This is a genomic window from Pseudomonas sp. MD330_10, assembly GCF_042610415.1.
GTDB classification, from domain to species: domain Bacteria; phylum Pseudomonadota; class Gammaproteobacteria; order Pseudomonadales; family Pseudomonadaceae; genus Aquipseudomonas; species Aquipseudomonas rhodesiae.
In genome coordinates, this window is the sequence record NZ_JBHGZU010000007.1 from 168,820 (window position 1) to 281,475 (window position 112,656).

General features: G+C 61.1%; 113 protein-coding genes and 1 riboswitch (1 of these 114 only partly in view). Of the genes, 86 read left to right on the forward strand and 27 right to left on the reverse strand.

Going from position 1 to position 112,656, the window contains the following annotated elements; genetic code table 11:
* Positions 1–29: 29 nt before the first annotated feature.
* Entirely contained in the window at positions 30–152 is a 123-nt protein-coding gene (locus tag ACFZPT_RS13720) for a PA1414 family protein (protein WP_003193089.1), read from the forward strand.
* 220 nt (positions 153–372) lie between these two features.
* On the forward strand, positions 373–1,944 hold the full coding sequence (locus tag ACFZPT_RS13725) for an amino acid dehydrogenase (protein WP_047881300.1): 1,572 nt from the start codon (positions 373–375) through the stop codon (positions 1,942–1,944).
* A gap of 52 nt (positions 1,945–1,996) precedes the next feature.
* Here ACFZPT_RS13725 and ACFZPT_RS13730 read toward each other — a convergent pair whose 3' ends face one another.
* Genes ACFZPT_RS13730 through speB form a run of 4 tightly spaced genes read right to left on the reverse strand, consistent with a single transcriptional unit; the run spans position 1,997 to position 6,294 of the window.
* On the reverse strand, positions 1,997–3,379 hold the full coding sequence (locus tag ACFZPT_RS13730) for a sodium:solute symporter (RefSeq protein WP_034114773.1): 1,383 nt from the start codon (positions 3,377–3,379) through the stop codon (positions 1,997–1,999).
* 24 nt (positions 3,380–3,403) lie between these two features.
* A complete protein-coding gene (locus ACFZPT_RS13735) occupies positions 3,404–4,900 on the reverse strand; it encodes a cytosine permease (protein WP_034114772.1) in 1,497 nt (498 codons plus the stop codon).
* Between the two features lie 21 nt (positions 4,901–4,921).
* A complete protein-coding gene (locus ACFZPT_RS13740) occupies positions 4,922–5,344 on the reverse strand; it encodes a nuclear transport factor 2 family protein (RefSeq protein WP_034099612.1) in 423 nt (140 codons plus the stop codon).
* Positions 5,344–6,294: an agmatinase gene (gene speB / locus ACFZPT_RS13745; protein ID WP_034099610.1), complete on the reverse strand. Its 951-nt coding sequence runs from the start codon at positions 6,292–6,294 to the stop codon at positions 5,344–5,346. The genes ACFZPT_RS13740 and speB overlap by 1 nt, the downstream gene beginning before the upstream one ends.
* A 149-nt stretch (positions 6,295–6,443) precedes the next feature.
* On the opposite strand from speB, the gene ACFZPT_RS13750 reads away from it, so the two are divergent.
* The 7 genes from ACFZPT_RS13750 (at position 6,444) to ACFZPT_RS13780 (ending at position 14,188) form a co-directional block, all read left to right on the forward strand.
* A complete protein-coding gene (locus tag ACFZPT_RS13750; RefSeq protein WP_034099609.1) occupies positions 6,444–7,337 on the forward strand; it encodes a LysR family transcriptional regulator in 894 nt (297 codons plus the stop codon).
* Between the two features lie 7 nt (positions 7,338–7,344).
* Positions 7,345–7,950: a tRNA-uridine aminocarboxypropyltransferase gene (locus ACFZPT_RS13755; protein WP_099311972.1), complete on the forward strand. Its 606-nt coding sequence runs from the start codon at positions 7,345–7,347 to the stop codon at positions 7,948–7,950.
* 184 nt (positions 7,951–8,134) lie between these two features.
* Positions 8,135–9,037 (forward strand): cysteine synthase CysM, encoded by a 903-nt coding sequence (cysM, locus tag ACFZPT_RS13760; RefSeq protein WP_099311974.1) that lies wholly within the window; start codon positions 8,135–8,137, stop codon positions 9,035–9,037.
* Positions 9,037–10,389, forward strand: coding sequence for a 23S rRNA (uracil(1939)-C(5))-methyltransferase RlmD (gene rlmD / locus ACFZPT_RS13765; protein ID WP_047881303.1), 1,353 nt, complete (start codon positions 9,037–9,039; stop codon positions 10,387–10,389). The genes cysM and rlmD overlap by 1 nt, the downstream gene beginning before the upstream one ends.
* 139 nt (positions 10,390–10,528) lie before the next feature.
* A complete protein-coding gene (gene relA / locus ACFZPT_RS13770; protein WP_034114769.1) occupies positions 10,529–12,775 on the forward strand; it encodes a GTP diphosphokinase in 2,247 nt (748 codons plus the stop codon).
* Positions 12,776–12,783: 8 nt separating this feature from the next.
* Positions 12,784–13,617 (forward strand): nucleoside triphosphate pyrophosphohydrolase, encoded by an 834-nt coding sequence (mazG, locus tag ACFZPT_RS13775; protein ID WP_099311976.1) that lies wholly within the window; start codon positions 12,784–12,786, stop codon positions 13,615–13,617.
* Positions 13,618–13,642: 25 nt separating this feature from the next.
* Positions 13,643–14,188 carry a DUF2058 domain-containing protein gene (locus ACFZPT_RS13780; RefSeq protein ID WP_034099601.1) on the forward strand — a complete coding sequence of 182 codons (546 nt, stop codon included), beginning with the start codon at positions 13,643–13,645 and terminating at the stop codon, positions 14,186–14,188.
* A 169-nt stretch (positions 14,189–14,357) separates the two neighbouring features.
* On the opposite strand, the gene ACFZPT_RS13785 is transcribed toward ACFZPT_RS13780, so the two are convergent.
* The 4 genes from ACFZPT_RS13785 to purM form a co-directional block, all read right to left on the reverse strand.
* Entirely contained in the window at positions 14,358–14,546 is a 189-nt protein-coding gene (locus tag ACFZPT_RS13785; RefSeq protein WP_034099600.1) for a hypothetical protein, read from the reverse strand.
* A 275-nt stretch (positions 14,547–14,821) separates the two neighbouring features.
* Positions 14,822–15,535, reverse strand: coding sequence for a DUF3108 domain-containing protein (locus ACFZPT_RS13790; protein ID WP_034099599.1), 714 nt, complete (start codon positions 15,533–15,535; stop codon positions 14,822–14,824).
* Between the two features lie 8 nt (positions 15,536–15,543).
* A complete protein-coding gene (gene purN / locus ACFZPT_RS13795) occupies positions 15,544–16,194 on the reverse strand; it encodes a phosphoribosylglycinamide formyltransferase (RefSeq protein ID WP_034099598.1) in 651 nt (216 codons plus the stop codon).
* The gene (gene purM / locus ACFZPT_RS13800) at positions 16,194–17,252 is read right to left on the reverse strand and encodes a phosphoribosylformylglycinamidine cyclo-ligase (protein ID WP_034099596.1); all 1,059 of its coding nucleotides are present in this window, start codon (positions 17,250–17,252) and stop codon (positions 16,194–16,196) included. Before purM ends, purN begins: the two co-directional genes overlap by 1 nt.
* 357 nt (positions 17,253–17,609) lie before the next feature.
* Between purM and ACFZPT_RS13805 the strand changes: the two genes are divergently transcribed.
* From ACFZPT_RS13805 to ACFZPT_RS13825, 5 genes are all read left to right on the forward strand, one after another.
* Positions 17,610–18,641, forward strand: coding sequence for a DUF2066 domain-containing protein (locus tag ACFZPT_RS13805; RefSeq protein WP_034099594.1), 1,032 nt, complete (start codon positions 17,610–17,612; stop codon positions 18,639–18,641).
* 44 nt (positions 18,642–18,685) lie between these two features.
* Positions 18,686–19,759, forward strand: coding sequence for an AI-2E family transporter (locus tag ACFZPT_RS13810; protein ID WP_379555427.1), 1,074 nt, complete (start codon positions 18,686–18,688; stop codon positions 19,757–19,759).
* A 204-nt stretch (positions 19,760–19,963) separates the two neighbouring features.
* Positions 19,964–20,668: a DnaA regulatory inactivator Hda gene (gene hda, locus ACFZPT_RS13815; protein WP_034099591.1), complete on the forward strand. Its 705-nt coding sequence runs from the start codon at positions 19,964–19,966 to the stop codon at positions 20,666–20,668.
* Positions 20,669–20,877: 209 nt separating this feature from the next.
* Positions 20,878–21,507 (forward strand): C40 family peptidase, encoded by a 630-nt coding sequence (locus ACFZPT_RS13820; RefSeq protein WP_034099590.1) that lies wholly within the window; start codon positions 20,878–20,880, stop codon positions 21,505–21,507.
* 144 nt (positions 21,508–21,651) lie between these two features.
* Entirely contained in the window at positions 21,652–22,191 is a 540-nt protein-coding gene (locus tag ACFZPT_RS13825; RefSeq protein WP_034099589.1) for a C40 family peptidase, read from the forward strand.
* A gap of 47 nt (positions 22,192–22,238) precedes the next feature.
* On the opposite strand, the gene ACFZPT_RS13830 is transcribed toward ACFZPT_RS13825, so the two are convergent.
* Positions 22,239–23,552 (reverse strand): sorbosone dehydrogenase family protein, encoded by a 1,314-nt coding sequence (locus ACFZPT_RS13830; RefSeq protein ID WP_034099588.1) that lies wholly within the window; start codon positions 23,550–23,552, stop codon positions 22,239–22,241.
* 99 nt (positions 23,553–23,651) lie between these two features.
* Positions 23,652–23,905, forward strand: a riboswitch (cobalamin riboswitch).
* A 78-nt stretch (positions 23,906–23,983) separates the two neighbouring features.
* Between ACFZPT_RS13830 and cobO the strand changes: the two genes are divergently transcribed.
* Genes cobO through ACFZPT_RS13900 form a run of 14 tightly spaced genes read left to right on the forward strand, consistent with a single transcriptional unit; the run spans position 23,984 to position 35,218 of the window.
* Positions 23,984–24,595 (forward strand): cob(I)yrinic acid a,c-diamide adenosyltransferase, encoded by a 612-nt coding sequence (gene cobO, locus ACFZPT_RS13835; RefSeq protein ID WP_034099587.1) that lies wholly within the window; start codon positions 23,984–23,986, stop codon positions 24,593–24,595.
* On the forward strand, positions 24,592–25,941 hold the full coding sequence (locus ACFZPT_RS13840; RefSeq protein ID WP_099311978.1) for a cobyrinate a,c-diamide synthase: 1,350 nt from the start codon (positions 24,592–24,594) through the stop codon (positions 25,939–25,941). Before cobO ends, ACFZPT_RS13840 begins: the two co-directional genes overlap by 4 nt.
* Complete coding sequence (bluB, locus tag ACFZPT_RS13845; RefSeq protein ID WP_034099583.1) at positions 25,938–26,588, forward strand: 5,6-dimethylbenzimidazole synthase; 651 nt, start codon at positions 25,938–25,940, stop codon at positions 26,586–26,588. Before ACFZPT_RS13840 ends, bluB begins: the two co-directional genes overlap by 4 nt.
* Positions 26,585–27,493, forward strand: coding sequence for an adenosylcobinamide-phosphate synthase CbiB (gene cbiB, locus ACFZPT_RS13850; protein WP_034099581.1), 909 nt, complete (start codon positions 26,585–26,587; stop codon positions 27,491–27,493). The genes bluB and cbiB overlap by 4 nt, the downstream gene beginning before the upstream one ends.
* Entirely contained in the window at positions 27,486–28,475 is a 990-nt protein-coding gene (cobD, locus tag ACFZPT_RS13855; RefSeq protein WP_099311980.1) for a threonine-phosphate decarboxylase CobD, read from the forward strand. Before cbiB ends, cobD begins: the two co-directional genes overlap by 8 nt.
* Positions 28,472–29,938, forward strand: coding sequence for a cobyric acid synthase (locus tag ACFZPT_RS13860; RefSeq protein ID WP_047881308.1), 1,467 nt, complete (start codon positions 28,472–28,474; stop codon positions 29,936–29,938). The genes cobD and ACFZPT_RS13860 overlap by 4 nt, the downstream gene beginning before the upstream one ends.
* Positions 29,926–30,447, forward strand: a complete 522-nt coding sequence (gene cobU, locus ACFZPT_RS13865; RefSeq protein ID WP_047881309.1) for a bifunctional adenosylcobinamide kinase/adenosylcobinamide-phosphate guanylyltransferase — start codon at positions 29,926–29,928, stop codon at positions 30,445–30,447. The genes ACFZPT_RS13860 and cobU overlap by 13 nt, the downstream gene beginning before the upstream one ends.
* Entirely contained in the window at positions 30,444–31,499 is a 1,056-nt protein-coding gene (gene cobT / locus ACFZPT_RS13870) for a nicotinate-nucleotide--dimethylbenzimidazole phosphoribosyltransferase (RefSeq protein ID WP_099311982.1), read from the forward strand. The genes cobU and cobT overlap by 4 nt, the downstream gene beginning before the upstream one ends.
* Positions 31,496–32,071 carry an alpha-ribazole phosphatase family protein gene (gene cobC, locus ACFZPT_RS13875; RefSeq protein WP_034099572.1) on the forward strand — a complete coding sequence of 192 codons (576 nt, stop codon included), beginning with the start codon at positions 31,496–31,498 and terminating at the stop codon, positions 32,069–32,071. The genes cobT and cobC overlap by 4 nt, the downstream gene beginning before the upstream one ends.
* A 2-nt stretch (positions 32,072–32,073) precedes the next feature.
* Positions 32,074–32,802: an adenosylcobinamide-GDP ribazoletransferase gene (locus ACFZPT_RS13880; RefSeq protein WP_034099571.1), complete on the forward strand. Its 729-nt coding sequence runs from the start codon at positions 32,074–32,076 to the stop codon at positions 32,800–32,802.
* A gap of 42 nt (positions 32,803–32,844) precedes the next feature.
* Positions 32,845–33,249, forward strand: coding sequence for a MarR family winged helix-turn-helix transcriptional regulator (locus ACFZPT_RS13885; RefSeq protein WP_034099569.1), 405 nt, complete (start codon positions 32,845–32,847; stop codon positions 33,247–33,249).
* Between the two features lie 54 nt (positions 33,250–33,303).
* Positions 33,304–34,512 (forward strand): MFS transporter, encoded by a 1,209-nt coding sequence (locus ACFZPT_RS13890; RefSeq protein WP_034099567.1) that lies wholly within the window; start codon positions 33,304–33,306, stop codon positions 34,510–34,512.
* A complete protein-coding gene (locus ACFZPT_RS13895; RefSeq protein ID WP_256593230.1) occupies positions 34,509–34,631 on the forward strand; it encodes a hypothetical protein in 123 nt (40 codons plus the stop codon). The genes ACFZPT_RS13890 and ACFZPT_RS13895 overlap by 4 nt, the downstream gene beginning before the upstream one ends.
* Before the next feature lie 35 nt (positions 34,632–34,666).
* Entirely contained in the window at positions 34,667–35,218 is a 552-nt protein-coding gene (locus ACFZPT_RS13900; RefSeq protein ID WP_034099565.1) for a glutathione peroxidase, read from the forward strand.
* A gap of 66 nt (positions 35,219–35,284) precedes the next feature.
* On the opposite strand, the gene ACFZPT_RS13905 is transcribed toward ACFZPT_RS13900, so the two are convergent.
* From ACFZPT_RS13905 to ACFZPT_RS13920, 4 genes are all read right to left on the reverse strand, one after another.
* On the reverse strand, positions 35,285–36,565 hold the full coding sequence (locus ACFZPT_RS13905) for an OmpP1/FadL family transporter (RefSeq protein WP_034099563.1): 1,281 nt from the start codon (positions 36,563–36,565) through the stop codon (positions 35,285–35,287).
* Between the two features lie 146 nt (positions 36,566–36,711).
* Complete coding sequence (locus ACFZPT_RS13910) at positions 36,712–37,194, reverse strand: hypothetical protein (RefSeq protein WP_040269040.1); 483 nt, start codon at positions 37,192–37,194, stop codon at positions 36,712–36,714.
* Positions 37,195–37,475: 281 nt separating this feature from the next.
* The gene (locus tag ACFZPT_RS13915) at positions 37,476–37,700 is read right to left on the reverse strand and encodes a hypothetical protein (RefSeq protein WP_007898912.1); all 225 of its coding nucleotides are present in this window, start codon (positions 37,698–37,700) and stop codon (positions 37,476–37,478) included.
* A gap of 441 nt (positions 37,701–38,141) precedes the next feature.
* The gene (locus ACFZPT_RS13920; protein WP_034114754.1) at positions 38,142–38,447 is read right to left on the reverse strand and encodes a hypothetical protein; all 306 of its coding nucleotides are present in this window, start codon (positions 38,445–38,447) and stop codon (positions 38,142–38,144) included.
* 455 nt (positions 38,448–38,902) lie between these two features.
* Between ACFZPT_RS13920 and ACFZPT_RS13925 the strand changes: the two genes are divergently transcribed.
* Both ACFZPT_RS13925 and rmuC read left to right on the forward strand, forming a co-directional pair.
* The gene (locus ACFZPT_RS13925) at positions 38,903–39,226 is read left to right on the forward strand and encodes a hypothetical protein (RefSeq protein WP_034138870.1); all 324 of its coding nucleotides are present in this window, start codon (positions 38,903–38,905) and stop codon (positions 39,224–39,226) included.
* 175 nt (positions 39,227–39,401) lie between these two features.
* Positions 39,402–40,766: a DNA recombination protein RmuC gene (gene rmuC / locus ACFZPT_RS13930; protein WP_177449819.1), complete on the forward strand. Its 1,365-nt coding sequence runs from the start codon at positions 39,402–39,404 to the stop codon at positions 40,764–40,766.
* A 20-nt stretch (positions 40,767–40,786) separates the two neighbouring features.
* Here rmuC and ACFZPT_RS13935 read toward each other — a convergent pair whose 3' ends face one another.
* The 3 genes from ACFZPT_RS13935 to ACFZPT_RS13945 form a co-directional block, all read right to left on the reverse strand.
* On the reverse strand, positions 40,787–44,257 hold the full coding sequence (locus tag ACFZPT_RS13935) for a PAS domain-containing hybrid sensor histidine kinase/response regulator (protein WP_099311986.1): 3,471 nt from the start codon (positions 44,255–44,257) through the stop codon (positions 40,787–40,789).
* A gap of 119 nt (positions 44,258–44,376) precedes the next feature.
* Positions 44,377–44,760, reverse strand: coding sequence for a YbaN family protein (locus tag ACFZPT_RS13940; RefSeq protein WP_034099551.1), 384 nt, complete (start codon positions 44,758–44,760; stop codon positions 44,377–44,379).
* 20 nt (positions 44,761–44,780) lie between these two features.
* Entirely contained in the window at positions 44,781–45,368 is a 588-nt protein-coding gene (locus ACFZPT_RS13945) for a YecA family protein (RefSeq protein WP_034099550.1), read from the reverse strand.
* Positions 45,369–45,642: 274 nt separating this feature from the next.
* On the opposite strand from ACFZPT_RS13945, the gene recQ reads away from it, so the two are divergent.
* Together recQ and ACFZPT_RS13955 are read left to right on the forward strand one after the other, a co-directional pair.
* The gene (gene recQ, locus ACFZPT_RS13950; protein ID WP_099311988.1) at positions 45,643–47,769 is read left to right on the forward strand and encodes a DNA helicase RecQ; all 2,127 of its coding nucleotides are present in this window, start codon (positions 45,643–45,645) and stop codon (positions 47,767–47,769) included.
* Positions 47,770–47,890: 121 nt separating this feature from the next.
* Entirely contained in the window at positions 47,891–48,325 is a 435-nt protein-coding gene (locus ACFZPT_RS13955; RefSeq protein ID WP_034099546.1) for a MarR family transcriptional regulator, read from the forward strand.
* Between the two features lie 86 nt (positions 48,326–48,411).
* On the opposite strand, the gene ACFZPT_RS13960 is transcribed toward ACFZPT_RS13955, so the two are convergent.
* The gene (locus ACFZPT_RS13960) at positions 48,412–50,601 is read right to left on the reverse strand and encodes a patatin-like phospholipase family protein (RefSeq protein ID WP_099311991.1); all 2,190 of its coding nucleotides are present in this window, start codon (positions 50,599–50,601) and stop codon (positions 48,412–48,414) included.
* Between the two features lie 84 nt (positions 50,602–50,685).
* On the opposite strand from ACFZPT_RS13960, the gene ACFZPT_RS13965 reads away from it, so the two are divergent.
* The gene (locus ACFZPT_RS13965) at positions 50,686–50,973 is read left to right on the forward strand and encodes a SelT/SelW/SelH family protein (RefSeq protein WP_034099542.1); all 288 of its coding nucleotides are present in this window, start codon (positions 50,686–50,688) and stop codon (positions 50,971–50,973) included.
* Positions 50,974–51,009: 36 nt separating this feature from the next.
* Here ACFZPT_RS13965 and ACFZPT_RS13970 read toward each other — a convergent pair whose 3' ends face one another.
* The 3 genes from ACFZPT_RS13970 to ACFZPT_RS13980 form a co-directional block, all read right to left on the reverse strand.
* A complete protein-coding gene (locus ACFZPT_RS13970) occupies positions 51,010–51,291 on the reverse strand; it encodes a hypothetical protein (protein ID WP_040269035.1) in 282 nt (93 codons plus the stop codon).
* Positions 51,292–51,421: 130 nt separating this feature from the next.
* Positions 51,422–52,306: a DMT family transporter gene (locus ACFZPT_RS13975; RefSeq protein WP_034099538.1), complete on the reverse strand. Its 885-nt coding sequence runs from the start codon at positions 52,304–52,306 to the stop codon at positions 51,422–51,424.
* A gap of 100 nt (positions 52,307–52,406) precedes the next feature.
* On the reverse strand, positions 52,407–53,156 hold the full coding sequence (locus ACFZPT_RS13980) for an AraC family transcriptional regulator (RefSeq protein ID WP_034114747.1): 750 nt from the start codon (positions 53,154–53,156) through the stop codon (positions 52,407–52,409).
* 137 nt (positions 53,157–53,293) lie between these two features.
* Between ACFZPT_RS13980 and ACFZPT_RS13985 the strand changes: the two genes are divergently transcribed.
* The gene (locus ACFZPT_RS13985) at positions 53,294–54,112 is read left to right on the forward strand and encodes a UDP-2,3-diacylglucosamine diphosphatase (RefSeq protein ID WP_034099534.1); all 819 of its coding nucleotides are present in this window, start codon (positions 53,294–53,296) and stop codon (positions 54,110–54,112) included.
* A 120-nt stretch (positions 54,113–54,232) separates the two neighbouring features.
* Here ACFZPT_RS13985 and ACFZPT_RS13990 read toward each other — a convergent pair whose 3' ends face one another.
* The 3 genes from ACFZPT_RS13990 to phhA all read right to left on the reverse strand — a co-directional run bounded on the left by ACFZPT_RS13990 (position 54,233) and on the right by phhA (position 56,673).
* Positions 54,233–55,426: an amino acid aminotransferase gene (locus ACFZPT_RS13990; protein WP_099311993.1), complete on the reverse strand. Its 1,194-nt coding sequence runs from the start codon at positions 55,424–55,426 to the stop codon at positions 54,233–54,235.
* Positions 55,426–55,782 carry a 4a-hydroxytetrahydrobiopterin dehydratase gene (locus ACFZPT_RS13995; protein ID WP_379555414.1) on the reverse strand — a complete coding sequence of 119 codons (357 nt, stop codon included), beginning with the start codon at positions 55,780–55,782 and terminating at the stop codon, positions 55,426–55,428. The genes ACFZPT_RS13990 and ACFZPT_RS13995 overlap by 1 nt, the downstream gene beginning before the upstream one ends.
* A 99-nt stretch (positions 55,783–55,881) precedes the next feature.
* Positions 55,882–56,673 carry a phenylalanine 4-monooxygenase gene (gene phhA / locus ACFZPT_RS14000; RefSeq protein ID WP_099311995.1) on the reverse strand — a complete coding sequence of 264 codons (792 nt, stop codon included), beginning with the start codon at positions 56,671–56,673 and terminating at the stop codon, positions 55,882–55,884.
* Positions 56,674–56,931: 258 nt separating this feature from the next.
* On the opposite strand from phhA, the gene ACFZPT_RS14005 reads away from it, so the two are divergent.
* From ACFZPT_RS14005 to ACFZPT_RS14185, 37 genes are all read left to right on the forward strand, one after another.
* Complete coding sequence (locus ACFZPT_RS14005) at positions 56,932–58,494, forward strand: sigma-54-dependent transcriptional regulator (RefSeq protein ID WP_099311997.1); 1,563 nt, start codon at positions 56,932–56,934, stop codon at positions 58,492–58,494.
* Between the two features lie 471 nt (positions 58,495–58,965).
* Positions 58,966–59,706 carry a flagellar basal body rod protein FlgF gene (locus ACFZPT_RS14010; RefSeq protein ID WP_034099525.1) on the forward strand — a complete coding sequence of 247 codons (741 nt, stop codon included), beginning with the start codon at positions 58,966–58,968 and terminating at the stop codon, positions 59,704–59,706.
* Positions 59,707–59,774: 68 nt separating this feature from the next.
* Positions 59,775–60,560: a flagellar basal-body rod protein FlgG gene (gene flgG / locus ACFZPT_RS14015; RefSeq protein ID WP_034099522.1), complete on the forward strand. Its 786-nt coding sequence runs from the start codon at positions 59,775–59,777 to the stop codon at positions 60,558–60,560.
* 52 nt (positions 60,561–60,612) lie between these two features.
* Positions 60,613–61,308, forward strand: coding sequence for a flagellar basal body L-ring protein FlgH (gene flgH / locus ACFZPT_RS14020; protein WP_034099521.1), 696 nt, complete (start codon positions 60,613–60,615; stop codon positions 61,306–61,308).
* A 27-nt stretch (positions 61,309–61,335) separates the two neighbouring features.
* Positions 61,336–62,424, forward strand: a complete 1,089-nt coding sequence (locus ACFZPT_RS14025; protein WP_034099860.1) for a flagellar basal body P-ring protein FlgI — start codon at positions 61,336–61,338, stop codon at positions 62,422–62,424.
* 4 nt (positions 62,425–62,428) lie between these two features.
* Entirely contained in the window at positions 62,429–63,700 is a 1,272-nt protein-coding gene (flgJ, locus tag ACFZPT_RS14030; RefSeq protein ID WP_099311999.1) for a flagellar assembly peptidoglycan hydrolase FlgJ, read from the forward strand.
* Positions 63,701–63,710: 10 nt separating this feature from the next.
* Positions 63,711–65,756 carry a flagellar hook-associated protein FlgK gene (gene flgK / locus ACFZPT_RS14035; protein ID WP_034114744.1) on the forward strand — a complete coding sequence of 682 codons (2,046 nt, stop codon included), beginning with the start codon at positions 63,711–63,713 and terminating at the stop codon, positions 65,754–65,756.
* A gap of 14 nt (positions 65,757–65,770) precedes the next feature.
* The gene (locus ACFZPT_RS14040) at positions 65,771–67,381 is read left to right on the forward strand and encodes a flagellar hook-associated protein 3 (RefSeq protein ID WP_040269028.1); all 1,611 of its coding nucleotides are present in this window, start codon (positions 65,771–65,773) and stop codon (positions 67,379–67,381) included.
* 280 nt (positions 67,382–67,661) lie between these two features.
* A complete protein-coding gene (locus tag ACFZPT_RS14045) occupies positions 67,662–68,591 on the forward strand; it encodes a ketoacyl-ACP synthase III (RefSeq protein ID WP_099312002.1) in 930 nt (309 codons plus the stop codon).
* Between the two features lie 277 nt (positions 68,592–68,868).
* Positions 68,869–70,578 (forward strand): flagellin, encoded by a 1,710-nt coding sequence (locus ACFZPT_RS14050; RefSeq protein WP_034099513.1) that lies wholly within the window; start codon positions 68,869–68,871, stop codon positions 70,576–70,578.
* A 76-nt stretch (positions 70,579–70,654) separates the two neighbouring features.
* Complete coding sequence (locus ACFZPT_RS14055) at positions 70,655–70,999, forward strand: flagellar protein FlaG (RefSeq protein WP_034099511.1); 345 nt, start codon at positions 70,655–70,657, stop codon at positions 70,997–70,999.
* A gap of 83 nt (positions 71,000–71,082) precedes the next feature.
* Entirely contained in the window at positions 71,083–72,450 is a 1,368-nt protein-coding gene (fliD, locus tag ACFZPT_RS14060) for a flagellar filament capping protein FliD (protein ID WP_099312004.1), read from the forward strand.
* Positions 72,451–72,578: 128 nt separating this feature from the next.
* Positions 72,579–72,968, forward strand: coding sequence for a flagellar export chaperone FliS (fliS, locus tag ACFZPT_RS14065; RefSeq protein WP_034099507.1), 390 nt, complete (start codon positions 72,579–72,581; stop codon positions 72,966–72,968).
* 25 nt (positions 72,969–72,993) lie between these two features.
* Entirely contained in the window at positions 72,994–73,290 is a 297-nt protein-coding gene (fliT, locus tag ACFZPT_RS14070; RefSeq protein ID WP_034099506.1) for a flagellar protein FliT, read from the forward strand.
* 169 nt (positions 73,291–73,459) lie between these two features.
* The gene (locus ACFZPT_RS14075) at positions 73,460–74,935 is read left to right on the forward strand and encodes a sigma-54 dependent transcriptional regulator (protein ID WP_034099504.1); all 1,476 of its coding nucleotides are present in this window, start codon (positions 73,460–73,462) and stop codon (positions 74,933–74,935) included.
* Between the two features lie 110 nt (positions 74,936–75,045).
* The gene (locus tag ACFZPT_RS14080) at positions 75,046–76,257 is read left to right on the forward strand and encodes a PAS domain-containing sensor histidine kinase (RefSeq protein ID WP_099312007.1); all 1,212 of its coding nucleotides are present in this window, start codon (positions 75,046–75,048) and stop codon (positions 76,255–76,257) included.
* A gap of 6 nt (positions 76,258–76,263) precedes the next feature.
* Positions 76,264–77,640, forward strand: a complete 1,377-nt coding sequence (locus tag ACFZPT_RS14085) for a sigma-54 dependent transcriptional regulator (protein WP_034138848.1) — start codon at positions 76,264–76,266, stop codon at positions 77,638–77,640.
* 128 nt (positions 77,641–77,768) lie between these two features.
* Positions 77,769–78,098 (forward strand): flagellar hook-basal body complex protein FliE, encoded by a 330-nt coding sequence (fliE, locus tag ACFZPT_RS14090; protein ID WP_034099500.1) that lies wholly within the window; start codon positions 77,769–77,771, stop codon positions 78,096–78,098.
* 16 nt (positions 78,099–78,114) lie between these two features.
* The gene (gene fliF, locus ACFZPT_RS14095; RefSeq protein WP_034099499.1) at positions 78,115–79,893 is read left to right on the forward strand and encodes a flagellar basal-body MS-ring/collar protein FliF; all 1,779 of its coding nucleotides are present in this window, start codon (positions 78,115–78,117) and stop codon (positions 79,891–79,893) included.
* A complete protein-coding gene (gene fliG, locus ACFZPT_RS14100) occupies positions 79,886–80,905 on the forward strand; it encodes a flagellar motor switch protein FliG (protein WP_034099497.1) in 1,020 nt (339 codons plus the stop codon). The genes fliF and fliG overlap by 8 nt, the downstream gene beginning before the upstream one ends.
* 10 nt (positions 80,906–80,915) lie before the next feature.
* Positions 80,916–81,680 (forward strand): flagellar assembly protein FliH, encoded by a 765-nt coding sequence (gene fliH / locus ACFZPT_RS14105; protein ID WP_099312009.1) that lies wholly within the window; start codon positions 80,916–80,918, stop codon positions 81,678–81,680.
* A complete protein-coding gene (gene fliI / locus ACFZPT_RS14110; protein ID WP_034099493.1) occupies positions 81,670–83,028 on the forward strand; it encodes a flagellar protein export ATPase FliI in 1,359 nt (452 codons plus the stop codon). The genes fliH and fliI overlap by 11 nt, the downstream gene beginning before the upstream one ends.
* Before the next feature lie 3 nt (positions 83,029–83,031).
* Positions 83,032–83,481: a flagellar export protein FliJ gene (gene fliJ / locus ACFZPT_RS14115; RefSeq protein WP_034099491.1), complete on the forward strand. Its 450-nt coding sequence runs from the start codon at positions 83,032–83,034 to the stop codon at positions 83,479–83,481.
* 78 nt (positions 83,482–83,559) lie between these two features.
* Entirely contained in the window at positions 83,560–83,865 is a 306-nt protein-coding gene (locus ACFZPT_RS14120; RefSeq protein ID WP_034099489.1) for an STAS domain-containing protein, read from the forward strand.
* Entirely contained in the window at positions 83,862–85,580 is a 1,719-nt protein-coding gene (locus tag ACFZPT_RS14125; protein ID WP_099312011.1) for a fused response regulator/phosphatase, read from the forward strand. The genes ACFZPT_RS14120 and ACFZPT_RS14125 overlap by 4 nt, the downstream gene beginning before the upstream one ends.
* A 30-nt stretch (positions 85,581–85,610) precedes the next feature.
* Positions 85,611–85,955: an Hpt domain-containing protein gene (locus ACFZPT_RS14130; protein WP_034114730.1), complete on the forward strand. Its 345-nt coding sequence runs from the start codon at positions 85,611–85,613 to the stop codon at positions 85,953–85,955.
* A gap of 100 nt (positions 85,956–86,055) precedes the next feature.
* Entirely contained in the window at positions 86,056–87,375 is a 1,320-nt protein-coding gene (locus ACFZPT_RS14135; RefSeq protein ID WP_099312013.1) for a flagellar hook-length control protein FliK, read from the forward strand.
* A gap of 331 nt (positions 87,376–87,706) precedes the next feature.
* Positions 87,707–88,210, forward strand: coding sequence for a flagellar basal body-associated protein FliL (gene fliL / locus ACFZPT_RS14140; protein ID WP_034099481.1), 504 nt, complete (start codon positions 87,707–87,709; stop codon positions 88,208–88,210).
* Positions 88,211–88,219: 9 nt separating this feature from the next.
* The gene (gene fliM, locus ACFZPT_RS14145; RefSeq protein ID WP_034099479.1) at positions 88,220–89,188 is read left to right on the forward strand and encodes a flagellar motor switch protein FliM; all 969 of its coding nucleotides are present in this window, start codon (positions 88,220–88,222) and stop codon (positions 89,186–89,188) included.
* 39 nt (positions 89,189–89,227) lie between these two features.
* A complete protein-coding gene (gene fliN, locus ACFZPT_RS14150) occupies positions 89,228–89,695 on the forward strand; it encodes a flagellar motor switch protein FliN (protein WP_027603860.1) in 468 nt (155 codons plus the stop codon).
* A 1-nt stretch (position 89,696) separates the two neighbouring features.
* Positions 89,697–90,131 carry a flagellar biosynthetic protein FliO gene (gene fliO / locus ACFZPT_RS14155; protein WP_034099475.1) on the forward strand — a complete coding sequence of 145 codons (435 nt, stop codon included), beginning with the start codon at positions 89,697–89,699 and terminating at the stop codon, positions 90,129–90,131.
* On the forward strand, positions 90,131–90,874 hold the full coding sequence (gene fliP / locus ACFZPT_RS14160; RefSeq protein WP_034099473.1) for a flagellar type III secretion system pore protein FliP: 744 nt from the start codon (positions 90,131–90,133) through the stop codon (positions 90,872–90,874). Before fliO ends, fliP begins: the two co-directional genes overlap by 1 nt.
* A gap of 4 nt (positions 90,875–90,878) precedes the next feature.
* Complete coding sequence (fliQ, locus tag ACFZPT_RS14165) at positions 90,879–91,148, forward strand: flagellar biosynthesis protein FliQ (RefSeq protein WP_034099472.1); 270 nt, start codon at positions 90,879–90,881, stop codon at positions 91,146–91,148.
* Positions 91,149–91,152: 4 nt separating this feature from the next.
* Positions 91,153–91,938, forward strand: a complete 786-nt coding sequence (gene fliR / locus ACFZPT_RS14170) for a flagellar biosynthetic protein FliR (protein WP_034099470.1) — start codon at positions 91,153–91,155, stop codon at positions 91,936–91,938.
* A 2-nt stretch (positions 91,939–91,940) separates the two neighbouring features.
* On the forward strand, positions 91,941–93,077 hold the full coding sequence (gene flhB / locus ACFZPT_RS14175) for a flagellar biosynthesis protein FlhB (protein WP_034099468.1): 1,137 nt from the start codon (positions 91,941–91,943) through the stop codon (positions 93,075–93,077).
* A 394-nt stretch (positions 93,078–93,471) separates the two neighbouring features.
* Positions 93,472–93,672 carry a cold-shock protein gene (locus ACFZPT_RS14180; RefSeq protein WP_099312015.1) on the forward strand — a complete coding sequence of 67 codons (201 nt, stop codon included), beginning with the start codon at positions 93,472–93,474 and terminating at the stop codon, positions 93,670–93,672.
* Positions 93,673–94,004: 332 nt separating this feature from the next.
* Entirely contained in the window at positions 94,005–94,352 is a 348-nt protein-coding gene (locus tag ACFZPT_RS14185; RefSeq protein ID WP_099312017.1) for an FKBP-type peptidyl-prolyl cis-trans isomerase, read from the forward strand.
* Between the two features lie 192 nt (positions 94,353–94,544).
* On the opposite strand, the gene ACFZPT_RS14190 is transcribed toward ACFZPT_RS14185, so the two are convergent.
* The gene (locus tag ACFZPT_RS14190; RefSeq protein WP_099312019.1) at positions 94,545–94,802 is read right to left on the reverse strand and encodes a DUF6124 family protein; all 258 of its coding nucleotides are present in this window, start codon (positions 94,800–94,802) and stop codon (positions 94,545–94,547) included.
* 581 nt (positions 94,803–95,383) lie between these two features.
* Between ACFZPT_RS14190 and flhA the strand changes: the two genes are divergently transcribed.
* From flhA to yegS, 15 genes are all read left to right on the forward strand, one after another.
* The gene (gene flhA / locus ACFZPT_RS14195) at positions 95,384–97,498 is read left to right on the forward strand and encodes a flagellar biosynthesis protein FlhA (RefSeq protein WP_221433504.1); all 2,115 of its coding nucleotides are present in this window, start codon (positions 95,384–95,386) and stop codon (positions 97,496–97,498) included.
* A 12-nt stretch (positions 97,499–97,510) separates the two neighbouring features.
* Positions 97,511–98,827, forward strand: coding sequence for a flagellar biosynthesis protein FlhF (gene flhF, locus ACFZPT_RS14200; RefSeq protein WP_034099465.1), 1,317 nt, complete (start codon positions 97,511–97,513; stop codon positions 98,825–98,827).
* Between the two features lie 104 nt (positions 98,828–98,931).
* Complete coding sequence (gene fleN / locus ACFZPT_RS14205; protein ID WP_003192912.1) at positions 98,932–99,765, forward strand: flagellar synthesis regulator FleN; 834 nt, start codon at positions 98,932–98,934, stop codon at positions 99,763–99,765.
* A complete protein-coding gene (fliA, locus tag ACFZPT_RS14210) occupies positions 99,762–100,502 on the forward strand; it encodes an RNA polymerase sigma factor FliA (RefSeq protein ID WP_034099464.1) in 741 nt (246 codons plus the stop codon). The genes fleN and fliA overlap by 4 nt, the downstream gene beginning before the upstream one ends.
* Before the next feature lie 169 nt (positions 100,503–100,671).
* Positions 100,672–101,046 (forward strand): chemotaxis response regulator CheY, encoded by a 375-nt coding sequence (locus ACFZPT_RS14215; protein WP_162276696.1) that lies wholly within the window; start codon positions 100,672–100,674, stop codon positions 101,044–101,046.
* Between the two features lie 18 nt (positions 101,047–101,064).
* Positions 101,065–101,853 (forward strand): protein phosphatase CheZ, encoded by a 789-nt coding sequence (locus tag ACFZPT_RS14220; RefSeq protein WP_034114724.1) that lies wholly within the window; start codon positions 101,065–101,067, stop codon positions 101,851–101,853.
* 11 nt (positions 101,854–101,864) lie between these two features.
* Positions 101,865–104,108 carry a chemotaxis protein CheA gene (locus tag ACFZPT_RS14225; protein WP_034099459.1) on the forward strand — a complete coding sequence of 748 codons (2,244 nt, stop codon included), beginning with the start codon at positions 101,865–101,867 and terminating at the stop codon, positions 104,106–104,108.
* Positions 104,109–104,156: 48 nt separating this feature from the next.
* Positions 104,157–105,293: a chemotaxis response regulator protein-glutamate methylesterase gene (locus tag ACFZPT_RS14230; RefSeq protein ID WP_034099457.1), complete on the forward strand. Its 1,137-nt coding sequence runs from the start codon at positions 104,157–104,159 to the stop codon at positions 105,291–105,293.
* The gene (locus tag ACFZPT_RS14235) at positions 105,293–106,033 is read left to right on the forward strand and encodes a flagellar motor protein (RefSeq protein WP_034099455.1); all 741 of its coding nucleotides are present in this window, start codon (positions 105,293–105,295) and stop codon (positions 106,031–106,033) included. The genes ACFZPT_RS14230 and ACFZPT_RS14235 overlap by 1 nt, the downstream gene beginning before the upstream one ends.
* Positions 106,034–106,048: 15 nt before the next feature.
* Positions 106,049–106,936, forward strand: coding sequence for a flagellar motor protein MotD (motD, locus tag ACFZPT_RS14240; protein WP_034099453.1), 888 nt, complete (start codon positions 106,049–106,051; stop codon positions 106,934–106,936).
* A 51-nt stretch (positions 106,937–106,987) separates the two neighbouring features.
* A complete protein-coding gene (locus ACFZPT_RS14245; RefSeq protein ID WP_034099451.1) occupies positions 106,988–107,776 on the forward strand; it encodes a ParA family protein in 789 nt (262 codons plus the stop codon).
* Positions 107,776–108,600 carry a CheW domain-containing protein gene (locus ACFZPT_RS14250; RefSeq protein WP_379555406.1) on the forward strand — a complete coding sequence of 275 codons (825 nt, stop codon included), beginning with the start codon at positions 107,776–107,778 and terminating at the stop codon, positions 108,598–108,600. The genes ACFZPT_RS14245 and ACFZPT_RS14250 overlap by 1 nt, the downstream gene beginning before the upstream one ends.
* A gap of 83 nt (positions 108,601–108,683) precedes the next feature.
* Positions 108,684–109,169, forward strand: coding sequence for a chemotaxis protein CheW (locus ACFZPT_RS14255; RefSeq protein ID WP_370694733.1), 486 nt, complete (start codon positions 108,684–108,686; stop codon positions 109,167–109,169).
* The gene (locus ACFZPT_RS14260) at positions 109,170–109,562 is read left to right on the forward strand and encodes a DUF2802 domain-containing protein (protein ID WP_034099447.1); all 393 of its coding nucleotides are present in this window, start codon (positions 109,170–109,172) and stop codon (positions 109,560–109,562) included.
* Between the two features lie 146 nt (positions 109,563–109,708).
* Positions 109,709–110,629 carry a lipid kinase YegS gene (gene yegS, locus ACFZPT_RS14265; protein ID WP_034114718.1) on the forward strand — a complete coding sequence of 307 codons (921 nt, stop codon included), beginning with the start codon at positions 109,709–109,711 and terminating at the stop codon, positions 110,627–110,629.
* Here yegS and ACFZPT_RS14270 read toward each other — a convergent pair.
* The 3 genes from ACFZPT_RS14270 to ACFZPT_RS14280 all read right to left on the reverse strand — a co-directional run.
* Complete coding sequence (locus tag ACFZPT_RS14270; protein ID WP_034099442.1) at positions 110,588–111,247, reverse strand: response regulator transcription factor; 660 nt, start codon at positions 111,245–111,247, stop codon at positions 110,588–110,590. The two genes, yegS and ACFZPT_RS14270, sit on opposite strands and share 42 nt — an antisense overlap.
* The gene (locus ACFZPT_RS14275) at positions 111,244–112,137 is read right to left on the reverse strand and encodes a sensor histidine kinase (RefSeq protein WP_034114716.1); all 894 of its coding nucleotides are present in this window, start codon (positions 112,135–112,137) and stop codon (positions 111,244–111,246) included. The genes ACFZPT_RS14270 and ACFZPT_RS14275 overlap by 4 nt, the downstream gene beginning before the upstream one ends.
* Positions 112,138–112,467: 330 nt before the next feature.
* Positions 112,468–112,656, reverse strand: partial view of a hypothetical protein gene (locus tag ACFZPT_RS14280; RefSeq protein ID WP_177449820.1) — the end only. The gene runs 261 nt beyond the window's last position; the window shows 189 of its 450 coding nt (coding positions 262–450); its start codon lies off the right edge, out of view; the stop codon is at positions 112,468–112,470.

Below are 112,656 nucleotides of genomic sequence, written 5' to 3' on the forward strand. Positions count from 1 at the left end.
TCCGCACTACCCTCAAAGGGGGCACCACCATGAAAGAGAAAATTCAAAACTGGCTCCATGACCTCGGCGTCGCCCTGGGCTTGATCGAGCCACCGCTGCAGCCGGTGCCGATTCGCACGGATGATGAGCAGCGTCGCCCACGTCGCCGGTGAGCCGCGATTAAGGGAACATTGAGCACTTCGCAACTGTAGCAGCAGGCTTGTTAGGGCAAGTCTGCCACCACAGGTGTCTTAGTCTGCTCTGTGTCACACGTTCGTCTTTGAGTATCGGAATCGGACTACTTGTTTGTCAGATTCGCCTGGCTTAGTTAATCCGAAAAATCAGCGTAGAAAAAATCTCCAGCACCTACATGAATCTGCTGGAGATAAGCCCATGACGCTCTCATGTGTCCCGCCCGTCGCCGCTTCACTGATCGCCACCCTCGACACGGTTTTACACATCGCCCCTGTCTCTAGACGCTGGAGGGCCGACGCCCCCGGCAACGTCGTGTTTCTTCCCCCCACCCTGGCCAAGCAGACACTGCTGTTGCAGATCGCACTGTTGCGGCCGTCCGCGTTGATTGTCGCGGACCAAGTCATCGACGCCGAAATCATTGAGCGCTGGCGCACAGCCCACCCATTTGGCGACCTGTGTCTGATTCGTAGAGGCACGAGCCTGGATAAAGTACGACTGGACTTGTGCGAAGCGAACGATATTCGAGTAATCAATACCCCGGGCATCAACGCGCCGCATGTGGCGGCGTATATGGCGCATTGGCTGACGCTTGGCGAGGGGGCCTTGCCTTCTGAAGTCGGCGTAGTTGGCTACGGGAATGTGGGCAAGGCGCTTGTCAGATTGTTGCTTGAGCGTGACCCCCATGTGCGAATCAAGGTGCTGGGTGAGCATCAGTCCCAAGAGACCGCCGACAGCAGAGTGACATTTGCGGTGGACCGGTTCGAAGCGCTGACGGGGGCCCATGCTGTCGCCCTATGCCCGACCCGGAATGACGAAACCACGCCCCGCATCGATGGGGCGTTGATTGAGTGTCTGCACCCACACGCCCGTCTGGTTTGCGTCGTCGAGCCAGACGTGTTCAGCGACGATGCGGTCCAGGCCCTGGCAGTGGCTGAACACCTTCAATTGGTGCTGGGCTGCGGGTCCGTCACATTGGGTGAGTTTCGCTCGCGCGCTCAACTGCTTGGATGCAGTCTCGATACCTGGCGCAGGCCGGTGACCTTCACCATTCAAGCCACCTCCAGCGATGCCTGCCATGGCGACCTTGACCACGCCGTCTGCGTTCAGCAGAGCCTGATGGCCGTGCGCGGCCTGCTCAAGCGGTCCCTTGCCAAATCTTTCACTATCCCGACCGTGCAAACTGATGCCGCCGCGCCATGTGTGTCGATCGTCGGCAGGGGGATCAATAGCCTGTTTCAAGCCGTGATGTTCCGCTTGGCCAACTATCAGGTCACGGTGTACGGAACCGAACGACACAGCGATGATGCCCGCCTTAAGCACGTCAATATGTGGCCCATGTCAACAACGCAGCCGACAGCAGAACCAGAGCCCGACCACCGCTTGCCCGTTGAGTGTCACCGCGCAGGGCTAGAGCTGTTCGAAAAGCTGCTGGCGGACAACCCTTCGTTGGCACGACTCGCACACGGGCAGGCGACCACTGCGTTGTGGGATGAGCTTGAGGCGCTCTTGGGTGCCTCTGGGGTCCGGTTTCTGCCCCAGCAGTTGAGTCCGGCTCAAACTGCCGCACTGAGTAGGCGGCACTGCGTTGTGTCGGTCTTGGAGGGTGATGATCTCGAAGAACTATCCATCGTGTACCGCTGCGCCCACAACCGCATGGTCGCCGGCGGAACCTATGCCGCGGGCACCACGCAGGGGTTGCTGTGGGCTTCTCTGGTGCAGGAAATCATCCAAGCCAAAGCGCCTATGGTTTTGGCCATGAACGCCCAATAAAAAAAGCGGGTGCGACCTCCGACGTTGCACCCGCTGAAGAAACCGCTTTGTCTCACACCGCCCGAGCTGTCACGCCTTGTGGCTTGCGCGACAGCAGGCTCACCGCGACAAAGCTCACCAGCCCCACCGCCAGGCTGTAGTAGATCGGTGTGTTCGCATCCAGGCCATCCTTGAACATGAAGACCAGCGCCGTCACAAAGCCCAGGGCCATGGAGGCGATCGCGCCAGGTGTGCTGGCGCGTTTCCAGAAGATCGCGCCGATCAGCGGGATCAACATACCGCCCACCAACAGGTTGTAGGCCAGGGTCAGAGCGCTGATTACGTCGTTGACCACCAACGCAATGCCCAGCACTGTCGCGCCGGTCAGCAGGGTGAACAAGCGGTTGAGGCTCAGGCTCGACTGCTTGCCGCCGCGCAGGCGCGGCAGCAGGTCTTCGGTCAGCACGGTAGAGGCGGCCAGCAAACCGGCGCTGGCGGTGGACATCATCGCTGCCAGCGCTGCGGCGATCACCAGGCCGCGAATGCCGTCTGGCAGCGACAGTTTCACGATAGCGGCGAAGGCGTTGTTGACGTTGTCCAAGTCCGGGATCAGCACATGGGCCGCCATGCCGATCAATGCACAGGCCAGCCCGTAGAGCACGCAGTAGAAACCGGCGAAGGTTCCGGCGTACTGCGCGACTTTTTCATCACGGGCGGTGAACACCCGCTGCCAGATGTCCTGGCCGATCAAAATGCCGAAGAAGTAGATCATGAAGTAGGTGATGATGGTGTCCCAGCCGATCGCGGTGAAGCTGAAACTCGACGCCGGAAGCTTGGCCACCAGTTCATCCCAGCCACCGACGCGGTACAGGCAGATCGGCAGCAGGATAAACATCAGGCCGACGGTCTTGATCACGAACTGCACGATGTCGGTAAGGGTCAGCGACCACATGCCGCCGATGGTCGAATACACCACCACCACGCCGCCGCCCAGTAGCACCGACACCCAGAACGGCAGGCCGAACAGCACTTGCAGCACGGTGCCGATGGCCAGGATCGAGGTGACGCCGATCATCAACGCATACGCCAGCATGATCACCGCGCTGGCCTGGCGCGCCATGGGGTTGTAGCGTTTTTCCAACACCTGAGTGACGGTGAAGATCTTGAGCTTGAGCAGCGGCTTGGCCAGAAACAGATTCAGCGCAATGATCCCCATGCCCAGCGCCGCGCACAGCCAAAAGCCCGAGATGCCGTGCACATAGCCCAGGCGCACCGTGCCGACGGTAGACGCGCCACCCAGTACCGTGGCGGCCATGGTGCCCATGTACAGCGACGGGCCCAGGTTGCGGCCGGCCACCAGGTAATCTTCGTGGGTCTTGGCGCGGCGCATGCCGTAATAGCCGAGCACGAGCATGCCGGCGGCGTAGATGAGTACGACGAATAAATCCAAAGCCATGACGGCGAGTCTCCGATTATTGTTTTAGGCGGTTTGCACGCGGGTAGTGGCCAAAGCCCTGGCCGACTCGGTCGGTCCATACACCGACGCCGGCTCCGGGAACACCCGCAACAGCGTCAGGTACACCACCGAAGCCAGCCCCAGGGTCACCGGCAGGCTGATGTCGATGCCGTCGGCCAGGTTGCCCAGCGGCCCGACGAACTGCCCCGGCAGGTTGACGAAGCACAACCCCACCAGCGCGCTGGGAATCCATGCCCCCAAACCGCGCCAGTTCCAGCCGTGGCTGAACCAGTAACGCCCGCCGGTCTCGCCGCGGGTGAACACTTGCAGGTCATCCGGGCAATAGAAGCCGCGGCGCACGATCAGGCCGATGATCATCATCACCATCCATGGCGTGGTGCAGGTGATGATCAGCACGGCGAAAGTCGACACGCTCTGCACCAGGTTGGCGGCGAAACGTCCGATAAAGATGAAGGCAATCGACATCACGCCGATCAGCAATGTCGCCCTGACCCGAGAGAGCACGCGCGGGAATACGCTGGACATGTCCAAGCCGGTGCCATACAGCGAGGTGGTGCCGGTGGACATGCCGCCGATCACCGCGATCAGGCACACCGGCAGGAAGAACCACGTCGGCGCCACCGCCAGCAGGCCGCCGACATAGTTGTTGGCCGCGATGTAATCCGGCGCCTTGACCGCCACGATGGTCGCGGTGGCCAGGCCGAACAGAAACGGAATCAGCGTGGCGATCTGCGCGGCGATCACCGCCAGCATGATGCGCAGTTTCGGCGTCTCGCGCGGGATGTAGCGCGACCAGTCCCCCAGGAACGCACCGAAGGAAATCGGGTTGCTCATGGCCACCAGTGCCGCGCCGATAAAGGCCGCCCAGAAGCCGCTCTGGCCGAGGGCCAAGCTGCCGGCGAAATGGCTGTCAAAGGTCGGTGCGAAGGCAAAGATGCCCAGTAGGAACAGTAGGCTGGCCGCCCACACGGCAATGCGATTGACCCACAGCATGAAACGAAAGCCATAGATGCACACCGTCAGCACCAGCAGGGCAAACATGCCGTAGGCCAGGCCAAGGGTCAGGTCGGTTTCCGGCAGGCCGATCAGACGTTTCGCTCCGCCGACCAGCGCATCCCCCGAGCTCCACACCGACAGGGAGAAGAAGGCAATCGCCGTCAGCAATGACAGAAACGAGCCGACAATGCGCCCATGCACGCCGAAGTGCGCGCCGGACGACACCGCGTTGTTGGTGCCGTTGAGCGGCCCGAACAGGCCCATGGGCGCCAGGATCAGCGCGCCCACCAGCACGCCCAGCACAATCGCCCACACACCGGCCTGGAATGACAGGCCGAACAGTACGGGGAAGGAGCCCAGCACGGCGGTGGCAAAGGTATTGGCACCGCCGAAGATCAGTCGGAACAGATCCTTGGGGCTGGCGGTGCGCTCGTGGTCCGGGATCTGTTCGACCCCGTTGGTTTCTATGGTGCGAATACTTTTTTGGTTGTTTTTATTATTCATGATCAGCTCCGATCACATTGGCTAAGGGGGCGGCAGCCCTTCCGGCATAGCGGACAAATGTTCGTGACAGGCCAGCCACAGGCCTTGTTTTTGTTGTGTGCCAGACCCTTGCCGAATAAACACAATGGTCTCGCGTTCCTGGCTGGAGCAGTGCTCCCCATGCATGCGCAACTCGGTGGCCACGTCATGCATAAAAATCGCCACATCCCCGTGCAGGCTGACGTGGGCATTACTCGACGTGCAGGACAGCACCTCGAATCCTTCGTCCCTGCGCCAGCTGTCCCACAACGTCTGGTACGCGTCGCGACTCAGCAACGGCTCGGGCAGGGTATAAAACACAAAGCTGGCATCGGCGGTGAATGCGTCGAAGTAGGCGGCGCGGTCATTGCGTGCGAACGCGGCCACCAGGTCGGCGGCCGCTTGCAGCACCTCGTGCGCGCTCATCAACGGTGCGCCACGCCAGGCAGCACGCAGAGCATTTCGTACAGCAGATTCGCGCCCAGCAGGGAGGTATTTCCGGTGGTGTCGTAGGGCGGCGACACTTCCACCAGGTCGCAACCCACCAAGTCCAGGCCCTGGCAACCGCGGATGATTTCGATCGCCTGAATGGTGGTCAACCCGCCGATTTCCGGGGTGCCGGTGCCAGGTGCCCAGGCCGGGTCGATACCGTCGATATCGAAGCTCAGGTACACCGGGCCGCCGCCGACTTTTTCCCGCACTTCGGCCATCAGAGGGGCGAGGGAGTGGTGCCAGCATTCTTCGGCCTGGACTACGCGAAAGCCCTGCTTGCGGCTCCAGTTGAAGTCTTCGGCGGTGTAGCCCTGGGCGCGCAGACCGATCTGCACCACGCGGTCGCAATCGAGCAGGCCTTCTTCCACCGCGCGGCGGAACGTGGTGCCGTGGGCGATTTTCTCGCCGAACATATGGTCGTTGACGTCGGCGTGTGCATCGATGTGCACCAGTCCGACCTTGCCGTGTTTTTTGTGGATCGCCCGCAGGATCGGCAGGGTGATGGTGTGGTCGCCGCCCAGGGTCAAGGGGATCACGTCGTGTTCGAGGATCTCGTGATACGCCTCTTCGATAATGCGCACGGCATCCAGCAGGTTGAAGGTGTTGATTGCCACGTCACCGATGTCCGCCACCGACAGCGAGTCGAATGGTGCGGCGCCGGTGGCCATGTTGTAAGGGCGGATCATTACCGATTCGGCGCGGATTTCGCGGGGCCCAAAGCGGGTGCCGGCGCGCAGTGAGGTGCCGATGTCCAAGGGCACGCCGATAAACGCGGCGTCCAGACCCTTGGCCGTTGGCAGGTGGGGCAGGCGCATCATGGTGGCGATGCCGGCAAAGCGCGGCATTTCGTTGCCGCCCAGTGGTTGGTGAAAAATCTTGTCCACGGGAGTGCCTCATCGTTGTTTTGGTTGTTGGGGGCCGATTCTGCGAAAAGCGCGGCGCCGGACAAATCGGCTGAGGCAAATACTTAGTTCAGATTTTTCTAAACTAAAGTAGGCAGGTAGACTGCCGCTCTCAACCCTCGGAGCCGCCCATGGCCAACGCCTTGCCAGACCTGAAACTCCTGCGCATCTTCGTCAGCGTCGTGCGGCACCAGGGGTTCGCCAATGCCCAGCACGAACTCAACCTGTCGACATCGGCTATCAGCACCTATATGAGCCAGCTGGAATCGGCGCTCGGCCTGGTGCTGTGTCATCGGGGGCGCGGCGGCTTCAGCCTGACCAGCAAGGGCGAGTTGTTCCATCAGGAAACCCTGCGCTTGCTGGCCGAGCTGGAAGGCTTCGAGCAGTACGCCGCCGCGCTCAAAGGGGAATTGCGCGGTACCCTCAAGCTCGGCGTGCTGGACTCCACGGTCAGCGACAAGGCGCTGCCGTTCGCTGAAGTGATCGGCGCCTACAGCCAGGAACACCCGGCGGTGCACCTGCATCTGTCGGTCATGAGTCCCTACGAATTGCAGCTTGGCGTGCAGGACAATCGCCTGGACCTGGCGATTGGCGCCTTTTCCAATCGCATGAGCGGGTTGATCTATATGCCGCTGTACCGCGAGCAGCACTGGCTGTATTGCAGCTCGCGCCATCCGCTGTTCGGCGAGCGGCGTATTCCGGAACAGGTGATTACCCAGCAGCGCATGGTTGGACGCGGCTATTGGAGCCAGGCGGAACTGGCGCGCCATGGTTTCAAACACAGCGCGGCGACCGTGGAAAGTATGGAGGCGCAGTTGATCCTGGTGCTGTCCGGCGCCTATATCGGTTACCTGCCGGAACACTACGCCCAGGCCTGGGCCGACAAAGGCGATCTGCGGGTGTTGTTGCCCGCCACCTTTGGTTATCAGGCACCGTTTTCGATGATCATGCGCCGGGGCCGCAGCCGCGAACCGTTGATCCAGACTTTCCGCGACTTACTTAAAGCTCAGCTCAATCAGGCCTGATACCAGCATGTCCAGACCCCAATGTTCCCGTTGCCTCAGGCCCGCCGCCCATTGCTTGTGCGCGCTGATTCCCCGTCTGGATAGCCGCACTCGGGTGTTGTTGTTGCAGCATCCGAGCGAGGTCAACCATGCGCTCAATACCGCGCGCCTGGCGGCATTAGGTTTGAACAATGCGCAACTGGTGGTGGGCGAGGTGTTCGATGATCTGCCGACCTTGTTGAACCCTCCCGGCTATCAGGCACGGCTGTTGTTTCCCGCTGACGACGCCCAGCCATTGCACGCTTATGGGCTCGACGCCCAGCCGCTGTTGCTGGTGGTCCCCGACGGCACCTGGCGAAAAGCACGTAAATTGCTGCACCTGAATCCGTTGTTGGCGGCGTTGCCACGGGTGTCGCTGGCCGAGGGCGGTGTGTCGCGCTATCGGCTGCGCAAGGCGCCCGGGCCGGGAGCCTTGTCGACGGTTGAAGCAATTGCGCAGGCATTGCAGGTGCTGGAGGCACCCACTTCTTTCGAGCCGCTGCTCAAACCTTTTGAAGCATTGATCGACGGGCAGATTGCGGCGATGGGGGACGAGGTTTTCCAGAAGAATCATGGCGGCGGGCATTGGGAGTAGGCGGGGGGCGTTGCAGCTTGAAATGCGCTCGCATGTGGGAGGGGGCTCGCCCCCGATAGCCCCTCACAGCTGCCCATTTCCCTCGCTTATTCCCATAAGCCATAAGTACCGCACTTTGCGTGATATGGCCCGCCGACCTTTCCCGGTATGATGTGCGCCCCGCAGTCTGGATTGCGAATACGCCATGACCTTGCAGTACCCCACTATCGCCGATTGCGTCGGCAACACGCCTCTGGTCCGCTTGCAACGCATGGCGGGTGAAACCAGCAATACCCTGTTGCTCAAGCTCGAAGGGAACAACCCGGCCGGCTCGGTAAAAGACCGCCCGGCGCTGTCGATGATCACTCGCGCCGAGTTGCGCGGGCAGATCAAACCGGGTGACACCCTGATCGAAGCCACCTCGGGCAACACCGGGATCGCCCTGGCCATGGCCGCCGCGATCAAGGGTTACAAAATGATCCTGATCATGCCCGACAACGGCAGCGCCGAGCGTAAGGCGGCAATGACCGCCTATGGCGCCGAGTTGGTGCTGGTGACCCAGGAAGACGGCATGGAAGGTGCCCGCGACCTCGCTGAGCGCATGGCCGCCGCAGGCCGTGGCCTGGTGCTCGACCAGTTCGCCAACGGGGATAACCCTGAGGCGCACTACACCAGCACCGGCCCGGAAATCTGGCGCCAGACCCAGGGCACCATCACCCATTTCGTCAGTTCCATGGGCACCACCGGCACCATCATGGGCAACTCGCGTTTCCTCAAGGAGCAGAACCCGGCGATCCAGATCGTCGGCCTGCAACCGATGGAAGGCGCGGCCATCCCTGGCATTCGCCGCTGGCCAGAAGCCTATCTGCCGAAGATCTACAACGCCTCGCGGGTCGATCGCATCATCGACATGGCCCAGCGCGAAGCCGAAGACACCACCCGCCGCCTGGCCCGTGAAGAAGGCATCTTCTGCGGCGTTTCCTCCGGCGGTGCGGTGGCCGGCATGCTGCGGCTGTCGAAAGAAGTGGAAAACGCGGTGATCGTCGCGATCATCTGTGACCGAGGCGACCGTTACCTGTCGACCGGCATTTTCGACGAACCCAACTGATGGCCAAGCACGACAGAGGCCTGCGCTTCCAACCGACGGGCGGCAGCCGGGCCCCACAGATTCCGGTGGGCAAGAAACAACGCCTGACCATTGAGCGCCTGGCCAATGACGGGCGCGGCATCGTGTTCTTCGAAGGACGCACCTGGTTCGTCAATGGCGCCCTGGCCGGCGAAGAGGTCGAAGCGCGGGTGTTGGGCACCCACGGCAAAGTGGTCGAAGCCCGCACCGAGCGGGTGTTCAGCGCCAGCGAACTGCGCCGCCCTGCACCTTGCGCGCATTTCGGCCGCTGCGGCGGCTGCAGCGTGCAGCATCTGGCGCATGACGAACAACTCGCCCTGAAACAGCGCATGCTCGCCGAGCAACTGTCCCGTGTGGCCGGTATCGAGCCGTCGGAATGGGCGGCGCCGTTGAGTGGCCCGGAATTCGGCTACCGTCGCCGCGCCCGCGTGGCCGTGCGCTGGGACGCCAAGGCCAAGACCCTTGAAGTGGGTTTTCGCGCGGTGGCCAGCCAGGACATTGTTGCCATCGATGAATGCCCGGTGCTGGTACAGGCCTTGCAGCCGATCATGCAGCGCCTGCCGAACATGCTGCGCCGCTTGAGCAAACCTCAAGCCCTGGGGCATGTGGAGTTGTTCAGCGGGTCGTCCATCGCTGTGTTGTTGCGACATATGGCGCCGTTGTCCGAAGCGGACCTGCTGGTGTTGAAAGAATTCTGCGCGTTCCATAACGCTCAATTGTGGCTCCAGGGTGAGGGGCAACCGGCACCGGTGGAGCCCGATCTGACCCTGGGATTTGGCCTGGAAGCCTGGGATCTGGAGCTGGCGTATCGGCCAGGGGATTTTGTTCAGGTCAACGCCGGGGTCAATGAGGCAATGGTGGCCCAGGCCCTGGAATGGCTGGCGCCGCAACCCGACGAGCGGGTGCTGGATCTGTTTTGCGGTCTGGGCAACTTCGCCTTGCCATTGGCGCGCCAGGTGCGTGAAGTGGTCGCGGTAGAAGGTGTGCAGACCATGGTGGACCGGGCGGCGCTCAACGCCGTCAGCAACAATTTGCATAATGCGCGGTTTTTTCAGGCCGATTTGTCTCAGCCTTTGACTGACGCAGAATGGGCCAAGCAGGGCTTTTCTGCGGTACTCTTGGACCCACCTCGCGATGGTGCTCAGGAGGTGGTGCGCAAGCTCGCCACCCTGGGAGCCAAGCGTCTGGTGTATGTGTCCTGCAACCCGGCGACGCTGGCGCGGGACACGGTTGAGTTGGTCAAGCAAGGCTACCGGCTAAAACGTGCCGGGATCCTCGATATGTTTCCGCAGACAGCGCATGTCGAGGCCATGGCGTTATTTGAAGCGGGCTAGGATGCCCGTTTAATCCGACTGGCCTGCATTCTCCAGGGCCGTGATCCGCCAGGGAATCTGCAGGGTGAGCTTTAGTGATAAAGCAGGTTGGCGATGATTTTTGACGCATCGAAGGTGCGTCGTAGGGAAGGTAAGCAAGATGGTACAGGTGAGAGCACACCAGCCGATCAACACTGACGGCAGTATCAATCTCGAGGCATGGCTGGATCATGCGGTCAGTGTCGATCCGGCACTGGACCGTGAAGCCTTGAAGGCCGCCTGCGAGTTCGCCCGTGAGTCTGAGCAACAGGACAACGCGGCGAAGAACCTGTGGGCCGAAGGCACTTCAAGTTTTCGCACCGGCCTTGAGATCGCCGAGATCCTTGCCGATCTCAAGCTGGACCAGGATTCGCTGATCGCCGCCGTGCTCTATCGCGGCGTGCGCGAAGGGCATATTCCGTTGCCGACGGTCAGCCAGCGCTTCGGTGCGGTGGTGGCCAAACTGATCGACGGCGTGCTGCGCATGGCCGCCATCAGCGCCAGCCTCAGCCCGCGCCAGTCGATGGTGCTGGGTACCCAGGGCCAGGTCGAGAACCTGCGCAAGATGCTGGTGGCGATGGTCGACGACGTGCGCGTGGCCCTGATCAAGCTGGCTGAACGCACCTGTGCGATCCGTGCGGTCAAGAACGCCGACGACGAGAAACGCAACCGCGTCGCCCGCGAGGTCTTCGATATCTACGCGCCCCTGGCGCACCGCCTGGGTATCGGCCATATCAAGTGGGAGTTGGAGGACCTGTCCTTCCGATACCTGGAGCCCGATCAATACAAACAGATCGCCACGCTCTTGCACGAGCGCAGGCTGGATCGCGAGCGCTTCATCACCGATGTGATGAACCAACTGCGTTCCGAGCTGCAGGCCACCGGGGTCGAGGCTGACATCAGTGGCCGCGCCAAACACATCTATTCCATCTGGCGCAAAATGCAGCGCAAGGGCCTGGCTTTCAGCCAGATCTACGACGTGCGTGCCGTGCGCGTGCTGGTGCCGGAAATGCGCGACTGCTACACCGCGCTGGGTATCGTCCACACCCTGTGGCGGCACATTCCCAAGGAATTCGACGACTACATCGCCAACCCCAAGGAAAACGGCTACCGCTCGCTGCACACAGCGGTGATCGGCCCCGAGGGCAAGGTCCTGGAAGTGCAGATCCGCACCCATGCCATGCACGAAGAGGCAGAGCTGGGGGTGTGTGCGCACTGGCGCTACAAGGGCACCGACGTCAAGGCCGGCTCCAATCAGTACGAGGAGAAAATCTCCTGGCTGCGCCAAGTGTTGGAATGGCACGAAGAACTCGGCGACATCGGCGGCCTGGCCGAACAACTGCGGGTCGATATCGAACCGGACCGGGTCTACATCTTTACGCCGGACGGCCACGCCATCGACTTGCCCAAGGGCGCCACGCCGTTGGACTTCGCCTACCGCGTGCACACCGAGATCGGCCATAACTGCCGGGGCGCCAAGATCAACGGGCGCATCGTGCCGCTCAACTACAGCCTGCAGACCGGCGAACAGGTCGAGATCATCACCAGCAAACACGGCACCCCCAGCCGCGACTGGCTGAACCCGAACCTGGGTTACATCACTACATCGCGGGCGCGGGCCAAGATCGTCCATTGGTTCAAACTGCAGGCCCGCGACCAGAACGTCGCCGCCGGCAAGACCCTGATCGAACGCGAACTGGCGCGCCTGGGGCTGCCCCAGGTGGACTTCGACAAGCTGGCCGAAAAGGCCAATATGAAGATTGCCGAAGACATGTTCGCCGCCCTCGGTGCCGGCGACCTGCGCCTTGCGCAGTTGGTCAACCTGGCCCAGCAACTGGTGGAGCCGGAGCGCGGCAACGAACAACTGGAGCTGATCCCACGCAAAGCCACCGGCTACAAACCTGGCAAGCGCGGCGATATTCAGATCCAGGGCGTGGGCAACCTGATGACGCAGATGGCCGGTTGCTGCCAGCCGCTGCCGGGCGATGCCATCGTCGGCTACATCACCCAGGGTCGTGGCGTGAGCATTCACCGTCAGGACTGCGCTTCGGTGTTGCAGCTGGCCGGGCGTGAGCCGGAGCGCATCATCCAGGTCAGTTGGGGGCCGGTACCGGTGCTCACCTATCCGGTGGACATCGTCATCCGCGCCTACGACCGTTCGGGGTTGCTGCGCGACGTCTCGCAAGTGTTGCTCAACGAGCGAATCAACGTGTTGGCGGTCAACACCCGCTCGAATAAAGAGGACAACACCGCGTTGATGTCACTGACCATCGAGATTCCCGGGCTGGATGCGCTGGGGCGGTTGCTGGGGCGGATTTCCCAGTTGCCGAACATCATCGAGACGCGGCGTAATCGCACGCCATCATGAGTAGCCCGATGTACAGCCTCGAAGACCTGCTGCACCTGATGAATCGCCTGCGGGACCCGCAATACGGGTGCCCGTGGGACATCAAGCAAACCTACGCGAGTATCGTCCCGCACACCCTCGAAGAAGCCTACGAGGTGGCCGATGCCATCGAGCGTGGCGACTTCGATCACTTGCAGGGCGAGCTAGGCGATTTGCTCTTTCAGGTGGTGTATTACAGCCAGCTGGCGCGGGAAGAAGGGCGCTTTGAGTTTGCCGGGGTGGTCGACAGCATTACTCGCAAGCTGATTCGGCGTCACCCCCATGTGTTCCCGACCGGCGATCTGTATGCGCCGCTGGATGTCCCGCGACTCAGCGAAGAACACGTCAAGGAACGCTGGGAGCAGATAAAGGCCGAGGAGCGCGCGGAAAAATCCGACGCTCCGCAGCAGCTTTCACTGCTCGACGATGTGCCCAGCGCCTTGCCGTCCCTGTCTCGTGCCGCCAAGTTGCAGAAACGCGCCAGCCAGGTCGGTTTCGACTGGCCATCGGCCTTGCCGGTGGTGGACAACGTGCGCGAAGAGTTGGATGAAGTCCTCGAAGCCATGGCCGATAACGACCCGGCGGCCATTGCCGATGAAGTCGGCGACCTGCTGTTCGCGGCGGTCAACCTGGCCCGTCACCTCAAGGTCGACCCCGAAACCGCGCTGCGTGGCGCCAATGCCAAGTTCGAACGACGCATCCGATTTATCGAACAGGCATTGCGCGAGACCCAGCGTCCCATGGAAGATTGCACCCTCGAAGAGTTGGACGCCCTATGGGGCGAAGCCAAACGTCAGGAAAAGAACGTGTCCAGCTGCGGTTGAGCAGTTGCCTAAGTGAGTAAGCACCATGAGCCTTTCCCTTCGCGACCAGTTGCTCAAAGCAGGTCTGGTCAATCAAAAGCAGGCCAAGCAGGTCGGCAAAGAGAAACAGAAGCAGCAACGCCTGGTCCACAAAGGCCAGGCCGAAGCCGATGACACCCAGGCGCGCCTGGCCCTTGAGGCCAAGGCCGAAAAGATCAAGCGCGACCAGGAACTGAACCGCCAGCAGCAGGAAAAAGCCGAGGCCAAGGCCCGTGCGGCCCAGGTCAAGCAACTGATCGAAACCTCGCGCCTGCCCAAGCTGACCACCGAGGACTACTACAACTTCGTGGATGACAAGAAGGTCAAGCGCCTGTCGGTCAACACGTTGATGCGCAACAAACTGAGCAACGGCTCCCTGGCGATCGTGCATCACGGCGGCGGTTATGAAGTGATCCCACGGGAGGCCGCGTTGAAGATCCAGGAGCGCGCACCCGAGCGCATCGTGCAGCTCAATATCCTCACCGAGAGCCAGGTGCCGGACGAGGATGATCCCTACGCGGCTTACCAGATCCCTGACGATCTGATGTGGTAAAGAGCCGGCTTGTTGTGGTGAGCGGGCTTGCCCCGCGTTGGGCTGCAAAGCAGCCCCAAAACCTGGTTGAGATTCTGTCTGACGGAATGCGTTAGCCGTGCTCAGGGCTGCTCCGCAGCCCAGCCCAGGACAAGCCTGCTCACCACAACCCTCTACACGATTTCGGGTTTCAGGCGCTTTCTGCCTGGCGTCTCATCTCGAGCATTTCAAGCTCGTTCTTATAGTTCTGAGCGTCGCTTTCGTTATGAAACATGCCGACCAGCAGGTCTTGTTGGTGTACATCCCAGATGTGAATCCCATGGCCCAACGCTTCATGGGACATATGTGCATCGTCGCGTTCAGTTACTTTTACAGTCATCTGCTTGCTCCAATCTCTGGTGGATCTGCGGCAAGTCGTCGCAGGCTTTTGTTATATGTTTTGTTAGCTTGCTAAGTAAACCGGTTTTGCCTGCAACAATTCATTGCATGAAACGCAACAGTGCTGCAGGCCCCGTAAACCGCGACATTGCGCCGCAGAGCCGTGGGCTTGATGACAAAAGTTTCATGTGAAAGGGCTTGCCCCACCCTGTGCGAGCGAGAAAAACAGGCGAAAAAAAGCCCCGCATTCGCGAGGCTTTCAGTCTTATCGATCGATCAACTGCCTTTGACCGCTTTACCGTCAACGGTGCCGTCTTGCAGCATGATGTTGTATTCCTTGCCGTCGGTCTCAACCTGGCGCAGGGCTACCAGAATGCCGCCCTGGTCCTTGGCAAACCACATCTGGGTGATGCGCTTGCTTTGCGTCGGATCACGTACCCGCTCGACCTTGATGGCGTCGATGGAGCCGACCTTGGTCTGGACCTTTTCCGGGCCGATCACGCGGAAGTCGTAGGTGTCGACATCAGTGCCTTCCACCACGTTGTAGCTCATGCTCTTTTTGCCGGCCGCGACATCGCGCTGCAAGGCCAACTGGTAGGTCGACTTATCGAGCATGCCGCTTTGCAGAGGCACATTCACGGCGTCTTTGTTTTCGAAGCCGGTGACTTTCTTGGCTGCCTGATCGAAGTCCAGGTTGATTTTCTTGGCTTTGCCCAGGCCGCCGCGTTCGAAGGTGTAGCTCTTCGGTTGCAGGCTGTCCTTGTCAAACAGGATCACGCTGGTTTCAGTCAGGCTGGCAATCATCATGGAAGCCTTGAAGTTCAAGGTCCACGTGCCGTCGCTATTCTTGGTCAGGCTGCGTTCGGCCGAACCACTCATGGGCAACTGTTTCCAGTCGGCGGTGTAGCTTACGGAGAAGGGATGAAGGTCTGCCGCTTGCACCGCAGGCAAGGCGAACAGCGCAAAAGCGAAGAGCAAGGCACGACGCATAAAATCTCCTAGGTTCGAATCAAGTGGCCGCTGGCCGCGAGTAACTGGCCGTCCAATAATGCACCCTGGTCACCGAGAATCAACCGCCCCTCGGCAAACCAGCGAACCGCCAGCGGGTAAATCCTGTGTTCCTGGGTGTGAACCCGTTGCGCAAGCGTCTGCGCCGAGTCATCCGACTCTACCGGAACCACTGCCTGTACGACCAGAGGCCCGCCATCGAGTTCCTCGGTGACGAAGTGCACGCTGCAGCCATGCTCGCGGTCACCGGCATCAATGGCACGTTGGTGCGTGTGCATGCCCTTGTATTTGGGCAGCAGGGAAGGGTGGATATTCAGCAGGCGCCCGGCGTAATGGCGCACGAAGTCAGCGCTGAGGATGCGCATGAAACCGGCCAGTACCACGAGCTTGGGATCGAAGGCGTCGATCAGTTCCACCAGGGCGCGATCAAAAGCCTCGCGGCCGTCGAACGCCTTGTGATCCAGGGAGCGGGTTTCGATTCCCGCGTCCCTGGCGCGTTGCAGCCCATAGGCGTCGCTACGGTTGGAGATCACCGCAGCGATGCGCACCGGGCTGTCGCCGGTGCGCGTGCTGTCGATCAGGGCCTGCAAGTTACTGCCGGTGCCGGAGAGCAGCACCACGACATCACAGGTTGCCGGCATCAGTGCGCCTTAAGGTTCTTCAGTTCAACCTGGGCCGCGCCTTCCGGAGCGGTGGCGATCTGGCCGATGACCCAAGGCTGCTCGCCGGCTTCGCGCAATACGTTCAGCGCGGTTTCCACATGTTCCTGCGCTACGCAGATGACCATGCCCACGCCGCAGTTCAGCACACGGTGCATTTCGGTTTCGTTGACGTTGCCTTTTTCCTGCAACCAATCGAACACCGCAGGACGCTGCCAGCTGGCGACGTCGACAATAGCCTGAGCGCCTTTTGGCAGGACGCGCGGGATGTTGTCCAGCAGGCCGCCACCGGTGATGTGGGCCATGGCCTTCACGGCGCCGGTGTCCTTGATCAGCTTGAGCAACGGCTTGACGTAGATGCGGGTCGGCGCCATCAGCAGGTCGGTCAGTGGCTTGCCGTCGAGCTGGGTGTTTTCGATGTCGGCACCCGACACTTCGATGATCTTGCGGATCAGCGAGTAGCCGTTGGAGTGCGGACCGGAGGATGGCAGGGCGAGCAGGGCGTCACCAGCGGCCACTTTGGAGCCGTCGATGATTTCGGCTTTTTCTACAACGCCGACGCAGAAACCGGCCAGGTCGTAGTCTTCGCCTTCGTACATGCCAGGCATTTCAGCGGTTTCGCCGCCTACCAGGGAGCAACCCGACAGTTCGCAGCCAGCGCCGATACCGGTGACCACTTGTGCGGCGGTGTCCACGTTCAGCTTGCCGGTGGCGTAGTAGTCGAGGAAGAACAGCGGCTCGGCGCCACATACCACCAGGTCGTTGACGCACATGGCCACCAGGTCGATGCCGATGCTGTCGTGCTTGTTCAGGTTCAGGGCCAGGCGCAGCTTGGTGCCCACGCCGTCGGTGCCGGACACCAGGACTGGCTGCTTGTAGCCGGCCGGGATCTCGCAGAGGGCGCCAAAACCGCCCAGGCCGCCCATGACTTCGGGGCGCGCAGTGCGCTTGGCGACGCTCTTGATGCGTTCGACCAATGCTTCACCGGCGTCGATGTCTACACCGGCGTCCTTGTAGCTCAGGGAGGGTTGCTTGCTCATGATCCAGGCCTTTAGGGGGGATTTCTGGGTAACGACCGAGCGGGCGGGGGCTTTTGTAAAGAGGCCCAGCCGTTGACGGTCTGCGAAGGCGCGCGATTTTATCAGGCTTGAGGGGCAGCGGCCATCCTCGGGCCGACGGGCAGGGCCATATCGGCTAAAAAAGGCGATTAAAAAAATGCTAATCGACTCGGCTTCAGCGCCTATTAAGGTATAGCCTTGAACCCGCTAGTACTGTGACAGTACGAAAACTTACCGAGACCCCGTGAATGTTTTACCGGTCGCCGTGGTCCCAGCCCAGGCGAAACCGAGTTCGCGCGGTCTGTTCCAGCCGCTAAATCTGTCGTTCGGGAATCTTTCATGCGTCTGTGTAATGTGTTTTTTGTGGGCTGTTTGTCGTTGGTCAGCCTGGCGAGTCATGCCGAAACCCTCAACGGCCTTTATCAAGTACTTGAACCGGTCAGCAGCCAGTCGCCCCAGGAGCGCGACCAAGCCACCCAGCGCGCGGTGCAGACCCTGGTGATCCGCCTGACTGGCGATGCCAAGGCCGCCGAAGGCCCGGGCCTGGCGGCGGTACGCAAAGACCCGCAGCAGATCATCAGCCAGTACGGCTACGACGCCGGCCCGCCGGAAAGCCTGCAAGTGGATTTCGACCCGGTGAGCACCGATCGCGCATTGCGTGACGCCGGGTTGTCTATCTGGGGCAGTAATCGGCCCTCGATCCTGGGCTGGTGGCTGAATGATTCCACCGAGGGCAGCAGCCTGGTGGGCGACGGCCAGTCCGCCGCCCAAGCGCTGCGTCGTGCGGCGCAACACCGTGGCTTGCCGCTGCGTCTGCCATTGGGCGATCTGGAAGAGCAAGTAGTGGCCACCGCGCCGAACCTGGAGAGCGCCGATGCCACGCCGCTGCGGGCTGCGTCCGAACGCTACGGTGCCGATGCGTTGCTGGCGGTGCATGCGCGTCAAGAAGGTAATCAGTGGCAGGCCAAATGGCGCCTGTGGTTGGGCGACAAGGCTGATCAAGGCACCGCCGAGGGCGCAGACACCGCAGCGCTGGCGGATGCGGTGATGTTGGCCGTCAGCCAGAAGCTGGCGCCGCGTTTTGCGGTCAAGCCGGGCGTCAGCACCGAGCAGTTGCTGGAAGTGCAGGGCATGAATCTGGAGCGCTACGCAACGCTTGGGCATCTGCTTGAGCCGTTTGGCGGTCAACCGCTGCTGGTCGATGGCGACCGCATTGTGTATCGCGTGAACGGCAGCGCCGAGCAATTGCGTACCCAGTTGAGCCTGGCCAAGTTGCAGGAGGTTCCAGCGGCTGAAGCCCAGCCAGTGACCGACGGAACGCCACCGGCCGCTGCCCCCGAACCCCAGGCGCAACTGCGTTTTCGCTGGTAAACGTTCTTCCTTATATAGATAGAAGCAAACAGATGGAGTGGTTTATGGCGGATACGCGTCGTTGGGTGTGGCTTGGCGGGATTGTCCTGCTGTGCGTTTTTGTGTTCTTGCTGCATTCGATCCTGACGCCGTTCCTGGTTGCGTTACTGTTGGCCTACCTATTCGATCCCGTGGTGGATCGTCTGGAAAAAGCCGGCCTTTCGCGAACCTTGGGCGTGGTAACGGTGTTCGCGCTGTTCACCTTGATCGTCACGGCCCTGGTCCTGGTGCTGGTGCCGATGCTGGTCAAGCAGCTGTATCGATTGTATGAGCTGGCGCCGCAAATGCTCGACTGGCTGCAGCACACGGCGATGCCGTGGGCTCAATCCAAGCTGGGGCTGTCGGATGGCTTCTGGAAGTTCGACAAAGTTAAGGCGGCCATCAGTGAGCACATGGGCCAGACCACCGATATCGTCGGTGTGGTGCTTAGCCAGGCCACCGCTTCCGGGCTCGCGCTGATCGGTTGGTTGACCAACTTGGTGCTGATCCCGGTGGTGGCGTTTTACCTGCTTCGCGACTGGGACATCATGATGGCCAAGATCCGCAGCCTGCTGCCGCGTGACCGCGAAGAGCGCATTGTGTCCCTGGCCGAAGAGTGCCATGAAGTGCTGGGCGCATTCGTGCGTGGTCAGTTGCTGGTGATGCTCGCCTTGGGCGTTATCTATGCCGCCGGGTTGATGGCCATCGGCCTGGAGCTGGGCCTGTTGATCGGGCTGATTGCCGGTTTGGCTGCGATCGTGCCGTACATGGGGTTTGTGACCGGGATCGGCGCGGCGTTGGTGGCGGGTCTGTTTCAGTTCGGCGGCGATCTTTACCCGATGCTGGGTATCGTTGCAGTGTTTATGGTCGGCCAGGCGCTGGAAGGCATGGTGCTCACGCCGCTGTTGGTGGGGGATCGCATCGGTCTGCACCCGGTGGCCGTGATCTTTGCGATCCTGGCGGGCGGGGAGTTGTTCGGTTTTACCGGCATCCTGCTGGCCCTACCGGTGGCTGCGGTGATCATGGTGCTGGTGCGCCATGTGCATGATCTGTACAAGGATTCGGATGTGTACACAGGGGTCGAAGACCCCGACCTGTAATCGCAGTGTCACAAGCCCGGCGCAACGCCGGGTTTGTTGTTTATTCAGGCGTGGCGTCAAACAATTCGCGTAAAACCAACAAGTTAACGCAAACCTTTGATTTTGCTTGAGGTCTGCTGCATTGTGCGCCCGACGTCACGGGTATAAACTTCGCAAACTTTTCACAGAGGCCACTAACGGTTCGATGGGAGCCGTTCAGTCAGCATGAAACCGATTCAGCTGCCCTTGGGTGTGCGTCTGCGTGACGACGCCACCTTCATCAATTACTACCCAGGCGCCAACGCCGCTGCACTCGGCTATGTCGAGCGGCTCTGCGAAGCCGACGCCGGGTGGACTGAAAGCCTGATCTATCTGTGGGGCAAGCATGGCGTGGGGCGTACCCACCTGTTGCAGGCCGCGTGCCTGCGCTTCGAACAGATGGGCGAACCGGCGGTGTACCTGCCGTTGGCTGAGTTGATGGATCGCGGCGTCGGCATTTTCGACCACCTTGAGCAATACGAGCTGGTCTGCCTCGACGACCTGCAGGCCATAGCCGGCAAGGCTGACTGGGAAGAAGCGCTGTTCCATCTGTTCAACCGCCTGCGTGACAGTGGCCGACGCCTGTTGATTGCGGCCTCCACCTCGCCGCGGGAATTGCCGGTCAAGCTGGCGGACCTTAAATCGCGCCTGACCCTGGCGTTGATCTTCCAGATGCGCCCCTTGTCCGACGAAGACAAATTGCGCGCCCTTCAGTTACGAGCCTCGCGGCGCGGCCTGCATCTCACCGATGAGGTCGGGCATTTCATCCTGACCCGTGGCACTCGCAGCATGAGCGCATTGTTCGATCTGCTTGAACAGCTCGATCAAGCTTCCTTGCAGGCGCAAAGAAAATTGACGATCCCTTTTCTCAAAGAGACATTGGGCTGGTAACGCCTTGATTTTCAATGTTTCGGCACTTTTCAGGCGCCAGAAAACCTGCGTATGAGCCCGGCGAGCTACGCATTTTTGTCGATAAATGGAATTACGGCTTAGATGTCAGGGTCGAATCGGGAAGTCACAAAAGGCACGATTGAATTTGCAAATCGATGTGATAGAGGGCATAGTCGCGGCTTCTAAATCTATCAGCCACGGTCGTGCCCATGCTAAATCGCTTCGCACCCCTCGTGCCTCTCGCACTCGTCACCCTGTTGTTTGGTTGCGCGTCCCACCCTCAACAGGTGGCAGAACAGCAAAAACCACAGGTTCAAAACCAGGCAAAATTCGTCGCGGCGCAATCTTCCACTGTTTATGAGGAAGAAGTGGCGACCGAAAAAGAGCTGGCCGACTTTTCCGGCAGCAAGCCTTATCAACTCCCAGTTCTGGCCGACAGCATTCTTGAGCGCGGCATGTCCCTGATCGGTACCCGTTACCGTTTCGGCGGTACCTCCGAGGCCGGCTTCGATTGCAGCGGCTTTATCGGTTATCTGTTCCGTGAAGAGGCCGGCATGAACCTGCCGCGTTCGACGCGCGAAATGATCAACGTTAATGCACCGCTGGTCGCGCGCAACAACCTCAAGCCCGGCGATCTGCTTTTCTTCAGTACCAGTGGTCGTGGGCGCGTCAGCCACGCCGGTATCTATTTGGGCGATAACCAGTTTATCCACTCCAGCAGCCGTCGCAGCGGCGGTGTTCGAGTCGACAATCTGGGCGACAGCTACTGGAGCAAAACCTTCATCGAAGCCAAGCGTGCCTTGGCGATGGCTCCGACTACCGTTACCGCCAGCAAGTAAAGTTAAAGTGATACTTGAAGTTTGACGTGTAAGCGCTAGAATCCCTGGACATTGTTGTAATCGGTACGCGCGAGCTTTGCTTGCGCGTTCTGGTTTTCAGCGTTCGGCAGCGAAAGCCGCATCCAGACCAGGATTGTTCTGCACATGTCGACCTCGGCCCGCCTGATTCTTATCCTCTGCGCCGCGCTTATCAGCGCCTGCGCCAGCCGGCCACCGCCCGCGCCCGTCGCGGTCAAGCCCAAGCCGGTGTTCAACTATTCCACGCAAAGTTTCTCGCCTGCCGCCGAAGACGTGCTGTTTCGCGCGCTCGGCCTGGTCGGCACGCCTTATCGCTGGGGCGGCAACACCCCGGACTCTGGGTTTGATTGCAGTGGCCTGATCGGGTTTGTGTTCCGCGATGCCGCCGGCATCTCGTTGCCGCGCACCACCCGAGAGCTGATCGTGATGCGTGCCCAAGATGTGAGCGAGCAGAACCTGCAGACCGGCGACCTGCTGTTCTTCGCCACCGGCGGCGGCTCCCAAGTCAGTCACGCCGGTATCTATGTGGGTGAAGGCCGCTTCGTACACGCACCGCAAACCGGCGGTACGGTGAAACTGGACACCTTATCCAAAGCCTATTGGCAGAATGCCTACCTGAGCGCCAAACGCGTGTTGCCGGCTGAGCATTTGGCACGCAATCCTTAATCCAATGTGGGAGGGAGCAGTTCCCTCCCACATGGTTTTTGCGGTGTTTATTTAGCGGCCGACACCCGCCACACCTTGTTCCCCACATCATCGGCCACCAGCAAATCGCCTTGCTGATCAATCACCACGCCCACCGGCCGGCCCATGGCTTTTTCATCTTGATCGAGGAATCCGGTAAGTACATCCACAGGTTGCCCTTTCGGCTGGCCACCCTCGAACGGTACGAAGATCACTTTGTAGCCACTGTGTGGCTTGCGGTTCCACGAGCCGTGCTGGCCGATAAACGCGCCGTTGCTGAAGGCGGGTGGCAATTTGCTCCCTTGCGCAAACGTCAGGCCCAGTGAAGCGGTATGTGGCCCCACTGCATAGTCCGGGGCAATGGCTTTGGCCACCAAGTCCGGATTCTGTGGCGTGACGCGTTCATCCACGTGCTGGCCGTAGTAGCTGAAGGGCCACCCGTAGAAAGCGCCGTCTTTGACCGACGTGATGTAATCCGGCACCAAATCGCTGCCGATCTCGTCGCGTTCGTTCACTGCGGTCCACAGTTTGCCGCTCTGGGGTTCCCAGGCCATACCGTTGGGGTTGCGCAAGCCTGAGGCGAAGATGCGGTGCTGGCCGCTGGCGCGGTCCACTTCCCAGATCGCAGCGCGGCCTTGTTCGGCCTCCAGGCCATTTTCACCGACGTTGCTGTTGGAGCCGACGCTCACGTACAGCTTGCTGCCGTCCGGGCTGGCGATCACGTTTTTGGTCCAGTGGTGGTTCAGCGGTCCGCCCGGCAGCTCGACCACCGTGGTGCCTGCGGTCTTGATTGCAGTGGCGCCCGGTTGATAGGCAAAGCGCAGCAGTTTGTCCGAATCGGCGACATAGAGGTCGTTGCCCACCAGTGTCATACCGAACGGCGAGTTGAGATTTTCCAGGAACACCGTGCGGGTTTCCGCCACACCGTCGTGGTCGGCATCGCGCAACAGGGTGATGCGGTTCGGGCTGGGTACGCCGGCGCCAGCGCGGTCCATGACCTTTTCCATTACCCAACCACGAATGCCTTTGGCGTCATCCGGCTTGGGCGGCGCGTTGGTTTCCGCCACCAGCACGTCGCCATTGGGTAAAACGTACAGCCAGCGCGGGTGATCCAGACCTTCGGCAAAAGCGCTCACCTGCAAGCCTGGTGCTGCCGTGGGCTTGGCGCCGTCGGGCCAGCCGATGGCCGGGGCGATGTTGACGGTGGGGATCAGGGTCTTGTTCGGTTGCGGTAAGCGCGGCGATGGCCCCGTGCCGTCGCTGATCTGCAACGTGGAGCTTTCACCGCAGGCGGTGAGGCTGCCGGCGAGCATGATCAGTAAGGCGAGTCTGGTTTTATGCATGGTGTTCTCCTTGATACCTGTAGGGATAGAGGAGGGCGCGGGTGCGATGGTTCAAGAACAAGGCCGGCTTTAATTGACGCTCCACCCCCAACCCACTAACCTTCGCGGCTTGTTTCAGGTGCTCCGTGACCCACGGGTCGACGGAGTGAAACAGGGAAGCCGGTGAGTGAGCGCACTTGTACACAGTGTGGCCGCGATCCCGGCGCTGCCCCCGCAACGGTAAATGAGTCAAGACGCTGCCTTTGGCCACTGTATCCCCGCGATACGGGAAGGCGCAGCGTCGGTCTGTTCCTGGTTCGCCGGGAGCGGGCCACTTATGAGCCCGGAGACCGGCCTGGATCATTCAACAGCATCACGGTGGGCGATGCTTGGCTGTCTGATTGTGTTTTTCCCTGCCCGCCGTTTTTGTCCAGCCCCAACGGAGAGCTGCCATGACCGATTCCCCCGACCGCGACGAACGCCACCTGGCGCGCATGCTGCGCAAAAAAGCCGTGATCGACGAGCGCATCGCCAATTCCCCCAATGAGTGCGGTTTGCTGCTGGTGCTTACCGGCAACGGCAAAGGCAAGAGCAGCTCGGCCTTCGGCATGCTGGCCCGGGCCATGGGTCACGGGATGCAGTGCGGTGTGGTGCAGTTCATCAAGGGCCGCCACAGCACCGGCGAAGAGCTGTTCTTCCGGCGCTTCCCCGAACAAGTGCGCTTTCATGTCATGGGCGAAGGCTTCACCTGGGAAACCCAGGACCGCCAACGCGACATCGCCGCCGCCGAAGCCGCCTGGGCTGTGTCCCGCGCGATGCTGCAAGACCCGACTATCGGCTTGGTGGTGCTGGACGAACTGAATATCGCCCTCAAGCACGGCTACCTCGATCTGGATCAAGTGCTAAGCGACCTGCAAGCTCGCCCTCCGATGCAGCATGTGGTGGTCACCGGCCGTGGCGCCAAGCCCGAAATGATCGAGATGGGCGACACCGTCACCGAAATGGGCATGCTCAAGCACGCTTTCCAGGCCGGTATCAAGGCACAGAAAGGCGTCGAACTTTGAATCAGCCTCGTCATTGCCCGGCCGTCCTGATCGCCGCACCGGCGTCCGGCCAGGGCAAAACCACCGTCACCGCCGCGCTGGCCCGCTTGCATCGCAACCTGGGGCGCAAGGTGCGGGTGTTCAAATGCGGCCCGGACTTTCTGGACCCGATGATCCACGAGCGCGCCAGCGGTGCGCCGGTGTATCAACTGGACATGTGGATGGTGGGCGAGCAGGAAAGTCGCCGTCTATTGTGGGAGGCCGCCGGCGAGGCCGATCTTATTCTGATCGAAGGCGTAATGGGCCTGTTCGACGGCACGCCTTCCAGCGCCGACCTGGCGCGGCATTTCGGCGTGCCGGTGCTGGGCGTTATCGACGGCACCGCCATGGCCCAAACCTTCGGTGCCCTGGCCTTGGGCCTGGCGCGTTACCAGCCGGACCTGCCGTTCGCCGGGGTGCTGGCCAACCGCGTCGGTACGCTGCGTCATGCGCAACTGCTCGAAGGCAGCCTCACCGAGGGCCTGCGCTGGTATGGCGCGCTGTCCCGCGAAACCGGGATCGAGTTGCCCAGCCGCCACCTGGGCCTGGTGCAGGCCAGTGAGCTGAATGACCTCGACCTGCGCCTGGACGCCGCCGCCCAAGCCTTGGGCAGTAGTTGCGAAGTGGCGGTGCCGCCGCCGGTCACGTTCGCCGCGCCGACAATCATCGAAGCCGAACCGCTGCTGGCCGGTGTGCGCATCGCGGTGGCCCGCGACGAAGCCTTCGCGTTTACCTACGGCGCCAGCCTCGACCTCCTACGGGCTATGGGCGCCGAGTTGCACTTCTTCTCACCGATCCACGACCGCGAACTGCCCGACGTCGACAGCCTCTACTTGCCCGGCGGCTATCCGGAGCTGCATCACCAGGCCCTGGCGCAAAACACTACGATGCTGGCCGCCATCCGCGCCCATCACGCGGCCGGCAAACCGATGCTCGCCGAGTGCGGCGGCATGCTCTACCTGCTGGACTCGCTCACCGATGTCGACGGCAACCGTGCCGAACTGGTGGGCCTGTTGCAGGGCGATGCGGTGATGCAGAAGAAACTCGCCGCCCTGGCCCTGCAAAGCGTCGAATTGCCCGAAGGCGTACTGCGTGGCCATACCTACCATCATTCCCTGACCAGTACCGAGTGGCAGCCGATTGCCCGTGGCCAAAGCCCGAATGGTGGGCGCGGTGCCGAGGCAGTCTTCCGACAGGGGCGGATGACCGCCTCTTACGTACACTTTTATTTCCCGTCGAATCCGACGGCGGTCGCCGCTTTGTTCGCCCCGGACCGAGCTGAAACCCCCTCCACTGTGGGAGGGGGCTTGCCCCCGATAGGGCCATGACCGACAACGCTTTCCCCCAGGCCGACCGCGACGCCGTCTACCGCGCCATCGCCGAACGCCGCGATATGCGCCACTTCAGCGGCGGCAGTGTCGCTTGCGAGGTGTTGCAGCGCCTGCTCCAGGCTGCGCATCAGGCGCCGAGTGTCGGCCTGATGCAGCCGTGGCGCTTTATCCGCATCAGCGACCGCGTATTGCGTGGGCAGATTCAACAACTGGTGGAAGAGGAGCGAGTGCGCACCGCTGAGGCGCTGGGCGAGCGCTCTGACGAGTTTATGAAACTTAAGGTCGAAGGTATTAACGACTGCGCCGAAGTCCTGGTGGCGGCGCTGATGGACGATCGCGAGCGGCATATTTTCGGGCGCCGTACGTTGCCGGAGATGGACATGGCGTCGCTGTCCTGTGCGATCCAGAACCTGTGGCTGGCCGCCCGCGTCGAGGGGCTGGGCATGGGCTGGGTCTCGTTGTTCGAACCCCAGGCCCTGGCCGATTTGTTGGGGCTGCCTGCCGGTGCCAAGCCGCTGGCGGTGTTATGCCTGGGCCCGGTGGCCGAGTTTTACCCGGCACCGATGTTGCAACTCGAAGGCTGGGCCGAACCTCGGCCGCTGAGTGACATGCTGTATGAAAATGTGTGGGGAGTGAGTCGATGAGTGTGGCCTTGCTGTGTGTCGCCGCAGTGGCGCTGGATGCGCTGCTGGGCGAGCCCAAGCGTTGGCATCCGCTGGTGGCGTTCGGCAATTTCGCCGGGCGCATCGAGCAGCGTTTCAACAGCGGCGGGCGCGGCTGGCGCAGCCATGGCGTCACCGCCTGGTTTATCGCGGTGGTGCCGCTGACGCTGCTGGCCACCGCTTTATCGTGGGCGCCCTATATCGGTTGGGTGCTGGAGATTCTCGCGCTGTACTGCGCCCTCGGTATGCGCAGCCTCGGCGAGCATGTGTTGCCGGTGGCCCAGGCATTGCGCGGGGATGACCTTGATGAGGCGCGCAAACGCGTGAGTTATCTGGTGAGTCGCCAGACCAGCGACTTGGACCGCACCGAAGTCGCCCGCGCCGCCACCGAATCGGTCCTGGAAAACGGCAGCGACGCGGTGTTTGCCGCGCTGTTCTGGTTTGTGATCGCCGGTGTGCCCGGTGTGGTGCTGTACCGCCTCAGCAATACCCTGGACGCCATGTGGGGTTATCGCAACGAACGCTTCGAACGGTTCGGCTGGGCGGCGGCAAAAATCGACGATGTACTCAACTACATTCCCGCGCGTCTGGTGGCGTTGACCTACGCCGTACTCGGCAAAACCGGCCTGGCCCTCAAATGCTGGCGCACCCAGGGCCCGACTTGGGACAGCCCCAACGCCGGCCCGGTCATGGCGTCCGGTGCCGGCGCCTTGGGCGTTGAGTTGGGCGGTGCAGCGATCTATCACGGTGAACTGCACCAACGTCCGCCACTGGGCGAAGGCCCGGCGGCGGATGCGGATGCCATCGAGCGGGGCTGGCAACTGGTGCAGCGCGGCGTATGGTTGTGGCTGCTGATCCTGTGCGCGGGGGCGCAATTCTATGCTTGAACATGGCGGGCGACTGCGTAAGGCATCCATTCAATATGGGATCGCCGAAGCCAATTGGCTGGACCTGTCCAGCGGCCTCGCGCCCTGGCCTTGGCCGATCCCCGAAATCCCGCTGCGGGCCTGGGCACGCCTGCCGGAAACCGACGACGGCCTGGAGCAGGCCGCCAGCGAGTATTACGGCGCGCCCCACTTGTTGCCGGTGCCCGGCTCCCAGGCCGCGATCCAGTTGCTGCCGCGCCTGCGCCGCGCCGGCAAGGTCGGCGTGGTGTCGCCGTGCTACGCCGAACATGCCGAAGCCTGGCGCCGCGCCGGTTACGTGGTGCGCGAGGTCCAGGAGCAGGAAGTGGACTTTTACCTCGACGGCCTCGACGTGCTGGTGGTGGTCAACCCCAACAACCCGACCGGTCTGAGCTTGAGCCCCCAACGCTTATTGGACTGGCACGCGCGCCTGGCCCAGCGGGGCGGCTGGCTGGTGGTGGACGAAGCCTTTATGGATGTCACGCCGCATTTGAGCCTGGCGGGTCAGGCCCATCTCGTCGGCTTGATCGTATTGCGTTCGTTCGGCAAGTTTTTCGGCCTGGCTGGAGTGCGCTTGGGCTTTGTCCTGGCCGACCGTAAGTTGCTCAAGCTGCTCGCCGATCAGGTCGGGCCATGGGCAGTCAGCGGGCCGACGCGGGTGTTGGGCCAAGTCTGCCTGCGCGATGCCGAAGGGCAGGCACGCCAGCGTGCGCGTTGCCTGGAGGCCGGTGCGCGTTTGTATGCGTTGCTTGAACAGCGGGGGTTCCAGCCGCAAGGCGGCTGCGCGCTGTTCCAATGGCTGATCACGCCGCATGCCGAACGCATGCATGAGTTCATGGCCCAGCGCGGCATCCTGCTGCGCTTGTTCGTCCACAACAGCAGCCTGCGCTTCGGCCTGCCGGACACCGAGGCCGATTGGCTGCGCCTCGACGAAGCCCTGGTCGCCTATAAGGACGCCACATGAGTACGCTGATGGTGCAAGGCACCACCTCCGACGCCGGCAAAAGTACTCTGGTAACCGCGCTGTGCCGTTGGCTGATTCGTCAGGGCGTTGCCGTTGCACCGTTCAAACCGCAGAACATGGCGCTCAACAGCGCCGTGACCGCCGAAGGCGGCGAGATCGGCCGCGCCCAGGCCGTGCAGGCCCAGGCCGCGCGGCTGGCGCCCCACACCGACATGAACCCGGTGCTGCTCAAACCCAACAGTGACACCGGCTCCCAGGTGATCATCCATGGCCGCGCCGTGACCAGCATGAACGCCGTGGCCTATCACGATTACAAAGCCATCGCCATGCAGGCCGTGCTGGCCTCCCATGCGCGACTGAGCGCGGCCTACCCAGTGGTCATGGTCGAAGGGGCGGGCTCCCCGGCGGAGATCAACTTGCGCGCCAACGACATCGCCAACATGGGCTTCGCCGAAGCGGTGGACTGCCCAGTGTTGCTGATCGCCGATATCAATCGCGGCGGTGTGTTCGCTCACTTGGTGGGCACTCTGGAATTGCTCTCGCCCAGCGAGCAGGCGCGGGTCAAGGGCTTCATCATCAACCGCTTTCGCGGCGATATTGCGCTGTTGCAGCCAGGCCTGGATTGGCTGGAGGCGCGCACAGGCAAGCCGGTGGTGGGGGTTCTGCCCTATGTGATGGATTTGCACCTGGAGGCCGAGGACGGCATCGACCGGCGCCAGATCGACAAAGCCGCCCAGGTCCTCAAGGTGGTGGTGCCGGTGCTGCCGCGCATCAGCAACCATACGGATTTCGACCCGTTGCGCCTGCACCCCCAGGTGGACTTGCAATTTATCGGCCCGGGCCAAGCGATCCCGGCCGCCGACCTGATTATCCTGCCGGGCTCTAAAAGCGTGCGCAGCGACCTCGCCTACCTGCGCGGCAATGGCTGGGACAGTGCCGTGGCGCGGCACTTGCGCTACGGCGGCAAGGTGCTGGGTATTTGCGGCGGCCTGCAGATGCTCGGTGAGCAGGTGCACGACCCCCTGGGTCTGGAAGGACCTTCCGGTTCCAGCGATGGCCTGGGGCTGCTGGCCTTCAGCACGACCCTGGAAGAAGAGAAGCAATTGCGCAATGTGCGCGGCCGTTTGCTGCTGGAAGACGTCGAGGTCAGCGGTTATGAAATCCATGCGGGGGTAACGTCCGGCCGGGCTCTGGCGAGCCCAGCCGTGCGCCTGGACGACGGCCGCCATGACGGCGCGCGCAGTGCCGACGGGCAGATCCTCGGCACCTACCTGCACGGCCTGTTCGAAACGCCGGCCGCATGTAGCGCGCTGCTGCGCTGGGCGGGGCTGGCGAATGTGCAGGAGGTGGATTATCACGCCCTGCGCGAGCGCGATATCGAGCGTTTGGCGGATCTGGTGGAGCAGCATTTGGATACCGATTTATTGCGCAGCCTGTGTGGAGTGGCCCCATGCACCAACTGATCCTCGGCGGCGCCCGCTCCGGCAAGAGTCGACTGGCGGAAACACTTGCGGTCGACACGGCGTTGCCGGTCATTTATGTCGCCACCAGCCAACCCCAGGACGGCGAGATGAACGCACGGGTGGCCTTGCATCGCCAGCGTCGTCCGGCGCACTGGGGTTTGATCGAAGAACCGATCGAGCTGGCGCGGGTGCTGCGTGAACACGCCGCCGCCGACCGCTGCCTGCTGGTGGATTGTCTGACCCTGTGGCTGACCAACCTGCTGATGCTCGAAGATCCGCAGCGCCTGGCGCTGGAGCGCGACCACTTGCTGGAGACCCTGGCCACGCTGCCGGGGGAGATTATTTTTGTCAGCAACGAGACCGGTCTGGGTGTCGTGCCGCTGGGCGAATTGACTCGCCGCTATGTGGATGAAGCCGGTTGGCTGCATCAAGCCTTGGCCGAGCGGTGTCAGCGCGTGGTGCTGACGGTCGCCGGACTGCCCCTGACATTGAAAGGTACTGCGTTATGACTGACACCTGGTGGCTCAACCCCTGTAAGCCTGTCGACACCGAGGCGTACGAAAACGCCTTGGCACGCCAGCAGCAATTGACCAAACCCGCTGGCTCCCTCGGCCAGCTGGAAGCGTTGGCGGTGCAACTGGCCGGCTTGCAGGGGCGAATCAAGCCTGCGGTGGATCAGCTGTGGATCGCGATCTTCGCCGGCGATCACGGCGTGGTGGCCGAAGGGGTGTCGGCGTTTCCCCAGGCGGTGACCGGGCAGATGCTGCACAACTTTGTCAGTGGCGGGGCCGCCATCAGCGTGCTTGCCCGGCAATTGGAGGCGCGTCTGGAAGTGGTCGACCTGGGCACGGTGACACCGTCCCTGGACCTGCCGGGTGTGCGTCACCTGAATATCGGCGCGGGTACGGCCAATTTCGTCGACAGCCCGGCGATGAGCGTCGCTCAGGGGCGGTTGGCGTTGCAGGCCGGACGTGACAGCGCACAGCGCGCATTGGAACATGGCACGCAGCTGTTTATCGGCGGCGAAATGGGCATCGGCAACACCACGGCGGCGAGCGCGCTGGCCTGTGCCTTGCTCGATTGCCGAGTCAGCGACCTCACCGGTCCGGGCACCGGCTTGAATGCCCAGGGTGTTAGTCACAAGGTGGCAGTGATTGAGCGTGCATTGGCACGGCATGCTGCCCAGCGCGGCGATGTGTTGCAGACGCTGTTCAACCTGGGCGGCTTTGAAATCGCCGCGTTGGTGGGCGCCTACCTCGCCTGCGCCCAGGCCGGCATCGTGGTGCTGGTGGACGGGTTTATCTGCAGCGTCGCCGCACTGGTGGCCACGCGTTTGAATGCGGCCTGTCGCCCGTGGCTGCTGTTTGGCCATCGCGGCGCCGAGCCGGGCCACCGTCATGTGCTGCAACACCTGGATGCGCAACCGTTGCTGGACATGGGCCTGCGCCTGGGCGAAGGCAGCGGCGCGGCGCTGGCGGTGCCGTTGCTGCGCTTGGCCTGTGCGCTGCACGGGCAGATGGCGACCTTCGCCGAAGCTGCCGTGGCGGATCGCCCGGCATGACCTTGCACCTGGACCTGCTGCGCCACGGTGAAACCGAGCTGGGCGGCGGCCTGCGCGGCAGCCTGGACGACGCGCTTACCGCCAACGGTTGGGCGCAGATGCGCGCCGCCGTGGCGCAACAAGGCCCGTGGGACCGGCTGATCAGTTCGCCCCTGCAACGCTGCGCGCGGTTTGCCGATGAACTGGGCGCCCAGCTCAACGTGCCGGTGAGTCTGGAAAAAGATTTGCAGGAATTGCACTTCGGCGCGTGGGAAGGGCAGAGCGCAGCGGCGCTGATGCAAACCGATGCCGAGGGGTTGGGGCGCTTCTGGGCCGATCCCTACCGGTTCACGCCGCCCGAGGGCGAGCCGGTTGAAGATTTTTCCCAGCGGGTTCTGGGTGCTGTCGCACGTTTGCATCAGGCGTATGCCGGTGAGCGTGTCCTGTTGATCAGTCATGGCGGGGTGATGCGTCTGTTGCTGGCCCGCGCGAGGGGGCTGCCTCGTGAGCATTTATTGAATGTCGAAGTCGGCCACGGTGGGTTGTTCAGCCTGCGTGTCGCCGCCGATGGCGCATTGTGGGAAGGAAGCTGACGATGTTGCCGTTCTGGATCGCCTTGCAATTTCTGAGCAGCCTGCCGATTCGCCTGCCAGGCATGCCGCAGCCGCAGGAAATGGGACGCTCGTTGCTGTTTTACCCGGTGGTCGGTGGGGTGTTCGGTGTGCTGTTGTGGGGGCTGAGTATCGCATTGACGGGCGCGCCATTGCTGCTGCACGCGGTGCTGCTGCTGACTGCCTGGGTCTTGCTCAGCGGCGGCTTGCACCTGGACGGTCTGGCGGACAGCGCTGACGCCTGGCTGGGTGGCTTCGGTGATCGCGAGCGCACCCTCACTATCATGAAAGATCCGCGCAGCGGGCCGATTGCCGTGGTGACGTTGGGCCTGGTGTTGCTGCTCAAGTTCAGCGCGTTGGTCGCCTTGATCGAACAGCACAACACTGCGGCATTGATCCTCGCGCCGTTGATTGGCCGCGCGTCGATGCTCGCGTTGTTCCTGAGTACGCGTTATGTGCGTGCCGGCGGCTTGGGTCAGGCACTGTCGGAGCATTTACCAAGGGCTGTGGGGCAGCAGGTGCTGATCCTCAGCGGTCTGGCGTGCCTGCTGATCGGTGGGTTCAGCGGCGGGGTGGCAGTGCTGCTGGCGGCTATCGCCTTTGTAGGCCTGCGCCAATTGATGATCAATCGCCTCGGTGGCACTACCGGCGACACTGCCGGTGCGCTGCTGGAGCTGCTGGAAGTCGTGGTATTGGTCGGCTTGGCGCTGTAACACTTTCTTGCATTTGCTCAATCGCGGGTATATACACGTTCCATGCTTGCCTCCCAATGTTTATGCACCAACCTGCGACGTGCCGCCCGTGGCGTCAGCAGGCATTACGACGGCGCCCTCGACGGCTTCGGGATCAACGTTGCCCAGTATTCTTTGTTGAGCAACCTGCAACGCCTGGATCAACCGAGTATCTCCAGCCTGGCCGATGCGATGGGGCTGGATCGCAGTACCCTGGGCCGCAACCTGCGGGTGCTGGAAGGTGAAGGGCTGGTGCAACTGGTGGAAGGCGATGATTTGCGCAATCGCCTGGTGCAGCTCACCGCGGCCGGTGAAGCACGCCTGGCTGCCGCGTTGCCGGCCTGGGAAGCGGCACAGCAGAAACTGATCGATAAATTGGGCGCGCAAAAACGCGAAACCCTGTTGGCCTTGCTGGATGAACTCGCCTGAACGCGGGTTTGTTCGATGATAAGCGGGTATATACCCGCGAGCGGAGAATAAGAAATGACCTCGATGTGGCGCACCAGTGGCTGGGTTCTTTTGGGGAGTGCGCTGATCCTGGCGTTATCGTTGGGTGTGCGGCACGGGTTCGGCCTGTTTCTCGCGCCGATGAGTACCGAATTCGGCTGGGGCCGTGAAACCTTCGCCTTTGCCATCGCCTTGCAGAACCTGATCTGGGGCCTGGCGCAGCCGTTCACCGGCGCGTTGGCGGACCGCTTCGGCGCCACCAAAGCGGTGTTTGTTGGCGGTGTTTTATACGCGGCGGGCCTGGTGCTGATGGGCATGTCCGATTCAGCGTGGTCGCTGTCGCTAAGCGCGGGCTTGCTGATCGGGATCGGCCTGTCGGGCACTTCGTTCTCGGTGATCCTGGGGGTGGTGGGCCGCGCCGTGGCTCCGGAAAAACGCAGCATGGCCATGGGCATCGCCAGCGCGGCCGGGTCGTTCGGCCAGTTCGCCATGGTTCCGGGCACCTTAGGCCTGATCGGTTGGCTGGGCTGGTCCGCCGCATTGTTGGCGCTGGGCTTGATGGTGGCGTTGATTCTGCCGCTGGTCAGCATGCTCAAGGATCGGCCGCTGCCGGTCATGGCGGGTCAGCAGACCCTGGGTGAAGCGCTCAAGGAAGCCTGCGCTCACTCCGGGTTCTGGTTGCTGGCCTTTGGGTTTTTTGTGTGCGGTTTCCAAGTGGTATTTATCGGCGTGCACCTGCCGGCCTATCTGGTGGACCAGCACCTGCCGGCGACCGTCGGCACCACGGTGCTGGCGCTGATTGGTCTGTTCAATATTTTCGGCACCTATACCGCCGGTTGGCTCGGCGGGCGCATGTCCAAGCCGCGCCTGCTGACGGCTTTGTACCTGCTGCGGGCGGTGGTGATCGTGCTGTTTCTGTGGGCGCCGGTCACAGAGATGTCGGCCTACCTGTTCGGCATGGCCATGGGTTTCTTGTGGCTGTCCACCGTGCCGCTGACCAACGGCACCGTCGCGACGCTGTTTGGTGTACGCAACCTGTCCATGCTCGGTGGCATCGTGTTTCTGTTCCACCAACTCGGTTCATTCCTCGGTGGGTGGTTGGGCGGGGTGGTCTATGATCGAACCGGCAACTACGATTTGATCTGGCAGGTGGCAATTCTGTTGAGCCTGCTCGCCGCGGCCCTGAATTGGCCGGTGCGCGAGCGGCCGGTGGCGCGTTTGCAGGCGCAAATGGAGGTGGCATGAGTTCGACCTGGTATTGGCTCGGCGGCGCAGCAGTCGTGGCGCTGTTGCTGGCGCTGGCCTGGTGGGGCTGGCAGCGCGGCGGTCTGGCGTTGATGCAACTGGGCATGTCGATCTGTTAAGTTCGATCCCTGAATTCTTAAAAGGATATTTCCCCATGCAGATGCGCTGGCTTGCAGTACCCGTGCTGATGGCGGCCTTTGGCGGTGTGGCGATGGCCGCCGACTGCCCACCCTTGCTGGAGGGGCAATTGCCGAAGTTGCGCGCCAAGGAGTCCATCGATCTGTGCCAGCGCTTTGCCGGCAAGCCGCTGGTGATCGTCAATACCGCGAGCTTCTGTGGTTTCGCCCCGCAGTTCAAAGGTCTTGAGGCGCTGTACCAACGCTACAAGGACCAGGGCTTGGAAGTGATCGGCGTGCCCTCCGATGATTTCAAGCAGGAAGCCAAGACCGGCGAAGAGACGGCCAAGGTCTGCTACGTCAACTACGGCGTGACCTTCACCATGACCGAACCGCAGAAGGTCAAAGGCCCGGACGCGGTGCATTTGTTCAAAGTGCTGGCGCAGCAGAGCAATGCGCCGAAGTGGAATTTCTACAAGTACGTGGTTGACCGCCAGGGCAACGTAATTGCCGATTTTTCCAGCCTGACCAAGCCGGACAGTCCGGATCTGATCGAGGCGGTGGAGCAGGCGCTGGCCTCCAAACCCTGATCGACACCCATTGAAAAGCCCCGCCTCGTTTGCAGGAGAGCGGGGCTTTTTTACGCCTCGGTGAAATCAGAAGCGATAGGTCATGCCCAGGCCGAAACCATTGGCGCTGTTTTCGTACTTGGCGTTGTAGCTGGCCAATTGGTTGGAGCGCGCAATCTTGACGTCTTCTTCCTTCAGGTAGGAGTAGGCCACGTCGACCGTCATGTTTGGCATGACCTCGTAACCCAGGCCCAGGCTGAAGATGGTGCGGTCACCGGTAGGAATACGCGGCGAACGGTCAGTGTTGTTGGTCGGCGACTGGTCAAATGTCAGGCCGGTACGCAGTACCACCTGCTTGGTCAACTGATACGACGTGCCCAGGGCGTAGGCCCAGGTATCGTGCCAGTTCTGTTCTTCCTTGATGGTGCCGACCAGAGCGGGGGCGAGCGCGCCGCCCGTTGCGCCACCCACGACGCCTTCGTTCTTGACTGTGATGTCTTTCAGGCGGCTCCAGCGGGTCCATGTGGCACCGGCATAGAGCTTCCAGGCGTCGGTCAGGTCTTGAGTCACCGACAGGTCGTAGGACTCAGGGGTGTCGATCTTCAGCGACGCGTCGTAGCGGTTGCTACGCAACAGGCCCGAAGTAGCGGTCGGTGCGCTCACCTCGGTGTGGCCGTCCAGCTTGTAGCTGACTTTGGAGTGGTAGGTCAGGCCCACGCGAGTGGTGTCGGTGGCTTGTACCAGTACGCCGACGTTGAAGCCCAGCGCGGTGTCATCACCTTTGATCTTGATGTTGGTGTCTGGCGCCGCTGGGTTGAACGACAGGTCCGATTCCAGGGTACCGGCGATGCGGTTGATGGTCGGGCCGAAACCGACCGAAACGCGATCATTGAAGGCGTAGCTGACAGTCGGTTGGAAAGTGATGACTTTCACTTCGCTGTTGCTGCCGAAGCTGCGGCCCTGGAAGCCTTTTTCGTAGTCGGTCACCAGGCCAAACGGTGCGTACACGCCAAAACCGACAGCCCACTGATCGTTGAGTTTGTTGGTGTAGAAACCGAAAGGCACGGCAGTGAAAGGCACCATATCGCCTTTGTTGCTGCCGCGGGAGCGGCCGCTGACGTCGCTGATATCGGTGGAGGCATCAATGGCTGCTACGCCGCCAGTGATTTGCTGGCCATTCAGGCGAGCCATACCGGCTGGGTTACCGTAAACAGTGCTTGCATCATCGGCAGTGGATGAACGACCTGCGAAACCCGTACCCATCCCACTGACACTCTGTTCGTTGAGTGCGAAACCACTTGCGAACAGTTGGGAGGAGGCCATGGCAACGGCGAGGCTAAGTGTGGTCTTGAGCATTACTTTTTTCATTATTAGAACTCCGTGGTGATCACCGCTGCGGAAAGTATCAATAAAATACACAACGCGCTACAGGCTGTAATACTGGAGATAGAGCGGTTTTGTAGGACAATCCGACCAAAATTCGCGTTTTTTGCCGAATCTTGCAAATTGCCCGGTCAACAGGCCATGTGTTTCTTGGGCGAAACACAGGTTTGCCAGGCTTGGGTGAAATCTCGCAGTCTCCCTTGAGGGTGAAAAATTTCTTTCCAGATACGCGCCATGCCTAAAACATCGCCGGGCGGTGGCAGGGCGGCGGCATGTTGTTCCACCAAAAGCCAAGCGATGGCGGTGGCGTAACGCAGGTTGACGGTGAGTTCAAGCTGAGGAGCGCTGAGAAACGCGTGCTGGCTGGCCAAGCCGCGCACCAGGCTGGCCCGGTCCGGGTCCAGCGCCAAATAGGTGTCCCACAACGCGCGATGGCACGGCTCGGTAATGCTGTACAGGCCGTGACCACGCCGATCATGCAGCGCCGAGCCCAATTCGGATTGGCTGGCGGCGATACCCAGCAGCAGGGATTCCGCGTTCGGGTCGTGACGGCCGAGGTACATCAAGGTCGGCCGGATCACATATCGACACAATTCGCTGGCAGCGATACCCATAAACGTCTCAATCCATAAAAGGGGTAGGCGAGGCCTGAGACAGTAAGGGCTTGGCAGCGGTGGATCGGATCTCAGGCTCGCCGGAAGCGGATCATGCCGCTTGAGTTGAAGTGTAGTGTCATATTTGTGATGTAAAGGCCTGTTTTTAAAACATCTTATTCATTTAGTTATATCGTTTATATCTATTTGAACTTAACCGAAATCGGTAAAACAGTTATTTCGGGCAATAAAAAACCCTGTGGGTTAAACAGGGTTTTTTGTGTTTCAGCGACTCGGGTCGATCAGGCAACCAGTGCCTGGCGGGTACGCTCGATCACGGCCTGCAGCGGTTCTGCGCTGGAGTATTGATCGGGGTACAGGCGTTCGCTATGACGGGCGATGCCATGCTCGTTGACCAGGGTGAAGCTGAAGCAGCCTTTGCGAGCGGCCATGATCAGGCAGTTCATTGGAGCAAAAGCGTTGGTAAGGGTGCGAATGGCATCCTGAGTATGGATTTGAGTGGACATATTATTGGTGTTCCTACAAATGACACGGTTAAGAACCGTGCAACGTTAAAACGTTCCAGTGACGTTGATCACCATTGATCAAACGAAGAACCCGACTGGAACAAAGCAGCCAGTTTGAAGCGCTGTTCAATAAGGCGCGCTTGGGCTGGCAGGTAGGTACTTAGGAGGGCAGGCAACACGACAAGGGCAAAGGTTCTGGGCCCGGGGTGAAGATCCTGATCAATTTGCAGGTTGGTTCGGTCAGAGTATTGAAACTTCGCGGCACCCTTTGCTTGTTCAAAGGCAGTGTCGACGCAAGTGATACCTGGAAACCATCGAGGTGGTCGATCCCGTGTTGTTCAGGGGATTTGTTCGACCAGAATTGACTTTCAGCTTGGTACTAACGCCGCGGATAGTAACGGATTGAAACAGGTAAGGGAAGTGTGTTCGCCAAAAAACCAGTCAGCCTGTGAGCAGGCCGCGATAGACCAGCACCGTCGCGGCAGCCGCCAATGAGCAGCCCAACGCGTAGGCGGCCAGGGTCAGACGCAAGGATTGACCGGTTTCTACCACTGTAATCAGGCCGCTCATGTCGTTGATGCGTCCTTCTCCCAGCTCAATGCACAAACTAACCGCAGTGAACGTGGCAGACAGCAGAATTGCGATGGCAAACAAGGCTCCGTCTGGAGAAGGTAACGCGGCATTGATTCCCAGGGAGATGGCGCAGATGGCCAGTAACAACACGGCGAACAACAGCATTCCCTTCATCGACCCACCCAGCCTTGCATTGCAGGTCCGGCAGTGTGGACAGCCTGGGAGGATCTGAAAAGTCCTTAATGGGATAGGGCGGTAACAATTCTGACGCGTGTCGCTTAAAAAATCGCGGCGATATAACCGGCGCATGGTACTTGTGCACATTAGTTGCAGCGTATGTAACCAAGCCGTCAACTTCTGGAAAAGCGCGCCATTTGCCTGCATTGGAAATTTAAGTCAATGAAAAATCTGGCTTTTTTTTATTGGTGAAAAAATCGTCAGTTTGACTGCGAGCCCCGTTCCATGGGGCTTTGCGCCAGTTGAGGGCGGGTTGTCCACTGAGTTATCCACAGCTTCTGTGGATTGTCCCAAGCGCTTGCTCTAGCACGGGCGTGCACGGTTTTTTCAGCTTTACCTGTGCGAAAAAAAGAGTAGAGTGGCGCGCCTTCCGTTCTGTCCCACAGTGCTTTATGAAGTTTCGCTCAGTATCACCTGCCGTTACCGATACCCTCCAAACTGTTACCGCACCCAAGCGTTTTTCCTTGAAAGTCGCGCTGTGGCTGCTCGACAGCCCACGCCTGGGGCATAGCGCCAATGTCAAACATTTCGCCGGGCGCTTGCTCAAGCAGCCTGCCCGGGAAGGTGTAGTCGCTGCTCAGAGCCGTCTGGGTCAGTTGATGTGCCGCGAGTGCGGCAGTGCCCGCGACCGTCGCATCGGCCATGATCTGCTGCGCCAGGCGGCCCGTGCCGGCGACGTGCGGGCCCAGCGCGAATTGCGCCAGGTCGAAGACTGAGCTGTCCTCTGACCCTGTGCTTGGTTAACCTTGCTCTTTTTCGGTGATGGCAGACATGGCGATGGCTTTTGACTGGACCAGTATTGCCCTGGGCCTTGCAGGCGCCGCAGTGCCGCTGTTGGCAGTGTGCTGGCAGCTTCAGCGGCGACTGAGCGCGCGTATGGCCGGCTGGGAAGTGCTCGAAGAACGCTTGGCCAACGCGCAGTTGGCCCAGGAAGGTCTCGCCGCGCAACTGGATGCCAGTCGCGATGAAATCAGCGACCTGAACCAGGCCAACACCGCCAAGCAGGCCGATCTGGCGGCGCTGCGCCGCGAAGTCGAACTGTTGCAGATCGACCGCGACAATGCCCGCGATGCCGCCCACGCCTGGAACCTCGACCGCAGCGCCAAGGAGGCCGAATTGCGTCGTCTCGATGCGTTGGCGGCCGCGCTGAGCGCTGAACTGCGCGAGCAACAGGACAGCCATCAGCAACGCTTGGCCGATCTGCAAGGCTCGCGCGATGAGTTGCGTGCGCAGTTCGCCGAGTTGGCCGGCAAGATCTTCGATGAGCGTGAGCAGCGTTTCGCCGAGACCAGCCAGGAACGCCTGGGCCAGTTGCTCGATCCGCTGAAAGAGCGCATTCAGTCCTTCGAAAAACGTGTGGAAGAAAGCTATCAGAACGAAGCGCGCGAGCGTTTCTCTTTGGCCAAGGAGCTTGAACGCCTGCAGCAACTGAACCTACGTCTATCGGACGAAGCCACCAACCTGACCCGTGCGCTGAAGGGCCAGAAAACCCAGGGCAACTGGGGCGAACTGATTCTTGAGCGGGTGCTGGAGCACGCGGGCCTGGAGAAAGGCCGCGAGTACCAGACCCAGGTCAGCCTCAAAGGCCCGGACGGCGAGCGCTTCCAGCCGGATGTGCTGATCATGCTGCCCGGTGACAAGCAAGTGGTGGTGGATTCCAAGGTCAGCCTGACCGCGTACCAGCAGTTCGTCGCGGCCGAAGATCAGGTGATCGGCCAGGCGGCGTTGAAACAGCATGTACTGTCCCTGCGCAATCACGTCAAAGGCTTGGCCAGCAAAGACTACAAGCGCCTGGAAGGTCTGCACAGTCTGGATTTCGTGTTGTTGTTCGTGCCGATCGAAGCGGCTTTTTCCGCCGCGCTGCAGGCTGAGCCGAACCTGTTTCAGGAGGCCTTCGACCGGCATATCGTCATCGTCAGCCCCACCACGTTATTGGCCACGCTGCGGGTGATCGACAGCCTGTGGAAGCAGGAGCGCCAAAGCCAGAACGCCCGTGAGATCGCCGAACGCGCCGGCTGGCTGTACGACAAGTTCGTGCTGTTTATCCAAGACCTGGATGAAGTGGGCAACCGTCTACAGCAATTGGATAAAGCTTACAGCGCCGCGCGAAACAAGCTGACAGATGGACGCGGCAACCTGGTCAGCCGCACCGAGCAGCTCAGATTGCTCGGGGCGCGTGCCAGCAAAAGCCTGCCGGCGGATCTGTTGGAGCGGGCGATGACCGATGCGGACGGCGTGGCGCATCTGCCTGAATAATCGCCCCGCACACACTTGCCCTACAACGGCAGATGCCGACTCAACAGAGCCCGCAACGCCGCCGGTTTGACGGGTTTGGCCAAATAGTCCAAGCCCGCCGCATGCACTTCGGCCACGCTCTCCGGGCGCCCGTCGGCGCTGATGACTACGCCGGGAATCGGTTCGGCCAACTGCGTGCGCAGCCAGCCCATCAATTCCGTGCCGGTTTCGCCATGGTCCAGGTGGTAATCCACCAGCGCCAGTTGTGGTCGTACTCCCTCGGCCAGCAGCGCCGCGCATTCAGCCTGATCCCTGGCCGTCCACACTTCGCAACCCCAACGGGTCAATAGGCTGCGCATGCCGATCAGGATGCTCTCTTCGTTATCCACGCACAGCACCTGCGCGCCGCTGAGCGGCAAGCCGTTTTCCTGTGCTGGCTTGTGTAGCGGGCTGGCCTGGTTGCGCGCCAGCGGCACACTCACGCTGAACACGCTGCCCTTGCCGGGCCATGAGCGCACGCTCAGGCGGTGACCCAGCACGCGGCACAGGCCGTCGGCAATCGCCAAGCCCAGGCCCAGGCCCTTTTCCGCGCGGGTCTGGTGGCTGTCCAGGCGTTTGAACTCTTCGAAGATCACCTTTTGCTTATCCGGCGGGATACCGGGGCCGCGGTCCCACACTTCCAGGCAGAGTTCGCCTTCGCGACGCCTTACGCCGAGCAGCACCGGGCCGTCGGCATAACGGAAGGCATTGGTGAGAAAATTCTGCAGGATGCGCCTCAGCAACTTGATGTCGCTGTCCACCCGTAAACAGCTGCCGCGCAGGCGGAAGCGCAAACCTTGCTCCTGGGCCAACGCCTTGAATTCGGCGCCCAGGGTGTCGAACAGCTCGTTGAGAACGAACGGCTGGCGTTGCGGGTTGATCTTGCCGTTTTCCAGGCGCGAGATATCCAGCAGATCGCTGATCAGGTCTTCGGCCGAACGCAGCGAACTGTCCAGATGCTGCACCAGTTGCCGTGCCTCGTCGGAGAGTCCGTCGCTTTGGTGGGAGAGGGCGGCGGAGAACAGGCGCGCGGCGTTCAACGGCTGCATCAAGTCATGGCTGACCGCCGCCAGAAAGCGGGTTTTCGACTGGCTGGCGGTTTCGGCCACGCTCTTGGCGTCGGTGAGGGCCAGGTTAAGCTGCGACAGTTCATGGGTGCGTTCGGTAACCCGTTGTTCCAGGCCCTCGTTGGCCTCGGTCAGGGCCTGTTCGGCTTCACGGAACGCGGTGATGTCAGTGAAGCTCATGACAAAGCCACCGCCAGGCATCGGGTTGCCGATCAGTTCGATCACGCGGCCATTGGGAAACAAGCGCTCGGACGTGTGCGCACGGCCCTGGCGCATCCAGTGCAGACGCCGCGCCACATGCACCTCGGCTTCGCCCGGCCCGCACAGGCCACGCTCGGCGTTGTACCGGATGATGTCGGCAATCGGCCGGCCTACGCTGATCAGGCCCTCCGGGTAATTGAACAACTCCAGATAACGCCGGTTCCAGGCCACCAGTTTGAGAGACTGGTCCACCACGCTGATGCCCTGGGTGATGTTCTCGATGGCGCCCTGCAGCAGGGCGCGGTTGAACTGCAGCACTTCCGAGGCTTCGTCGGCGATGCGTACTACGTCCTCCAGTTGCATGTCCCGACCTTCAATCGCGGCTTTTACCACCGCGCGCGTCGAAGAAGCGCCGAGCACGCCGGCCAGCAGGCGTTCGGTGTGGGCGATCCAGTCGTTGTCGGCATTCTGGTTGGGGTTGAAGCCTTTGCCCTGGCGATAGGCAAAACGGATAAAGCTTTGCTGCGCGCGCTCTTCACCCACGAAACGCGCGGCCAGGCTGAGCAGGTCGCTGATCTGCACCGACAGCATCGAACGGGCGCTGGCACGCTGGCTGATTTCCTGGCCGATAAAGCGCCCGGCCTGCCAGTGCTCGGACACCCGCGTGCGCGACAGCATCGACACCCACACGAACAGCGTGAAGTTGCCCGCCAGGGAGAACACCGTGCCCAGGGTCAGCGAAGTCACGGACAGCCCTAGCGGGTGGGAATGCATCCACGTCAGCCCTGGGAACAGGCTTAGCGACCATCCCAGACTTTTCGCGGTAACCGGTAGGACCAAGGTGTAGAACCACAGGAACGTGCCTGCAGCGAGACCGGCAAACACTCCGCGCCGGTTTGCCTGCTTCCAATACAGCGCGCCGAGCATCGCCGGCGCCAATTGGGTCACGGCGGCGAAGGCGATCTGGCCGATGGTCGCCAGGCTCGCCGTGGAGCCCAGCAGGCGGTAACTGACGTACGCCAGCAACAGGATGATCACGATGCTCACCCGACGCACCGACAGCATCCAGTGGCGGAACACCTCGAACGGCCGCTCGGCGCTGGAGCGGCGCAACAGCCATGGCAGCAACATGTCGTTGGACACCATGGTGGATAACGCGATGCTCGCCACGATCACCATGCCGGTAGCCGCCGACGCGCCACCGATAAACGCCAGTACCGCCAGCGCTGGATGGGCTTCGGCCATGGGCAGGCTGATCACGTAAGAGTCCGGCAGTACCGAGGCCGGCAGCAGCATCTTGCCGCCGAGGGCAATGGGGATCACAAACAGCGCGGCCAGCACCAGATAGGCCGGAAACACCCACTTGGCCAGGCGCAGGTCCTGAGGCTCGATATTTTCCACCACAGTCACATGAAACTGCCGGGGCAGGCAGATGATCGCCATCATGGCCACCCCGGTCTGCACCACCATGGATGGCCAGTTAACGGTCTCTTGCCAGTATTCCTCCAGGCGAGGGGTGAGCATCGCCTGGTCGAGCAGGTCGCCGAAGCCGTCGTACAGGCCGTAGGTCACGAACGCACCCACCGCGAGAAAAGCGAACAGCTTGACCAGGGACTCAAAGGCAATGGCCAACACCATGCCGCGATGGTGTTCGGTGGCATCGAGGTTGCGCGTACCAAACACGATGGTGAACAACGCCAGTACCAGCGACACGATCAGCGCGGTGTCCTGAGCGCGCGTGCCTGTGGTGTCGGCCCCGGCGCCGATCAACAGGTTGACCCCCAGCACAATGCCTTTGAGCTGCAGGGCGATATACGGCAGCACGCCCACCAGGCAGATCAACGCCACCACCACCGCCAGGGATTGGGATTTGCCATACCGCGCCGCGATAAAGTCGGCGATGGAAGTAATGTTTTCCTGCTTGCTGATCAGCACCATCTTTTGCAGGACCCAAGGTGCCAATACCAGCAACAGCACCGGTCCCAGGTAGATCGGTATAAATGCCCACAACTGTTCGGCAGCCTGGCCGACAGCGCCGAAGAAGGTCCAACTGGTGCAGTAAACCGCCAGCGAAAGACTGTACACCCAGGCACGCATGCGCGGCGGCAGTGGCGCATGGCGACGGTCGCCGTAGAAAGCGATGGCAAACATAATGGCCATATAGGCCAGGGCGACGGTGGCGATCAGCCCACTGGACAGCGTCATGGGAACTCCGAACAAAAGAACACCCAGGCATTCCAGGCCCGGTGGGACAGTCTCGCATGATGCTCGGGGTTAGTCAGTGTCGACCAAGGTCGTGTGGGATCTTATGTCGCACACGGCGTTCAGCGCGGCGGCAGGGTTTTCTGGCGCAGGATATAGACAGTCACCAGCACGGCGCTGGTCAGCATGAACCCGCGTGCCCAAGGTAGTGGCACCAGATAGCAGGAAATACCGATGCTCAGCCACATCAGGCCGATGGCGTAGACCTTGCCCTTGAGCGGGATGCCATTGCCATCCAGATAGTCACGAATCCACGGGCCCAGGCGCGGGTGTTCCACCAGCCACTGGTAGAACCGCGGGGAGCTTCGCGCGAAGCAGGCGGCGGCGAGCAAGAGGAAGGGGGTAGTGGGCAGGACCGGTAGGAAAATACCGATCACGCCCAGGGCCACGCTCAGCCAGCCGATGGCCAGCAGTGCGTAGCGCAGCAGCGGCGAACGCTTGCCCATGGGTGTCACGGGCGAGCGACTCAGTGGTGACGTGGCTTGAGGATCGCCGGTTTTTCATCAGGGGCGTTGCACAGCAGGTACAGGGCGGTCAGGGCTTCCGGGATCTGTACGATCATGTCGTCCATCAGGTTGGCGTCGGAAGCGATGTCGGAAAATTCCGCCTCTTCTTCGAACAGGCCCGAACCGACCATGATCGGCAGCAGCATCTCGCTGACCTCTTCCTCGGCGGTTTCGAACCAGGCCGCTTCACGCAGGAACACGCCTTCCATGAAACCGATGCACCAGCCGCGCAGGTCGGAGTCGTCCGGGTCATCGCCCAAGTCCAGCTCGCACGGCAGCTCGAATTCCTCGTCGGATGCCAGTTGGCGACCGATATGGGCCTTCAGGGCCACCAGGGTGGACTCGATTTCTTCGCGCTGGGCGGCGTCGGCGTAGTGGGGTTCTTCGGCGAACAGCGCGTCGATCCATTCGCGGTCGGGCACGACCTCGGAGCAGATGGACAGGGCGGTCAGGTAGCCGTGGGCGGCCACATAGTCCAGCGCCTCCTCATGCAGCTCATCGGCGTCGAGGAAGGCTTGCAGGCGGGTTAGTTGCTCAGCGAAGGACATGAAGGACTACCTTGGGGATAAACGATGCTGAATTCTAGGCGTTCTTGCGCCCACAGGCCAGCCGCCATGCACATTTGCCCGGTTTTAAAGACGGGCTGCAATTCGTCAGTGGCGCCCTTTGCCGGATGACGCTCGGGTATACTGCCGCGTTTTGTGATGCCCCTACCGGCCAGGAGCCCGCCCGAGAAAACTTCGCTTACGGATTATTTTCCGAGGCCGCGTTTTTTTTCGGCCAGCCTATACGGAGGGTTTCGGCACTTTTTTGGAGTTCTACATGCTCGAGCAGGCTCAACGCGTCCTCAAGGACATCTTCGGCTACGACAGTTTTCGTGGCCGTCAGGGTGCGATCATTGAGCGCGTGGCCAGTGGCGGCGATGCCCTGGTGCTGATGCCTACCGGCGGCGGCAAGTCGTTGTGCTTCCAGGTGCCGGCGCTGTTGCGCAACGGGTTGGCGGTGGTGGTATCGCCGTTGATCGCTTTGATGGACGACCAAGTGGCAACCCTTGAGGAACTCGGCGTGGCCGCTGCTTCCCTGAACTCTACCCTCAGCGCCGAGCAACAACGCGACCTGGCCGCGCGGATCAAACGCGGTGAAGTCAAAATGCTCTACCTCGCCCCGGAGCGGCTGGTGCAGCCGCGCATGCTGGCGTTCCTGCAGGGGCTGGAAATTGCCCTGTTCGCGATTGATGAGGCGCACTGCGTCTCGCAATGGGGCCACGATTTCCGGCGCGAATACCTGCAACTGGGCCAACTGGCGGAACTGTTCCCCGACGTGCCGCGCATTGCGCTGACCGCCACGGCCGACAAACGTACCCGCGAAGAAATCGTCGAACGCCTGCATTTGCAGAACGCCGAGCGCTTCCTGTCGAGCTTCGACCGGCCGAACATTTTCTACCGCATCGTGCCCAAGGAGCAGCCGCGCAAGCAGCTGTTGGCGTTCCTGTCCGAGCGGCGCAGCGATGCGGGTATTGTCTATTGCCTGTCGCGCAAGAAAGTCGACGAAGTGGCCGCGTTTCTGTGTGAACAGGGTTACCCAGCCTTGCCTTACCACGCCGGCCTGCCGAACGACCTGCGCGCCTATCATCAGAAGCGTTTCCTCAACGAGGAAGGCTTGATCATGGTGGCGACCATTGCGTTTGGTATGGGCATCGACAAATCCAACGTGCGCTTTGTCGCCCACATGGACCTGCCCAAGTCGTTGGAAGCTTATTACCAGGAAACCGGACGTGCCGGCCGTGATGGTCTGCCGGCGGATGCGTGGATGGTCTACGGCCTGCAAGACGTGGTGATGCTCAAGCAAATGCTGCAGAACTCCGAAGGCGATGAGCGCCACAAGCGCCTGGAACAGCACAAGCTCGATGCCATGCTCTCGCTGTGCGAAGAGACCCGTTGCCGCCGTCAGACGCTGCTGGCTTATTTCGACGAAGACATGCCCGAGCCCTGCGGGCATTGCGACAACTGCGTGGACGGCGTGCAGACCTGGGACGCCACCGAACCGGCGCGCCAGGGGTTGTCGGCGATCTACCGAACCGGTCAGCGTTACGGCGTGGGCCATCTGGTGGATGTGTTGCTGGGCAAGGACAACGAAAAAGTTCGCAGCTTTGGCCACGAAAAACTCTCGGTTTACGGCGTCGGCAAGGCCCGCGCCGAAGGCGAGTGGCGCTCGTTGTTCCGGCAAATGGTGGCCCGCGGCCTGGTGGACATCGACCTTGAAGGGTACGGCGGGCTGCGCCTTAACGACAGTTGCCGGCCACTGCTCAAGGGTGAAGTGAGCCTGGAACTGCGCCGCGATCTCAAGCCGCAGACCACCGCCAAAAGCAGCACCAGCCAGGCCAGCCAACTGGTGCGCGGGGAAGAGCGCGAGCAGTGGGAAGCCTTGCGCGCCCTGCGGCGCAAACTCGCACAGGAACACAGTGTGCCGCCGTACGTTATCTTTCCGGACTCCACCTTGCTGGAAATGTTGCGCGAGCAACCCGCCTCCCTGGCGGAAATGGCCCGCGTCAGCGGCGTGGGCGCGCGCAAGCTGGAGCGCTATGGCCAGGCCTTTCTCGAAGTGCTCGGTGGTCAGGCCGAGGCGCCCAAGGAAGTGGCCGACATTCGCCACGAATTGATCAGCCTGGCCCGCGCCGGAATGACCCCGATCCAGATCGCCGGCCAACTGCAATGCTCGGAAAAAAACGTCTACACCTTGCTCGCCGAATCCATCGGCAAGCAACAGTTGTCGTTGGAGCAAGCACTGGATTTACCGGAAGATTTGCTGGGTGAGATCCAGGACGCTTTCCTTGACGGCGAAGGCGAATTGCCAGCTGTCGCGGAGATCGCACCGTTGTTTACCGGGCGTGTGCCGGAGGGGGTTCTGTACTGCGTGCGAGCCGCTTTGCAGTCAGAATTCGAAATTTAATGTGTCAATTACGACAATGTCACAGATCAGTACTGAGCGGCGCTTGCCTAAGGGCAAGGCTCATGCTTAGCTGACTAATAATTAGCCACATTTTATTTTCAGTCTAAAACATGAGTTTTTTATGCCGTTAACCGATCAACACCGTTTTGGCATGCAGCTGGCGCAAATGTCCCGAGGTTGGCGCGCCGAGCTGGACCGCCGTTTGGCGGGGCTGGGCCTGTCCCAGGCGCGTTGGCTGGTGCTGTTGCACCTGGCCCGTTTCGAAGAAGCTCCTACTCAGCGTGAGCTGGCCCAGAGCGTCGGGGTAGAGGGGCCGACCCTTGCAAGGCTGCTCGACAGCCTTGAAGGCCAGGGCCTGGTGCAACGCCAGGCGGTGCTCGAAGACCGTCGCGCAAAGCGCATCCTGCTGTGCGACAGCGCCCGTCCTCTGATCGATCAAATTGAAACCATTGCCACCGAGTTGCGTCACGAGCTGTTTGCCGGCGTAAACGAGGCGGACCTGCGTGTGTGCATGCGGGTGCATGCGCATATTCTGGCGAATCTGGAAAAGTCCTGAGCTGCGCAGATGGCTGAGCCTGTTGTGATGAGCAGGCTCACCCCATCTTAAAAACCTGCCGCATTGACCCTATGCGCGCAGGCTCCCTAGAAAGTCTGCCCCAGGTTCAGGTACACCGCCTTCTGGTTATCATCGTTGAAGCCATAACTGAAATTCAGTGGCCCCAGTGGCGTGTCGAACCCGAGGAAAACACTCGCGGCGTTGATATAGCCGCTGTCGAATTCATTGTCGTTGTTCCACGCCCGCCCACGTTCCAGAGACGCGCCCAGGTACAGCGGGAAATCCAGCGGCAAGTACGAACGCGGCGTCAGCCGGCGGTAGTACACGGCGCGCATCAGGCTGATGTTTTGCCCCGAGATCGCGTCCTGGCGAAAGCCTGACAGCTGTCTGGCACCGCCGAGCAGGAAGCTGGAAATCACCACGTCCGAATCGTCCAGGGTGCGCCCGTAACGTCCGCCCAGCACCAAAGTGTCCGGGCCGTGGCTCATGGCTTTGTCGAGTTTGAACTCCCATTGACGGTAGCGTTGATCCGAGCCTAACCCCGGTTCGAATTCGCGATAAGCCAGGCCGATGTCTTCACCGGAGTGGGGGAAGTACACGTTGTCCAGAGAGTCGAAGGAGTATTTCAGCTCATAGAAGCCTTCGCTGAAGCTCACGCTCGGCAGGTCGCGGTCGCCGATGCGTACGTCCGCCTGGCCCCAGGCTTCGCCGACACCGAAGCGAATCTCACCGCTGTTACCGATCTGCCGCCCCACATTCAGGCCGAAGCCGTAACGTTCCAGGCGATATTCGGAGATGGGGTCGTTATCCAGGATCAGCTCGACGTTCTGTGCCTGGGCGCTGATATAGGGCGCGACGAAGTAACGCGAACCGGCGTCCATCGGTTGGTAGAACTCGCTGTACAGCTCTTGGCGGTCGCCGATCTGCACGCGCGTCAGCCATTCCGCGCCAAGGCGGTTGATGCCGTTGATGCGGTAGCTGGCGCCCAGGTTGAAGGCACTGTCGCCGCGCATGTCATCCGACAGGTTCAGCCCCAGGCGCAGGTAGTCGGTGCCGCTGCGTTTGCCGTGGGCGCTGATTACAAGGGTGTTGTCCTGGCCTTTCTTGATCACGCGGTATTGCACCTGATCGAAGTAGTCCAGGCCATACAAGGTGCCCATGTCGGTTTGCAGGCGACCCAGATTGAGCGGTTCGCCCAAGGGTTGGCGGATGTAGTAGCGGATCACGTCGTCGCTGACTTTCGAGTCGTTCTCCACGGTGATGGCGGTGATGACCGGGGTGCGCTCGCCCGGCGTGCGCGCGGCCACCAGCTGCGGGTCGATCGGCGCAGCCGGACGCAGGTGCGCCAGGCGCACGTCGAGGGCGCGGGTGGCGCGGTAGCCGGCGTCGATCATGTCCTTGGCGCGGCCGAAATCGGTCACGCCATAGGCTGCCAGCGGCGGCTGGATCAGCACATCCCTGGGTTGCAGGGCTTTGAGTTGCTCTTCGGAATTGCGCCGGGTCATCAGGGTGATGGACTGGTTGAGTACGTCCACCACCGTGGCCAGTTGCTTGCGCGAGCGTAGCGGGGTGCCGATGTCCACCACGATGGCGATATCCACGCCCATCTCCCGCGCGACATCCAGCGGGATGTTATCGGTCATGCCGCCGTCCACTAGCAGCCGGCCGTCTAGCTCCACCGGGGCGAACACGGCTGGGATCGACATACTCGCGCGGATCACCTTGGGCAAGTGGCCCTTGCCGAAGACGACTTTTTCACCGGTGGTGATATCGGTGGCCACCGCGCGGAAAGGGATCGGCAGTTTGTCGAAATCGCGGGTGTTGCTGCTGTGGGCGAACATGCTTTCCAGCAGCAGCGCCAGGTTCTGGCCCTGGATTACCCCCAGCGGCAGGCCGAGGCTGCCGTCATCGCGGAAACTGAGCTTCTGCTTGACCAGGAAGTCCCGGTCATCCTGCTTGCGGCGAAACGGCACGTCTTCGCGCGGCGGTGCGTCGGAGAGCGCCTGTTGCCAATCGATGTTCAATGCGAGTTTTTCCAACTCGTCGATCTTGTAGCCGGAGGCATACAGCCCACCAATCACCGCGCCCATGCTGGTGCCGGCGATCGCATCGATCTGGATGCCTTGCTCTTCCAGCGCCTTGAGCACCCCGATATGGGCCAGGCCTCGGGCGGCGCCGCCAGACAGCACCAGGCCGACCTTCGGGCGCGGAGCGTCCACGGCATGGGCAAGGAGGGGGAGCAGGCACAAAAACAGGCAGGACAGCAGGCGGCGCATCTTGAATCTCGGAGCTGGACGATAAAGGCCGCTATTATAGCCACCCGATCCTCCGCGTCCGTTATGCCAGGAACCTGTCAAATTATGTCGTCGATTAAACCCGAGGTCGTCATCACCTATTGCACCCAATGCCAGTGGCTGCTGCGTGCCGCGTGGCTGGCCCAGGAACTGCTGAGCACATTTGCCGATGACCTGGGTAAGGTCTCACTGGTGCCGGCTACCGGTGGCACGTTCCATATCACCTGTGACGGTGTGCAGATTTGGGAGCGCAAGGCCGACGGCGGTTTCCCCGAGGCCAAGGTGCTCAAGCAGCGGGTGCGCGACCAGATCGACCCGGCGCGCGATCTGGGCCACAACGACCGTCCCCAATGACGTCACCGCCCCGTGCAAGGGGCGGTGAACTGAGCGCTATCTGGCGTCCAACTTCTGTTTGATGAATCCGACAACCCAGGTCAACACCGCACCGCCCACGCCGCCGCCGAGGATATTGCCGCCAACGGCCGCCACATCCAGCGCTTCGCCGCCTGGAGTACCGGTCAATGCCGAGACAAGCTGACCCAGAACCAGCCCGCCGACACCGCCCAACATCGTGTTAAGCCCGGTACCCAGGCTTTGTTTGGTCATGCCGGCGATGTTTCCGCCAACAGCGCCGCTGACGATTTGAACCAACACGTTAATGAGCATTTCCATGATCAAGTCCTGCATAGCGTTAAGGGAGTGACCACTCGCTTGCAGCAACTGCGGAAAATGCCCTGGCTGTCGTCGAGGAGCCGTTATCCGTTGAACGACGACAGACTGTTGCGGATGCCCGGAGTATAGATCAGGCCGTTGCGGTCGGTTGTTTGGCCGGGCCGGCGCTGCTCATCAGGCCGGAAATCACGATGGCGACGATGATCAAGGCGCCCCCCAGCAGCATGCGCAGGGTCGGCGTTTCGGCAAACAGCAGCCACGCCATGGTGATGCCGTAGACCGGCTCCATGGCAAACACCACCGACGCCGTACGCGCCTTGATCACCGCCAGGCTGGCGACAAACAGGCTGTGGGCCAGGCCGGTGCAGAACACGCCGAGCAGGCCGATCCACAACCAGTCCAGCGCTCGCACATGCGCCAGGCCCGGTGCGGCTACCGGCAACAGGCACGCCGCGACTACCAGGTTCTGGCACAGCGCCGCCTGCACCGCCGGAATGCGCCCGGAGCCGGCGCGGTTGTTCAGCGACAACAGGGAAAACAACAAGCCGGAAAGGATGCCCCAGAGCAGGCCGCCGGTGGCTTCACTGGCCAGGTTGAAGTCGGGGGTCACCAGCACCAGGCCGATCGTGACCAGTACCACCAGCAGTACTTCGTTGGCGCGAATACGCTCGCGGAATATCAGCCCTTCCAGAATGACCGTAAACGCCGGGAACGCTGTGAACCCCAGAGTCGCGACCGCCACACCGGCCACCTTGACCGCAAGAAAAAATGTCACCCAGTGCGCCGCTAGCAACACGCCGCTGACCAGCAGCCGACGCCAGTCGCGCCGCTCCAGGTGCTTCCACGGAGCGCGGCTGGCGAACCGGGCGAACACCGCCAGGGCGAGCACGGCAAACACGGCGCGACCAAACACGATGATGGCTGGCGAAGCGGCCGCCAGTTTGCCGAATACGCCGGTAAGGCCAAACATCAATGCGCCGATATGCAGGGCGCCCAGGGCTGTGCGGGGAGTCATTGCGTTCCTTCAAACCACGAGAGTGACAGGCTCGCAGTCTAGTGGCTTGGGATGGCTGGCGTCTGTCGTGAGGCTCGCGCGTTTTAGCGCAGGACTCGCCCTAAGGCGAGCGCCGCAACGCGCCGGGAGACGCGCCGAACTCACGGGACATAGCGGCGGCAAACGCGCTCTGGGAGCTATAGCCGACCCGCTCGGCGACTTCACCGATGGGCAGCGCGGTATCGCGCAGCAGACTCAGGGCTTTATGCAGGCGTCGGCTGCGGATGTAGTCCATCGGCGTCTGCCCGCACTCGGCGACGAACCGCGCGTGCAGGCGCGCCACCGACAGCCCGGCGATGCGCGCCAGATCGGCCACTTGCAGGGGGTGCGCCACGTGCCGTTCGATATGGGCATTGAAGGCCGGATAGGGCAAGCGTCGACCTGGCACGGGCTGGGGTTGCGCAGAATTGAGGCTGGCCAGCAGCAACACCGAACCTTGCTGCACGATCAGCGGGTCGTCCACTGGGCTGTGGGCCAGCCACTGCACCAACTGGTGCTGACGTGCATCCAGGGCCAGGCGCGCGGGTTGGTCGAGCAGGCGTCGGCTCGCGTCGGCATGTTCGCCAAGGGACTGCAGCAGCCAATGTTCGGTGGGTACGTCCAGCACCAGGCAGCGGCTGCCATCGCGACTGCCGCAGGCGTGATGGGCAGAGAAGGGCAGTACCATCACGCTGCTTTCGCGCACTTGGCTGCCACGGCCATCGACCTCCAGATCCAGATGCCCGGACAGGCCGAACACCAACTGCGCATGCGCATGGCTGTGGGCGATGGGCGCTTCGAGGTAGTGGCGTAGGGTAAGGGACGGTCTCATCACGGTCTCCTGGACGGCGAGGCGTCAGTCTACAACGCATCGTGGGCGCCGGTCGCTGTCATCAGACTGACCCACACTTGTCATGGGCCATTAACCGCCATGGCGCAAGCTCGCGAAAACACCGTCGAGGGATGCCCATGACCAGTGCCGAGTTCGCCAAGCCCAGCCGCAAACAACGGGTGCGTACCCTGTGGATTTCCGATGTGCACCTGGGCACCCGGGATTGCCAGGCCGACCATCTTTCGCAGTTCCTCAAGGGCTATCACGCCGATAAGGTCTACCTGGTGGGCGACATTATCGACGGCTGGAAAATGCGCGGCGGCATGTACTGGCCCCAGGCGCACACCAACGTGATCCGCCGCCTGTTGACCATGGCCAAGCGCGGCACCGAGGTGATCTATGTCACCGGCAACCACGATGAATTCCTGCGCCGTTATTCCAAGCTGATCTTGGGCAATATCCAGTTGGTCGACGAAGCCGTGCATGTGACCGCTGACGGGCGCCACCTGCTGGTGATCCACGGTGATCAGTTTGACGTGATTACCCGTTATCATCGCTGGCTGGCGTTTCTCGGCGACTCGGCCTACGAATTCACTCTGACCTTGAACCGCTGGTTGAACCACTGGCGTGCGCGCTATGGCTATGGTTACTGGTCGCTGTCGGCGTACCTCAAGCACAAGGTCAAGACGGCGGTCAGTTTTATCAGCGATTTCGAAGAAGCGATCGCCCACGAAGTGACCCGGCGTGAATTGCATGGGGTGGTGTGCGGGCATATTCACCATGCGGAGATTCGCAAAGTGGGCGAGGTGGATTACCTCAACTGCGGGGACTGGGTGGAGTCTTGCACGGCGCTGATCGAGCACTGGGATGGCAGTATCGAGTTGTATCGGCTGGCGGATGCCCAGGCCAAAGAAGCGCAACTGAAGGCTGAGGTGGCTCAGGCACACCTTCTGTAACTTCAGATCGCCATCGGGGGCAAGCCCCCTCCCACATTGGAATGCGACCAAATGTGGGAGGGGGCTTGCCCCCGATAGCGGTGTATCAGTCAACCGGTGACTGACTTAGATGCGCAGTGTTCAGTTGCAGACGTCGGCAATAGCCTCGGCCAGCAACGCCAAGCGTGTCGCATCAATCCCCGCCACATTGGCCCGCCCCGAACTGACCATATACACACTGTGCTTCTCGCGCAGTTGCTTGACCTGCTCGGCACCCAGGCCGGTGTAGGAGAACATCCCACGTTGCACGCCAATGTGTGCGAATCGCTCGGATAAGCCATGGGGCGCCAGGGCCTCCACCAGCCCGGAACGCAACTGCGCGATGCGCCCACGCATGGCTTCGACTTCTGCGCTCCACTGCTGTTTGAGCTGGGCATCGCCGAGGATGGTCGCCACCACGGCCGCGCCGTGATCCGGCGGGGTCGACCACAGGTTGCGGGCGATATTCGCCAATTGGCTGCGCACATCCGTCAGCTTCTCGGCATCCGCCGCACACACGATCAATGCGCCGACGCGGTCGCGGTACAAGCCGAAGTTCTTCGAGCACGAACTGGTGATCAGTACTTCCGGCAATTCGGCGGCAAACAGGCGTGCGGCCCAGGCGTCCTGTTCCAGGCCATCGCCGAAGCCCTGGTAGGCGAAGTCGATCAGCGGCAGCAGGTGGCGTTCGCGCACGATCTGCAGCACCTGGCGCCAATCGTCGTGGGACAGATCGAAGCCGGTCGGGTTATGACAGCAGGCATGCAACAACACCACATCGCCTTCCGGCACGGTGGCGAGGGTCGCCAGCATCGCCGCCACATCCAGGCGGTTATCGGCGCCCACGTAGGGGTAATGGCTGACCTTGAGCCCGGCCTTGGCGAAGATGGTTTCGTGGATCGGCCAGGTCGGGTTGCTCAGCCAGACACCACGGCCTGGCAGGTTGGCGGCGATAAAATCGGCGCTCAAGCGCAGCGCGCCGGTCCCGCCCGGGGTCTGGGTGGCGCCGGCACGACGCCCGTGCAACAGCGCGGAGTCGGCGCCCAGCACCAGTTCGCTGATCAGCTGGCCGAACGCGGCGTCGCCATGACCGCCGATGTAAGTCTTGGTGGTTTGCTGGTCTACCAGGCGCTGTTCGGCGAGCTTCACCGACGGCGGAATTGGCGTCAGGCCCTGGTCGTCCTTGTAGACGCCTACGCCCAGGTCGAACTTGTGCGGGTTGGCATCCTGGGCGTACAGGTCCATCAACCCGAGGATCGGGTCGCCGGGCACGCGGCCAATGGCATCGAAATGCATTACTTGCGGCCCTCGGCGGTCTTGGCCACTTCGTCGGTGCGCGCGGCCATGATGAAGTCGTTGCGGTGCAGGCCCTTGATGGAGTGGCTCCACCAGGTCACGGTGACTTTGCCCCATTCGGTGAGCAGGCCCGGGTGATGGCCTTCGACTTCGGAAATCTCACCCACGGCATTGGTGAAGGCCAGGGCGAATTTGAAATTCTTGAACAGGAAAACCTTTTCCAGCTGCATCACGCCGTCGCGCACTTCGATGTTCCAATCAGGGATCTGCTTGATCAGTACCGGCAGTTCTTCATCGCTGACTTGCGGGGCATCGGCGCGGCAGGCTTCGCAGTGGGCTTGGTTCAAGGTGGTCATGTGGAAATGTCCTGAATTCGAATAAGTGAAGGTCAGTGGCGTCACCCTAAAGCAACGCGGCGCCAGGGAACAGACTCACCTGGCCTTAAAAGGCACGGTTCAAGCAGCCTTTGGTTTGGGCGGAAATTTCGGCGCGTGCAGACCCAACTGCATGCCACGCTCGACCATGCCCATGATGTCTTCCTGCGCCACCTCGAACAGACGCTTGAGGTCGGGCAGCACGAAGTACAACGGTTGCAGGATGTCGATGCGGTACGGCGTGCGCATCGCTTCCAGCGGGTCGAAGGCTTGATGCTCGGGCTCGGAGGACAGGCTGTACACCGTCTCCTTGGGCGACGACAGAATCCCGCCGCCGTAGATGCGCCGACCAGCCGGCGTGTCCACCAGGCCGAACTCGATGGTCATCCAGTACAGCCGCGCCAAGTAGACCCGTTGCTCCTTGGTCGCCGCCAGCCCGAGTTTGCCGTAGGTGTGGGTGAATTCAGCGAACCAAGGGTTGGTCAGCAGCGGGCAGTGGCCGAAGATCTCGTGGAAAATATCCGGCTCTTGCAAGTAGTCCAGTTCTTCGCGGGTGCGGATAAACGTCGCCACCGGAAACTGCTTGCTGGCGAGTAATTCAAAGAAGGTTTGGAAGGGAATCAACGCCGGCACGCGAGCGACTTGCCAACCGGTGGTCTCGGCCAGCACTTGGTTGATCTCGCCCAGTTGCGGGATGCGGTCCAGGGGCAAGCCCAACTTGTCGATGCCGTCCAGGTATTCCTGGCAGGCGCGACCTTCGATCACTTTCAACTGGCGCGTGATCAGGGTGTTCCATACCGCATGTTCTTCCGGCGGATAGTGGATAAACCCATGCGCATCGGGCTCGCGGGCCACGTAGTGCGTCTGCTTCATACGGCTCTCCTGCTAGGCATTCGTTCTTGTTATGTCCTGCGATAGGCCTATTGATAACCCGATGGCGTGCGGATGCCAGCCACCTGTGGCAGTGCTACGTAGGAAAATTTACCGTTTTTTGTAAAGTATTCGTTACGATTGACGACCTGCTCTTAGTGTTGGGCTGGGAAAAGCAGTCCGGCTGTCACATAATCTTGACGACTTTCTGCGCCCAGCGACAAAAAGACGCGGCGCCTTCCCTCTTTTCGGGCCTCATTCATGCGTATCAAAGTGCATTGCCAGAACCGCATCGGCATCCTGCGGGACATCCTCAACCTCCTGGTGGAATACGGCGTCAACGTTGCCAAAGGCGAGGTGGGCGGTGAGCACGGCAATGCTATCTACCTGTTCTGTCCGAACCTGGTGAATATGCAATTTCAGGCGTTGCGCCCGCAGTTCGAGGCGATTGCCGGGGTGTTTGGGGTCAAGCGGGTAGGGCTGATGCCCAGCGAGCGGCGACACATGGAACTCAATGCCTTGCTGGGCGCCCTGGAGTTTCCGGTGCTGTCGATCGACATGGGCGGCTCCATCGTCGCCGCCAACCGTGCGGCGGCGCAGTTGCTGGGGGTGCGGGTGGACGAGGTGCCGGGCATTCCGTTGTCACGCTACGCCGAGGATTTCGATTTGCCGGAACTGGTGCGCGCCAGCAAGTCGCGGATCAACGGCCTGCGGGTCAAGGTCAAGGGCGACGTGTTCCTGGCGGATATCGCGCCGCTGCAATCCTCCGAACACGATGACAGTGAAGCCATGGCCGGCGCCGTGCTGACGTTGCATCGTGCGGACCGGGTCGGCGAGCGCATCTACAACGTGCGCAAGCAGGAACTGCGCGGCTTTGACAGCATCTTCCAAAGCTCCAAGGTGATGGCCGCCGTGGTGCGTGAAGCACGGCGCATGGCCCCGTTGGACGCGCCGCTATTAATAGAAGGCGAGACCGGCACCGGCAAAGAACTGTTGGCGCGCGCCTGCCACTTGGCCAGTCCGCGCGGGCAGTCGCCGCTGATGGCCCTCAACTGCGCCGGCCTGCCGGAGTCGATGGCCGAGACCGAGCTGTTCGGCTACGGCCCCGGCGCGTTCGAAGGCGCCCGGGCGGAAGGCAAGTTGGGGCTGCTGGAGCTGACTGCGGGCGGTACGTTGTTTCTCGACGGTGTGGGCGAAATGAGCGCGCGCCTGCAGGTGAAATTGCTGCGCTTCTTGCAGGACGGTTGCTTCCGCCGCGTCGGCAGTGACGAAGAGGTGTACCTGGATGTGCGGGTGATTTGCGCGACTCAGGTGGATCTGTCCGAACTCTGCGCGCGCGGCGAATTCCGCCAGGACCTCTACCACCGCCTCAATGTGCTGTCGCTGCATATCCCACCGCTGCGCGAATGCCTGGATGGCCTGGCGCCGCTGGTGGAGCATTTTCTTGACCAGGCCAGCCGCCAGATCGGCTGCCCGTTGCCCAGGTTGGCACCGGCGGCGATGGAGCGCCTCCGCCATTATCACTGGCCGGGGAATGTGCGGCAGTTGGAAAACGTGCTGTTCCAGGCTGTGTCTTTGTGCGACGGCGGCACGGTGAAGGTCGAGCATATTCGTCTGCCGGATTACGGCGTGCGTCAGCCCCTTGGCGATTTTTCCCTGGACGGCGGTTTGGAGGCGATTGTCGGGCGCTTCGAGAAAGCGGTGTTGGAAAGCCTGTATGTCGAACATCCCAGCAGTCGACAGCTGGGCAAGCGCCTGGGCGTGTCCCACACCACCATCGCCAATAAATTGCGCGATTACGAAATCCTCAAGACCGATAAATAATCAACCGACACAACGTGGGCAAAAATGTGGGAGGGGCAAGGCAAGCCCTAATGCCAGTCAGTTAAGGCGAGAGGGGGCAATGACTAAAAAGTCAGCGCCAATATGCGGATCCAAACGCCCTCCTCATTATTAACTGGAAGAACCGGCTCAAAATGTGGGAGGGGGCTTGCCCCCGATGGCGCTGGGTCAGTCAGCCCATCTGTCACTGACCCACCTCCATCGGGGGCAATTCGAATCGTCGCACCGCCCCTCCCCAAATGGGTTCTCTGTCACCCGTAAGGCGGCCCTTGCCGTAAGCGGCAGTAGTCCGCCGTTTTTTCGACTCTCTCCTCTCCTGAAAAATGTGAAGGCAGCCCGCAAACCCCCGTCCCGCCTGAACTTTCCTGACTTTTTAAAAGTTGGTTCGCTAATTGCTTAAGCCTCATCAGTACAGCGGTGGGCGGCAAGCGTCCGTCATAAAGAGGAAAGAGCGTGGACAAGTACCTTTATGTGGCAATGACCGGCGCCAGCCAGAATGCGCTGGCGCAGAAGGCCCATGCCAACAACCTGGCGAACATTTCCACCAACGGTTTCCAACGCGACCTGGAGCAGGCGCGTTCGATGCCGGTGTTCGGTGACAGCTTTCCGGCGCGGGCATTCGCCCTGACTGAGCGTCCCGCCACCGACTTCACGCCTGGCGCGATGATCGAAACCGGTCGCGACCTGGATGTGGCTGTCAACGGCGATGGCTGGCTGGCCGTACAAACTCCGGATGGCGGCGAAGCCTACGTGCGCAGCGCCAGCATGAACGTGGACGCCCTGGGCGTGCTGCGTGCCGGCAACGGCATGCCGATCATGGGCAACGGCGGCCCTATCGCGGTGCCGCCGCAGCAGAAGATCGAAGTGGGCGCCGACGGCACCATCAGCATCCGTGCCATGGGCGAAGGCCCACGGGTGATGGCCGAAGTGGACCGCATCAAGCTGGTTCAGCCGGACCTGAAGAACATGAATAAGGGCCTGGATGGCACCATCCACACCAAGGATGGCCAGCCGGCTCAGGCCGACGCAGGCGTCAGGCTGACCTCGGGGTTCCTGCAGGCGAGCAACGTCAATGCCGTGGAAGAAATGACGGCGGTGCTGGCGCTTTCCAAGCAGTTCGAGCTGCACATCAAAATGATGAACAGCGCCAAGGAAGACGACCAGGCCATGACACGCGTCATGCAGATGAGCTGATCGCGGTTTCACTGAACCACTAATTTCGCAGCGCAGCGCCAACAAACAGGCGCACGAAGGAGAACAGCATGCTTCCGGCTCTATGGGTTGCCAAAACCGGTCTGTCCGCCCAGGACACCAACCTGACCACCATTTCCAACAACTTGGCCAACGTATCGACCACGGGTTTCAAACGTGACCGCGCCGAGTTCCAGGACTTGCTCTATCAGATCAAGAAGCAGCCGGGCGCTCAGTCGACCCAGGACAGCGAGCTGCCGTCGGGCCTGCAATTGGGTACCGGTGTGCAGATCGTCGGCACCCAGAAGAACTTCAGCGCCGGTAACCTGCAACAAACCGGTCAGCCGCTGGACATGGCCATCAACGGCCGTGGCTTCTTCCAGATCCTGCAACCGGACGGCACTACGTCCTACACCCGTGACGGTACATTCCACCTGGACTCCAACGGCCAGATCGTCACCGCCAACGGTTTTGCCCTGGAACCGGCGATTGTAGTGCCGGCCGATGCCAAGACCTTCACCGTCGGCAACGACGGCACCGTGTCCATTACCGTGGCCGGCAACCCGGCCTCGCAAGTGATCGGCAACCTGCAGACCGCCGACTTCATCAACCCGGCCGGCTTGCAGGCCATGGGCAACAACCTGTTCCTGGAAACCGCCTCCAGCGGCGCGCCACAGATCGGCACCCCTGGCCTGAACGGTTTCGGTACCACGCTGCAAAGCACCCTGGAAACCTCCAACGTCAGCACCGTGGAAGAGATGGTCAACATGATCACCACTCAGCGCGCTTACGAGATGAACTCCAAGGTGATCTCCACCGCCGACCAGATGCTCTCGTTCGTAACGCAGAATCTGTAATCAAGTCTATGGGGCGCCCTGAAAGCGTCTGCAACACCGTGAGGTAAGGGTCATGAATCGCTATGTTTCCGTTCTGGCATTGAGTGGGATTGCCGTGCTCGCGGGCTGTGTCGCCCCGACGCCAAAACCCAATGACCCGTACTACGCGCCGGTGTTGCCACGCACGCCGCTGCCGGCGGCGGCCAACAATGGCTCGATCTACCAGGCCGGTTTCGAACAGAACCTGTACAGCGACCGCAAGGCCTTCCGGGTCGGTGACATCATCACCATCACCCTGAACGAGAAGACCCAGGCCAGCAAGAACGCCAACTCCCAGGTCGGCAAGACCAGCAAGGCAGGCATTGGCCTGACCTCGTTGTTCGGTGCCGTACCTAACACCAACAACCCGTTGGGTGACGGCGATTTGAGCCTCAACGCTGGCTATAGCGGCGACCGTGCGACCAGTGGCAAAAGTGCGGCGGGGCAGGGCAACAGCCTGACCGGTTCGATCACCGTGACCGTGGCCGATGTATTGCCCAACGGCATCATCGCCGTACGCGGTGAGAAGTGGATGACCCTCAACACCGGCGACGAGCTGGTGCGGATTGCCGGCATGGTGCGCGCCGACGATATCTCTACCGACAACACCGTTTCGTCGACGCGAATCGCCGATGCACGCATTACTTACTCGGGGACGGGTTCGTTTGCCGATGCTAGCCAGCCGGGTTGGTTCGACCGTTTCTTCCTCAGCCCGCTGTTCCCTTTCTAGGTGGCCACTTTGAAATTCAAACAGCTGATGGCGGCGGCCCTGTTGCTTTCCTTGAGCGCCGTCGCCCAGGCCGAACGCTTGAAGGACATCGCCAGCATTTCCGGCGTGCGCTCCAACCAGTTGATCGGCTATGGCCTGGTGGTGGGGCTCAACGGTACAGGTGATCAGACCACCCAGACCCCGTTCACCCTGCAAACCTTCAACAACATGCTCTCGCAGTTCGGCATCAAAGTGCCGCCGGGGTCGGGCAACGTGCAGCTTAAAAACGTCGCGGCGGTGTCGATCAGTGCTGATCTACCGGCGTTCTCCAAGCCGGGTCAGGTGGTGGACATCACCGTGTCGTCCATCGGTAACTCCAAAAGCCTGCGTGGCGGTACGTTGCTGATGACGCCCCTCAAGGGTATCGACGGTAACGTTTACGCCATTGCCCAGGGCAACCTGGTGGTGGGCGGGTTCGACGCCGAAGGTCGCGACGGTTCCAAGATCACCGTCAACGTGCCGTCGGCCGGTCGTATCCCTGGCGGGGCCACGGTGGAACGCACCGTGCCCAGCGGTTTCAACCAGGGCAACAGCCTGACCTTGAACCTCAATCGCTCGGACTTCACCACCGCCAAGCGCGTGGTCGACAAGGTCAACGACATGCTCGGCCCAGGCGTGGCCCAGGCCATCGACGGCGGTTCGATCCGTGTGACCGCGCCGCTGGACCCCAGCCAGCGCGTCGATTACCTGTCGATCCTGGAAAACCTGGAAGTCGACCCGGGCCAGGCAGTTGCCAAAGTCATCATCAACTCGCGTACCGGCACGATCGTGATCGGCCAGAACGTCAAAGTCTCGCCGGCGGCGGTAACCCACGGCAGCCTGACGGTGACCATCACCGAAGACCCGATCGTCAGCCAGCCGGGGCCGTTGTCCAACGGCCAGACCGCAGTGGTGCCGCGCTCGCGGGTTAACGCTCAGCAAGAAGCCAAGCCGATGTTCAAATTCGGCCCCGGCACCACCTTGGACGAGATTGTCCGCGCGGTGAACCAGGTGGGCGCGGCGCCCGGCGACTTGATGGCGATCCTTGAAGCTTTGAAACAGGCCGGCGCCTTGCAAGCCGACCTGATCGTGATCTGAGGCCATGGCCATGGATATGCACAAAAGCGGGATTGTCAGTTCGGCGGACTCGGGGTCTTACTCCGACTTGAACCGGCTTAACCAGCTCAAGGTCGGTGCTGACAAAAACAGCGAAGGCAACATGCGCAAAGTGGCGCAGGAGTTCGAGTCGCTGTTTTTGAGCGAGATGCTCAAGTCCATGCGTTCGGCCACCGAGGCGCTGGGCAAAGACAACCCGATGAACACCCCGGCGGCCAAGCAGTACCAGGAAATGTACGACCAGCAATTGGCGGTCTCGCTGTCCCGCGAGGGCGGCGGCATCGGCCTGGCCGACGTGCTGATGCGCCAGATGCAGAAGAACAAGCCGGTGGACGCCCAGGCGGCCACCTTGCAGGGCCCGGCTGCGGTCGAGGCGGTCAAGAAAGTCGATGTGCCGACCGAGATCGCCGCCGGCACCCAGGCCGATGGCCCGCTGGGGCGCTCCAATGGTCAGCGTCCGTTGTGGGCGTTCCGTGTCGCCGAGCCTCAAGCCGGTGCTGCTGCCACTCACAGCAACGATATGGAGCTGATGAACCAGCGCCGTATCGCCTTGCCGAGCAAGCTGACCGATCGCCTGCTGGCCGGCATCGTGCCGAGCACCCAGGTCGCCACCGAGGCCAAGGCCGCGCCGCTGCGCAACAGCGCCCTGCAAGACAACGTGATCAACAGCGGCGCACGCAGTGTTGCCGCGGCCAACGGCAGCATGCAGGTCTATGGCCGCGCCGTGGCCCAGCCACCATTGGCGCCGGCCAAGAAAGCCTTCAGCTCCCAGGACGAATTTGTCGCCACCATGCTGCCGATGGCCGAAGCGGCCGCCAAGCGTATCGGCATCGATCCGAAGTACCTGGTGGCCCAGGCCGCTTTGGAAACCGGTTGGGGCAAATCGGTGATGCGCGCAGAAGACGGCAGCAGCAGCCACAACCTGTTCGGCATCAAGGCCGGCAAGAGTTGGCAGGGCGGCCAGGCTCGCGCGATCACCAGCGAGTTCCGCGACGGGGCGATGGTCAAGGAGACGGCGCAGTTCCGTTCCTACGACTCCTACCAGGACAGCTTCCACGACCTGGTGACGTTGCTGCAAAGCAACGATCGCTATAAAGACGTGGTGAAATCGGCCGATAACCCAGAACGCTTTGTACGCGAGTTGCAAAAAGCCGGTTACGCCACCGACCCGAACTACGCCAACAAGATCTCGCAAATCGCCCATTCGATGAACAGTTACCAGAACTACGCCGCCGCGGGCGCGACCACTCTTTTATAAGGTCTGAACCATGAGTTTGCTCAATATCGGGATGTCGGGGCTTAACGCCGCTCAAGGATCGTTGTCGGTCTTGAGTAACAACATCGCCAACGCCAATACCGCAGGCTATTCGCGTCAGCAGACTATCCAGAACGCTAGCGCGTCGAACCAGTTCGGCGGCGTATTCATCGGCAGCGGCACCACGCTGGCGGATGTACGGCGTGTCTACAACGAGTACCTGGACACGGCGTACCAGAACAGTACGGCATTGAATAATGACGCCCGCGCCTACCAAGACCAAATCAGTGCTGTCGATAAAGTGCTATCGGATAAGAACACCGGTCTGTCATCGGTACTCAGCACCTTCTTCGCCACGCTGCAGACCGCATCCTCCAACCCTAGCGATCTGTCGGCGCGCCAACTGCTGCTGAGCAATGCCCAGACTTTGAGCAATCGCTTCAACTCCATCTCCACCCAGTTGACGCAGCAGAAAGAAACCATCAACAGCCAGTTGAGTACCATGAGTGATCAGGTCAACCAACTGACTTCTTCGATCGCTGCGCTCAACCGGCAAATCTCTCAAGTGCAGGGTTCATCGAGCACCGCTCCGGCCAACCTGCTGGACCAGCGTAGCGAAGCTGTGCGTTCGCTCAATGAACTGATCGGGGTCACCGCCACCGAGAAGAACGGTCAGTTCAGTGTGACCACCGGCAGCGGTCAGTCGCTGGTTGAGGGCGGGTTGTCCAATACGATTACGGCAGTGCCGAGCAGCACGGATAACAGTCAATATACGATCCAGTTGAATGTGAGCGGAACGACACTGGATCTTGGCGCGGTAATCAGTGGCGGAAGCATCGGTGGCCTGTTGCGCTATCGCAGTGATGCCTTGATGCCGGCTATCAATGACTTGGGGCGTATCGCTATTGCGACAGCCGATACCCTGAACAATCAGCTCGGCCAAGGTCTGGATTTGAACGGTGACTTTGGTGTGTCGTTGTTCAACGACATCAATAGTGCAACTGCTATCGCCTCCCGTAGCCAGGCTACCGCCGGCAACAGCAGCGGTTCCGGCAACCTGAATGTGTCGATTGGCGACAGCAGTAAGCTCTCGACCTTCGATTACAAAGTGACCTTCAACGACAGCACCAACCTCAATAAAGCGACGGTGGTGCGTTCGGACGGCAAAGCCCTGGGCATTATCGATCTGTCAGCTACGCCGCCGACCCAGATCGATGGATTTACCTTGTCTCTGGACGGCAAGGGCCCTGTGGCAGTCGGAGACAGTTTCAAGGTCAGCCCCACCGCTACGGGCGCCAGTGGCATCGGCGTGGCGCTTTCTGACGCGAATAAGCTGGCGTTCGCCGGCCCGCTGTCTGGTACTCGTAGTACGACCAACAGTGGCACTGGCACGTTTACCCAGCCCACCTTGACTGTACCGTTGGATATTCATGGCGGGGCAGACACCGCACAGTTGCGCGCGGGTATCGAGAACTCGATGCCGGTCAAAATGGTGTTTGGCAAACCGGCGGCTGACGGCACTCAGCCCTATACCGTCAACGATGCGCAAGGCAACCCGATCGGCACCGGCAGCATCATTCCGGGGCAGGGCAACAAGATCACCGTGGATGTTCCGATGCGAGACGCTTCGGGAGCTGCCATTCCGGGTAAGAGTTTCAAATTCGACACTACCGTGAACGGTTCTCCGGCCGCGGGCGACAGCACCACGTTCGCGTTCAACAGCGGTGGCAAATCGGACGGCCGGAACGCGCAGGAACTGCTCAACTTGCAGACCAAGGCCAGCGTCGGCATGAACGATGGCAATGTCGGCGTAAGCCTGGTGGCGGCCAACAGTCGCCTGGTTTCTCAAGTCGGTTCCAAGGCCAGTCAGGCGGGGGTCGATACCACGGCTACTGGCGCGTTGCTCAGCGCCAACAAGGAAGCGCGCAACTCAGTGTCAGGGGTTAACCTGGATGACGAGGCGGGCGACATGATCAAGTTCCAGCAGTATTACACCGCGTCGTCCCAGATTATCAAGGCCGCGCAAGAAACCTTCACCACACTGATCAATGCTCTTTAAGGGAGGCCGGGACGATGCGTATTTCCACACAGCAGTATTTCGAGACCAGCTCCGCCAAGTACCAGTCCAACTACTCTAGTGTGGTCAAGGCTCAGGATCAGGCCAGCTCCGGCGTACGCGTGCAGACCGCGGCGGATGATCCTGTGGCGGCGGCGCGGTTGCTGATGTTGCAGCAGCAGAAAGACATGCTGTCGCAGTTCAATGGCAACATCGATACCCTGAAGAACTCGCTGGTAACCGAAGATAGCGTTCTTGATAACATCAACACCGCCCTGCAAAAGGCCAGCGAACTGGCCCTGAAGGCCGGTAATGTCGGGATCAGTGATGCGGACCGCAAATCGATTGCGGCCGAGGTCGGTGCCATTGAGGATCAGGTACTGGGCCTGCTCAATTCTAAGGATGCCGGGGGCAATTACCTGTTTTCCGGAAGCAAGACCGACACGCCGCCCTATACGCGCAACAATAACGGCACCTACAGTTATCAGGGCGACGACATCCCGTTGAGCCTGAAGATCGCCGAGAATATTTCCGTCTCGATGGGCGACACCGCCAAAAGCATGCTCGAGAGCTCCGCGAACACGGGTCGCACCCAGACCGCGCCGATTCTTGTGCCGCCTGCGGTCGATGACGGCAAGGTCACTATATCGGCGGGGTTGATCGCTGCCGAGACCAGCTATGACAGCAGCTTTGCCGATGGGCAGCCATACAAGCTGACCTTTGTCAGCAGCACTCAATACACGGTGAGCGACAACACCGGCAAAGACATCACCTCCGAGATTCCGGGTAACGGCACGTTCGATGCCACCAAAGAGGGCGCCTCGACCATCAATCTGCGTGGCGTGAAGTTCGACATCGGCCTGAACCTGGGTAAGGACGCTTTGGGTAAAGACGTGTTGCCCGGCGCACCGGCGGATGCGGTTGTCAAAGACCGCGAGTTCAGCCTGTCGATCAAACCGGACACCTTCAGTGTTTCGCGCACTCCCAGCAACCCGACCACGGCTCAAATAAGCGGTGGTACGGTCAGTGATTCGGCGGCTTATGCCAGCACTTTCCCCAACGCTGGTATGGTCATCAAGTTCGGCGCGGCGGGTGATTACAATGTGTATGCACAGCCGTATAGCTCGGATAGCAAGTCCATCGCCAGCGGCACCCTGGCCGCCGGCGCCACAACCTTGAGCGCGGCGGGTGTGACATTTGACGTCACGACCACGCCGCCACCGGGTGATGGCGACCAGTTTGTGATTGGCGCCACCAGCAACAAAAACGAGAACGTGCTCGACACTCTCAGCCATTTGCGCCAAATCCTAGAGACGCCCTCGGACGGAAAACCGGCGGCTCAGAAAGAACTCAAGGATGTGGTCGCCCGTTCCATCGGTAATCTGACCAACGCCAAGAGTCAGATCGACCAGGTGCGCGGCGCCATCGGTGCTCGCTTGAATGGTATGGATATCCAGTCCCAAGAGAACACCAGCTTGAGCCTGGCCAACGCCACCACCATGAACGCATTGGGCAACGTCGATTTTGCGGATGCCGCTATCAATCTGAGTCTGCAACAAACCATGCTGCAAGCCTCGCAGCTGGCCTTTGTGAAGATTTCGCAGTTGAGCCTGTTCAACAAAATGTGACTTCACCGCATCAGCACAGCGGCCTCGCCTGGAAACAGGCGGGGCCGCTGTCGTTTCAGGGGGCTCAATTGTTTAAAGGTTTTGCATAAACCGGAGAAAATTGAGTGACCTGTGAGTCATAAAGCGCATCTTCACTGTATCGTGTGAAAAGGATAAGTCGTCTCAGGGTCCTTGCGGGGCGGCTTTCAGCGGGATTTTTATGGGGTTACCCCCTTTATTGTCAGCACTCCAGGCGTCGGCCGTGGGGTGTTCTCCAGCTATTTAGTATTGGGAAGCCACAATGATTGGCATAAAAAGCATCGCCAGTTACGTGCCGGCGGACGGTATCGATAACTACGCCCAGGGTGCCAAATTCGCCAAGGATGAAGAGTTCATCATTGGCAAGATCGGTTCGGCGTTCCTGCCGCGCAAGGAAGCCACGCAGGAAACCTCAGATCTGTGTGTCGAAGCGGTCAACGCCTTGTTTGCCAACAACCCGGATCTCAAGCGCGAGTCGATTGACGCGCTGATCGTCGTGACCCAGAACGGTGACGAAGAGGGCTTGCCCCATACAGCCGCCATCGTCCAGGACAAACTCGGCTTGCCGACCCACGTCGCCGCGTTCGATATTTCCCTGGGCTGCTCCGGTTATGTCTACGGCATCTACGCGATGAAAGGCTTCATGGAAGCCGCCGGCCTGAAAAACGGCCTGCTGGTCACCGCCGACCCGTACTCCAAGATCGTCGACCCGGAAGATCGCAACACCACCATGCTGTTCGGCGACGCCGCCACTGCGACCTGGATGGGCGAAGACGCCTCGTGGCTGCTGGGCAAGTCCAAGTTCGGCACCGACGGTTCCGGCGCACCGCACCTGAAGGTCAGCGATGGCGTGTTCTTCATGAACGGTCGCCAGGTGTTCAACTTTGCCTTGCTCAAAGTTCCGGCGCATTTGCACGAGCTGCTCAATGAGTCGGACCTCAAGGCCGATGACATCGACGCGTTCTGCATTCACCAGGGCAGTGCGGCGATTGTCGACGCCGTGGCCCGTCGCTTCGAAGAGGCGCCGGTGGACAAGTTCATCAAGGACATGGTCGAGACCGGTAACACCGTGTCGTCGAGCATTCCGTTGCTGCTGGAAAAGCACGTGATGGACGCCACCTGGAAGCGTGTGGCGATCAGTGGATTCGGTGTGGGCCTGTCGTGGGGCTCGGCGATTCTGCATCGTCCGTGACGCGTCTTTAGACTGCGTTCACCGCAAAAGCAAACGCCGATGATCGAAAGATCATCGGCGTTTTTTATTTGGCGCCAGAAAAGCCACCAAAATCGGCGTTAAAACCCGGCTTAAACCCTTGAATTACAAGGGGTGGCACCACGCCAGTAAAAAAAATCAAAAAAACCCTCAAGCAACCGGCTACCACGACGATAACTATTACGTAGGTTCTCTAGGCCACACCCGGCGGTTGCCAGGGCCGGAAGCCGCAGTATCCAATACCAACGAGGATTTCGTCATGGCATTATCAGTAAACACCAACATCACTTCCCTGGGTGTCCAGAAGAACCTGAACAAAGCTTCCGACGCTCTGAGCCAGTCGATGAACCGTCTGTCCTCCGGTCTGAAAATCAACAGCGCTAAAGACGACGCTGCTGGCATGCAGATCGCCAACCGTCTGAACAACCAGGTCAAAGGCCTGAACGTTGCGATCTCCAACGCCAACAACGGCGTGTCGATTGCCCAGACCGCTGAAGGCGCGATGCAAGAATCCACCAACACCCTGCAGCGTCTGCGTGAACTCGCCCTGCAAGCGGCGAACGGTGATAAGAGCGACGCTGACCGTGTTTCCCTGCAGCAAGAATTCACCGCTAAAGTGGGCGAGCTGAACCGTATCGCCAGCACCACTACCTTCGGTGGTCGTAACCTGCTGGACGGCTCGTTCAACAACGTAGCGTTCCAGATCGGCGCCAACGCCAACGAGACTATCTCGTTCGGCATGACCGATATCAGCTCGACTGCGCTGAAAGGTAACTACAAAGAAGCTAGCGTAAACAGTACTGCCTTGACTGGCTTGGCTGCTACCGCTACTGGTTCAGTGCTGACTGACAAAGCGACTGTAGTAGGCAGCGCCGCGGCCACTGCGACTCTGGCAACCGACGCGTTCACGATTAACGGTACTGAAATTACCTTGTCTGCCGCCGGTGCTGGCGCTCCTGCCGGTAATGCTGCTGTTACCGCCATCAACGCTAAAACCGCTCAGACTGGCGTTACCGCTTCTGCTGATGCTGCTGGCATTGTGAGCCTTTCGTCGACCAGCCCTATCGTGCTGGCAGCCTCCGCAACTGGCGGTGCCACCGCTGGTTTGGCTAGCTTGGGTCTGACTGCAGGCACCACCGCTGTGTCGAGCAACTTGGGTGCGGCCGGTGCAGTAACAGTCAACGGCAACGCTGTAACCTGGGCAAAAAATGACACCATGGCCAGCGTCCTGACCAAGCTGACCACTGCTGCTGGTGGCGCTGCTAACGGTGCTTCCGCCACTTTCACTGATGGTCGCGTCAAGCTGACCTCTGGTAACGGTGACGACATCAAACTGGCTAACACCTCTGCCGGCTCGTTATCGCAACTGGGTCTGTCGGCTGGTACTACCCAAGCCAAACTGACTGCCGACACTTCCATCGACGTAAACGGCGTTGAAGTTAAGTTCAAGAAAGGTGACACCTCCGACGCGATCGTAGCTTCGATCAACAGCGCCAGCACTGGTGTACAGGCCAGCAAAAATACTGACGGCACCCTGAACCTGTTCGCCGACAAAGACATCACCATCAAGGACGGCAGCGCCGGTACTGGCCTGGCGGCACTGGGTCTGACCACTGTTGCTGCGGCCGGTACTAAAACCGCCGTCACTATGGAAACCAGCGTTTCCGACCTGAACATCCTGACTGCCGCTTCTTCGCAGCAGGCTATCCAGGCTCTGGACGACGCCATGCAGCAGATCGACAGCCAGCGTTCGCAGCTGGGTGCCGTACAAAACCGCTTCGCCAGCACCGTGGCCAACCTGCAGAGCATTTCGCAGAACTCCTCCGCTGCCAAAGGCCGCGTAGAAGACGCCGACTTCGCTTCTGAAGCTGCTGAACTGACCAAGCAACAAACCCTGCAACAGGCTTCCACTGCGATCCTGTCCCAGGCCAACCAACTGCCTTCCTCTGTTCTGAAGCTGCTTCAGTAATAGCGGTAGCGGTTAAATAACGGGAGGGTGCGTTTAACAACGTGCCCTTCCGTTTTTTCAGTTTGGAGGTGATGACATGGACATGAGCATCAAGCTTAACGCGTCTTACCCGGCTGGTATTACCCAGGCCAGTAGTGCGCCTGTAACACCGTTCAAGCCTGCGGCCCCCAGTGAACCGGTCAAGGGTGAAGAGCCCCAGCGCGTGGCATTGGAAAAAGCGGTGACTGATATACGAGAGTTTGTGCAGGCTTCACAGCGCAATCTGGATTTTTCCATCGATGACACCACCGGCAAAGTGGTCGTCAAGGTGATTGCCACGGACAGTGGCGAAGTAATTCGACAAATTCCATCGGAGACCGCGCTGAAGTTGGCGCAGAATCTGAGCGATGCCAGCAGCGTGCTGTTTGACAGCAAGGCGTGAGTTGGCACGAAACATGTTTCTGATTGCGGTCAGAGCACGCGAGCGCCAAAAAAACGGCCGCTGCAGGACAAGGAGAATGGCAAATGGCTAGTTCAACGATTTCCGGCCCAGGTTCGGGCTACGACACGCAGGCTATCGTCAAAGCGTTGGTGGGGGCTGAGCAGGCGCCCAAGCAGCAGCAGATCACCAACGAACAGAAAGCAGCCACCGTCCAGTTGTCGGCTGTTGGCTCGGTCAAGACGGCGTTGGAAGCCTACCAGGCGGCGATCACCAAGTTGAACAATGCCTCGGCGTTTAACGGGCTGTCGGCCTCCTCTTCGGAGGAGAAGAACATCAAGGTCACTCTGGGGGACGGTGCATCCAGCGGCAAATACGTGCTGAAAGTCACCAACCTGGCGACCGCGTCGAAAGTCACTACGGCGATGAATGCGGACGGCGCTTCTGGCAAGGCCAACAGCACCGACGGAGATCAGACGCTGACGATCAATCAGTCGGGCAAAAGCTATGACGTGGTAATTCCCGGCGGCGCGACCTTGCAGCAAGTGCGTGAGACGATCAACACCCAGCTCTCGGCTCAGGGCATCAGTGCCAACGTGCTGAGTGACTCCAACGGTGCGCGTCTGGTGCTGACCTCGACCACCATGGGGGATGGTACCGACATCACTCTCAGCGGTGATTCCGAACTGGCCACAGGCTACGACAAAGGCAAAGCCCCCACCAACGCCAAGTATTCAATCGATGGCGTTGAAATGTCGTCGAACACCAATAAGATCACCTCTGCGATCAGTGGTGTGACCCTGGACCTGCTGGACACGATCGATACGACCAAGCCGACGACCATCACCGTGGCCAGCAATACCGATACATTGAAGACGTCGGTGCAGTCCTTCGTCAGTGCCTATAACACGCTGATGACCGCGATCAACACCCAGACCAAAGTCACGGCTACCGGGGATGCCTCGACCACCACAGCCGCGGCGTTGACGGGCGACGCGTCGATGCGTCAATTGGTCAACAGCCTGCGCTCCGAACTGGTCAACGGCTCTGGCGCCGGCACCATGACCAGCTTGGCGCAGATGGGTATCACCACGGATCAGAAAACCGGGCTGTTGAGCCTGGACGATAAGACCTGGGACAAAGCGGTGGTCAAGGGCGCAGGCGATATTGCCAAGCTGTTTACCGGCGACACTGGCTTGATCACACGCATGAACAAGGCGACCAACAGTTACGTGGGCACCACTGGCACCTTGGCAGCCCGTGCGACCGACTTGAACAATAAGTTGACGGATTTGAACACCCAGACGGCGGATCTGACACGACGCATGGACGCCTTGCAAAAGTCCCTGACCGCCAAGTACACCGCGATGGACACCATGATCGCGCAGATCAATGCCAGTAGCTCCAGCATCATGACCACCCTCAACTCGCTGAACAATCCGAAGTCGAGCTGATAGTCGGTGCGCCTAAAAGCCCTGATCCAGGGCTTTGTCGCACAGTTCTGGATTAAAGTTTTTGTCGCCATGGTCGAAAAACTGGTTAAGCAACCCTATTCGATTGTAGCCCGTTACGAGGTAGCAACATGAACCCGATGAGAGCCCTTCGCCAGTACCAGAAGGTCAATTCCCATGCTCAGGTCTCCGAGGCCAGCCCGCATCGCCTCGTGCAGATGCTGATGGAGGGTGGTTTGGATCGTATGGCGCAGGCCAAGGGCGCGTTGAGTCGCGGTGATATCGCCCAGAAAGGGCTGTTGCTAGGCAAGGCCATTGAAATTATCTCCGGCCTGCGCGATGGCCTGGAGCCGGAGAAGGCCGAAGATCCGGAAGCGATTCAGCGCTTGGACGCGCTGTACAACTACATGGGTAATCGTCTGGTCGAGGCTAATCAGGTCAATGACGCCGAGATGATCGACGAAGTCGCGCGTCTGCTGATCACCGTCAAGACTGGCTGGGATGCCATTGCTCCACAATAAGGCGGACCGCCTAGAGGTACACATCATGAGCCACGCACTGCAACGTATTGACGAGACCCGCGAAGCCCTGATCGGCGCGCTGGCTGAGCGCAACTGGGAGGCTGTCAGCGAGTTGGATCTGGGTTGCCGTGCGGTGATTGATGAGGTGCTCAGCGAAGCCCCTGTGGACGAAGATGCGCTGCGTGAGAAGCTGGAGAGTCTGCTGGCGGTCTACCAGCAATTGCTGGAGGTAACGACCGGCGAGCGCCAGGCGATTTTCGAAGAGATGTCGCAGATCAACCAAGCGAAGAATGCGTCAAAGGTCTACCATCTGTTCGGCTGAACAGACGCAGTTAATCCGACCGGCGCGTCATAAATTTGACCGTGCCAGCTTTTTTGACTTAACTAGTGCTGTTTTCAGAGTTCAGACGTCTATAGAGTAAGAAGTCCTACAGCCGTCTCGATTGCCCTTACACTTGGGCAGGAAGTTTTACTAGGGAAGTTGCTATTGCATGTGGCGTGAAACCAAAATTCTGCTGATTGATGACGATAGCGTCCGCCGCCGCGATTTAGCGGTGATTTTGAATTTTCTCGGCGAAGAAAATTTGCCCTGCGGCAGCCACGATTGGCAGCAGGCGGTCAGCTCGTTGTCGTCGAGCCGTGAAGTCATTTGTGTGCTGATCGGGACGGTAAACGCTCCTGGCGCTGTTTTGGGCTTGTTAAAGACACTGTCTACCTGGGATGAGTTCCTTCCCGTGTTGCTGATGGGCGAAAATTCTTCGCTCGACCTGCCCGAAGACCAGCGCCGACGTGTCCTTTCCACCCTGGAAATGCCGCCCAGCTACAGCAAATTGCTTGATTCCCTGCACCGTGCCCAGGTCTATCGCGAGATGTACGACCAGGCTCGCGAGCGCGGTCGTCATCGCGAACCCAACCTGTTCCGTAGCCTGGTCGGCACCAGCCGCGCCATCCAGCACGTGCGCCAGATGATGCAGCAAGTGGCCGACACTGACGCCAGCGTGCTGATCCTCGGCGAGTCGGGCACCGGCAAGGAAGTGGTCGCGCGCAACCTGCATTACCATTCCAAGCGCCGCGACGGGCCCTTTGTACCGGTCAACTGCGGGGCGATTCCGGCAGAGCTGCTGGAAAGCGAGCTGTTCGGTCACGAGAAGGGCGCCTTTACCGGCGCCATTACCAGCCGTGCTGGGCGTTTCGAGCTGGCCAACGGCGGCACTCTGTTCCTCGACGAAATCGGCGACATGCCGCTGCCGATGCAGGTCAAGCTGCTGCGTGTGTTGCAGGAGCGCACCTTCGAGCGCGTGGGCAGCAACAAGACCCAGAGCGTGGACGTGCGCATCATCGCCGCGACCCACAAGAACCTCGAAAGCATGATCGAGATCGGCAGCTTCCGCGAAGACCTCTACTATCGCCTCAACGTATTCCCCATCGAGATGGCACCGCTGCGTGAGCGCGTGGAAGACATCCCGCTGCTGATGAACGAACTGATCTCGCGCATGGAACACGAAAAGCGTGGCTCGATTCGCTTCAATTCCGCCGCAATCATGTCCCTGTGCCGCCACGGCTGGCCGGGCAACGTGCGTGAGCTGGCCAACCTGGTGGAGCGCATGGCGATCATGCACCCCTACGGTGTGATCGGCGTGGTCGAGCTGCCGAAGAAATTCCGCTATGTCGACGACGAAGATGAGCAATTGGTCGACAGTCTGCGCAGTGACATGGAAGAACGGGTCGCCATCAACGGCCACACCCCGGACTTCGGTTCCACTGCCATGCTTCCGCCGGAGGGCCTGGACCTGAAGGACTACCTCGGTAACCTGGAGCAGGGCCTGATCCAACAAGCCCTGGACGATGCCGGTGGCATTGTCGCCCGTGCCGCCGAGCGCTTGCGCATTCGTCGTACCACCCTGGTGGAGAAGATGCGCAAGTACGGTATGAGCCGCCGCGAAGGTGACGAACAGGCGGATGATTGACGCCTGTTTTTCAACTGACTGAAAACTAAGCCTATTTTTTTAGGCACGGGTATTGCTACAGCCCTCGCAACGTTCCGTTTAACTGACGGTCAGCCAAGCGAGAGAGCATCATGCCCCACGCCGCCCAATTAGCCTCAGCCCCTGCCATCCAGGGGCTTGTTCCCTCCGCAGAGCCGCTCGCCCGGCAGGGTCTTGAACATGCGTTCTCGCATTTCAACCAGATGTCGAGCCAACTGAGCGACTCCTACAGTCTGCTGGAAGCCCGGGTCTCGGAGCTTAAAGGCGAGCTGGCGGTGGTCAGTGCTCAGCGTATGCAGGAGCTGGCCGAGAAAGAACGCCTGGCCAACCGCTTGCAAAACCTGCTCGACCTGTTGCCCGGCGGCGTGATCGTGATTGACGACCAAGGCCGCGTGCGCGAAGCCAACCCCGCCGCCTGCGACCTGCTGGGACTGCCGCTGGAAGGCGAGCTGTGGCGTCACGTCATCACCCGCTGCTTCGCCCCGCGCGAAGATGATGGTCATGAAATCTCCCTCAAGGATGGGCGTCGACTGTCGATTTCCACCCGTTCCCTGGACGCCGAGCCCGGCCAGTTGGTGCTGCTCAACGACCTGACTGAAACCCGCCACTTGCAAGACCAGTTGGCGCGCCATGAGCGCTTGTCGTCCCTGGGGCGCATGGTCGCTTCTCTGGCGCATCAAATCCGTACGCCCTTGTCGGCGGCGTTGATCTACGCCAGTCATTTGACTGATGAACAGTTGCCGGCCGCGACCCATCAGCGTTTCGCCGGGCGCCTTAAAGAGCGTCTGCACGAATTGGAGCATCAGGTACGCGACATGTTGGTGTTCGCTCGCGGCGAACTGCCGTTGACCGACCGCATCACTCCGGCCGAGCTGATGCAGACCCTGCAGGCGGCGGCCGCCACACACATTCAAGACGCGCAGGTGCGCTGGCAGTGCGACAGCCACCAAGGCGAGTTGCTGTGCAATCGCGACACCTTGGTGGGATCGCTGCTCAACCTGATCGAAAACGCCACCCAGGCCAGCGGCCCCGGCGCGCGGCTCAAGGTGCATCTATATCGCCGTCAAGATTCGCTGCGCCTGTGCATCAGCGACAACGGCAGTGGCATCGACCCGCAGGTGCTGCGGCGTCTGGGCGAACCCTTTTTTACCACCAAGACCAACGGAACTGGCCTGGGCCTGACGGTGGTCAAGGCCGTGGCGCGCGCCCATCAGGGAGAATTGCAGCTGCGTTCCCGGTTGGGGCGCGGCACCTGTGCATTGATGAGCTTGCCGCTGTTTTCAGGCGCGGCAAGCGCGGAGTAAAGAGTCATGGCTATCAAGGTTTTACTGGTGGAAGACGATCGCGCCCTGCGTGAAGCATTGGCTGACACGCTGCTGTTGGCGGGCCATGACTACCGGGCGGTCGGGTCTGCCGAGGAGGCCTTGGACGCGGTGGCACAGGAGGCGTTCAGCCTGGTGGTCAGCGACGTCAATATGCCCGGCATGGACGGTCACCAGTTGCTGGCCCTGCTGCGCGCCCGCCAGCCGCAACTGCCGGTGTTGTTGATGACTGCCCACGGTGCCGTGGAACGCGCGGTGGATGCGATGCGCCAGGGCGCGGCGGATTACCTGGTCAAGCCCTTTGAGCCCAAGGCCCTGATCGAGTTGGTAGCGCGCCACGCTCTTGGCGTGATCTCGGCGCACGAAGGCGAGGGTCCGATTGCCATCGAGCCAGCCAGCGCCCAGTTGCTGGAATTGGCGGCCCGCGTGGCGCGCAGCGATTCCACGGTGCTGATTTCCGGTGAGTCCGGTACGGGTAAGGAAGTGCTGGCGCGTTACATTCACCAGCAGTCGACCCGCGCCAAGCAGCCGTTCATCGCCATCAACTGCGCGGCGATCCCCGACAACATGCTGGAAGCCACGCTGTTCGGTCATGAAAAGGGCTCATTCACCGGTGCTATTGCGGCGCAAGCCGGCAAGTTCGAGCAGGCCGACGGCGGCACGATCCTGCTCGACGAGATTTCCGAGATGCCCTTGGGCCTGCAAGCCAAGTTGCTGCGTGTGTTGCAGGAGCGCGAAGTGGAGCGCGTCGGCGCGCGCAAACCGATCCAGTTGGATATCCGAGTGGTGGCCACCACCAACCGCGATCTCGCCGGCGAAGTGGCGGCGGGGCGCTTCCGTGAAGACTTGTTCTATCGCCTGTCGGTGTTTCCGCTGGCCTGGCGCCCTTTGCGCGAGCGTCCGGCGGATATCGTGCCCTTGGCCGAGCGCCTGCTGAACAACCACGTCAAAAAAATGAAGCACGCCCAGGCGCGGCTGTCGGCCGAGGCGCAGGCGTGCCTGATCGCCTATCCATGGCCGGGCAACGTGCGGGAACTGGACAACGCGATCCAACGTGCCCTGATCTTGCAGCAGGGCGGCTTGATTCAACCCCAGGATTTCTGTCTGGCCATGGGCAGTGGCGCGGCGCCGCTGCCGACACTGGCCCCCGCACCGTTGGTCGCCGAGGTGGAAACCGCCAGCGCTTTGGGCGATGACCTGCGTCGCCGCGAATTCCAGATGATCATCGATACCCTGCGCGCCGAGCGCGGCCGCCGCAAAGAGGCCGCCGAACGCCTGGGCATCAGCCCGCGCACCTTGCGCTACAAGTTGGCGCAGATGCGCGACGCGGGCATGGATGTGGAAGCGTATCTTTTCGCCACCTGAAAATAGCCAAGGCGTACAAGGTTTGTCGCCTTTTCTTACGAGTCGCCACGGATCTGGCACCCTTGTTGCTACCTCCCCTAGTAACTGCAGCGTAGTGTCAAATTTTTGCGGGTCGGAGAGAGAAGGTCATGAGCCAGGGTATTGAGTTCAATCGGTTGATGTTGGATATGCGCTCCATGCAGATGGATGCCATGGCTCAACCGAAATCCGTCGCGCCAGCGCCGGAGTTGGGCCAAAGCAGTTTTGCCGACATGCTTGGTCAGGCCATCAACAAAGTCAGCGACACCCAGCAAGCCTCCAGCCAGTTGGCCAGCGCGTTCGAGATCGGCAAGAGCGGTGTGGACCTCACCGACGTGATGATCGCTTCGCAAAAAGCCAGCGTTTCCTTTCAGGCTCTGACCCAAGTGCGTAACAAGCTGGTTCAGGCCTATCAAGACATCATGCAGATGCCGGTTTAAGGGCGAGATTTAAGTCATGGCAGAAGCAGTCGTGGACAACGTACCCGCCAAGACAGAAGGCAAGCCGCCGCTGTTTGGCCTGTCGTTCCTGGAAAACCTTTCGGAAATGACCATGTTGCGTCAGGTTGGCCTGTTGGTCGGCCTGGCTGCCAGCGTGGCGATTGGTTTTGCCGTGGTGTTGTGGTCGCAGCAACCCGATTACCGGCCATTGTATGGCAGCCTGGCTGGCCTGGATTCCAAACAGATCATGGAAACCCTGGCCGCCGCCGACATCGCCTACACCGTGGAGCCCAACTCCGGGGCTCTGCTGGTCAAGGCCGATGACGTCGCCCGTGCGCGCATGAAGCTGGCCGCTGCCGGTGTGACGCCGTCCGACAGCAATATCGGTTTTGAGATCCTCGACAAGGACCAGGGCCTGGGCACCAGTCAATTCATGGAAGCCACCCGTTATCGTCGCGGCCTGGAAGGCGAACTGGCGCGTACCATCTCCAGCCTCAATAACGTCAAGGGTGCCCGCGTGCACCTGGCCATTCCGAAAAGCTCGGTATTTGTGCGTGATGAGCGCAAGCCCAGCGCCTCGGTGCTGGTTGAGCTGTTCGCCGGTCGTTCCCTGGAACCCGGTCAGGTCAATGCCATCGTCAACCTGGTGGCTACCAGCGTTCCCGAACTGAGCAAATCCCAGATCACCGTGGTGGATCAAAAGGGCAACCTGCTCTCCGACCAAGCTGAGAACTCCGCGCTGACCCAGGCCGGCAAGCAGTTCGATTACAGCCGCCGCGTGGAAAGCATGCTGACCCAGCGCGTGCACAACATCCTGCAACCGGTGTTGGGCAATGACCGCTATAAAGCCGAAGTCTCCGCCGATGTGGATTTCAGCGCCGTGGAGTCCACCTCTGAGCAGTTCAACCCTGACCAGCCGGCCCTGCGCAGCGAGCAGTCCACCAGCGAACAACGCACCGCCAGCAATGGCCCCCAAGGTGTGCCGGGAGCCCTGAGCAACCAGCCGCCATCGCCGGCCTCGGCCCCGCAAACCACCGGTGGCGCCGCCGCTACCGCCGGCGCGATCCAGCCTGGGCAACCGCTGCTGGACGCCAACGGTCAGCAGATCATGGACCCGGCCACCGGCCAGCCGATGCTCGCCCCGTACCCGGCGGACAAGCGTAACCAGTCCACCAAGAACTTCGAGCTGGACCGTTCCATCAGCCATACCAAGCAGCAGCAGGGCCGTGTCAATCGCCTGTCGGTGTCGGTAGTGGTCGACGATCAGGTCAAGGTCAATGCCGCAGACGGCGCGGTCACCCGTGCCCCGTGGAGCGCCGACGAATTGGCGCGCTTTACCCGCCTGGTGCAGGACGCCGTCGGCTTCGACGCCAGCCGTGGCGACAGCGTGAGCGTGATCAACATGCCGTTCTCCGCCGAGCGTGGCGAAGTGATTGCCGAGCCTGCGTTCTACTCGCAGCCGTGGTTCTGGGACATCGTCAAGCAAGTGCTGGGTGTGCTGTTCATCCTGGTGCTGGTGTTCGGCGTGCTGCGTCCGGTGCTCAACAACATCACTGGCAATGGCAAGAAACAACTGGCCCTGGCCGGCGGCAGCGATGTCGAGTTGGGTGGCATGGGCGGCCTGGACGGCGAACTGGGCAACGACCGCGTCAGCCTCGGCGGCCCGCAAAGCATCCTGTTGCCAAGCCCGAGCGAAGGCTATGACGCGCAGTTGAACGCAATCAAGAGTCTGGTAGCAGAAGACCCGGGCCGTGTGGCTCAGGTCGTGAAAGAGTGGATTAACGCAGATGAGTGATAATCGAGCCGCTGTTGCCAAGCTCTCCCGAGTCGACAAAGCCGCAGTCCTGCTGCTGTCGTTGGGGGAAACTGACGCCGCCCAAGTGCTGCGCCATATGGGGCCCAAAGAGGTTCAACGGGTGGGCGTGGCCATGGCGCAAATGCGCAATGTGCACCGCGAGCAAGTCGAACAGGTGATGAGCGAGTTCGTCGAGATTGTCGGCGACCAGACCAGCCTGGGCGTCGGCTCCGACAGCTACATCCGCAAGATGCTCACCTCGGCCCTGGGCGAAGACAAGGCCAACGGCCTGATCGACCGTATCCTGCTGGGCGGCAATACCAGCGGCCTGGACAGCCTCAAGTGGATGGAGCCGCGCGCCGTGGCCGATGTGATCCGCTACGAGCACCCGCAGATCCAAGCGATTGTGGTGGCGTACCTTGACCCCGACCAGGCTGGTGAAGTGCTGGGTCACTTCGACCATAAAGTGCGTCTGGACATCATCCTGCGCGTGTCGTCGCTCAATACCGTGCAGCCGGCGGCCCTGAAAGAACTGAACACCATCCTGGAGAAGCAGTTCTCGGGCAACTCCAATGCCTCGCGTACCACCCTGGGCGGTATCAAGCGCGCGGCGGACATCATGAACTTCCTCGACAGCTCGGTCGAAGGCCAGTTGATGGACTCGATCCGCGAGATCGACGACACCCTGTCCGGCCAGATCGAAGACCTTATGTTCGTGTTCAACAACCTCTCCGATGTCGACGACCGTGGCATCCAGGCGTTGCTGCGCGAAGTGTCCTCCGACGTGTTGGTACTGGCACTCAAAGGCTCCGACGACGGCGTCAAGGAAAAGATCTTCAAGAACATGTCCAAGCGTGCGTCCGAACTGTTGCGCGACGACCTGGAAGCCAAGGGCCCGGTACGCGTCAGCGACGTGGAAACCGCGCAGAAAGAAATCCTCACCATTGCCCGCCGTATGGCCGAAGCCGGAGAAATCGTTCTCGGTGGGAAGGGCGGCGAAGAAATGATCTAAGGCGTTGTCCATGTCGAGCAAAGATGAGGCACCCAGCGATCTGATTCGCGCACGGGATGTCGGCGGGTTCGACATCTGGTCGTTGCCCAGCTTCGACCCGCATGTGCCTGAACCCGAACCCGAACCGGTGGAAGAACTACCGGTGGAAATGGAAGAAGTGCCGCTGGAAGAAGTCCAGCCGCTGACCCTGGAAGAGTTGGAAAGCATCCGCCAGGAAGCCTACAACGAGGGCTTTGCCGCTGGTGAAAAAGACGGTTTTCGTAGCACCACCCTCAAGGTGCGCCAGGAAGCCGAGGCCGCGCTGGCTGTGAAACTGGCCAGCCTGGAGCGCTTGATGGGCAGCTTGTTCGAGCCTATCGCCGAACAGGACACCCAGATCGAAAAAGCCATGGTGCGCCTGGTGGAGCACATGACGCGTCAGGTGATTCAGCGTGAGTTGGCGCTGGACTCCAGCCAGATCGAAAGCGTCATGCGCGGAGCCCTCAAGCTGCTGCCCCTGGGCGTCGGCAATGTGCGGCTATACATTAACCCGCAGGATTTCGAACAGGTCAAAGCCCTGCGCGAGCGCCATGAAGAAACCTGGCGCATCGTCGAAGACGCCGCGTTGCAGCCCGGCGGTTGCCGCGTCGAGACCGAGCACAGCCGCATCGATGCCACGGTGGAAACCCGCATCAGCCAGATCATGGCCAAGTTGCTCGATCAACAGCACGAGCAGGTGCTGAACCCGGCCGAACCGGACCTGAGCATCGACTTGGACGCCCCCGATGCGCCTTGATCGCACCAGCTTCACCAAGCGCTTGAGCGCTTACACCGAAGCCACCGAATTGCCCGGCCAGCCGATTCTGGAAGGGCGGCTGTTGCGCATGGTTGGCCTGACCCTCGAAGCCGAAGGTTTGCGCGCCGCCATGGGCAGCCGCTGCATGGTGATCAACGACGACAGTTATCACCCGGTGCAGGTTGAAGCCGAGGTCATGGGGTTTTCCGGCAGCAAGATTTTCCTGATGCCCGTGGGCAGCCTGGCGGGCATCGCCCCCGGTGCCCGCGTGGTGCCCCTGGCCGATACCGGCCGCCTGCCCATGGGCATGAGCATGCTCGGTCGCGTGCTCGACGGCGCCGGTCGCGCGTTGGACGGCAAGGGCGGTATGAAGGCCGAAGATTGGGTGCCGATGGACGGCCCCACCATCAACCCGCTCAACCGTAACCCCATCAGCGTGCCGCTGGACGTGGGGATTCGCAGCATCAACGGTTTATTGACGGTCGGTCGCGGCCAGCGTCTGGGCCTGTTCGCCGGCACCGGCGTGGGTAAGTCGGTGTTGCTGGGCATGATGACGCGCTTTACCGAGGCCGACATCATCGTGGTTGGGCTGATCGGCGAGCGGGGCCGGGAGGTGAAGGAGTTCATCGAGCACAGCCTCGGCGAGGAAGGTCTCAAACGCTCGGTGGTGGTTGCATCCCCTGCCGACGATGCGCCGCTGATGCGACTGCGCGCCGCCATGTATTGCACGCGCATCGCCGAATACTTTCGCGACAAGGGCAAGAACGTCCTGTTGCTGATGGACTCGCTCACCCGTTTCGCCCAGGCCCAGCGGGAAATCGCCCTGGCCATCGGTGAGCCGCCGGCCACCAAGGGTTACCCGCCGTCGGTGTTCGCCAAGCTGCCTAAGCTGGTGGAGCGCGCCGGTAACGCCGAGGCCGGTGGGGGCTCGATCACCGCGTTCTACACGGTGCTGTCCGAGGGCGATGACCAGCAGGATCCCATCGCCGACTCGGCCCGGGGCGTACTCGACGGCCATATCGTGTTGTCGCGGCGCCTGGCGGAGGAGGGGCACTACCCGGCCATCGACATCGAAGCATCCATCAGCCGGGTGATGCCGGCGGTGGTCACGCCCGAGCACATGACCCGTGCGCAGCAGTTCAAGCAGCTGTGGTCGCGTTATCAGCAGAGTCGCGACCTGATCAGCGTCGGCGCTTATGTGGCCGGCGGCGATCGCGATACCGACCTGGCCATCGCCCTGCAACCGCAGTTGGTGACGTACCTGCGCCAGGGCCTCAACGACAAGATCAGCATGGGCGAAAGCGAAGCGCACTTGCAGTCGATCTTCGCCCCGGCGCCAGGCGGCTAAGCCATGGCCAGCAGTCGCGCGTCACGCTTGGCCCCGGTGGTGGACATGGCCGAAAAGGCCGAAAAAACCGCGGTGCAGCGCCTGGGGTATTTCCAGGGCCAAGTGCGCTTGGCCGAAAGCAAGCTGGGCGACCTGGAGCGTTTTCGCGGCGAGTACCAGCAGCAGTGGATCGAGCGCGGCGCCAAAGGCGTATCGGGCCAATGGCTGATGGGCTATCAGGGCTTTCTCAACCAGTTGGAAACCGCCGTCGGCCAGCAGCGTCAAAGCCTGGCCTGGCACCAGAACAATCTCGACAAGGCCCGTGAGAGCTGGCAGCAGGCATTCGCACGCGTCGAAGGCTTGCGCAAACTGGTGCAGCGCTATATCGATGAAGCGCGGGCGATTGAAGACAAGCGCGAGCAGAAGTTGCTGGATGAACTGTCCCAACGCCTGCCGCGTCCGGAACAGTTCTAAATGACGGACTGTGTTGCCCGCACTCGGTTCAACTGCTAAACCTTGTGTGTACGTCACCTACGACAAGGAAGCAGTCATATGTCAGTCGAGTCAGTTGTATCCCCGGACGGGAAGAAGTTGACCATCGTTATCAAAGGCCGCTTCGATTTCAGCAGTCACCAGCTCTTTCGTGACGCTTACGAGCGGTTCTACAAGGATCCAGATACCTATATCGTCGACCTCAAAGAAACCACCTATTTGGACAGTTCCGCCCTGGGCATGCTGCTGTTGCTGCGAGACCACGCGGGGGGGGACGAGTCTGAGGTCAGGGTGATCAACAGCAACTCCGATGTGCGCAAGATCCTCGCCATCTCCAACTTCGACAAACTGTTCGACATCAATTGAGCGCCCTGGCCCCCGCCCATGAGGCGCTAACGATCCTGATCGCCGATGACAGCGCTACTGACTTGTTGCTGCTGTCGACCATTGTGCGACGACAGGGGCATCAAGTACTCACCGCCGCCAATGGGCGCGAAGCGGTCGAGGTATTCACGCGCACGCGTCCGCAACTGGTGCTGATGGATGCGCTGATGCCGGTGATGGACGGCTTCGAAGCCGCGCGCTGGATCAAGCAGTTGTCCGGCGAAGCTTTGGTGCCGATCATCTTCCTTACCTCCCTGACCGACAGCGCCGACCTAGCCGAGTGCCTGGACGCCGGCGGCGATGACTTCCTGGCCAAGCCCTACAACCCCTTGCTCCTGGCCGCGAAGATCAACGCCATGGACCGCCTGCGCCGCCTGCAAGCCACGGTCTTGCAGCAGCGCGACCTGATCGCCAAGCACAATGATTACTTGCTGCACGAACAGCGGGTGGCCAAGGCGGTATTCGACAAGGTCGCGCATTCGGGCTGTATCAATGCCGCGCCAAATATCCGCTACCTGCAATCGCCCTATGCGTTGTTCAACGGGGACTTGCTGCTGGCGGCCTACACGCCCTCCGGCGATATGCACGTAATGCTCGGCGATTTTACCGGCCACGGTTTGCCGGCAGCAGTGGGGGCCATGCCCCTGGCGGAAGTGTTCTATGGCATGACCGCCAAGGGCTATGGCCTGGCGCAGACTCTGCGCGAGATGAACGCCAAGCTTAAACGTATTCTGCCGGTGGACATGTTCTGCTGCGCGACCCTGCTGTGCCTGAGTACCGATCGGCGCGTGGTCGAGGTATGGAACGGCGGCATGCCCGAGGGCTATGTGCATGAGGTAGCCACGGGTAAGCGTACACCGCTGGTGTCGCGACACCTGCCGTTGGGAGTGTTGTCGGCGGAACTGTTCGACGACCGCACTGAAGTCTGGCCCATGGCCCTGGGCGACCGGGTGTTTCTGCTGTCCGATGGGGTATTGGAAACCGCCGACGCCAATGATCGATTGTTCGGGGTCGAACGCCTGCAACAAGTATTCGACGCCAACCGCGAGCCCGATCGTCTGTTCGACGACATCGAACAGGCGCTGGTCGCGTTTCGCGGTGAAGCCCGCGATGACGTGAGCATGGTGGAGATCACCTTGAGGTCAGGTCTGGCGACGCGCGCCACCGGGCCGTTATACGCCGACAGCGGCCAGTCGTGCCCACGGGATTGGTCAGTGAATTTCGAATTTCGCGCCGAAACCCTCAAGCACTACAACCCGTTGCCCTACCTGCTGCAACTGCTGTTGGAGATCCACGGCCTGCGTGCACAGAGCGGCGCGCTCTACAGTGTGATGGCCGAGCTGTACTCCAACGCGCTGGAGCACGGCGTACTCGGACTGGATTCTTTGCTCAAACGCGATGCCCAGGGCTTCGCGGACTATTATCGCCAGCGCAACGAGCGTCTGGCCCAACTGGACAGTGGTTACGTGCGAGTGCAAGTGCAAGTGGCGCCCAATGGAGCGGGCGGGACGATGACCTTGCGGATCGAAGACAGCGGCCCCGGGTTTGACGTGGAAAAAGTGCTGGCGCGGCCGGCGGATACCGACCGTCTGTCTGGGCGCGGCTTGAGCCTGGTACGCCAGCTCAGCCGCGATATACGCTGGTCCGATGGCGGGCGCTGTGTCTGCGTGGAGTTTTCCTGGGAGGCTCTGGCATAATCCGCCGATTCTTGATCAAGGAGCGAGCAAGTGGTCGATGTTCATCTGGACCCTGACGTGTTGTCGGGTTTGCAGGAAGTCATGGAAGGTGAGTACCCCAAACTGCTCGAAACCTTTCTTGACGATTCGCAAAAACGCATCGAAGCGCTGCGCACCGCGCGGGATGACGCTAAAGCATTGGGCAGGATCGCCCATAGCTTCAAGGGCAGCAGCGGTAACCTGGGGGCTGTGCGCCTGGCGCAGTTGTGCCAGCGGCTGGAGCTGGAATCCGGCGAGCCGACAGCAAATCTAGAGGCGCTGGTGGATCAGATCGATCATGAGTTTGCGTTGGTCAAGCCGCTGTATGAGTCGGAGCGCCAGCGGTATCAGGTGTAGCGCCAAATCCGCTGTCAGCAGACACAACCACACTTGGCCCGACTCTTGCTGTAGCTCTCGATACTGCATCCTCGATCCCCATGCAGTGGAGACCTTTATCATGCCAGTCGCCCCGAATTCGCTTCTTCAGGCTGCCCCCGCAGCCAAGTCTCAAGCGCCCGCCGCCAACCCGCCGGCGGTGGCGGCGGACCCACGGGACAAGGGCCCTGGCTTCGCTCAAGTGTTCGCCAGCCAGGGTTCCAAGCCCAGCCTCAAGGGCGATGACAACAGCGTCAAACCCTCTCGCGACAAGCCCGCCGATGCCAGCGCCAAGCCGTCCACTGGGGGGGACAAGCCTGCCGCCAACACACCGGCGGTTGCCGATAGCGGCAATACTTTGCCTGCCAATAATCCACCGGCCAAAGCCGATGACGATGCCGATCAGGACGCCGCCGCCGCCGACCCGAGCCTGGCGCAGCAGCCTGCGGTGGATCCCGCGTTGATCGCCGCTGTCGTGCCGGTCGCGGTGCCTGTGGAAGCCCCGGCTCCTGTCGTTGACTCTGTCGATGCCAATACTCAATTGCCGGTCGCCGCGCCACTCGTGGCCAGCGATGACGCCAAGCCCGCCTTCGACCCCGAGGCCGACCCTCTAGATGCAATGCCCGCCGTACGCCTGGCCATGGAGCAGGGCGGTCATGTGTCGGCCAGCAGCCAGGCTTCGGCGAAAACCGCCTCGGCACCGACCCAGGAACAACCGACCGCCGCACAGAACTTCGCCGCAGGCATGGCCAGCATGGTCGATCAGCAAGCCACCAAGGACAGTACCGACCAAGGCGGCGACAAGGCTTTCAGCGGTTTGATTGACGATGGTCTCAAAGACCTCAAGAGCGCCAGCAGCGACACTCGGGTCGACGATTTCGCCAACCGCCTCGCCGCGCTGACCCAGGCCGCCACGCCGAAGACCGCCAACGCCTTGCCGCCTGTCGCGAACGCGCCGCTGGCCATGCACCAGAGCGGCTGGACCGACGAGATCGTCAACCGCGTCATGTACCTCTCCAGCGCCAACCTCAAATCGGCGGAGATCCAGTTGCAGCCGGCCGAACTTGGACGCCTGGATATCAAGGTCAACATGACCGCCGACCAGCAGGCCCAGGTCAATTTTATGAGCGCCCACCCGGTGGTGCGTGAAGCGTTGGAAAACCAGTCCGGGCGTTTGCGTGAAATGTTTGCCCAACAGGGCATGGGGCAAGTGGACGTCAACGTCTCCGACCAGTCCCGTGGCCAGGAGCAGCAACAGCAACAGGCGCAGACCCGCAGTGTGAGCAGTAGCGGTGGACGCGGTGACGTCGGCGACAGCGGTGGTCACGTTGACGTGGCTGAAGCAGTGGCGCCGGTGACATCGACAGTAATCGGCTCCAGCGCGGTGGATTACTACGCTTGATGGGAGGGGGCTTGCCTCGATAACGGTGTATCAGCCCGCTGATGTATAAGCTGGCACACCCTCATCGGGGGCAAGCCCCCTCCCACATTTTGATCTCGTTTCGTCAATTGCCACTCAAGCTGGAATGCGATTCGAGTGGGAGGGGGCTTGCCCCCGATGAGGGTGTGTCAGTTCATAGATAAGTTGACTGATACGCCGCTATCCGGGGGCAAGGCCACCCCCACACTTTATGGTGTTCCTTTGTCTGTGTTCAGCCAGACAACTCTGGCATAACACTTGCTCTTGCCTTCCCGTAGATCTATGAATCCCCGAATAGTGACGGATTATTGGCATGGCGAAGAGCGACGACGCAGCAGCAAAAGCACCCGCAGGCAAAGGTAAGCTCAAGCTTATTCTGTTGATAGTCGTGGGCCTGCTCCTGGCCATCGGTGCCTCGGTGGGTGGCACCTGGTACATCATGCACAGCAGTGCAAGCAAACCGGCACCCGCCGCCGAGACCGCCACCAACGTCAAGCAACCGGCAATCTTCGAGCCGATGCTTCCGGCCTTTGTCGCCAACTTCAACCAGAACGGTCGTCAGCGCTACCTGCAGGTGAGCATCACCTTGCTGGCGCGCAACCAGTCGGACCTGGAGGCACTCAAGGTGCATATGCCGGTGATCCGCAACAACCTGGTGATGCTGTTCTCCAGCCAGAGTTTCGACACCCTGGCCACGCCGGTCGGCCAGGAAATGCTGCGCCAGAAGGTCACTGCCAGCGTGCAGGAAGTAGCCCAGAAAGAGCTGGGCAAAACGGTGGTCGAACAGGCGCTCTTCACTAACTTCGTATTGCAGTAGGATCACGACATGGCCGTGCAGGACCTGCTGTCCCAGGATGAAATCGATGCGCTGTTGCATGGCGTCGACGATGGTCTGGTACAGACCGAAATGGCTGCCGAGCCCGGCAGTGTCAAAAGTTATGACCTGACCAGCCAGGATCGCATCGTCCGTGGACGCATGCCGACCCTGGAAATGATCAACGAACGTTTCGCCCGTTACACCCGTATCAGCATGTTCAACATGCTACGCCGCTCGGCGGACGTGGCGGTGGGCGGCGTGCAGGTGATGAAGTTCGGCGAGTACGTGCACTCGCTGTACGTGCCCACCAGCCTCAACCTGGTCAAGATCAAGCCCTTGCGCGGCACCGCGCTGTTCATTCTCGACGCCAAATTGGTGTTCAAGCTGGTGGACAATTTCTTCGGCGGCGACGGCCGCCACGCCAAGATCGAAGGCCGTGAATTCACCCCCACCGAGTTGCGCGTGGTGCGCATGGTGTTGGAGCAGGCGTTCATCGACTTGAAGGAAGCCTGGCAGGCGATCATGGAAGTCAATTTCGAGTACATCAACTCGGAAGTGAACCCGGCCATGGCCAACATCGTCGGTCCCAGCGAAGCCATCGTGGTGTCCACCTTCCATATCGAACTCGACGGCGGTGGCGGTGACCTGCACGTGACGATGCCGTACTCGATGATCGAACCGGTGCGCGAGATGCTCGACGCCGGCTTCCAGTCCGACCTGGACGACCAGGACGAGCGTTGGGTCAAAGCCCTGCGCGAAGACTTGCTGGACGTCGACGTGCCGCTGAGCGCCACCGTGGCCCGCCGTCAGTTGCGCCTGCGCGACATCCTGCACATGCAGCCGGGGGACATCATCCCGGTGGATTTGCCGGAACAAATGGTCATGCGCGCCAATGGCGTGCCGTCGTTCAAGGTCAAGCTCGGTTCCCACAAGGGCAACCTGGCATTGCAAGTGGTTGAGCCGATCAACCGTCGCTGATTCCTAATTTATGAATGTTTGCTTCGCCGAGGACATGTAATGGCTACCGAACACGAAAACACTTCCGCCGAAGACCAGGCCCTGGCCGACGAATGGGCAGCTGCCCTGGAAGAGACCGGCGATGTCGGTCAGGACGATATCGATGCGCTGTTGGCCGCTGACGCCGCCACCGCGCCGGCTGGCAATCGCCTGCCGATGGAAGAGTTCGGCAGCGTGCCGAAGAACAACGACCCGGTGACCCTCGACGGTCCGAACCTGGATGTGATTCTGGATATTCCGGTGTCGATTTCCATGGAAGTGGGCAGCACCGACATCAACATCCGCAACCTGCTGCAGCTCAACCAGGGCTCGGTGATCGAGCTGGACCGCCTGGCCGGTGAACCGCTGGACGTGCTGGTCAACGGCACGCTGATCGCCCATGGCGAGGTGGTGGTGGTCAACGAAAAGTTCGGCATCCGCCTGACAGACGTGATCAGCCCAAGCGAACGCATCAAGAAGTTGCGCTGATATGAAGCGGCTGATGGTGGGGCTGTTGATCGCGTTGGCGCTGCCCGTGTGGGCGGCGGAGCCGGTGGCCCAGGCCGCTGCGGCGCCGGTGGTCGGCAGTGTCGGCGGGCAGTTGACCCAGCTGGTGCTTGGCCTGCTGCTGGTAGTGGGCTTGATCTTCGTGCTGGCTTGGCTGATGCGCCGGGTGCAGCGGGTGGGCCCTGGCAATGGCCAGGTGATCGAAATGATCGGAGCCCGCGCCCTCGGCCCGCGCGATCGGCTGGTGCTGGTGCAGGTGGGGGAGGAACAGATCCTGCTTGGTATCACACCTGGTCGCATCACCCCACTGCACGTACTCAAGACACCGGTAAATGTGGAGCAGACCCAGTCCGCCACGCCCGAATTCGCCCAGCGCCTGATGGAATTGCTGGGCAAGGATCAGAAGGATAAGAAGTAATGCGCGTTTTATTGACGCTCATGCTGTTGCTGGCCGCGCCCTTGGCGCTGGCCGCCGACCCGTTGTCGATCCCGGCCATCACGCTGGGGACCAACGCAGCGGGCGCGCAAGAGTATTCGGTGAGCCTGCAGATCCTGCTGATCATGACCGCGCTGAGCTTTATCCCAGCGTTCGTCATGCTGATGACCAGTTTCACGCGGATCATCATCGTCTTTTCGATCCTGCGTCAGGCGTTGGGCCTGCAGCAGACTCCGTCGAACCAGATCCTCACCGGCATGGCGCTGTTCTTGACGCTGTTCATCATGGCGCCGGTATTCGACAAGGTGAATACGCAAGCCCTGCAACCCTATCTGGCGGAGAAAATGACCGCCCAGGACGCCATCGACAAGGCTCAGGGCCCGATCAAGGACTTTATGCTGTCGCAAACCCGCGCCAGCGACCTTGAGCTGTTCATGCGCCTGTCCAAGCGCACCGACATCGCCAGCCCCGACCAGGCGCCGTTGACCATTCTGGTGCCGGCATTTGTCACCTCCGAATTGAAGACTGCGTTCCAGATCGGCTTCATGATCTTTATTCCGTTCCTGATCATCGACCTGGTGGTGGCGAGCGTGCTGATGGCCATGGGTATGATGATGCTGTCGCCGTTGATCATCTCGTTGCCGTTCAAGATCATGCTGTTTGTGCTGGTGGATGGCTGGGCGCTGATTATCGGCACCTTGGCCGGCAGTTTCGGAGGGGTATAGCGCTATGACGCCAGAAGTCGCCGTCGACCTGTTCCGTGAAGCGCTGTGGCTGACCACTGTGATGGTCGCCGTGCTGGTGGTGCCCAGCCTGTTGGTGGGCTTGCTGGTGGCGATGTTTCAGGCCGCAACCCAGATCAACGAACAAACCTTGAGCTTCCTGCCGCGCCTGTTGGTGATGCTGGTTACCCTGATCGTCGCCGGGCCTTGGCTGGTGCAGTCTTTCATGGAATACATCCTGCAGTTGTACGGCAGTATTCCGCAGTTGATCGGCTGACCCGATGCAATCCTTGCTGGCCTTGACCGACACCCAGATCAGTACCTGGGTGGCGTCCTTCATCCTGCCGCTGTTTCGCGTGACGGCGATGTTGATGGCCATGCCGGTGTTCGGCACAACCCTGGTACCGCGGCGCGTGCGCTTGTATTTCGCCGTGGCGATCACCGTGGTGATCGTGCCTGGGCTGCCGCCGATGCCGCCGGTGAATGCGCTGGACCTGAGTGCGCTGCTGCTGATCGCCGAACAGATCCTGATCGGCGCCTTGATGGGCTTTTCCCTGACGTTGTTCTTTCAGGCTTTCGTGATTGCCGGGCAAATCATCTCGGTGCAGATGGGCATGGGCTTCGCCTCCATGGTCGACCCCACCAACGGCGTGTCGGCGGCGGTGATCGGGCAGTTCCTGACCATGCTGGTGACCTTGCTGTTCCTGGCCATGAACGGCCACTTGGTGGCGTTCGAGGTGATGACCGAGAGCTTTACCACCTTGCCGGTGGGCTCGGGGCTGGTGGTTAACCATTTCTGGGAAATCGTCGGGCGCCTCGGCTGGGTGATGGGGGCGGCGCTGTTGCTGGTGTTGCCGGCAATCACGGCCCTGCTGGTGGTCAACATTGCGTTTGGCGTGATGACCCGCGCGGCGCCGCAACTGAACATTTTTTCCATCGGTTTCCCATTGACCCTGGTGTTGGGCATGGCGATTTTCTGGGTCGGCCTGGCCGACATTCTCAATCAGTATCAACCGCTGGCGACCGACGCCTTGCAGTTTTTACGTGACCTGGCACGGGCGCGCTGACCATGGCCGAGAGCGAGAGTGGTCAGGACAAAACAGAAGACCCCACGGAGAAACGCAAAAAGGACTCCAGGGAGAAGGGCGAGATCGCCCGCTCCAAAGAGCTCAATACCGTTGCGACCATGATGGCCGGTTCCGGGGCCCTGTTGATCTACGGCGGCGGTCTGGCGCTGGATCTGATGGAGCTGATGAAGCACAACTTCAGCTTGCCCCGCGAAGTGCTGCTTAGCCCCGGCGCCATGGGCCAGTACTTACTGCATTCTGGCCAGATCGCGATCCTGGCCGTGCAGCCGATCCTGATTACCTTACTGCTGGCTGCGCTGATCGGCCCCGTGTCCCTCGGCGGTTGGTTATTCGCCGCCAGCAGCATGGCGCCCAAGTTCAGCCGCATGAACCCGGCCGCGGGGCTCAAACGCATGTTTTCGGCCAAGGCGCTGGTCGAGCTGCTCAAGGCCCTGGCCAAGTTCATCCTGATTCTGTTCGTGGCCATTTCGGTGTTGTCGTCCGATATCGATGACTTGCTGCGCATCGCCCATGAGCCCCTGGAGTCGGCGATTATCCACAGCGTGCAGGTGGTGGGCTGGAGTGCGCTGTGGATGGCGGCTGGGCTAATCCTGATCGCGGCGGTGGATGCGCCGATCCAGCTGTGGGAAAGCCACAAGAAGCTGCTGATGACCAAGCAGGAAGTGCGTGACGAGCACAAGGATCAGGAAGGTCGGCCCGAGGTCAAACAGCGCATCCGCCAACTGCAGCGCGAGATGTCCCAGCGCAAGATGATGGCCTCGGTGCCGGATGCCGACGTGGTTATCACCAACCCGACCCACTACGCCGTGGCCCTGAAATACGACCCGGAGAAGGGCGGAGCGCCAATGCTGCTGGCCAAGGGCAGCGATTTCACCGCGTTGAAAATCCGCGAAATTGCCGTGGCCAACGACATTCTGCTGCTGGAATCGCCGGCGTTGGCGCGCTCGATCTTTTACTCCACCGACCTCGATCAGGAAATCCCTGCCGGGTTGTACCTGGCCGTGGCCCAGGTGTTGGCCTATGTCTATCAGATTCGCCAGTACCGCGCCGGCAAAGGCAAGCGGCCCGATCCGCTCAAAGACCTGCCCATCCCGCCGGACCTGCGCCGCGACTCCTGATCGCCACGCCTGTGCTGAGCAGGCTTGCCATCTACTGCCTTCCACGCCTGCTACCACTCGTCGCGCGATCTCGTCTACCTGTCAACTTTGACAGTAGTCAGTGTCGCGTTCTCGCGGTTCCATAGCCTGAGTGACTGCACCTCAAGATGCAGGGAGTGGGTTAATGCAGGTGTTTACAGGCAAGGTTCAAACGTATGACCCGCGGACCGGTAAGGGTTTGATTGCGCCGGAGGGGAGGGGCGAGGTGGTGGCGGTCGATTTACTCAGCTCGGGAGGTCGCTTGCTTTCGCAAGGACAGAGAGTGGTGTTCCAGAAGATCCATCGCCCGGATGGTGTTTACGCGTGCGAGATCAAGTTGATCTGAGTGTTTTATTGAAGTGTATGGAGAACGGCAATGGCGACGGGCACGGTTAAGTGGTTCAACGCGGAGAAGGGCTTTGGGTTTATCACGCAGGAGGGTGGGTTGGATCTATTTGTTCACTACTCCGCCATTAAGGGCGACGGATTCAAAACGCTTGAAGAGGGGCAAAAAGTAGAGTTCGAGGTTACCCAGGGGCCCAAAGGTGCCCAGGCTGAGAACGTCCGCGTCCTTTGATCGTTTTGATCGTTCTCGCAGGGCGATGCTTGATCAACCGGGCCGCGACCGCTGCGTGTGAAGCGGTGTACGGAGACTGGAAATCGAGTTTCCTGTGGGCAGCCCCAAATCACGGTCGAAAATTTCCTCAGCAACGGCTGATGTCCGCCGACCCAAATGTGGGAGGGGCCCCGATTTCACCTCGATAAGCTCAGTTGGCCGTTAGGCCTTTGCTAGTGAGTTGTACTTGCTACCTGTCAACTTTAACAGTAGCCGCCGCCACGGTATCGCGATCTGATGGGGCGGAACGCGCACGTTGTGCGTAAATCTTGTTGAGGAAGGAGGGATTTCTGATGATCACTACCGACAGCGGTCTTCAGTATGAGGACACGACAGAGGGTGAAGGTGTTGAAGCCAAGGCTGGCCAGCGTGTCCGCGTTCATTACACGGGTTGGCTTTGGGAAAATGGCGTACAAGGGGCCAAGTTTGACTCGAGCCGTGATCGCAACCAGCCATTCGTGTTTGCATTGGGTGCGGGTCAAGTTATTCGTGGGTGGGACGAGGGTGTGCAAGGAATGAAGGTCGGCGGGCAGCGAAGGTTAATCATCCCTCCTCAGCTTGGGTATGGGGCAAGGGGCGCTGGGGGGGTAATCCCACCAAATGCAACACTCTGCTTTGATGTGGAATTGCTCGGTGTTTGATTGTTCTCTCACTGCCAGAGGAATATGACATCTCGCAAGGTCACAAAGACCCGCAGTCCGGGAATATACGACCTCTTTAAAAGCTTACCCCCGTTCGAAAGTGTGGAAAGGGATTGCCCCAGATTGCAGTGTGTCAGACCCTGAGTAGGTGAATGATACCGCCATCGGGGCAAGCCCCACATTGGGTCCGAATTATCCGTTGCTTGCTGCGGTCGTTATTGCGGCGCCAGTGTGCACACGATCCGCCAGTAACTGCGCCAGTTCGATCAACTGCGCCACTCCCAGCAATTGCTCTCGTTTCGAGCCTTCCAGGTCAAAGGCCAAGTTACAGCTCAGCGCGTTGGCCGAGGCGAGGGTTTCGCTGAGGTTGACCAGGAGGTCTTCGGTGCTGATGCCGTTGATGACGGTGAAGAGTACTGTGGTCGGAGGATTTGGGGTGGGTTTGATCATTGTGAAGTTCCTCGGTAAAGGTGAAGCTGCCACAGATCGCCGCGACGCGATGGAAGGTGGCAGCTGTGCACAGGTTCGCGGACCGGTTACCAAGGAACCCGGCATACCCGAAGGTATCCCGCGCACAGCCGCCATAACGCCGCACAGTAGACGATAAAAAACCGCTTACTGAAAGGGAGATGGTGCTTTTGTTCCGTAGTAAAACGGGCCGCGACGCCCGTCCGCTGCTTTTGCAGTGGTGTTCGGAGACTAGAGAGCGCAGCTCCTAGGGGGCAACCCCAAATCCTTGTCAGAAATTTCCTCGATAGCCCCGGCTGTGCACAGCTCAAAATGTGGGAGGGGGCTTGCCCCCGATAGTGGCGGATCAGTCAAAACATCAGTGCCTGACAACTCAGCAATCGGGAGCAAGCCCCCTCCCACAGTCCAATCGATTTATACCCGCTGGATTGTGTCCTTTATGAGGAGGTCCGAAACTAAAAGCAAAGTTGGAAGGCTTCTTGCAACACCGCCTGCAAGTCGCCAGCTGGCGTCAAAAGTTTGCTTCAAGGAAACGAGGAATACCGGTGGTGGATCGCTCTCAAATGCTCAGTACGGCCCGTGGCACCCTGACTGACCTGTCGCGGGGCAATCTGGGTGTGCCGTTGCTGTTGCTGGTGATGCTGGCAATGATGATGTTGCCGATGCCGCCGTTTCTGCTGGACGTGTTCTTCACCTTCAACATCGCGCTGTCCGTGGTGGTGCTGCTGGTGTGTGTGTATGCCCTGCGGCCGCTGGATTTTGCGGTGTTCCCCACCATCCTGTTGGTGGCGACCCTGTTGCGCCTGGCGCTGAACGTGGCGTCCACCCGTGTGGTGATGCTCCACGGTCAGGACGGCCACGCCGCTGCCGGTAAGGTGATCCAGGCCTTCGGTGAAGTGGTGATCGGCGGCAACTACGTGGTCGGTATTGTGGTGTTCGCAATCCTCATGATCATCAACTTCGTGGTGGTGACCAAAGGTGCCGGGCGGATCTCCGAGGTGAGCGCGCGCTTTACCCTCGACGCCATGCCCGGCAAACAGATGGCCATCGACGCCGACCTCAACGCCGGCCTGATCGACCAGAACCAGGCTAAGACCCGCCGCTTGGAAGTGGCCCAGGAAGCCGAGTTCTACGGTTCTATGGACGGTGCCAGCAAATTCGTGCGCGGTGACGCCATCGCCGGCCTGTTGATTCTGTTCATCAACCTCATCGGCGGCGTCGCTGTCGGCATGTTCCAGCACGGCATGAGTTTCGGCGATGCGGGTAAGGTGTACGCCTTGCTGACCATCGGTGACGGTTTAGTGGCGCAATTGCCATCACTGTTGTTATCAACAGCAGCCGCGATCATGGTGACCCGTGCTTCGGGCTCCGAAGACATGGGCAAGCAGATCAGCCGGCAGATGTTCGCGTCGCCCAAGGCGTTGGCCGTAGCGGCTGGCATCATGGCGATCATGGGCGTCGTGCCGGGCATGCCCCATGTGTCGTTCCTGACCATGGCCGCGCTGGCCGGCGGCGCCGCCTACCTGTTCTGGAAAAAACAGAACATGGTCAAAGTACAGGCCCAGCAAGAGATCGTCCGTCAGCAGGAACTGCTGCCATCCCCGGCCCGCGCCCAGGAAACCAAGGAGCTTGGCTGGGATGACGTGACCCCGATCGACATGATCGGCCTGGAAGTCGGCTACCGCCTCATCCCGTTGGTCGACCGCAACCAAGGCGGCCAATTGCTCGCGCGGATCAAGGGTGTGCGCAAAAAGTTGTCCCAGGACCTGGGCTTTTTGATGCCCACCGTACACATCCGCGACAACCTCGACCTGGCCCCCAGCGCTTACCGCTTGACCCTGATGGGCGTGATCCTGGCCGAAGCCGAGATCTACCCCGACCGCGAACTGGCGATCAATCCCGGGCAGGTGTTCGGCAGCCTCAATGGCATTACCGCCAAAGATCCGGCTTTTGGCCTGGACGCGGTGTGGATCGAAATCAGCCAGCGCAGCCAGGCACAGTCCCTGGGTTACACCGTGGTGGACGCCAGCACGGTAGTTGCCACCCACCTCAACCAGATCCTCTACAAGCACTCCCACGAGCTGATCGGCCACGAGGAAGTCCAGCAATTGATGGGGTTGCTCGGCAAAGCCTCGCCAAAACTCGCCGAAGAACTGGTGCCGGGCGTGCTGTCGTTGTCGCAATTGCTCAAAGTGTTGCAAGCGCTGCTGGCCGAACAGGTGCCGGTGCGCGACATCCGCAGCATTGCCGAAGCCATCGCCAACAACGCCGCCAAGAGTCAAGATACCGCCGCGCTGGTGGCGGCAGTGCGCGTCGGATTGTCGCGCGCCATCGTGCAAAGCATTGTAGGGCTTGACTCCGAGCTGCCTGTGATCACCTTGGAACCAAGGTTGGAACAAATATTGCTCAATAGTATTCAGAAGGCAGGACAAGGCCAGGAAGAGGGCGTTCTGCTGGAGCCAAGCATGGCTGAAAAACTGCAGCGTTCGTTGATCGACGCAGCACAGCGTCAGGAAATGCAGGGCCAACCGGTGATTCTGCTGGTGGCGGGCCCGGTCCGAGCGATGTTGTCGCGGTTTGGACGCCTGGCAGTACCGAATTTGCACGTTTTGGCTTACCAGGAAATTCCTGACAACAAGCAAGTGACTATCGTCGCGACAGTAGGGCCCAACGGCTGAGGGTAGTGGGTTATGCAAGTGAAGCGTTTTTTCGCCGCCGATATGCGTCAGGCCATGAAACTGGTCCGTGATGAGCTGGGCGCCGATGCCGCGATTATCGGTAACCGTCGCATTGCCGGCGGTGTCGAGCTGACGGCTGCCCTGGACTACACCCCCTCGGCGCTGGCGCCGCGCGTTCCCAACATGGAACTCGAAGATGAACTGCGCAAGACCGCATCGCGCATCGTCTCGGCCCAGGCTGAACTGAGCATGCGTGGCGACAGCGATGCCACCACCAATCGCCAGTTGTTCGCCGGGCTGCCACTGACCGCCGCCGAGCCGTTGGTGGAACCAACCTTCGTCGAGCCACCGCGTCCCGCCGCGCCGGCACCGGCCGCCGCGATCGACCAGCGCGTATTCGATTCGATGCGCTTTGAACTCAACGGCCTGCGCGAGCTGCTGGAAGTGCAACTGGGCTCCCTGGCCTGGACCCAACTGCAAGGCAGCAAGCCGCAGCAAGCCAACCTGTGGCGTCGCCTGCAACGCATCGGCCTGTCCGGCCCGTTGTCCCGCGACCTGCTGGCCCTGACCACTGAAATCGCTGAGCCGCGCCAAGCCTGGCGCATGCTGCTGGCCCACTTGGCCCGCATGATCGTCACCCCGGAAATCGAACCTCTGGAAGAGGGCGGTGTGATCGCCATGGTCGGCCCCGCCGGCATGGGCAAGACCACCACCCTGGCCAAACTGGCGGCGCGCTATGTGCTCAAGTACGGCGCGCATAACATCGCGCTGGTGAGCATGGACAGCTACCGTATCGGTGCCCAGGAACAACTCAAGACCCTGGGGCGCATCCTGAATGTGCCGGTGACTCACGTCGATCCGGGCCAATCCCTGGCCAACGCCCTCGACCCGCTGCTGCGCAAACGTGTGGTGTTGATCGACACCGCCGGCCTGCAAGCCAGCGATCCGGCACTGCGCATGCAGTTGGAAAGCCTGGCCGGGCGTGGCATCAAGTCAAAAAATTATCTGGTGCTTGCAACCACCAGCCAGAAACAGGTTCTTACCGCTGCCTACCACAGCTACAAGCGCTGCGGGCTGGCCGGTTGCATCCTGACTAAACTGGACGAAACCGCCAGCCTGGGCGAAGTGTTGAGCCTGGCTATCGGTCATGCGTTACCGGTCGCCTACCTGACCGACGGGCCGCGGATCCCGGATGATCTGCATCTGCCGCGCCGTCATCAGTTGGTCAGCCGTGCAGTCAGCGTGCAAATGCAAGACGAGCCGAGCGAGGAAGCGATGGCCGATATGTTCGCTGATCTTTACCACAGCCCGGCAAAACGGGTGGGCTGAGCAACATGAACACAATGCAATGTACCTACATCGATGGTCTGCAAGCGATTCACGCGGCCAAGCCATGTAGCCTGCGTCTAAGCAAGACAAGGTAAAGAAATAAAATGGGCAGCATGCATCCCGTACAGGTGATCGCGGTGACCGGCGGCAAAGGTGGCGTCGGAAAAACGAACGTGTCAGTGAATTTGTCCCTGGCGCTGGCAGAGCTTGGCCGTCGCGTCATGCTGCTGGACGCTGACCTGGGGCTGGCGAACGTCGACGTTCTGCTGGGTCTGACGCCCAAACACACCCTGGCCGATGTGATCGAGGGACGCTGTGAGCTGCGCGACGTGCTGCTGCAGGGCCCTGGCGGGATCCGCATCGTGCCGGCCGCTTCCGGTACCCAAAGCATGGTGCACCTGAGCCCGGCGCAGCATGCCGGCCTGATTCAGGCGTTCAGCGATATCGGCGACAACCTCGACGTGCTGGTGATCGACACCGCCGCCGGGATCGGCGAATCCGTGGTCAGCTTTGTGCGCGCCGCGCAGGAAGTGCTGCTGGTGGTCTGCGACGAACCCACCTCGATCACCGACGCCTACGCCCTGATCAAACTCCTTAACCGTGACTACGGCATGAACCGCTTCCGCGTCCTGGCCAACATGGCCCAGAGCCCCCAGGAAGGACGCAACCTGTTCGCCAAGTTGACCAAGGTCACGGATCGCTTTCTCGATGTCGCCTTACAATACGTCGGCGCAGTTCCCTACGACGAGTGTGTGCGCAAGGCCGTGCAAAAGCAGCGTGCGGTCTACGAAGCATTCCCTCGTTCGAAATGCGCCTTGGCGTTCAAGGCTATTGCTCAGAAGGTCGATACCTGGCCTTTGCCCGCCAACCCGCGCGGGCATCTGGAGTTTTTCGTCGAGCGATTGGTGCATCAGACGAGCGCAGGACCAGTGCTATGACATCGAGCGGCTACAACCTCTATAAGAAATCGGCGCGTGACAGCCAGGGTGAACTGATCGAGCGCTATGCGCCCCTGGTCAAGCGCATTGCCTACCACTTGCTGGCCCGGTTGCCTGCCAGCGTGCAGGTCGAAGATTTGATTCAGGCCGGCATGATCGGCCTGCTCGAAGTGTCGACCAAGTACGACGCAACCAAGGGCGCGAGTTTCGAGACCTATGCGGGTATCCGTATCCGTGGGGCGATGCTCGATGAAGTGCGCAAAGGTGATTGGGCACCCCGTTCGGTGCACCGCAATACGCGCATGGTCAGTGACGCAATTCGTGCAATTGAAGCAAAAACCGGTCGCGACGCTAAAGATCATGAAGTTGCGGCCGAACTCCAATTGAGTCTCGACGATTATTACGGGATTTTGAACGATACCTTGGGCAGCCGCCTGTTCAGTTTCGACGACCTGCTGCAGGACGGCGAACACGAAGGGCTGCACGAGGACGGCGCGAGCGCTCACATGGAGCCGTCGCGCGACCTGGAAGATGCGCGTTTCCAGGGGGCGTTGGCGGACGCGATCGCCAATTTGCCGGAGCGTGAACGATTGGTGTTGGCGCTGTACTACGACGAAGAGCTGAACCTCAAGGAAATCGGTGAGGTCCTGGGGGTCAGCGAATCGCGAGTCAGCCAGTTGCACAGCCAGTGCGCCGCCCGCTTGCGGGGGCGTTTGGGAGAGTGGCGAGCGCGCTGACAGGCAGTGTGGGGACACTGCAGAGCGATACCGCGGGGGCGATTGGCCTGCGCGGGTTCGGCCCGTGGTGGCCCCGGCAGTCCTTTTTGTGTAATGCCTGTTGATTGAAATGGCGCGTCCAGGTGCTGGGCGCGTTTAAGACTGCTTGGAGGTCGAATTGGACAAGAACATGAAAATCCTCATCGTTGATGACTTCTCAACGATGCGGCGGATCATAAAAAACCTGTTGCGTGACCTTGGGTTCACCAACACGGTCGAGGCGGACGATGGCATTACTGCACAGCCGATCCTCAACAGCGGAGGCATCGACTTTCTGGTGACGGACTGGAACATGCCGGGCATGACCGGTATCGACCTGCTGCGCTGGGTGCGCGCCGATGAAAAACTGCGCAACCTGCCGGTGCTGATGGTAACCGCCGAAGCCAAGCGCGAGCAGATCATCGAGGCCGCCCAGGCCGGTGTTAACGGTTATGTGGTCAAGCCATTCACTGCACAGGCGTTGAAAGAGAAGATCGAAAAAATCTTCGAACGCATCCACGGCTAATGCCATCGCGGGGGAGCTATGGAGCATCAAGAAACGTCACAGGGAGACTTTGAGTCCACCCTGAAAAAACATGCTCACCAACTGGTCGACAGTCTTGAAAAAGGCCATTTCGGCGACGCGGTGCAGTTGATCCATGAGCTCAATCAGACCCGTGACCGAGGCCTGTACCAGGAAGTGGGCAAGCTCACACGCGAGCTGCACAGTGCAATCGTCAATTTCCAGATTGACCCGCACATGCCCCAGGCCGAAGAAATCTCGCAGATCACGGATGCCACCGAACGCCTGTCCTATGTGGTCAGGCTGACCGAGGCCGCGGCCAACCGCACCATGGACCTGGTGGAAAACGCCACGCCTCTGGTCAACGGCATGGCCACCGAAGCTCAGGCCCTGAATGCCGACTGGGGTCGTTTTATGCGCCGGGAAGTGGGGGCTGAAGAGTTCCGCGAGCTGGCGCGCCGGGTCGAAGGGTTCTTGTCACGCAGCGAGCAGGACAACCGCACGGTGTCCAGCAACCTCAACGATATTCTGCTGGCTCAGGATTACCAGGACCTGACCGGTCAGGTGATCAAGCGCGTGACGCAATTGGTCACCGAAGTGGAAAGCAACTTGCTCAAACTGGTGCTCATGGCCGGTCAGGTTGACCGTTTCGCCGGCATCGAACATGACCGCGCAGCGATCCTCTCGGAAAAAGATCCACAAAAACATCTCGCCAAGGGTGAAGGTCCGCAGATTCATGCCGATAAACGTGAAGACGTTGTGTCAGGTCAGGATGACGTAGATGACCTGTTATCCAGTTTAGGCTTCTAAGGAGCACCCACATGAGCTTCGGCGCCGATGAAGAGATCCTTCAGGATTTCCTTGTAGAGGCCGGCGAAATTTTAGAGCAACTGTCCGAACAACTGGTCGAGCTGGAAAGCCGCCCGGATGATGCGAACCTGCTCAATGCAATTTTTCGCGGTTTTCATACTGTAAAAGGGGGCGCCGGCTTCCTCCAGCTCCATGAGCTGGTGGAGTGCTGCCACATCGCCGAGAACGTGTTCGACATCCTGCGCAAGGGTGAGCGGCACGTCGACTCGGAGTTGATGGACGTGATTCTCGAAGCACTCGATGCGGTCAACGGCATGTTCGGCCAAGTGCGCGAACGTGCGCCGATCACTGCCGCCACCCCGGAACTGCTGGCCGCCCTGGCGCGCTATGCAGAGCCTGCCGACCTGTCGGCGGAGCCCGTGGTCGAGGCCGTGCCGGAGCCTGAACCGGCGCCGGAACCGGACGTGACCGACAGTGAATTCGAACAGCTGCTCAGCTCCCTCAGCGCGGTCAAGGCCGAAGCCGAAGCGCCGGCCGCTGCGGCCCCGGCCCCGGTTGACGCTCCGACCAGCGAAGACATAACCGACGCCGAATTCGAGTCGCTGCTCGATCAGTTGCATGGCAAAGGCCAGTTCGCCGCCGATGCCGTGGCGCCTGCCGCCGCGCCGCCTGCACCGGCCGCTGCGGCTGCCAGCACCGATATCACCGACGACGAGTTCGAAGCGTTGCTCGACCAGTTGCACGGCAAGGGTACCTTTGCCGCCGACGCGTTGCCGGAAGTCGCGGCCACCGCCGCCGCGCCGGCTGATGCCAAGCCGGCAGCCGCTGCGGCACCTGCCGGTGACGGGCTGATCACCGATCATGAATTCGAAGCGTTGCTGGATGATTTGCACGGCAAGGGCAAATTCAGCGAAGTGCCTGCGCCGGCCGCTTCTGCGGCCGCCGCTACCGCCGCCAAACCTGCACCGGTCGCCGCCAAGGCCGCGGCGCCTGCCGCAGCGCCCAAGCCCGCAGCGGCCGCTCCGGCTGCGGCACCCGCCCGGGCTGCTGCCGCCGCGCCGGTGGCCGACAAGCCTGCCAGTGAAGCCGAAACCACCGTGCGGGTCGATACCGCGCGCCTGGACGACATCATGAACATGGTCGGCGAACTGGTGCTGGTGCGTAACCGCCTGGTGCGCCTGGGCCTGAGCAGTGGCGATGAGTCCATGCAAAAGGCCGTGTCGAACCTCGACGTGGTTACCGCCGACCTGCAAACCGCGGTGATGAAGACGCGGATGCAGCCGATCAAGAAAGTCTTCGGCCGCTTCCCACGCCTGGTTCGCGACCTGGCGCGTCAGTTGAAGAAAGAGATCAACCTGGAGTTGGTGGGCGAAGAGACCGACCTCGACAAAAACCTCGTCGAGGCCCTGGCCGACCCGCTGGTCCACTTGGTGCGTAACGCCGTCGACCACGGCGTGGAAACCCCGGAAGAACGCGAAGCCTCGGGCAAGTCCCGTGGCGGCAAAGTGATCCTGGCGGCCGAGCAAGAAGGCGACCATATCCTGCTGTCGATTACCGACGACGGCAAAGGCATGGACCCGGCCATCCTGCGTAACATCGCGGTCAAGCGTGGCGTGATGGACAAAGACGCCGCCGACCGCCTGACCGACACCGAGTGCTACAACCTGATCTTCGCCCCAGGCTTCTCTACCAAAACCGAGATCTCCGACGTGTCGGGCCGTGGCGTGGGCATGGACGTGGTCAAGACCAAGATCAGCCAGCTCAACGGTTCGATCAATATCTACTCGACCAAGGGCCAGGGCTCGAAGATCGTCATCAAGGTGCCGTTGACCCTGGCGATCATGCCGACCCTGATGGTGATGCTGGGCAACCAGGCGTTCGCCTTCCCGTTGGTCAACGTCAACGAGATCTTCCACCTCGACCTGTCGCGCACCAACGTGGTGGACGGCCAGGAAGTGGTGATCGTGCGCGACAAGGCCTTGCCGCTGTTCTATCTCAAGCGCTGGCTGGTGGCTTCGGCGGCCCATGAAGAACAGCGCGAAGGCCATGTGGTGATTCTCTCCGTGGGCACTCAACGCATCGGCTTTGTGGTCGATCAGTTGGTCGGCCAGGAAGAAGTGGTCATCAAGCCTTTGGGCAAAATGCTGCAGGGAACCCCGGGCATGTCGGGTGCGACCATCACCGGTGACGGTCGGATCGCGCTGATTCTCGATGTTCCGAGCATGCTCAAGCGTTACGCCGCTCGGCGTATTTGATTCTGGCGGGGCAGGGCGGTATTGCCCGCCCCGCCTAACGGAGTGTTTATGGCAGTCAAGGTCCTGGTGGTGGACGATTCGGGTTTCTTCCGCCGCCGCGTCTCGGAAATTCTTTCCGCCGATCCAAGCATCCAGGTGGTCGGCACGGCCACCAACGGTAAAGAGGCGATTGATCAAGCCATTGCGTTGAAGCCAGATGTCATCACCATGGACTACGAGATGCCCATGATGGACGGTATCACGGCTGTGCGGCACATCATGCAGCGCTGCCCGACTCCGGTGTTGATGTTCTCCTCGCTGACCCATGAAGGCGCCCGAGTGACCCTCGACGCGCTGGATGCAGGGGCTGTGGACTTCCTGCCGAAGAATTTCGAGGACATCTCGCGCAACCCCGAGAAGGTCAAGCAACTGCTGTGCGAGAAAGTCCACAGCATTTCCCGCAGCAACCGTCGCAGCCTGTTCAGCGCCCCCGCGCCGGCCCCGACACCTGTTGCAGCACCGGCGCCAGCGAGTGCCTCGACGTTCGGGCGCCCCGCGCCCGCACCGGTTGCCCGCCCCGCAGCGGCACCTGTGCGTGCGTCTGCGCCAGCGGCAACGGCCCAGTCCCCGGCGCCCAAGCGCAAGGCCTACAAACTGGTCGCCATCGGCACCTCTACCGGTGGCCCGGTGGCGTTGCAGCGCGTGCTGACCCAATTGCCGGCCAACTTTCCGGCGCCGATCGTGTTGATCCAGCACATGCCGGCCGCGTTCACCAAGGCGTTTGCCGAGCGCCTGGACAAGCTGTGCCGCATCAGCGTCAAGGAAGCCGAGGATGGCGACATCCTGCGGCCCGGCCTGGCGCTGCTGGCCCCGGGCGGCAAGCAGATGATGGTCGACGGCCGGGGTGCGATCAAAATCCTGCCGGGTGACGAACGCCTCAACTACAAACCCTGCGTGGACATCACCTTTGGTTCGGCCGCTAAGTCTTACGGCGACAAAGTTCTGGCGGTGGTCCTGACCGGCATGGGCGCCGATGGCCGCGAAGGCGCGCGCCTGCTCAAGCAGGGCGGTAGCGCGATCTGGGCCCAGGACGAAGCCAGCTGCGTGATCTATGGCATGCCCATGGCCATCGTCAAAGCCAACCTGGCCGACGCCGTCTACAGCCTGGATGACATCGGCAAGCATCTGGTGGAGGCCTGCCTCTGATGGATGTCTTGAGTCTGATTGGCATCACCATGGCATTTGTCGCCATCATCGGCGGCAACTACCTGGAGGGCGGCCACCTGGGCGCCCTGGCCAACGGCCCAGCGGCGCTGATCGTGATCGGCGGCACGGTGGGCGCCGCGTTGCTGCAATCGCCGTTGAGTTCGTTCAAGCGCGCCATGCAGATCCTGATCTGGATTATTTTCCCGCCCCGTGTGGACTTGGCCGGTGGCATCGATCGCGTGGTCAACTGGAGCCTCACCGCACGCAAGGAAGGCCTGCTGGGCCTGGAAGGCGTGGCCGATGCCGAGCCTGACAGCTACGCGCGCAAAGGCTTGCAGTTGCTGGTGGACGGCGCCGAGCCGGAAGCGATCCGCAGCATCCTTGAGGTGGATTTCTACACCCAGGAAAGCCGCGATATCAATGCCGCCAAAGTCTTTGAAAGCATGGGCGGCTACGCGCCGACCATCGGCATCATCGGTGCGGTGATGGGCCTGATCCATGTGATGGGCAACCTGGCCGATCCGTCGCAATTGGGCAGCGGCATTGCCGTGGCCTTTGTCGCCACCATCTACGGCGTGGCGAGCGCCAACCTGGTGTTGCTGCCGGTGGCCAGCAAGCTCAAATCGATTGCCACGCGCCAGTCGCGGTACCGCGAAATGTTGCTCGAAGGTCTGCTGTCGATTGCCGAGGGCGAGAACCCGCGCTCCATCGAATTGAAGCTCCAGGGCTTCATGGATTGATGGGAGGTATGGGTTGTGAGCCGTCGCCGTCGCGAGCCTGAAGAACACGTCAACCATGAACGCTGGCTGGTGTCCTACGCGGACTTCATCACCCTGCTGTTCGCGTTTTTCGTGGTGATGTACTCCATCTCGTCGATCAACGAAGGCAAGTACAAAGTGATTTCCCAAGCGCTGATCGGGGTGTTCAACGACGCCGACCGTTCGCTCAAGCCGATTCCCATCGGCGAAGAGCGGCCCCGCACCGTGACCCCGGCCAAGCCGCTGGTCAACGACAGCGATGAGACCGCCGCCGGCGTGGGCGGAACCAGCGACCCGTTGAAAAGCATCGCCGATGACATCAGCGCGGCGTTTGGCGACCTGATCAGTTCCAACCAGATGACCGTGCGCGGCAATGAGTTGTGGGTCGAGATCGAGCTGAATTCCAGCCTACTGTTCGCCAGCGCCGATGCGATGCCCAGCGACCAGGCGTTCACCATCATCGACAAAGTGGCGGCGATCCTTAAGCCGTTCGAGAACCCGATTCACGTCGAAGGCTTTACCGACAATATTCCGATCAGCACCGCGCAGTACCCCACCAACTGGGAACTGTCCTCGGCCCGCGCGGCGAGCATCGTGCGCATGCTGGCGATGCAGGGTGTGAACCCCGGGCGCCTGGCGTCGGTGGGCTATGGCGAATTCCAGCCAGTGGCCAATAACGCCACGCTGGAAGGGCGCGCGCGCAACCGTCGGGTAGTGCTGGTGGTGTCGCGCAACCTGGATGTGCGCCGCAGCCTGACCGGCACCGGCACCGCCAATGCAACACCGGATGCGGCCTTGAGGCGTGCTGGCACACAAACTGCACCGCCAGCGGTTAAGCCGCCGGTGGGTCAGAGTGCCGTCAATTCTCCGTCACCGGCTCAATAACGTTATGCAATGTCTCGGTCGCGCCTGTGCCTGCCGGGAGGAATCATCCGAATGAGAGTCTGGGCAGTTGCCAATCAAAAAGGTGGAGTCGGCAAGACCACCACCTCCATCGCTCTGGCCGGTTTGCTGGCCGAGGCGGGCAAGCGTGTGGTCGTGGTGGACTTGGACCCCCACGGCTCGATGACCAGCTATTTCGGCTACGACCCGGATGCGCTGGAACACAGCTGCTTTGACCTGTTCCTGCACAAGGGCAACGTGCCTGGCGACCTGCCCGGGCAACTGCTGTTGCCCACCAGCAATGAGAGCATTTCCCTGCTGCCTTCCAGTACCGCGCTGGCCACCCTTGAGCGTCAGTCGCCAGGGCAGAGCGGCCTGGGCCTGGTGATTGCCAAGACCCTGGCGCAACTGTGGCAGGACTTTGACTACGCCATTATCGACAGCCCGCCGCTGCTGGGCGTGCTGATGGTCAACGCGCTGGCCGCCAGCCAGCAACTGGTGATCCCGGTGCAGACCGAGCACCTGGCTGTCAAAGGCCTTGAGCGTATGGTCAGCACCCTGGCGATGATCAATCGCTCGCGCAAACAGCCGCTGCCGTTCAGCATCGTGCCGACCCTGTTCGACCGCCGCACCCAGGCGTCGCTGGGCACCCTGCGGGTATTGCGCGACGCCTACCCGGACACCATCTGGCAAGGCTACATTCCGGTGGATACGCGCCTGCGTGACGCCAGCCGCGCAGGGCTCACGCCGTCGCAGTTCGATGGCAAGAGTCGTGGCGTGATGGCCTACCGTGCGTTGCTCAAACACTTGCTGTCCCAGCAACTCGTGGCGCAGGTGGCATGATGAACCGTCCTGTCGAACTCAAGACCAAGACCCGGCCGCAACTGGCCCTGGAATCCTACCTGGATGCCCTGTTGCAGGAAGCCACCGATGAGGTGCTGCCGGAACCGATTCTGGTGCTGGAGCCGGTGGTTGAGCCCAGCAGTACGCTGGATGAATTCCAACTGGCGGTGCTGGAAGAGCAGGCCCGAGACGCCCGGATCGTAGCGCCGATTGTCGCGCCGGTCGTACCCGTAGTGGCGGAGCCTGTGGCGGCGGAACCGTTGGTGGCGGCGCCCGTGGTGATCGAGCCGGTGGTGGACGTGCACCTGCCGCCGAGCATCACGCCGCCGTCGGTGAGCGGCGATGACCGTCCGGCGTGGGCCGCCGAGCCTTTCGAATGCCTGCTGTTCGATGTCGCCGGGTTGACCCTGGCGGTGCCGCTGGTGTGCCTGGGTTCGATCTACTCTTTGGAAGGTCACGAGCTGACGCCGCTGTTCGGCCAGCCGGAGTGGTTCCTCGGCATCCTGCCCAGCCAGGCCGGCAACCTCAAGGTATTGGACACTGCGCGCTGGGTGATGCCCGACCGCTACCGCGACGATTTCCGCGAGGGCCTGCAATACGTTATTTCCGTTCAGGGCTACGAGTGGGGGCTGGCGGTGCATCAGGTCAGCCGCTCGCTGCGCCTGGACCCGAACGAAATCAAATGGCGCAGCCACCGGGGCCAGCGGCCTTGGCTGGCCGGCACCGTGATCGAACACATGTGCGCGTTGCTCGACGTCGCCGAACTGGCCGAGTTGATCGCCAGCGGCGCCGTCAAGTCGATGCCCGGTAACAAACGCAGTTGATTGAACACGCCGGCCGCACGGGTGTGCGGTTGGCGAATGAAGCACACACGCCGTATCCAACGGCATTTGAAGGGGTCATGGGTATGAATATGTCAGCATCTGCACAAAAAGGCTCGGACGATCCGATTCTGCAATGGGTAACCTTCAAGCTGGACAACGAGACCTACGGTATCAACGTGATGCGTGTGCAGGAAGTGCTGCGCTATACCGAGATCGCCCCGGTCCCGGGTGCTCCTAGCTACGTGCTGGGTATCATCAACCTGCGTGGCAACGTGGTGACCGTGATCGATACGCGCCAGCGTTTCGGCCTGGATACCGCCGAAGTTACTGACAACACGCGCATCGTCATCATCGAAGCCGACAAGCAAGTGGTCGGTATCCTGGTCGATAGCGTCGCCGAGGTGGTCTACCTGCGCCAATCGGAAGTGGAAACTGCGCCGAACGTGGGCAACGAAGAGTCGGCCAAGTTTATCCAGGGCGTGTGCAACAAGAACAACGAACTGTTGATTCTGGTTGAGCTGGACAAAATGATGAGCGAAGAAGAATGGTCGGAACTGGAGAGCATTTGATTGTTCCTTGAGGTCGCGGTGATCGTCCTGGCCCTGTTGTGGGCCGGGACCCTGGGTTTTCTGCTGCGCTACATGGCTCGGCAGCGCGAATTGGCGTTGCAGCAGGCCGAGCGCGATGCGGTGCGTGACCGACGCATCGTGGAGCTGGTTAAGCGCGTCGACCATTACCAAAAGAGTGCCGTGCGGGTCGGGGATGAGGTGCATGAGCTGCGCGCGATCCTCGCACCGATGCCCGACAAGCTGGAGCAGTTGGAGCAGCGCGATCCTGCCAACCTGTCGTTTGCCCAAGCGGCAAAGTTGGTGGGGATGGGCGCGACGGTGGATGACCTGACCCAGTCGTGCGGCTTGACCCAGGCTGAGGCGCAGTTGATGAGTAAGTTGCATAAGAGCTGATTGCCATCGGTGGTACGCCGTTATGAGTCGTCGTGTTTGCGACGGATAGCGCTCTGCCGCCCAATTAATTTCCAATCCCACTGACTTTTTTCTCCTCTGCCAAGGTCCACATCCTTCAAGCACCTTTGAATCAGGAGATTCCCTGCATGAGCACCCCCAAGGCACTGTTGATCCTCCACGGCAAGCAAGCCCTCAACGAGGACGTGCGCAGCGCCGTGCTGGCCCGGCGTGAGCAGGGTTGGGAGTTGGCGGTGCGGGTGACGTGGGAGGGCGGTGATGCACAGCGTCTGGTCAGGGAGGCCCTCGAAGACGGTTATACCCACATCATTGCCGGCGGCGGCGACGGCACCTTGCGCGACGTGGCTGAAGCGATGGCCCAGGCCAAAGCCGATGCCAGCCTGGTGCTGATGCCCCTGGGCACCGCCAATGATTTCGCCAAGGCCGCCGGCGTACCGCTGGAGCCGGCCCAGGCCCTGGCGCTGCTGGATGTGGCGCCGCGGGCGATCGACCTCGGCCAGGTTGGCGGGCAGATTTTCCTCAACATGGCCACCGGCGGTTTCGGCAGCCAGGTCACCGCCAATACCTCCGAAGACCTGAAAAAAATCCTCGGGGGGGCGGCGTACCTGTTTACCGGTCTGACGCGTTTCAGCGAGTTGAAGGCCGCCTATGGGGAGTTGGAAGGCCCGGGTTTCCAGTGGAAGGGCGAGATGCTGGCGCTGGGTATCGGCAACGGTCGCCAGGCCGGCGGCGGGCATGCGCTGTGCCCGGAGGCGATGGCCGATGATGGGTTGCTCGATGTCAGTATCCTACCGGCACCCCAGGAAGTGGTCGGTACTTTGCGCGAACTGATGAGCAATGGCTGGGGCCTGGACAACATGTTCGTCCGCGCGCGGCTGCCCTGGGTGCAGATCAAAAAGGCCGAAGGGCTGTACATCAACCTGGATGGTGAACCGCTCCAGGGCGACGACCTGCGTTTCGAAGCCCTGCCCAAGGCCTTGCGCGTGCATTTGCCGCTGGGTTCGCCCCTAGTCGTCCAGGCTGATGATCTGCTCGCGCACCGCGAATAGCACCAGCCCCGCCACGTCGAATATCTGCAAGCGCTTCATGATTTGCGAACGGTGAGCTTCCACGGTTTTGATGCTCAGGCCCAGGCCGTGGGCGATCTCACGCGTGGACTTGCCGCGCACGATCAGGCGCAGGATTTCCAACTGCCGTGCCGTGAGTTTGTGGCCGTAGCCGGACGACGCAGTGGGCCCTTGGCTGCGTACCAGCGCCTGGTTGATCACGGTATGGGCGATCGCCGGGCTCAGGTAGCGCTCGTTATTGCACAGGGCTCGCAGGGCGTGTTCCAGCTCGTTGGCCGTGGTGTCCTTGAGCAGGTAGCCATGGGCGCCGGCCTCCAGCGCGCACATGATCAGTTGCGGGTCGGTGTGCATCGACAGGATCAGCACCTTGCAGCGCGGGTAGGCGGCCTTGAGTTGCTGCAAGGCGTCCAGGCCGCCGGTGTGCTTCATCGACAGGTCCAGCAGCACCATGTCCGGTTGCAATGCGTGGAACTGCTCAAGTAACTGTGCCCCATCGTTGGCTTCGCCGATCACGGTGTAGCCGGGAATATCCTGGATCAGGGCACGCACGCCGGCCCTGATCAGTGCATGGTCATCCACTAGAAGTAATGTGCAGGTCACTCGAGAACCTTAGGGGAGTTGGCCCGTTCGAGGGCGCGCGGCGCCCAGGGAAAAAGTGCGTCGATGCGCGTGCCTTGCCCGGGCTGGCTGCTGACGGACAGCGTGCCACCCAGTTGTTCGATACGTTCGACCATGCCTGCCATGCCTCGCTGACCTTCACGGGCTGGGTTGCTCGCCGGCGCGAAGCCACGGCCGTCATCGCGAATTGTCAGCGATAACCCTTCGGGCAGGCGTTGCAGACGCACCAGCAGGTTCTGGGCCTGGGCGTGGCGCAGCATGTTGGTCACCGCTTCCTGGGTAATGCGAAACGCCGCTACGGCCATTTCTTCCGGGATGCCGGTGAGGCGTTGTCGGCATTCCAGGCTCCAGTGAACGGGGCTGTTTTCCAGGGTTTTGAGTAGGTGCGCGCGCAGGCTGGCTTCCAGGCCCAGGCTGCTCAGTTGCCGGGGGTTGAGGATGGCAGACACATCGCGCACCTTGGCCAGGGTTTCGTTCAGGGTATTGCACAGCATCGTGCATTGGTCTTGCAGGTCATCCGGCAGGCGACGCTTGAGCCATTCGCTCTGCAGTTTGGCGGCGGTGAGCAGTTGGCCGATATCGTCGTGCAGTTCACGGCTGAGGCGATGGCGTTCGTTTTCCTGGACCTGCAACAGACGATCGGCCAATTCCTGGGGCTGGAAGCGGATGGATTTGCGTGAGCGCCATTGTTGCAGACCCACCACCATCAGGGTGGCCAGGTTGAGCAGCAACACCGTCAGTGGCAATGGCGCGGACTCGCTGTAGGCCCACAGACTGATCAGCAGCGAGGCAAGGCACAGGCCAAGGGTCAGGCGGCGAGCATGGCTGCGGGGCACGGACCTGGCGAGGAGTGACTTGAGGCTGGCGTACATAACGGATGGAGCCAATGAAGGTTCGCTGCGGGAAGTCCGGTCACGTCTGACGGGGCTCAGTCTGGCGTGCGTGGCCGAATCGTTTATATACAGGAAGTTGAATGACTTCGAGCGACGCATAGTAACACCCCTGTAACCGTTGGTCGCCTGACACCGTGCTGTGCCGACCAATTAAACGAGGGGATGTAGTGGGTGATATCAGCGTATGAAGCATGGGAAGTTTTACTATTTAAACGAAGTTGTAACGTTAATGGACGTTATAGGTGATGGAATCGTTAACGCCTGTCGTTTTTAGATAAGTCGCGTTGCGAAATACGACCTGCCAATCGCTCAAGAGGCGTGATGCAAACGTTGCTGCGGTTTATAGGTGAAGCCCTTTTGCGGGATTTGCAGGCTGACCGTCGCAATCAACGTGGTTTGCTCGGTTTCATCCAACGCCAACTGACCGGTTTTGGTGTCGATCAGTTCTAATTGCCAGGCCAGTAAAGTCAGGCAGTCATGCAGCGCCTCCAGCGCCTG

Bases quoted from the DNA above. Each gene is read 5' to 3' on its own strand.
- ACFZPT_RS13880 (WP_034099571.1), top strand. From the start codon at position 32,074: ATGTTGCCGTTCTGGATCGCCTTGCAATTTCTGAGCAGCCTGCCGATT.
- ACFZPT_RS14080 (WP_099312007.1), top strand. From the start codon at position 75,046: ATGCCCCACGCCGCCCAATTAGCCTCAGCCCCTGCCATCCAGGGGCTT.
- ACFZPT_RS13790 (WP_034099599.1), bottom strand. From the start codon at position 15,535: ATGCGTCGTGCCTTGCTCTTCGCTTTTGCGCTGTTCGCCTTGCCTGCG.
- flhA (WP_221433504.1), top strand. From the start codon at position 95,384: ATGCTCAGTACGGCCCGTGGCACCCTGACTGACCTGTCGCGGGGCAAT.
- fleN (WP_003192912.1), top strand. From the start codon at position 98,932: ATGGGCAGCATGCATCCCGTACAGGTGATCGCGGTGACCGGCGGCAAA.
- fliF (WP_034099499.1), top strand. From the start codon at position 78,115: ATGGCAGAAGCAGTCGTGGACAACGTACCCGCCAAGACAGAAGGCAAG.
- ACFZPT_RS13995 (WP_379555414.1), bottom strand. From the start codon at position 55,782: ATGACCACCTTGAACCAAGCCCACTGCGAAGCCTGCCGCGCCGATGCC.
- flhB (WP_034099468.1), top strand. From the start codon at position 91,941: ATGGCCGAGAGCGAGAGTGGTCAGGACAAAACAGAAGACCCCACGGAG.
- ACFZPT_RS13980 (WP_034114747.1), bottom strand. From the start codon at position 53,156: ATGAGACCGTCCCTTACCCTACGCCACTACCTCGAAGCGCCCATCGCC.
- ACFZPT_RS14185 (WP_099312017.1), top strand. From the start codon at position 94,005: ATGATCACTACCGACAGCGGTCTTCAGTATGAGGACACGACAGAGGGT.
- fliO (WP_034099475.1), top strand. From the start codon at position 89,697: ATGAAGCGGCTGATGGTGGGGCTGTTGATCGCGTTGGCGCTGCCCGTG.
- ACFZPT_RS13985 (WP_034099534.1), top strand. From the start codon at position 53,294: ATGACCAGTGCCGAGTTCGCCAAGCCCAGCCGCAAACAACGGGTGCGT.
- ACFZPT_RS13860 (WP_047881308.1), top strand. From the start codon at position 28,472: ATGAGTACGCTGATGGTGCAAGGCACCACCTCCGACGCCGGCAAAAGT.
- phhA (WP_099311995.1), bottom strand. From the start codon at position 56,673: ATGAAGCAGACGCACTACGTGGCCCGCGAGCCCGATGCGCATGGGTTT.
- ACFZPT_RS14045 (WP_099312002.1), top strand. From the start codon at position 67,662: ATGATTGGCATAAAAAGCATCGCCAGTTACGTGCCGGCGGACGGTATC.
- ACFZPT_RS14220 (WP_034114724.1), top strand. From the start codon at position 101,065: ATGGAGCATCAAGAAACGTCACAGGGAGACTTTGAGTCCACCCTGAAA.
- ACFZPT_RS14055 (WP_034099511.1), top strand. From the start codon at position 70,655: ATGGACATGAGCATCAAGCTTAACGCGTCTTACCCGGCTGGTATTACC.
- ACFZPT_RS13810 (WP_379555427.1), top strand. From the start codon at position 18,686: ATGGCGGATACGCGTCGTTGGGTGTGGCTTGGCGGGATTGTCCTGCTG.
- ACFZPT_RS13730 (WP_034114773.1), bottom strand. From the start codon at position 3,379: ATGGCTTTGGATTTATTCGTCGTACTCATCTACGCCGCCGGCATGCTC.
- fliT (WP_034099506.1), top strand. From the start codon at position 72,994: ATGAGCCACGCACTGCAACGTATTGACGAGACCCGCGAAGCCCTGATC.
- ACFZPT_RS13885 (WP_034099569.1), top strand. From the start codon at position 32,845: ATGCTTGCCTCCCAATGTTTATGCACCAACCTGCGACGTGCCGCCCGT.
- ACFZPT_RS14230 (WP_034099457.1), top strand. From the start codon at position 104,157: ATGGCAGTCAAGGTCCTGGTGGTGGACGATTCGGGTTTCTTCCGCCGC.
- ACFZPT_RS13825 (WP_034099589.1), top strand. From the start codon at position 21,652: ATGTCGACCTCGGCCCGCCTGATTCTTATCCTCTGCGCCGCGCTTATC.
- cobU (WP_047881309.1), top strand. From the start codon at position 29,926: ATGCACCAACTGATCCTCGGCGGCGCCCGCTCCGGCAAGAGTCGACTG.
- ACFZPT_RS13955 (WP_034099546.1), top strand. From the start codon at position 47,891: ATGCCGTTAACCGATCAACACCGTTTTGGCATGCAGCTGGCGCAAATG.
- ACFZPT_RS13935 (WP_099311986.1), bottom strand. From the start codon at position 44,257: ATGACGCTGTCCAGTGGGCTGATCGCCACCGTCGCCCTGGCCTATATG.
- cobC (WP_034099572.1), top strand. From the start codon at position 31,496: ATGACCTTGCACCTGGACCTGCTGCGCCACGGTGAAACCGAGCTGGGC.
- fliQ (WP_034099472.1), top strand. From the start codon at position 90,879: ATGACGCCAGAAGTCGCCGTCGACCTGTTCCGTGAAGCGCTGTGGCTG.
- fliI (WP_034099493.1), top strand. From the start codon at position 81,670: ATGCGCCTTGATCGCACCAGCTTCACCAAGCGCTTGAGCGCTTACACC.
- ACFZPT_RS14215 (WP_162276696.1), top strand. From the start codon at position 100,672: ATGAAAATCCTCATCGTTGATGACTTCTCAACGATGCGGCGGATCATA.
- rlmD (WP_047881303.1), top strand. From the start codon at position 9,037: ATGGCCAAGCACGACAGAGGCCTGCGCTTCCAACCGACGGGCGGCAGC.
- ACFZPT_RS13910 (WP_040269040.1), bottom strand. From the start codon at position 37,194: ATGGGTATCGCTGCCAGCGAATTGTGTCGATATGTGATCCGGCCGACC.
- fliS (WP_034099507.1), top strand. From the start codon at position 72,579: ATGAACCCGATGAGAGCCCTTCGCCAGTACCAGAAGGTCAATTCCCAT.
- ACFZPT_RS13925 (WP_034138870.1), top strand. From the start codon at position 38,903: ATGAAGTTTCGCTCAGTATCACCTGCCGTTACCGATACCCTCCAAACT.
- flhF (WP_034099465.1), top strand. From the start codon at position 97,511: ATGCAAGTGAAGCGTTTTTTCGCCGCCGATATGCGTCAGGCCATGAAA.
- ACFZPT_RS13960 (WP_099311991.1), bottom strand. From the start codon at position 50,601: ATGCGCCGCCTGCTGTCCTGCCTGTTTTTGTGCCTGCTCCCCCTCCTT.
- yegS (WP_034114718.1), top strand. From the start codon at position 109,709: ATGAGCACCCCCAAGGCACTGTTGATCCTCCACGGCAAGCAAGCCCTC.
- purN (WP_034099598.1), bottom strand. From the start codon at position 16,194: ATGCCGGCAACCTGTGATGTCGTGGTGCTGCTCTCCGGCACCGGCAGT.
- ACFZPT_RS13905 (WP_034099563.1), bottom strand. From the start codon at position 36,565: ATGAAAAAAGTAATGCTCAAGACCACACTTAGCCTCGCCGTTGCCATG.
- mazG (WP_099311976.1), top strand. From the start codon at position 12,784: ATGTACAGCCTCGAAGACCTGCTGCACCTGATGAATCGCCTGCGGGAC.
- ACFZPT_RS14075 (WP_034099504.1), top strand. From the start codon at position 73,460: ATGTGGCGTGAAACCAAAATTCTGCTGATTGATGACGATAGCGTCCGC.
- ACFZPT_RS13920 (WP_034114754.1), bottom strand. From the start codon at position 38,447: ATGAAGGGAATGCTGTTGTTCGCCGTGTTGTTACTGGCCATCTGCGCC.
- fliP (WP_034099473.1), top strand. From the start codon at position 90,131: ATGCGCGTTTTATTGACGCTCATGCTGTTGCTGGCCGCGCCCTTGGCG.
- ACFZPT_RS14275 (WP_034114716.1), bottom strand. From the start codon at position 112,137: ATGTACGCCAGCCTCAAGTCACTCCTCGCCAGGTCCGTGCCCCGCAGC.
- ACFZPT_RS14255 (WP_370694733.1), top strand. From the start codon at position 108,684: ATGAATATGTCAGCATCTGCACAAAAAGGCTCGGACGATCCGATTCTG.
- fliR (WP_034099470.1), top strand. From the start codon at position 91,153: ATGCAATCCTTGCTGGCCTTGACCGACACCCAGATCAGTACCTGGGTG.
- ACFZPT_RS13970 (WP_040269035.1), bottom strand. From the start codon at position 51,291: ATGGAAATGCTCATTAACGTGTTGGTTCAAATCGTCAGCGGCGCTGTT.
- fliA (WP_034099464.1), top strand. From the start codon at position 99,762: ATGACATCGAGCGGCTACAACCTCTATAAGAAATCGGCGCGTGACAGC.
- cobO (WP_034099587.1), top strand. From the start codon at position 23,984: ATGACCGATTCCCCCGACCGCGACGAACGCCACCTGGCGCGCATGCTG.
- ACFZPT_RS14005 (WP_099311997.1), top strand. From the start codon at position 56,932: ATGCGTATCAAAGTGCATTGCCAGAACCGCATCGGCATCCTGCGGGAC.
- ACFZPT_RS14235 (WP_034099455.1), top strand. From the start codon at position 105,293: ATGGATGTCTTGAGTCTGATTGGCATCACCATGGCATTTGTCGCCATC.
- ACFZPT_RS13940 (WP_034099551.1), bottom strand. From the start codon at position 44,760: ATGGGCAAGCGTTCGCCGCTGCTGCGCTACGCACTGCTGGCCATCGGC.
- ACFZPT_RS13830 (WP_034099588.1), bottom strand. From the start codon at position 23,552: ATGCATAAAACCAGACTCGCCTTACTGATCATGCTCGCCGGCAGCCTC.
- ACFZPT_RS14085 (WP_034138848.1), top strand. From the start codon at position 76,264: ATGGCTATCAAGGTTTTACTGGTGGAAGACGATCGCGCCCTGCGTGAA.
- ACFZPT_RS14120 (WP_034099489.1), top strand. From the start codon at position 83,560: ATGTCAGTCGAGTCAGTTGTATCCCCGGACGGGAAGAAGTTGACCATC.
- cobD (WP_099311980.1), top strand. From the start codon at position 27,486: ATGCTTGAACATGGCGGGCGACTGCGTAAGGCATCCATTCAATATGGG.
- ACFZPT_RS14180 (WP_099312015.1), top strand. From the start codon at position 93,472: ATGGCGACGGGCACGGTTAAGTGGTTCAACGCGGAGAAGGGCTTTGGG.
- ACFZPT_RS13965 (WP_034099542.1), top strand. From the start codon at position 50,686: ATGTCGTCGATTAAACCCGAGGTCGTCATCACCTATTGCACCCAATGC.
- ACFZPT_RS13895 (WP_256593230.1), top strand. From the start codon at position 34,509: ATGAGTTCGACCTGGTATTGGCTCGGCGGCGCAGCAGTCGTGGCGCTG.
- fliN (WP_027603860.1), top strand. From the start codon at position 89,228: ATGGCTACCGAACACGAAAACACTTCCGCCGAAGACCAGGCCCTGGCC.
- cbiB (WP_034099581.1), top strand. From the start codon at position 26,585: ATGAGTGTGGCCTTGCTGTGTGTCGCCGCAGTGGCGCTGGATGCGCTG.
- ACFZPT_RS13990 (WP_099311993.1), bottom strand. From the start codon at position 55,426: ATGCATTTCGATGCCATTGGCCGCGTGCCCGGCGACCCGATCCTCGGG.
- ACFZPT_RS13975 (WP_034099538.1), bottom strand. From the start codon at position 52,306: ATGACTCCCCGCACAGCCCTGGGCGCCCTGCATATCGGCGCATTGATG.
- ACFZPT_RS14245 (WP_034099451.1), top strand. From the start codon at position 106,988: ATGAGAGTCTGGGCAGTTGCCAATCAAAAAGGTGGAGTCGGCAAGACC.
- ACFZPT_RS13740 (WP_034099612.1), bottom strand. From the start codon at position 5,344: ATGAGCGCGCACGAGGTGCTGCAAGCGGCCGCCGACCTGGTGGCCGCG.
- ACFZPT_RS14135 (WP_099312013.1), top strand. From the start codon at position 86,056: ATGCCAGTCGCCCCGAATTCGCTTCTTCAGGCTGCCCCCGCAGCCAAG.
- ACFZPT_RS13780 (WP_034099601.1), top strand. From the start codon at position 13,643: ATGAGCCTTTCCCTTCGCGACCAGTTGCTCAAAGCAGGTCTGGTCAAT.
- fliD (WP_099312004.1), top strand. From the start codon at position 71,083: ATGGCTAGTTCAACGATTTCCGGCCCAGGTTCGGGCTACGACACGCAG.
- ACFZPT_RS13725 (WP_047881300.1), top strand. From the start codon at position 373: ATGACGCTCTCATGTGTCCCGCCCGTCGCCGCTTCACTGATCGCCACC.
- ACFZPT_RS13785 (WP_034099600.1), bottom strand. From the start codon at position 14,546: ATGACTGTAAAAGTAACTGAACGCGACGATGCACATATGTCCCATGAA.
- ACFZPT_RS13750 (WP_034099609.1), top strand. From the start codon at position 6,444: ATGGCCAACGCCTTGCCAGACCTGAAACTCCTGCGCATCTTCGTCAGC.
- fliG (WP_034099497.1), top strand. From the start codon at position 79,886: ATGAGTGATAATCGAGCCGCTGTTGCCAAGCTCTCCCGAGTCGACAAA.
- ACFZPT_RS13945 (WP_034099550.1), bottom strand. From the start codon at position 45,368: ATGTCCTTCGCTGAGCAACTAACCCGCCTGCAAGCCTTCCTCGACGCC.
- hda (WP_034099591.1), top strand. From the start codon at position 19,964: ATGAAACCGATTCAGCTGCCCTTGGGTGTGCGTCTGCGTGACGACGCC.
- ACFZPT_RS14025 (WP_034099860.1), top strand. From the start codon at position 61,336: ATGGCGGCGGCCCTGTTGCTTTCCTTGAGCGCCGTCGCCCAGGCCGAA.
- ACFZPT_RS14250 (WP_379555406.1), top strand. From the start codon at position 107,776: ATGAACCGTCCTGTCGAACTCAAGACCAAGACCCGGCCGCAACTGGCC.
- ACFZPT_RS13805 (WP_034099594.1), top strand. From the start codon at position 17,610: ATGCGTCTGTGTAATGTGTTTTTTGTGGGCTGTTTGTCGTTGGTCAGC.
- fliL (WP_034099481.1), top strand. From the start codon at position 87,707: ATGGCGAAGAGCGACGACGCAGCAGCAAAAGCACCCGCAGGCAAAGGT.
- ACFZPT_RS13820 (WP_034099590.1), top strand. From the start codon at position 20,878: ATGCTAAATCGCTTCGCACCCCTCGTGCCTCTCGCACTCGTCACCCTG.
- bluB (WP_034099583.1), top strand. From the start codon at position 25,938: ATGACCGACAACGCTTTCCCCCAGGCCGACCGCGACGCCGTCTACCGC.
- fliJ (WP_034099491.1), top strand. From the start codon at position 83,032: ATGGCCAGCAGTCGCGCGTCACGCTTGGCCCCGGTGGTGGACATGGCC.
- ACFZPT_RS14190 (WP_099312019.1), bottom strand. From the start codon at position 94,802: ATGATCAAACCCACCCCAAATCCTCCGACCACAGTACTCTTCACCGTC.
- flgJ (WP_099311999.1), top strand. From the start codon at position 62,429: ATGGCCATGGATATGCACAAAAGCGGGATTGTCAGTTCGGCGGACTCG.
- recQ (WP_099311988.1), top strand. From the start codon at position 45,643: ATGCTCGAGCAGGCTCAACGCGTCCTCAAGGACATCTTCGGCTACGAC.
- ACFZPT_RS13755 (WP_099311972.1), top strand. From the start codon at position 7,345: ATGTCCAGACCCCAATGTTCCCGTTGCCTCAGGCCCGCCGCCCATTGC.
- ACFZPT_RS13735 (WP_034114772.1), bottom strand. From the start codon at position 4,900: ATGAATAATAAAAACAACCAAAAAAGTATTCGCACCATAGAAACCAAC.
- fliH (WP_099312009.1), top strand. From the start codon at position 80,916: ATGTCGAGCAAAGATGAGGCACCCAGCGATCTGATTCGCGCACGGGAT.
- ACFZPT_RS14050 (WP_034099513.1), top strand. From the start codon at position 68,869: ATGGCATTATCAGTAAACACCAACATCACTTCCCTGGGTGTCCAGAAG.
- flgH (WP_034099521.1), top strand. From the start codon at position 60,613: ATGAATCGCTATGTTTCCGTTCTGGCATTGAGTGGGATTGCCGTGCTC.
- fliM (WP_034099479.1), top strand. From the start codon at position 88,220: ATGGCCGTGCAGGACCTGCTGTCCCAGGATGAAATCGATGCGCTGTTG.
- purM (WP_034099596.1), bottom strand. From the start codon at position 17,252: ATGAGCAAGCAACCCTCCCTGAGCTACAAGGACGCCGGTGTAGACATC.
- fliE (WP_034099500.1), top strand. From the start codon at position 77,769: ATGAGCCAGGGTATTGAGTTCAATCGGTTGATGTTGGATATGCGCTCC.
- ACFZPT_RS13720 (WP_003193089.1), top strand. From the start codon at position 30: ATGAAAGAGAAAATTCAAAACTGGCTCCATGACCTCGGCGTCGCCCTG.
- relA (WP_034114769.1), top strand. From the start codon at position 10,529: ATGGTACAGGTGAGAGCACACCAGCCGATCAACACTGACGGCAGTATC.
- cysM (WP_099311974.1), top strand. From the start codon at position 8,135: ATGACCTTGCAGTACCCCACTATCGCCGATTGCGTCGGCAACACGCCT.
- ACFZPT_RS14040 (WP_040269028.1), top strand. From the start codon at position 65,771: ATGCGTATTTCCACACAGCAGTATTTCGAGACCAGCTCCGCCAAGTAC.
- flgG (WP_034099522.1), top strand. From the start codon at position 59,775: ATGCTTCCGGCTCTATGGGTTGCCAAAACCGGTCTGTCCGCCCAGGAC.
- ACFZPT_RS13900 (WP_034099565.1), top strand. From the start codon at position 34,667: ATGCAGATGCGCTGGCTTGCAGTACCCGTGCTGATGGCGGCCTTTGGC.
- cobT (WP_099311982.1), top strand. From the start codon at position 30,444: ATGACTGACACCTGGTGGCTCAACCCCTGTAAGCCTGTCGACACCGAG.
- flgK (WP_034114744.1), top strand. From the start codon at position 63,711: ATGAGTTTGCTCAATATCGGGATGTCGGGGCTTAACGCCGCTCAAGGA.
- ACFZPT_RS14225 (WP_034099459.1), top strand. From the start codon at position 101,865: ATGAGCTTCGGCGCCGATGAAGAGATCCTTCAGGATTTCCTTGTAGAG.
- ACFZPT_RS13915 (WP_007898912.1), bottom strand. From the start codon at position 37,700: ATGTCCACTCAAATCCATACTCAGGATGCCATTCGCACCCTTACCAAC.
- ACFZPT_RS13890 (WP_034099567.1), top strand. From the start codon at position 33,304: ATGACCTCGATGTGGCGCACCAGTGGCTGGGTTCTTTTGGGGAGTGCG.